The 112528-nt window shown below is 58.9% G+C and carries 112 protein-coding genes, 3 tRNA genes and 1 other annotated feature (2 of these 116 cut by a window edge); of the genes, 62 read left to right on the top strand and 53 right to left on the bottom strand.

The window, feature by feature from the left end; genetic code table 11:
• Both JZX89_RS00970 and ndk read left to right on the top strand, forming a co-directional pair.
• Positions 1–400 carry the 3' portion of a glutathione S-transferase family protein gene (locus tag JZX89_RS00970; protein WP_207132831.1) on the top strand. Its footprint begins 296 nt before the window's first position, so 400 of the gene's 696 nt are visible here — the last part of the coding sequence; the start codon falls outside the window, past its left edge; the stop codon is at positions 398–400.
• Between the two features lie 103 nt (positions 401–503).
• Complete coding sequence (ndk, locus tag JZX89_RS00975) at positions 504–926, top strand: nucleoside-diphosphate kinase (RefSeq protein WP_149897923.1); 423 nt, start codon at positions 504–506, stop codon at positions 924–926.
• A gap of 99 nt (positions 927–1025) precedes the next feature.
• Here the strand turns inward: ndk and JZX89_RS00980 are convergent, their stop codons facing one another.
• Both JZX89_RS00980 and JZX89_RS00985 read right to left on the bottom strand, forming a co-directional pair.
• Positions 1026–1538, bottom strand: coding sequence for a hypothetical protein (locus JZX89_RS00980; RefSeq protein WP_149897922.1), 513 nt, complete (start codon positions 1536–1538; stop codon positions 1026–1028).
• Positions 1535–2086 carry a CGNR zinc finger domain-containing protein gene (locus JZX89_RS00985; protein WP_207132832.1) on the bottom strand — a complete coding sequence of 184 codons (552 nt, stop codon included), beginning with the start codon at positions 2084–2086 and terminating at the stop codon, positions 1535–1537. The genes JZX89_RS00980 and JZX89_RS00985 overlap by 4 nt, the downstream gene beginning before the upstream one ends.
• 61 nt (positions 2087–2147) lie before the next feature.
• On the opposite strand from JZX89_RS00985, the gene JZX89_RS00990 reads away from it, so the two are divergent.
• The gene (locus JZX89_RS00990) at positions 2148–3044 is read left to right on the top strand and encodes a branched-chain amino acid ABC transporter permease (RefSeq protein ID WP_207132833.1); all 897 of its coding nucleotides are present in this window, start codon (positions 2148–2150) and stop codon (positions 3042–3044) included.
• 61 nt (positions 3045–3105) lie between these two features.
• On the opposite strand, the gene JZX89_RS00995 is transcribed toward JZX89_RS00990, so the two are convergent.
• The 5 genes from JZX89_RS00995 to JZX89_RS01015 all read right to left on the bottom strand — a co-directional run bounded on the left by JZX89_RS00995 (position 3106) and on the right by JZX89_RS01015 (position 7353).
• Positions 3106–3561 (bottom strand): molybdenum cofactor biosynthesis protein MoaE, encoded by a 456-nt coding sequence (locus JZX89_RS00995; protein ID WP_207133078.1) that lies wholly within the window; start codon positions 3559–3561, stop codon positions 3106–3108.
• 16 nt (positions 3562–3577) lie between these two features.
• The gene (gene moaD, locus JZX89_RS01000) at positions 3578–3832 is read right to left on the bottom strand and encodes a molybdopterin converting factor subunit 1 (RefSeq protein ID WP_207132834.1); all 255 of its coding nucleotides are present in this window, start codon (positions 3830–3832) and stop codon (positions 3578–3580) included.
• Positions 3832–4419, bottom strand: coding sequence for a CDP-diacylglycerol--glycerol-3-phosphate 3-phosphatidyltransferase (pgsA, locus tag JZX89_RS01005; protein WP_149897917.1), 588 nt, complete (start codon positions 4417–4419; stop codon positions 3832–3834). The genes moaD and pgsA overlap by 1 nt, the downstream gene beginning before the upstream one ends.
• A gap of 103 nt (positions 4420–4522) precedes the next feature.
• Positions 4523–6568: an excinuclease ABC subunit UvrC gene (gene uvrC / locus JZX89_RS01010; protein ID WP_207132835.1), complete on the bottom strand. Its 2046-nt coding sequence runs from the start codon at positions 6566–6568 to the stop codon at positions 4523–4525.
• Positions 6565–7353, bottom strand: a complete 789-nt coding sequence (locus JZX89_RS01015; RefSeq protein ID WP_149897916.1) for an SDR family oxidoreductase — start codon at positions 7351–7353, stop codon at positions 6565–6567. Before JZX89_RS01015 ends, uvrC begins: the two co-directional genes overlap by 4 nt.
• Before the next feature lie 350 nt (positions 7354–7703).
• Here JZX89_RS01015 and JZX89_RS01020 point away from each other — a divergent pair, with 350 nt between their 5' ends.
• A complete protein-coding gene (locus tag JZX89_RS01020) occupies positions 7704–8360 on the top strand; it encodes an outer membrane protein (RefSeq protein WP_046798835.1) in 657 nt (218 codons plus the stop codon).
• A gap of 111 nt (positions 8361–8471) precedes the next feature.
• On the opposite strand, the gene JZX89_RS01025 is transcribed toward JZX89_RS01020, so the two are convergent.
• Both JZX89_RS01025 and JZX89_RS01030 read right to left on the bottom strand, forming a co-directional pair.
• Positions 8472–9068 carry a glutathione S-transferase gene (locus JZX89_RS01025; RefSeq protein ID WP_149897915.1) on the bottom strand — a complete coding sequence of 199 codons (597 nt, stop codon included), beginning with the start codon at positions 9066–9068 and terminating at the stop codon, positions 8472–8474.
• Positions 9069–9088: 20 nt separating this feature from the next.
• A complete protein-coding gene (locus tag JZX89_RS01030) occupies positions 9089–9847 on the bottom strand; it encodes a ribonuclease T2 family protein (protein ID WP_149897914.1) in 759 nt (252 codons plus the stop codon).
• Positions 9848–10044: 197 nt separating this feature from the next.
• On the opposite strand from JZX89_RS01030, the gene JZX89_RS01035 reads away from it, so the two are divergent.
• The gene (locus JZX89_RS01035) at positions 10045–10992 is read left to right on the top strand and encodes a lysylphosphatidylglycerol synthase domain-containing protein (RefSeq protein ID WP_149897913.1); all 948 of its coding nucleotides are present in this window, start codon (positions 10045–10047) and stop codon (positions 10990–10992) included.
• Positions 10993–10994: 2 nt separating this feature from the next.
• On the opposite strand, the gene JZX89_RS01040 is transcribed toward JZX89_RS01035, so the two are convergent.
• Positions 10995–11858 carry a 23S rRNA (adenine(2030)-N(6))-methyltransferase RlmJ gene (locus tag JZX89_RS01040; protein ID WP_207132836.1) on the bottom strand — a complete coding sequence of 288 codons (864 nt, stop codon included), beginning with the start codon at positions 11856–11858 and terminating at the stop codon, positions 10995–10997.
• 29 nt (positions 11859–11887) lie between these two features.
• Here JZX89_RS01040 and JZX89_RS01045 point away from each other — a divergent pair, with 29 nt between their 5' ends.
• The 3 genes from JZX89_RS01045 to JZX89_RS01055 are packed head-to-tail and all read left to right on the top strand — an operon-like array spanning position 11888 to position 15334.
• Complete coding sequence (locus JZX89_RS01045; RefSeq protein ID WP_207133079.1) at positions 11888–14092, top strand: molybdopterin-containing oxidoreductase family protein; 2205 nt, start codon at positions 11888–11890, stop codon at positions 14090–14092.
• An 11-nt stretch (positions 14093–14103) separates the two neighbouring features.
• A complete protein-coding gene (locus JZX89_RS01050) occupies positions 14104–14700 on the top strand; it encodes an NUDIX domain-containing protein (protein ID WP_149897911.1) in 597 nt (198 codons plus the stop codon).
• A gap of 22 nt (positions 14701–14722) precedes the next feature.
• Complete coding sequence (locus tag JZX89_RS01055) at positions 14723–15334, top strand: NUDIX domain-containing protein (RefSeq protein WP_207132837.1); 612 nt, start codon at positions 14723–14725, stop codon at positions 15332–15334.
• Positions 15335–15340: 6 nt separating this feature from the next.
• Here the strand turns inward: JZX89_RS01055 and JZX89_RS01060 are convergent, their stop codons facing one another.
• The 6 genes from JZX89_RS01060 to JZX89_RS01085 form a co-directional block, all read right to left on the bottom strand.
• Positions 15341–15739 (bottom strand): type II toxin-antitoxin system VapC family toxin, encoded by a 399-nt coding sequence (locus JZX89_RS01060; RefSeq protein WP_149897909.1) that lies wholly within the window; start codon positions 15737–15739, stop codon positions 15341–15343.
• Positions 15739–15978 carry a type II toxin-antitoxin system Phd/YefM family antitoxin gene (locus tag JZX89_RS01065; protein ID WP_207132838.1) on the bottom strand — a complete coding sequence of 80 codons (240 nt, stop codon included), beginning with the start codon at positions 15976–15978 and terminating at the stop codon, positions 15739–15741. Before JZX89_RS01065 ends, JZX89_RS01060 begins: the two co-directional genes overlap by 1 nt.
• Positions 15979–16087: 109 nt before the next feature.
• Positions 16088–17023: an omptin family outer membrane protease gene (locus JZX89_RS01070; RefSeq protein ID WP_207132839.1), complete on the bottom strand. Its 936-nt coding sequence runs from the start codon at positions 17021–17023 to the stop codon at positions 16088–16090.
• Positions 17024–17156: 133 nt separating this feature from the next.
• Positions 17157–17831, bottom strand: coding sequence for a phosphoribosylglycinamide formyltransferase (gene purN, locus JZX89_RS01075; protein ID WP_207132840.1), 675 nt, complete (start codon positions 17829–17831; stop codon positions 17157–17159).
• Positions 17828–18901: a phosphoribosylformylglycinamidine cyclo-ligase gene (purM, locus tag JZX89_RS01080; RefSeq protein WP_207132841.1), complete on the bottom strand. Its 1074-nt coding sequence runs from the start codon at positions 18899–18901 to the stop codon at positions 17828–17830. The genes purN and purM overlap by 4 nt, the downstream gene beginning before the upstream one ends.
• A 123-nt stretch (positions 18902–19024) precedes the next feature.
• Positions 19025–19819, bottom strand: coding sequence for a class I SAM-dependent DNA methyltransferase (locus JZX89_RS01085; protein ID WP_207132842.1), 795 nt, complete (start codon positions 19817–19819; stop codon positions 19025–19027).
• A gap of 275 nt (positions 19820–20094) precedes the next feature.
• On the opposite strand from JZX89_RS01085, the gene JZX89_RS01090 reads away from it, so the two are divergent.
• The 4 genes from JZX89_RS01090 to ppx are packed head-to-tail and all read left to right on the top strand — an operon-like array spanning position 20095 to position 25803.
• Positions 20095–21252 carry an AI-2E family transporter gene (locus JZX89_RS01090; RefSeq protein ID WP_149897903.1) on the top strand — a complete coding sequence of 386 codons (1158 nt, stop codon included), beginning with the start codon at positions 20095–20097 and terminating at the stop codon, positions 21250–21252.
• Between the two features lie 2 nt (positions 21253–21254).
• On the top strand, positions 21255–21983 hold the full coding sequence (gene hdaA / locus JZX89_RS01095; RefSeq protein ID WP_207132843.1) for a DnaA regulatory inactivator HdaA: 729 nt from the start codon (positions 21255–21257) through the stop codon (positions 21981–21983).
• A gap of 53 nt (positions 21984–22036) precedes the next feature.
• Positions 22037–24283, top strand: a complete 2247-nt coding sequence (locus tag JZX89_RS01100; RefSeq protein ID WP_246670521.1) for an RNA degradosome polyphosphate kinase — start codon at positions 22037–22039, stop codon at positions 24281–24283.
• On the top strand, positions 24280–25803 hold the full coding sequence (ppx, locus tag JZX89_RS01105; RefSeq protein ID WP_207132844.1) for an exopolyphosphatase: 1524 nt from the start codon (positions 24280–24282) through the stop codon (positions 25801–25803). Before JZX89_RS01100 ends, ppx begins: the two co-directional genes overlap by 4 nt.
• A gap of 11 nt (positions 25804–25814) precedes the next feature.
• On the opposite strand, the gene JZX89_RS01110 is transcribed toward ppx, so the two are convergent.
• From JZX89_RS01110 to JZX89_RS01145, 8 genes are all read right to left on the bottom strand, one after another.
• Positions 25815–26468 carry a DapH/DapD/GlmU-related protein gene (locus JZX89_RS01110; protein ID WP_207132845.1) on the bottom strand — a complete coding sequence of 218 codons (654 nt, stop codon included), beginning with the start codon at positions 26466–26468 and terminating at the stop codon, positions 25815–25817.
• Positions 26469–26642: 174 nt separating this feature from the next.
• Positions 26643–26990 carry a hypothetical protein gene (locus tag JZX89_RS01115; RefSeq protein ID WP_207132846.1) on the bottom strand — a complete coding sequence of 116 codons (348 nt, stop codon included), beginning with the start codon at positions 26988–26990 and terminating at the stop codon, positions 26643–26645.
• Between the two features lie 104 nt (positions 26991–27094).
• Positions 27095–27442: a YunG family protein gene (locus JZX89_RS01120; RefSeq protein WP_207132847.1), complete on the bottom strand. Its 348-nt coding sequence runs from the start codon at positions 27440–27442 to the stop codon at positions 27095–27097.
• A gap of 160 nt (positions 27443–27602) precedes the next feature.
• Positions 27603–28961, bottom strand: a complete 1359-nt coding sequence (locus tag JZX89_RS01125) for an esterase-like activity of phytase family protein (protein ID WP_207132848.1) — start codon at positions 28959–28961, stop codon at positions 27603–27605.
• Positions 28962–29113: 152 nt separating this feature from the next.
• Positions 29114–30142: an adenylate/guanylate cyclase domain-containing protein gene (locus JZX89_RS01130; protein ID WP_149897894.1), complete on the bottom strand. Its 1029-nt coding sequence runs from the start codon at positions 30140–30142 to the stop codon at positions 29114–29116.
• A gap of 205 nt (positions 30143–30347) precedes the next feature.
• Positions 30348–30962: a hypothetical protein gene (locus JZX89_RS01135; RefSeq protein ID WP_174372758.1), complete on the bottom strand. Its 615-nt coding sequence runs from the start codon at positions 30960–30962 to the stop codon at positions 30348–30350.
• Positions 30963–31039: 77 nt separating this feature from the next.
• Positions 31040–32206 carry a ribonuclease D gene (gene rnd / locus JZX89_RS01140; RefSeq protein ID WP_174372757.1) on the bottom strand — a complete coding sequence of 389 codons (1167 nt, stop codon included), beginning with the start codon at positions 32204–32206 and terminating at the stop codon, positions 31040–31042.
• An 82-nt stretch (positions 32207–32288) separates the two neighbouring features.
• Positions 32289–33560, bottom strand: coding sequence for an MFS transporter (locus JZX89_RS01145; RefSeq protein ID WP_207132849.1), 1272 nt, complete (start codon positions 33558–33560; stop codon positions 32289–32291).
• A 180-nt stretch (positions 33561–33740) separates the two neighbouring features.
• Between JZX89_RS01145 and aspS the strand changes: the two genes are divergently transcribed.
• From aspS to JZX89_RS01165, 4 genes are all read left to right on the top strand, one after another.
• Positions 33741–35528, top strand: coding sequence for an aspartate--tRNA ligase (gene aspS, locus JZX89_RS01150; RefSeq protein WP_207132850.1), 1788 nt, complete (start codon positions 33741–33743; stop codon positions 35526–35528).
• A 254-nt stretch (positions 35529–35782) separates the two neighbouring features.
• A complete protein-coding gene (gene creD / locus JZX89_RS01155; protein ID WP_207132851.1) occupies positions 35783–37228 on the top strand; it encodes a cell envelope integrity protein CreD in 1446 nt (481 codons plus the stop codon).
• Between the two features lie 312 nt (positions 37229–37540).
• Positions 37541–39646, top strand: a complete 2106-nt coding sequence (locus JZX89_RS01160) for a methyl-accepting chemotaxis protein (protein WP_207132852.1) — start codon at positions 37541–37543, stop codon at positions 39644–39646.
• A gap of 78 nt (positions 39647–39724) precedes the next feature.
• Positions 39725–39780, top strand: a sequence feature (sul1 is cis-regulatory element that is thought to sense ions involved in sulfur or methionine metabolism; They are found in Alphaproteobacteria).
• A gap of 74 nt (positions 39781–39854) precedes the next feature.
• Positions 39855–41336: a SulP family inorganic anion transporter gene (locus JZX89_RS01165; protein ID WP_207132853.1), complete on the top strand. Its 1482-nt coding sequence runs from the start codon at positions 39855–39857 to the stop codon at positions 41334–41336.
• 41 nt (positions 41337–41377) lie between these two features.
• Here JZX89_RS01165 and JZX89_RS01170 read toward each other — a convergent pair whose 3' ends face one another.
• A complete protein-coding gene (locus JZX89_RS01170; RefSeq protein WP_153513534.1) occupies positions 41378–42568 on the bottom strand; it encodes an aq_1923 C-terminal domain in 1191 nt (396 codons plus the stop codon).
• 229 nt (positions 42569–42797) lie between these two features.
• Here JZX89_RS01170 and parC point away from each other — a divergent pair, with 229 nt between their 5' ends.
• On the top strand, positions 42798–45050 hold the full coding sequence (gene parC / locus JZX89_RS01175; RefSeq protein ID WP_153513535.1) for a DNA topoisomerase IV subunit A: 2253 nt from the start codon (positions 42798–42800) through the stop codon (positions 45048–45050).
• Between the two features lie 71 nt (positions 45051–45121).
• Here parC and JZX89_RS01180 read toward each other — a convergent pair whose 3' ends face one another.
• The 4 genes from JZX89_RS01180 to hemB form a co-directional block, all read right to left on the bottom strand.
• Positions 45122–45364 carry an AbrB/MazE/SpoVT family DNA-binding domain-containing protein gene (locus JZX89_RS01180; protein WP_149897885.1) on the bottom strand — a complete coding sequence of 81 codons (243 nt, stop codon included), beginning with the start codon at positions 45362–45364 and terminating at the stop codon, positions 45122–45124.
• Between the two features lie 59 nt (positions 45365–45423).
• Entirely contained in the window at positions 45424–46182 is a 759-nt protein-coding gene (locus tag JZX89_RS01185; protein ID WP_149897884.1) for an arginyltransferase, read from the bottom strand.
• A gap of 178 nt (positions 46183–46360) precedes the next feature.
• Positions 46361–46819 carry an RDD family protein gene (locus JZX89_RS01190; protein ID WP_052818583.1) on the bottom strand — a complete coding sequence of 153 codons (459 nt, stop codon included), beginning with the start codon at positions 46817–46819 and terminating at the stop codon, positions 46361–46363.
• A 99-nt stretch (positions 46820–46918) separates the two neighbouring features.
• Positions 46919–47932 carry a porphobilinogen synthase gene (gene hemB, locus JZX89_RS01195; RefSeq protein ID WP_149897882.1) on the bottom strand — a complete coding sequence of 338 codons (1014 nt, stop codon included), beginning with the start codon at positions 47930–47932 and terminating at the stop codon, positions 46919–46921.
• Between the two features lie 172 nt (positions 47933–48104).
• Between hemB and JZX89_RS01200 the strand changes: the two genes are divergently transcribed.
• The 13 genes from JZX89_RS01200 to JZX89_RS01260 all read left to right on the top strand — a co-directional run bounded on the left by JZX89_RS01200 (position 48105) and on the right by JZX89_RS01260 (position 61609).
• The gene (locus tag JZX89_RS01200; protein WP_207132854.1) at positions 48105–49148 is read left to right on the top strand and encodes a serine hydrolase domain-containing protein; all 1044 of its coding nucleotides are present in this window, start codon (positions 48105–48107) and stop codon (positions 49146–49148) included.
• A 134-nt stretch (positions 49149–49282) separates the two neighbouring features.
• Complete coding sequence (locus JZX89_RS01205; protein ID WP_174372748.1) at positions 49283–49720, top strand: DUF6163 family protein; 438 nt, start codon at positions 49283–49285, stop codon at positions 49718–49720.
• Between the two features lie 234 nt (positions 49721–49954).
• A complete protein-coding gene (gene ldtR, locus JZX89_RS01210) occupies positions 49955–50464 on the top strand; it encodes a transcriptional regulator LdtR (protein WP_169539083.1) in 510 nt (169 codons plus the stop codon).
• Between the two features lie 374 nt (positions 50465–50838).
• Positions 50839–52170, top strand: coding sequence for a L,D-transpeptidase family protein (locus tag JZX89_RS01215; RefSeq protein ID WP_149897879.1), 1332 nt, complete (start codon positions 50839–50841; stop codon positions 52168–52170).
• A 188-nt stretch (positions 52171–52358) separates the two neighbouring features.
• On the top strand, positions 52359–53648 hold the full coding sequence (gene glyA, locus JZX89_RS01220; RefSeq protein ID WP_153513542.1) for a serine hydroxymethyltransferase: 1290 nt from the start codon (positions 52359–52361) through the stop codon (positions 53646–53648).
• A gap of 12 nt (positions 53649–53660) precedes the next feature.
• Complete coding sequence (gene nrdR, locus JZX89_RS01225) at positions 53661–54140, top strand: transcriptional regulator NrdR (protein ID WP_003496675.1); 480 nt, start codon at positions 53661–53663, stop codon at positions 54138–54140.
• A gap of 2 nt (positions 54141–54142) precedes the next feature.
• Entirely contained in the window at positions 54143–55387 is a 1245-nt protein-coding gene (gene ribD / locus JZX89_RS01230; RefSeq protein ID WP_207132855.1) for a bifunctional diaminohydroxyphosphoribosylaminopyrimidine deaminase/5-amino-6-(5-phosphoribosylamino)uracil reductase RibD, read from the top strand.
• A complete protein-coding gene (locus JZX89_RS01235) occupies positions 55387–55998 on the top strand; it encodes a riboflavin synthase (protein ID WP_207132856.1) in 612 nt (203 codons plus the stop codon). The genes ribD and JZX89_RS01235 overlap by 1 nt, the downstream gene beginning before the upstream one ends.
• A 281-nt stretch (positions 55999–56279) precedes the next feature.
• On the top strand, positions 56280–56912 hold the full coding sequence (locus JZX89_RS01240; protein WP_153513544.1) for a LysE family translocator: 633 nt from the start codon (positions 56280–56282) through the stop codon (positions 56910–56912).
• A gap of 141 nt (positions 56913–57053) precedes the next feature.
• Positions 57054–57500 (top strand): 6,7-dimethyl-8-ribityllumazine synthase, encoded by a 447-nt coding sequence (locus tag JZX89_RS01245; RefSeq protein WP_246746642.1) that lies wholly within the window; start codon positions 57054–57056, stop codon positions 57498–57500.
• A 4-nt stretch (positions 57501–57504) separates the two neighbouring features.
• Complete coding sequence (gene nusB / locus JZX89_RS01250) at positions 57505–58002, top strand: transcription antitermination factor NusB (RefSeq protein WP_046798873.1); 498 nt, start codon at positions 57505–57507, stop codon at positions 58000–58002.
• A 21-nt stretch (positions 58003–58023) separates the two neighbouring features.
• Positions 58024–59247, top strand: coding sequence for an MFS transporter (locus JZX89_RS01255; protein WP_149897872.1), 1224 nt, complete (start codon positions 58024–58026; stop codon positions 59245–59247).
• Between the two features lie 223 nt (positions 59248–59470).
• Positions 59471–61609 (top strand): sodium-translocating pyrophosphatase, encoded by a 2139-nt coding sequence (locus JZX89_RS01260; protein WP_207132858.1) that lies wholly within the window; start codon positions 59471–59473, stop codon positions 61607–61609.
• Between the two features lie 80 nt (positions 61610–61689).
• On the opposite strand, the gene JZX89_RS01265 is transcribed toward JZX89_RS01260, so the two are convergent.
• On the bottom strand, positions 61690–62220 hold the full coding sequence (locus tag JZX89_RS01265) for an outer membrane protein assembly factor BamE (RefSeq protein WP_149897870.1): 531 nt from the start codon (positions 62218–62220) through the stop codon (positions 61690–61692).
• Between the two features lie 270 nt (positions 62221–62490).
• Between JZX89_RS01265 and JZX89_RS01270 the strand changes: the two genes are divergently transcribed.
• The 16 genes from JZX89_RS01270 (at position 62491) to JZX89_RS01345 (ending at position 78348) form a co-directional block, all read left to right on the top strand.
• A complete protein-coding gene (locus JZX89_RS01270) occupies positions 62491–63030 on the top strand; it encodes a ubiquinol-cytochrome C chaperone family protein (protein WP_207132859.1) in 540 nt (179 codons plus the stop codon).
• Between the two features lie 8 nt (positions 63031–63038).
• Positions 63039–63602, top strand: a complete 564-nt coding sequence (locus JZX89_RS01275; RefSeq protein WP_207132860.1) for a YceD family protein — start codon at positions 63039–63041, stop codon at positions 63600–63602.
• 100 nt (positions 63603–63702) lie between these two features.
• The gene (gene plsX, locus JZX89_RS01280) at positions 63703–64764 is read left to right on the top strand and encodes a phosphate acyltransferase PlsX (protein WP_149897867.1); all 1062 of its coding nucleotides are present in this window, start codon (positions 63703–63705) and stop codon (positions 64762–64764) included.
• A gap of 4 nt (positions 64765–64768) precedes the next feature.
• Positions 64769–65740, top strand: a complete 972-nt coding sequence (locus JZX89_RS01285) for a beta-ketoacyl-ACP synthase III (protein WP_153513548.1) — start codon at positions 64769–64771, stop codon at positions 65738–65740.
• A gap of 242 nt (positions 65741–65982) precedes the next feature.
• A complete protein-coding gene (locus JZX89_RS01290) occupies positions 65983–66321 on the top strand; it encodes an integration host factor subunit alpha (protein WP_003502236.1) in 339 nt (112 codons plus the stop codon).
• Positions 66322–66587: 266 nt separating this feature from the next.
• Positions 66588–67121: a MerR family transcriptional regulator gene (locus JZX89_RS01295; protein WP_046798879.1), complete on the top strand. Its 534-nt coding sequence runs from the start codon at positions 66588–66590 to the stop codon at positions 67119–67121.
• Between the two features lie 186 nt (positions 67122–67307).
• Positions 67308–68036, top strand: coding sequence for a nuclease (locus tag JZX89_RS01300; RefSeq protein ID WP_149897864.1), 729 nt, complete (start codon positions 67308–67310; stop codon positions 68034–68036).
• Between the two features lie 138 nt (positions 68037–68174).
• A tRNA-Leu gene (locus JZX89_RS01305) sits at positions 68175–68260 on the top strand.
• Between the two features lie 162 nt (positions 68261–68422).
• On the top strand, positions 68423–70927 hold the full coding sequence (locus JZX89_RS01310; RefSeq protein WP_207132861.1) for a heavy metal translocating P-type ATPase: 2505 nt from the start codon (positions 68423–68425) through the stop codon (positions 70925–70927).
• A gap of 13 nt (positions 70928–70940) precedes the next feature.
• Entirely contained in the window at positions 70941–71963 is a 1023-nt protein-coding gene (locus tag JZX89_RS01315; protein WP_207133080.1) for a 2Fe-2S iron-sulfur cluster-binding protein, read from the top strand.
• 11 nt (positions 71964–71974) lie between these two features.
• Positions 71975–72463 (top strand): Cu(I)-responsive transcriptional regulator, encoded by a 489-nt coding sequence (gene cueR, locus JZX89_RS01320; protein WP_149897863.1) that lies wholly within the window; start codon positions 71975–71977, stop codon positions 72461–72463.
• Between the two features lie 69 nt (positions 72464–72532).
• Positions 72533–73477 carry an ABC transporter permease gene (locus JZX89_RS01325; RefSeq protein WP_149897862.1) on the top strand — a complete coding sequence of 315 codons (945 nt, stop codon included), beginning with the start codon at positions 72533–72535 and terminating at the stop codon, positions 73475–73477.
• Positions 73467–74390: an ABC transporter permease gene (locus tag JZX89_RS01330; protein ID WP_153513551.1), complete on the top strand. Its 924-nt coding sequence runs from the start codon at positions 73467–73469 to the stop codon at positions 74388–74390. Before JZX89_RS01325 ends, JZX89_RS01330 begins: the two co-directional genes overlap by 11 nt.
• Positions 74391–74529: 139 nt before the next feature.
• On the top strand, positions 74530–75594 hold the full coding sequence (locus JZX89_RS01335) for an ABC transporter ATP-binding protein (protein ID WP_149897860.1): 1065 nt from the start codon (positions 74530–74532) through the stop codon (positions 75592–75594).
• 11 nt (positions 75595–75605) lie between these two features.
• On the top strand, positions 75606–76616 hold the full coding sequence (locus tag JZX89_RS01340) for an ABC transporter ATP-binding protein (protein WP_153513552.1): 1011 nt from the start codon (positions 75606–75608) through the stop codon (positions 76614–76616).
• A 238-nt stretch (positions 76617–76854) separates the two neighbouring features.
• On the top strand, positions 76855–78348 hold the full coding sequence (locus JZX89_RS01345; RefSeq protein WP_207132862.1) for an ABC transporter substrate-binding protein: 1494 nt from the start codon (positions 76855–76857) through the stop codon (positions 78346–78348).
• Between the two features lie 445 nt (positions 78349–78793).
• Here the strand turns inward: JZX89_RS01345 and JZX89_RS01350 are convergent, their stop codons facing one another.
• Together JZX89_RS01350 and JZX89_RS01355 are read right to left on the bottom strand one after the other, a co-directional pair.
• Positions 78794–79051 (bottom strand): heavy-metal-associated domain-containing protein, encoded by a 258-nt coding sequence (locus JZX89_RS01350; protein ID WP_153513554.1) that lies wholly within the window; start codon positions 79049–79051, stop codon positions 78794–78796.
• Positions 79052–79146: 95 nt separating this feature from the next.
• Complete coding sequence (locus JZX89_RS01355; protein ID WP_188355900.1) at positions 79147–80604, bottom strand: TrkH family potassium uptake protein; 1458 nt, start codon at positions 80602–80604, stop codon at positions 79147–79149.
• A gap of 80 nt (positions 80605–80684) precedes the next feature.
• Between JZX89_RS01355 and ilvA the strand changes: the two genes are divergently transcribed.
• From ilvA to JZX89_RS01370, 3 genes are all read left to right on the top strand, one after another.
• A complete protein-coding gene (ilvA, locus tag JZX89_RS01360) occupies positions 80685–81959 on the top strand; it encodes a threonine ammonia-lyase (protein ID WP_207132863.1) in 1275 nt (424 codons plus the stop codon).
• 74 nt (positions 81960–82033) lie between these two features.
• A complete protein-coding gene (locus JZX89_RS01365; protein WP_174372735.1) occupies positions 82034–82342 on the top strand; it encodes an HlyU family transcriptional regulator in 309 nt (102 codons plus the stop codon).
• A 117-nt stretch (positions 82343–82459) separates the two neighbouring features.
• Positions 82460–83725, top strand: coding sequence for a GGDEF domain-containing protein (locus JZX89_RS01370; RefSeq protein WP_174372734.1), 1266 nt, complete (start codon positions 82460–82462; stop codon positions 83723–83725).
• A gap of 41 nt (positions 83726–83766) precedes the next feature.
• Here the strand turns inward: JZX89_RS01370 and JZX89_RS01375 are convergent, their stop codons facing one another.
• Positions 83767–84384: an FMN-dependent NADH-azoreductase gene (locus JZX89_RS01375; protein WP_207132864.1), complete on the bottom strand. Its 618-nt coding sequence runs from the start codon at positions 84382–84384 to the stop codon at positions 83767–83769.
• A gap of 148 nt (positions 84385–84532) precedes the next feature.
• On the opposite strand from JZX89_RS01375, the gene JZX89_RS01380 reads away from it, so the two are divergent.
• Positions 84533–85501: a LysR family transcriptional regulator gene (locus JZX89_RS01380; RefSeq protein ID WP_207132865.1), complete on the top strand. Its 969-nt coding sequence runs from the start codon at positions 84533–84535 to the stop codon at positions 85499–85501.
• Positions 85502–85778: 277 nt separating this feature from the next.
• Here the strand turns inward: JZX89_RS01380 and JZX89_RS01385 are convergent, their stop codons facing one another.
• The 3 genes from JZX89_RS01385 to JZX89_RS01395 form a co-directional block, all read right to left on the bottom strand.
• Complete coding sequence (locus tag JZX89_RS01385) at positions 85779–87767, bottom strand: bifunctional 2',3'-cyclic-nucleotide 2'-phosphodiesterase/3'-nucleotidase (RefSeq protein WP_207132866.1); 1989 nt, start codon at positions 87765–87767, stop codon at positions 85779–85781.
• A gap of 216 nt (positions 87768–87983) precedes the next feature.
• Complete coding sequence (locus tag JZX89_RS01390) at positions 87984–88319, bottom strand: PilZ domain-containing protein (RefSeq protein ID WP_149897850.1); 336 nt, start codon at positions 88317–88319, stop codon at positions 87984–87986.
• 97 nt (positions 88320–88416) lie between these two features.
• Entirely contained in the window at positions 88417–88884 is a 468-nt protein-coding gene (locus JZX89_RS01395) for a DUF1203 domain-containing protein (protein ID WP_207132867.1), read from the bottom strand.
• A 163-nt stretch (positions 88885–89047) separates the two neighbouring features.
• Here JZX89_RS01395 and JZX89_RS01400 point away from each other — a divergent pair, with 163 nt between their 5' ends.
• Together JZX89_RS01400 and JZX89_RS01405 are read left to right on the top strand one after the other, a co-directional pair.
• Positions 89048–89926 (top strand): DUF4344 domain-containing metallopeptidase, encoded by an 879-nt coding sequence (locus tag JZX89_RS01400; protein ID WP_207132868.1) that lies wholly within the window; start codon positions 89048–89050, stop codon positions 89924–89926.
• A 53-nt stretch (positions 89927–89979) separates the two neighbouring features.
• Positions 89980–90624: a dihydrofolate reductase family protein gene (locus tag JZX89_RS01405; protein ID WP_207132869.1), complete on the top strand. Its 645-nt coding sequence runs from the start codon at positions 89980–89982 to the stop codon at positions 90622–90624.
• A gap of 57 nt (positions 90625–90681) precedes the next feature.
• Here the strand turns inward: JZX89_RS01405 and sseA are convergent, their stop codons facing one another.
• From sseA to JZX89_RS01425, 4 genes are all read right to left on the bottom strand, one after another.
• Positions 90682–92103: a 3-mercaptopyruvate sulfurtransferase gene (gene sseA / locus JZX89_RS01410; protein WP_207132870.1), complete on the bottom strand. Its 1422-nt coding sequence runs from the start codon at positions 92101–92103 to the stop codon at positions 90682–90684.
• A 16-nt stretch (positions 92104–92119) separates the two neighbouring features.
• On the bottom strand, positions 92120–92857 hold the full coding sequence (locus JZX89_RS01415; protein WP_207132871.1) for an alanyl-tRNA editing protein: 738 nt from the start codon (positions 92855–92857) through the stop codon (positions 92120–92122).
• Between the two features lie 12 nt (positions 92858–92869).
• Positions 92870–93907 carry a cysteine synthase A gene (locus JZX89_RS01420; protein ID WP_149897844.1) on the bottom strand — a complete coding sequence of 346 codons (1038 nt, stop codon included), beginning with the start codon at positions 93905–93907 and terminating at the stop codon, positions 92870–92872.
• 122 nt (positions 93908–94029) lie between these two features.
• Positions 94030–95469 (bottom strand): cryptochrome/photolyase family protein, encoded by a 1440-nt coding sequence (locus JZX89_RS01425; protein WP_207132872.1) that lies wholly within the window; start codon positions 95467–95469, stop codon positions 94030–94032.
• A 188-nt stretch (positions 95470–95657) separates the two neighbouring features.
• Between JZX89_RS01425 and JZX89_RS01430 the strand changes: the two genes are divergently transcribed.
• The 3 genes from JZX89_RS01430 to JZX89_RS01440 all read left to right on the top strand — a co-directional run bounded on the left by JZX89_RS01430 (position 95658) and on the right by JZX89_RS01440 (position 97189).
• Entirely contained in the window at positions 95658–95939 is a 282-nt protein-coding gene (locus JZX89_RS01430) for a DUF982 domain-containing protein (protein ID WP_174373118.1), read from the top strand.
• 135 nt (positions 95940–96074) lie between these two features.
• Positions 96075–96632, top strand: a complete 558-nt coding sequence (locus JZX89_RS01435) for a methylated-DNA--[protein]-cysteine S-methyltransferase (RefSeq protein WP_207133081.1) — start codon at positions 96075–96077, stop codon at positions 96630–96632.
• 113 nt (positions 96633–96745) lie between these two features.
• Positions 96746–97189: a TIGR02594 family protein gene (locus JZX89_RS01440; RefSeq protein WP_153513565.1), complete on the top strand. Its 444-nt coding sequence runs from the start codon at positions 96746–96748 to the stop codon at positions 97187–97189.
• Between the two features lie 65 nt (positions 97190–97254).
• On the opposite strand, the gene JZX89_RS01445 is transcribed toward JZX89_RS01440, so the two are convergent.
• A complete protein-coding gene (locus JZX89_RS01445; protein WP_153513566.1) occupies positions 97255–97494 on the bottom strand; it encodes a hypothetical protein in 240 nt (79 codons plus the stop codon).
• 170 nt (positions 97495–97664) lie between these two features.
• Between JZX89_RS01445 and JZX89_RS01450 the strand changes: the two genes are divergently transcribed.
• Complete coding sequence (locus JZX89_RS01450; RefSeq protein ID WP_207132873.1) at positions 97665–98084, top strand: DUF2934 domain-containing protein; 420 nt, start codon at positions 97665–97667, stop codon at positions 98082–98084.
• 98 nt (positions 98085–98182) lie between these two features.
• Here JZX89_RS01450 and JZX89_RS01455 read toward each other — a convergent pair.
• Positions 98183–98257: transfer RNA gene (locus JZX89_RS01455), tRNA-Asn, on the bottom strand.
• Positions 98258–98433: 176 nt separating this feature from the next.
• Here JZX89_RS01455 and JZX89_RS01460 point away from each other — a divergent pair.
• The gene (locus JZX89_RS01460) at positions 98434–98712 is read left to right on the top strand and encodes a hypothetical protein (RefSeq protein ID WP_142839582.1); all 279 of its coding nucleotides are present in this window, start codon (positions 98434–98436) and stop codon (positions 98710–98712) included.
• Positions 98713–98717: 5 nt separating this feature from the next.
• Here the strand turns inward: JZX89_RS01460 and JZX89_RS01465 are convergent, their stop codons facing one another.
• Positions 98718–99362, bottom strand: coding sequence for an exopolysaccharide biosynthesis protein (locus JZX89_RS01465; RefSeq protein WP_149897785.1), 645 nt, complete (start codon positions 99360–99362; stop codon positions 98718–98720).
• A gap of 520 nt (positions 99363–99882) precedes the next feature.
• Here JZX89_RS01465 and JZX89_RS01470 point away from each other — a divergent pair.
• Together JZX89_RS01470 and JZX89_RS01475 are read left to right on the top strand one after the other, a co-directional pair.
• Positions 99883–100470, top strand: a complete 588-nt coding sequence (locus JZX89_RS01470; RefSeq protein ID WP_207132874.1) for a YqaA family protein — start codon at positions 99883–99885, stop codon at positions 100468–100470.
• Between the two features lie 138 nt (positions 100471–100608).
• Positions 100609–101163 (top strand): dual specificity protein phosphatase family protein, encoded by a 555-nt coding sequence (locus JZX89_RS01475; protein WP_188355896.1) that lies wholly within the window; start codon positions 100609–100611, stop codon positions 101161–101163.
• Positions 101164–101476: 313 nt separating this feature from the next.
• On the opposite strand, the gene JZX89_RS01480 is transcribed toward JZX89_RS01475, so the two are convergent.
• Positions 101477–101680, bottom strand: a complete 204-nt coding sequence (locus tag JZX89_RS01480) for a hypothetical protein (protein WP_149898141.1) — start codon at positions 101678–101680, stop codon at positions 101477–101479.
• Between the two features lie 352 nt (positions 101681–102032).
• Between JZX89_RS01480 and JZX89_RS01485 the strand changes: the two genes are divergently transcribed.
• The gene (locus JZX89_RS01485; protein WP_137002497.1) at positions 102033–102173 is read left to right on the top strand and encodes a hypothetical protein; all 141 of its coding nucleotides are present in this window, start codon (positions 102033–102035) and stop codon (positions 102171–102173) included.
• Between the two features lie 321 nt (positions 102174–102494).
• Here the strand turns inward: JZX89_RS01485 and JZX89_RS01490 are convergent, their stop codons facing one another.
• Together JZX89_RS01490 and JZX89_RS01495 are read right to left on the bottom strand one after the other, a co-directional pair.
• Positions 102495–102755, bottom strand: a complete 261-nt coding sequence (locus tag JZX89_RS01490) for a hypothetical protein (RefSeq protein ID WP_207132875.1) — start codon at positions 102753–102755, stop codon at positions 102495–102497.
• 271 nt (positions 102756–103026) lie between these two features.
• Positions 103027–103103 (bottom strand) — tRNA-Pro (locus JZX89_RS01495).
• Between the two features lie 228 nt (positions 103104–103331).
• Between JZX89_RS01495 and JZX89_RS01500 the strand changes: the two genes are divergently transcribed.
• Entirely contained in the window at positions 103332–103868 is a 537-nt protein-coding gene (locus tag JZX89_RS01500; RefSeq protein WP_149897781.1) for a DUF1269 domain-containing protein, read from the top strand.
• 73 nt (positions 103869–103941) lie between these two features.
• Here the strand turns inward: JZX89_RS01500 and JZX89_RS01505 are convergent, their stop codons facing one another.
• The 6 genes from JZX89_RS01505 to uppC form a co-directional block, all read right to left on the bottom strand.
• A complete protein-coding gene (locus JZX89_RS01505; RefSeq protein ID WP_207132876.1) occupies positions 103942–104586 on the bottom strand; it encodes a hypothetical protein in 645 nt (214 codons plus the stop codon).
• 174 nt (positions 104587–104760) lie between these two features.
• Positions 104761–104910 carry a hypothetical protein gene (locus tag JZX89_RS01510; protein ID WP_188355895.1) on the bottom strand — a complete coding sequence of 50 codons (150 nt, stop codon included), beginning with the start codon at positions 104908–104910 and terminating at the stop codon, positions 104761–104763.
• 78 nt (positions 104911–104988) lie between these two features.
• Positions 104989–106230: a polysaccharide biosynthesis O-antigen ligase family protein UppF gene (uppF, locus tag JZX89_RS01515; RefSeq protein ID WP_207132877.1), complete on the bottom strand. Its 1242-nt coding sequence runs from the start codon at positions 106228–106230 to the stop codon at positions 104989–104991.
• Positions 106227–107780 carry a polysaccharide biosynthesis glycosyltransferase UppE gene (uppE, locus tag JZX89_RS01520; RefSeq protein WP_207132878.1) on the bottom strand — a complete coding sequence of 518 codons (1554 nt, stop codon included), beginning with the start codon at positions 107778–107780 and terminating at the stop codon, positions 106227–106229. Before uppE ends, uppF begins: the two co-directional genes overlap by 4 nt.
• A gap of 240 nt (positions 107781–108020) precedes the next feature.
• Positions 108021–109163 (bottom strand): polysaccharide biosynthesis type 4 glycosyltransferase UppD, encoded by a 1143-nt coding sequence (gene uppD, locus JZX89_RS01525; RefSeq protein WP_207132879.1) that lies wholly within the window; start codon positions 109161–109163, stop codon positions 108021–108023.
• A gap of 16 nt (positions 109164–109179) precedes the next feature.
• Positions 109180–109752 carry a polysaccharide export protein UppC gene (gene uppC / locus JZX89_RS01530; protein ID WP_046800338.1) on the bottom strand — a complete coding sequence of 191 codons (573 nt, stop codon included), beginning with the start codon at positions 109750–109752 and terminating at the stop codon, positions 109180–109182.
• Positions 109753–109962: 210 nt separating this feature from the next.
• On the opposite strand from uppC, the gene uppB reads away from it, so the two are divergent.
• Positions 109963–112233, top strand: a complete 2271-nt coding sequence (gene uppB, locus JZX89_RS01535) for a polysaccharide biosynthesis protein UppB (RefSeq protein WP_207132880.1) — start codon at positions 109963–109965, stop codon at positions 112231–112233.
• A 16-nt stretch (positions 112234–112249) separates the two neighbouring features.
• Here the strand turns inward: uppB and uppA are convergent, their stop codons facing one another.
• Positions 112250–112528, bottom strand: the 3' end of a protein-coding gene (uppA, locus tag JZX89_RS01540; RefSeq protein ID WP_207132881.1) for a polysaccharide biosynthesis GNAT family N-acetyltransferase UppA. It continues 954 nt past the right edge of the window; the window shows 279 of its 1233 coding nt (coding positions 955–1233); its start codon lies off the right edge, out of view; its stop codon occupies positions 112250–112252.

Consider the following 112528-nt stretch of genomic DNA (forward strand, 5'->3'; position numbering starts at 1 on the left):
CTTCGTTGAAAGCTGGTCGCAGACGGTGCTTCACCCCGCTATTACCCGTATCGCGCTGCTGGATATCCACAATATGCTGGATGAGCCGGATCGCCGTTATTTCCGCGACAGCAGGACGAAAGCGCTCGGCCGCCCGCTTGAGGATGTCGCAGCGAACCGCGAAGCGGAAATCGCTGGCTTTCCGGCATTGCTGGCGCCGATCCGCCGCATGTTGGGCTTCCAGCCCTTTATCGGCGGCACGTCGCCGCTTTTTGCCGATTACATCGTGTTCGGCGCGCTGCAATGGGCAAGGATCACCACCGGCGCCGATCTGTTTTCCGATAATGACCCGGTGCGGGACTGGTTCGAAGGCTGCCTTGATCTCTACGACGCAAGAGGCCGCAGTGTGACAGCGGCGTGAAATGTCTCACGCCGTCATCGCAATATGGTCGATCCCCCTTGTTTTCGGGCCTTTGGGCGGGTAAAGACCGCCCACTTTCTATATAGGAAAAGGAAACGGACACATGGCGATTGAACGCACATTTTCGATGATCAAGCCGGACGCAACCAAGCGTAACCTGACGGGCGCGATCACCAAGGTATTTGAAGATAACGGCCTGCGCATCGTCGCCTCCAAGCGCGTCTGGATGAGCAAGCGCGAAGCCGAAGGCTTCTACGCCGTTCACAAAGAGCGTCCTTTCTTCGGCGAACTCGTTGAAGGCATGATCTCCGGCCCGACCATCGTTCAGGTTCTGGAAGGCGAAAACGCCATCCTCAAGAACCGCGAAATCATGGGCGCCACCAACCCGGCCCAGGCCGCTGAAGGCACCATCCGCAAGTCCTTCGCGCTTTCCATCGGCGAAAACTCCGTTCACGGTTCCGACGCTCCGGAAACCGCCGCACAGGAAATCGCCTACTGGTTCGCCGAAACCGAAATCGTCGGCTGATTCAAAATATCAACGTCTTGAATCGCCCTCTCAGGCGATTGCGCGAAGCCGCTGAAAAGACTCAAGGAAACGGAGCCGAAAGGCTCCGTTTTTTTTTGTTCAGGATGCCGGGCACCCCTGGACCGGCCGCATATCCGTCGTGCCGTCAGGTTTAAACACCTCCGGATTGGGCGTGTAGAGCGGCCCGACCACCAGCGGTTTGGCGGGAAGAAGCGACTGGTCCGTGTCGGAGTGGATCGTGGTCTCTATCGTCTGCAGAATATCGCCCTCCGGTCCCTTGATGCGAATGGTGACTTTGTAAGGCCGATCCTGCTTGACGCACTCGACCGGCGGGCTTTGAACGGCGATCTTTTCGTCCGCTGGAAAAATCCTGTCGCTCGTCGTCAGGTCAGGACCACCACGGGGGTTTTCGAATGAGGCCTCCACCGTGCTGCCATCGGCGATGGGCGCGACCCGTTGCAGGGTCACCAGATAGGTGGCAATCGCTACGCGGTAATTGAAAACGAACATCCGGCCCGAAATCTTGGCGACCTCACGCGGTTCGTCGCGCTGGCAGCCGGAAAGACCGAGCGCGGCCACAACCGCCAGCAATGGAAGGGCAATCCTGTTCATTTCTGCGCCTCCTTCGTCCGATGGTAGTGCCGGCTGGCTTTTTGCCGGTTGCCGCACACCGCCATGTCGCACCAGATCCGGCTTTTGTTCTTGCTGCGATCGATGAACAGCCAGCCGCAATTGCCGCAGATCCGCAGCCGTTCCCGTGTCTCCACCGCAAGCAGCGACAGCGCGGAGTGGGCAGTGGCGTTGCCGAGACTTTCGGCCGCGGGAAAGGCGCGCAACGCCGTGCCGCAGGCGAAAAGAAGTTCCGCCAGCCTGGCGTCATCATCACCTGTACCCAAGATCGACGCGCGAAAACAATCGTCGATCGCCTCTCTTAGCCTGAGAAGGACTGGCCGTTGCTCCGCTTCGGGTGCGTTGAGTGCGGGAAACCTGTCACGCTCCGCGCCAAGCTGTGTCGATGCCTCGGCAAAAGTGGCGATCTGTTCGGGCGCCGCAAAACGGTCAACCGATTTTGCGGCGTCTGAGCGCAGGATCACACTATTGGCGACATCAAGCGCCAATGCGCCGCCTGCGAAACGGTGAGCTGTCCAGCGAAAGGTCATGTCACATATTATAACTGTCAAAACGTATTTTAACAGTTATAATAATGGTGGGAGGACGCGCATGGCTTATTTCCTGCAACAATTGCTGAATGCCGTGCCGGTCGCAGCCCTCTATGCGGTTCTGGCCTTTGGTTATGCCATCGCCTTCTCGGTCACCAAACGTGCTGATGTCACCTATGGTGCCATATTTGCCTTCGCCGGTCAGACCTGCCTGTTATTTGCCGATTTCGGCTGGAACCGCCTGTGGCTGGTCCTGCCGGCAACGCTTGCGCTTGGGGCAGGGGCGGGCGTTTTCGGCGGTTTGTGGGCAGCCGGTATCGTCGGCAGGGCGGTGATGCGACCGCTGGCGAAAGCCTCTCCCAATGCGGTGACGGTCGCCTCCATCGGCGTGCTGATTGCGCTGACCGAAAGTGCAAGGCTCGCCGCCGGCACAAGGCAATTATGGCTGCCGCCGCTTCTGTCGCAACCGGTGCGCTTTTGGAGCGATGGCGGTTTTGCCGTGACCCTGACGCCGATGCAGATGCTGAACACCGCGGCCTTTGGACTGCTCATCCTCGCAGGGTCTGTCTATCTCGGCCGTTCCGCTTTCGGCAGACAATGGAAGGCCGTATCGGATGATCCGCTTGCGGCATCGTTCTGCGGTGTCAATGCGGGCAGAGTGTTCCTGCTATCCTACTGCGCGGCGGGACTTGTCGCCGCCATTGCCGGGGTACTGGCCACGTTTTATTACGGCACCATGGATTTTGGTGCCGGTCTGGTCTTCGGCCTCAAGGTCGTGCTGATTTCGGCGGCGGGCGGTTATGCCAGCCCACTTATCTGTGGTTTAGGGGCTGCTGCCGTGGGATTTGCGGAAACCCTGTGGGCCGGTTATGGCCCGGTCGTCTGGCGCGATGCGGCGGTTCTGGCGCTTCTGGTCGGCTGGCTGATTGTCATGCGCAGCAGGGTTGAAGCACCTTGAAGCATTTTCAGAAAAAGTGTGTCCCGCCTTTATGTCCGGCAGTGCGAGAAAAGACGACGCATTAGCGCCACTTGTCCTTCGCCGCATCGTCGGTCGTCTTGGCTGATACCCAGTCTCGCGCCGCTCCATCCTTGCCATGTTCCTTCTTCCAGAACGGGGCGGAGGTCTTCAAATAATCCATCACGAAATTTGCGCCGTCGAAGGCCGCCTGCCGGTGGCTGGAAGCAGCGATGACGAGAACGATATTCTCGCCGGCGGCAATCTTGCCATGGCGGTGGATGGCGGTGAGGCCGAGAAGGCCGAAGCGTTCGACGGCGAGTTCGGCGATGCGGGTGATTTCCGCTTCCGCCATGCCGGGATAATGTTCAAGCTCCAGCGCTGCCAGCGTGCCGCCATCGTCGCGGCAAAGACCGGTGAAAGCCACCACCGCACCGATGCTTTTGTCACCTTGCGTCAGCCGGCGGCTTTCCTCAGCGGCGTCAAAATCTTCACGCTGCACACGGATCGTCGGCTGCACAGCTGGCTGCATCGGCTCATCCCCCGGTCATCGGCGGAAAGAGACCGATCTCGCGCGCGCCGACGATGCTCTCGTCATGCTCGACATGTTCCTGATTGACGGCAACGCGGATCACGTCAGGAAATTCGAAGGCCGCTTCGTAATTTTCGCCACGGGTTGCGAGCCAGGCGATCAGTTCGCTGGCCGTGGTGACGGAGGAGGGGATGTCCAGCTCCTCCTCATCGATGCCGATCTTCTCACGCACCCAGGCGAAATAAACGATCCGCGTCATCAGTCTTCGTCCACGATGTGCTTGAGACCAGCCTTGAAGTAGTCATAACCGGTATACATGGTCAGTGCAGCCGCAAGCCAGAGAAGCGTAATGCCCATCTCGGTCGTATAGGGCAGAACCTTGTCGCCCGCCGGACCTGCCAGCAGAAAGGCAATGGCGACCATCTGGATCGTCGTTTTCCACTTGGCGATGCGCGTCACGGGAACGCTCACCTTCAGCGCCGCCAGATATTCGCGCAGGCCGGAGACCAGAATTTCACGGCAGAGGATGGTGATGGCGGCCCAGAGCGACCAGCCGGCAATGGTGCCGTCCGCAGCCATCAGAAGCAGGACGGAGGCGACCAGCAGCTTGTCGGCGATCGGGTCCAGCATCCGGCCGATATTGGATGTCTGGTTCCAGATGCGGGCCAGGTAACCATCGAGAAAATCGGTGAGCGAGGCGATGATGAACAGCCACAGCGCCGTCCAGCGCGCGAAATCCGAGCTTTCCAGCTTGCCCTCGATGAAGAAGCACAGAACGATGACGGGAACCGCCAGAATGCGGGCATAGGTGAGGAGGTTGGGAATGTTGTATGCGCGCGAAGCCATGGGAAACCTGTCAGTCAAAGATCAGCTGTCTTGATGCCGCCCCTGACGCATAGGGTCAACACGTGATTATGTTTTTTTAGCAGTTCGCCACGACAGCGCAGTCTCAATCGCTGCTACTCTCGTGGAAGTGATTGTAGATTTGTCGCGCCACCGCCTCGGAGATGCCGGTGACATTCATCAGATCGTTGAGTCCGGCGCGGGAAACCGCCTTCGCCGTGCCGAAATGCTGCAGCAGGGAGCGTTTGCGACCGGGGCCGATCCCCGAGATTTCATCGAGCGGATTGCGCACCATCTCCTTCTTGCGTCGCGCCCGATGAGAACCGATGGCGAATCGGTGCGCTTCGTCGCGCATGCGCTGCACGAAATAAAGCACGGGATCGCGCGGCGGCAGGGAGAAATCGCTGCGTCCATCGGCGAAAAAGCGTTCACGGCCGGCATCGCGGTCCACACCCTTGGCGACGCCGATGGCGGTCACACAGTCACGAATGTCGAGTTCATCGAGGATCGCCCGCACCGCCGTCATCTGTCCCTGGCCGCCGTCGATCAGGATCACGTCGGGCCAGCCGGGGAAGGGCATGTCGGCCGCTTCTTCCGGTGTTGGTGTCCGCTCGCGGTCGGGCTTGCCCTCTTCCTTCAGCAGGCGTGAGAAGCGGCGGGTCATCACCTCGCGCATCATGCCGAAGTCGTCACCGGGGGTGATGTCGGTCGATTTGATGTTGAACTTGCGATACTGGTTCTTCACGAAACCTTCCGGCCCCGCCACCACCATGCCACCCACGGCATTGGTGCCCATGATGTGTGAGTTATCGTAAATCTCGATGCGGCGCGGCACGTAGGGAAGGTTGAAGGTTTCCGCAAAACCCTTCAGCAGCCGTGCCTGCGACGAGGTCTCCGCCAGCTTGCGGCCATGCGCCTCGCGGGCATTGGCAAGAACATGGTCGGTAATATCCTTCTTCTCGCCGCGCTGCGGCACGCTGATCGTGACCTTATGCCCGGCTTTTTCGCCAAGTGCTGCGGCCAGCAGTTCCTGCTCTTCCACCGTTTCGGACAGCAGGATCTGTTTCGGCACCGGCTTGTCGTCGTAAAACTGCGCAAGGAATGCATTGAGGATTTCCGCCCCCAGCAGAGATGGGTCCGCCTTCGGGAAATAGGCGCGGTTGCCCCAGTTCTGGCCGGTGCGGAAAAAGAACACCTGAATACAGGAGATGCCACCTTCGTGGTGGATTGCGAAGACATCCGCCTCCTCGATGCCGGCCGGATTGATGCCCTGATGGCTCTGGACATGCGAAAGTGCCGCCAGCCGGTCGCGATAGACGGCAGCGCGCTCGAAATCGAGATCTTCGGCCGCCTCGTTCATCTGCCGCGCAATCGCGGTCTTGACGCTCTGGCTCTTGCCGGACAGGAAATCCTTGGCTTCCTTGACGAGCTCCGCATACCCCTGATCGCTGATCTCGTGCGTGCAGGGGCCGGAACAGCGCTTGATCTGGTGTAGAAGACAGGGCCGCGTGCGGGTTTCGAACACGCTGTCGGTGCAGGTGCGGATCAAAAAGGCGCGTTGCAGCGAATTGATCGTGCGCCCCACAGCACCGGCAGAGGCGAAGGGGCCGAAATAATCGCCCTTTCGCGCCCGTGCACCCCGGTGCTTGAAGATCGCCGGGGCGCGGTTGTCTCCGGTGATGAGAATATAGGGAAAGGATTTGTCGTCGCGCAAAAGCACATTAAAGCGCGGCCGCAAGCGCTTGATGAGGTTGGCTTCGAGCAGAAGCGCCTCTGTCTCCGTGCGGGTGGTGACGAACTCCATATGGGTGGTGAAACGCACCATCTGGGCGATGCGGTTGGAATGCACGCGGCCCTGCGCATAGTTGCCCACACGCTTCTTCAGCGAGCGTGCCTTGCCGACATACAGAACGTCACCCGCCTCGTTGAACATGCGATAGACGCCCGGCGAGTTGGGCAGGTGTTTGACGAATTCGCCGATGAGGTCCATGCCCTTCAGGCCGGATTCGTTCTTCCAGCCCGCATTCCAGTCCATGCCCACGGCGTCGCGCGGAGCCTCCGCCACTTCTGTCGTGGCAAGGCTTGCATCGTCGTCTTCGTCGTCGGTTTCATCGAAGAGAATACCGCCATCAGGCAGCTTCTTTCCGTTCATTCATTAATCTCCGCCACGTCAGGGGTTTCCCAGCCAAGGTGCTGGCCGCCGTCGAGCGCGATCATTTGTCCGGTGACCGACGGCGTATCGTAAAGAAAGCGAATCGTCCGCCCGAACTCATCCGGCGCAGGACCACGCTTTAATATAAGGCCGTCGATCTGCGCCTGAAAGTCCTCGGGCGCCTGTCTTTCGCTTTTGAAGGTGGGACCCGGCCCGATGGCGTTCACCCGCACACGCGGCGCAAAGCTCTGCGCCATCGTTCGTGTCGCTGTCCAGAGGGCGGATTTCGAGAGTGTATAGGAATAGAAACGTGGTGTGAGCGCCAGCACGCGTTGATCGATGATATTGACGATCAGACCGGATTTATCCCTAGGCAATTGCTCAACGAAGGCGGCGGCAATAAGCGAAGGCGCCCGCACATGCACGGAAAAATGCGCATCGAAGATCGCCGGATCGGGTTTATCTGCGCTGTCGTCCAGAAAAATAGAGGCATTGTTGACGATGACGCCGATAGGGCCGAGCGCGGAAGCGGCCTGTTCGACAAGCGCCATTGTTGGCGCAGATTGTGTCAAATCCGCCTGCACGGCAACGGCTTTGCCACCGTTTTGCCTTATTTCGTTAGCGAATTCCTCGGCCTGCGCCATCGATTCATTGGCATGGACGGCGATCGCAAAGCCATGGGCGGCCAGATCGGTGGCGATTGCCCGCCCAAGCCTTCGGGCGGCTCCGGTTATCAAGACTGTCTTTTGTATATCTTCTTTCACGGCGGACCTGCATTTGCTCATACACGCCCTATGTGCTGGATATAAATGCAAATCGCAAGCTGTCCGTCAGCCCTAAAAGAATTGGGCGATTTTTTATTCGCAATGCAATTTTGATTTAATTTGAATATAACTAAGTTTAAAGCCGATCTATTGTTGGTTAGGCTTCTGTTAGGGTTAATAAAACCCTTGTGGCAATTAGGCAACGTCTAATTCTAGTCACGTCTCTGCCCCAAACAATTCACATTTTGGCTCTTTGATCTCCGCATTCTCCCATCAAGTTCAGTTTCCAGAGGGGCGATTAACCCGACGATTTTTACACCGCGTCTGAAAACAATGTTTTGAGTGCAGAGCGGTCCTGAAAGGAGAATAACATGCGTATTTTCGTAGCAACCCTTATGGCTTCGACCATGGCCGCTGCCGGCTTTTCGGCTGCTTACGCCGCTGACGCCGTAAACGAAGTGCCGCAGGCACCGGTGTCCTACGACCAGCCCGCACCGGTCAAGGATTGGTCCGGCGCTTACCTCGGTGGTACGGTCAACTATGACTGGGGCCGTTTCAGCTCCAGCAATGATGGTCGTGACGCCAAGGGCTTCGGCGGCGGTCTGTACGGTGGTTACAACATGCAGAGCGGCCAGATCGTTTACGGTGCCGAAGCAGACGTCAACCTCGGCGACGAGAAGGGCTCTGCCGGTACGGTTGCTGGCAACGCCATCGAAGGCAAGCAGGGCGTCAACGGCTCGCTGCGTGGCCGCGTTGGTTACGACATGAACCCGTTCCTGCTCTACGGTACGGCCGGTCTTGCTGTCTCCGACAACAAGGTCCGTGACGCGACCTCCAAGGACAGCGCCACCGCCCTCGGTTACACCGTTGGTGCCGGTGTTGAAGCCATGGTAACCGACAACATCACCGCCCGTCTGGAATATCGCTACAGCGACTACCAGAAGAAGGATTACGGTCTCGACTCCGGCGCATTCTCGCGCGGTTTCGACGATCACTCCGTCAAGGCCGGTATCGGCGTCAAGTTCTGATCCCCAGCGGATCGGTAAAGGAAAAGCCGGGGTTTACGCCCCGGCTTTTTTGTTTTTGCAGTCTGTTACGAGTGCGCCCGGCGACGTGGCCGGGCACTGTTCCGCTTCGCCTCAGGCGGCTGCCTTCATTTCCGCGTAGGCTTCGAAACGCTTGCCGAAAGTCTCCGGCCATTGCGACAGAGCATCGCGTCCTTCGGCCCATTCACCGGCGAAACGCAGGTCGAGATAACCGATCATCGCCGCCAGCGCGAAATGGCCGCCATGCAGCTTTTTGCCGGTCTTGGGCAGGTTCGCGTTCAGATGGTCGAGACCCTTCACCACTTTTTTCCACTGCTTGTCGATCCAGGGCTGGTGGATCTTGTCTTCCGGGCGAAAACGACGCTCGTAAACGATGGCGAGCAGGCAATCCATGATGCCGTCGCAGAGCGCCTCCAGAATTTCCACGTCCGTGCGCTTGCCGTTCTTTTTCGGGTAAAGCTTGCCGCCCGAAAGCCGGTCAAGATAATGCATGATCGCCACGCTGTCATAGACGGAGCCGCCATCATCCAGCAGCAGGACGGGGATTTTGCCGAGCGGATTGTTGTCCATCAGCGTCGCGGGCTCTGCATTGGTATCGACGCGCACCGAGGTAACGTCGATGTCGAGATGGCGGGCGGCCATGCGCACCTTGGCGGAATAGGGGGAGGCGGGTGAATAGAGCAGTTCCATGGTGGGGTCCTGTGGGTTGATTAGCGTATGGGAATGATTTCGGTGGAGCCGGCGCGGCAACCTTTGCGGTCAAGCTCGGGGCAGTCGCGGAATGTCATGTCCGTGTTAAGGCAGATGCGGATTTCCTCGAGGCGCTTGCCGTCACAGCTGATCGAGATGCCGCGTTTCGACAGGCCGGGATTGGCGTCGGTGAAGGCGGTTTCGATGGCGTCGGCGGAGAGGGTGGCGGCTTGCGCGCCTGAAGCGATCTTCTCCGGCAACCTGACAGCCTCGAAGGCGGCCCGCGTCGCTGAGAAATAATCTTTCTGCGACAGGCCTGAACAGGAGCCGTGTTTACGCCACTGGTGGCCGATCAGCCCCATCGACGGCATGATGTCGAACATGGCGCGGCCGATCGCGTCAGGCACGCGGTCCGGTTCGCTGCTTTTGCAGAATTCCGGATAGCCGTTTTCGTTTTGCGGCCAGAGCCCATGCACGACAAAGCCGTAACGCCTGTCGCTGCCACATTGCTGGCGATTGCCGGAACCTTCCGAACTGGCGCAGAATGCCGGCGACCAGGATAATGACAGCACGTAAAAATCAAAACCCGTGCCGCGGGGGACGGTGTTTTTGCCCGTATCACGGCTGGACGTTTCCCGCTGGGAGCGCCCGGCGGGTTGCGACGGGGGATACATCGTCCAGTCATTCGAGGAATTGTTTGGGGCGGGTTTTTCCTGCGAAAACCAAAGGGCCGCAAGCGACAGGAGACCGAAGGCGATGAAACCGGCATAACGCTTCATTCCGTGCACGCTCTCCGGAAAATGGACGACCTCATATCGCCTGCCGGCGACAAATCGGTCTTACATAAATTTGTGAACGAGGCAAACGGGCAAAAAGGTTGAAAGCTTCGCCGCATAACGAATAGACTCCAGCGAATCTTCCCCGAAAGACGGAAGAAGGCTGGGGTGAAGCTGGAGGAAATAGGCGGCATGACCGCATGAGATTTAAGAAATATATCTGGCCTGTCGTTGGTCTGGCGACGATCGGGTTTTCAGCCTGGCTGCTTTATCATGAGCTGCGCGGTCTTTCCCTCGATGATCTCTGGGAAAGCTTCATGGCCATCCGCGTGCGAGACTGGGTTTGCTCCGGCATGGCCACATTGCTGGCCTATGCCGCACTTGCCGGCTACGACCGCATTGCGCTCCAGCATCTCGGCCGCAAGGTGAACTGGTTCTTCATCACGCTCACCTCGTTTACCACCTATGCGCTTTCCCACAATGTCGGCGCCTCCGTGTTTTCCGGCGCCGTGGTGCGCTACCGCGCCTATACGTCCAAGGGCTTGAGCGCTGCCGAGGTCGGCGTTCTCGTTGGCCTTTGCTCCTTCACCTTCATCATCGGAACCATCATGCTCATCGGCCTGGTGCTGCTTTACGAGCCTGATATCACTGAACGCTTTACCGGCATCCTTCCCGTCGAGGCCTCCACAACAACAGGCATCCTGCTGCTCGTCATTGTCGGCCTTTACGTGCTGGGGAGTCTCCTGAAGCTGAAGCCGCTGAAAATACGCTCGTTTTTCCTGCCTTATCCGGCACCGAAACTGGTGGCGCAACAGCTGGTCATCGGTCCGATCGAGCTGATCGGGGCGGCGGGCATCATCTATTTCGCCTTGCCGGAGGCCGGAAACCCCGGTTTCATGATCATCCTCGGGATTTTCCTGATTTCCTTTTCGGCGGCGCTGATTTCCCATGCGCCGGGCGGGCTCGGCGTGCTGGAACTGGTCTTCGTCACCGGTCTGCCGGATATGAACCCGGCAGACGTAATCGCCGCACTGCTGGTTTTTCGGCTGTTCTACCTGATCATTCCGTTCATCATGGCCCTGTTCGTGATCCTGTTCTTCGAGCGATCACAGCTGGCGCAGGCGCAGAAGCGGGAAGGGCTGAGGTAACCTCAGTCCTCCTCCGGCTTTTCCTCGCCGCGCAGCCAGAAGGCGCGGTGCGAAGCGTACCGGTCCTGAGCCATCACCGTTTTCAGGAAAGGCAGGAGCGTGTGCAACTCGTCCTTCAGGGTATAGGGCGGGTTGACGATGATGAGGCCGGAACCGCTCAACCCCTCCAACCGGTCGCTTTTGACGGAAAGTTCGGCGCACAGCATTTTCGGAATGTCGAAGGATTGCAGCCGTTCGTGGAAATCCTTGATCGGCGCGCCCTTTTTCAGCGGATACCACAGGCAATAGGTGCCGGTGGAAAAACGCCGATAGGCCTTGTTCAGCCCATCGGCCAGCCGCTGATATTCGTTTTCAAGCTCGAAAGGCGGATCGACGAGGACAAGGCCACGTTTTTCCTTCGGCGGCAGATGCGCGCCAAGCGACAGCCAGCCGTCCAGCTCGGTCACCCGGACCTGGTAGTCCCCCTCGAAGAGACGGGATAAAGCGCGGCTGTCATCCGGATGCAGCTCCATGGCCGAAAGCCGGTCCTGCGGACGAAACAGCATGCGCGCGAGTTTTGGCGAACCGGGATAGAATTGAATGCCGCCATCGGGATTAAGCTCCCTGACTGCGGCGAGATAGGGTTCCAGCAGTTCGGCGATGGGGGCGGGCAGGTCGGTCTCCATCAACTTGCCGATGCCGGTCTGCCATTCACCGGTTTTCTGTGCCTCTTCCGAGGTGAGGTCGTAAAGGCCGATGCCGGCATGGGTATCCAGCACGCGAAACGCCTTGTCCTTGTTCTGCAGGTAACGGACGAGACGGGCGAGAACGGCGTGTTTGAGAACATCCGCGAAATTGCCGGCGTGGTAGATGTGGCGATAGTTCATGGGATGTGTCTCGCTTGCCGATGGTGATGATGAATATTCTTGATGGACGTCACTTCGGCCTTTTTGCCGCATCATTGATGCAATATACAAAAGCCATGAACGTTGCGACCCCGATCTCCGCTGAAAAAGCCATCAACAAGGCCGAAGTCCGTGTCGGCCACACCGTCTGTCCACATGACTGTCCGAGCGCCTGTGCGCTGGAGGTCGATATCAATGCGGAAGGCCGCATCGGCCGCGTGCGCGGCGCCAATAGCAATACATACACCGCTGGCGTCATCTGCGCCAAGGTGGCGCGGTATTCCGAGCGCATCTATCATCCCGGCCGTTTGCTGACCCCGAAGCGCCGCAAGGGCGCCAAAGGGGCAGGGGACTGGCAGGAGATTTCCTGGGAAGCCGCGCTGGACGAGGTGGCAGATGCTTTCGTCAAGGCGGAAGCCCGGCATGGTGCGGAGGCCATCTGGCCGTATTTCTACGCCGGAACCATGGGGCAGGTGCAGCGCGATTCCATCGAGCGGCTGCGCCACGCCAAGAAATACTCCGGCTTCTTCGGTTCGATCTGCACCAACATGGCCTGGACGGGTTACGTGATGGGCACCGGTGCGCTGCGTGGTCCCGACCCGCGCGAGATCGGCAAGGCCGATGTCGTCGTCATCTGGGGCACCAATGCGGTTGCCACGCAGGTCAATGTCATGACCCATGCGGTCAAGGCCCGCAAGGAACGCGGCGCAAAGATCGTCGTCGTTGATATTTACGACAATCCGACGATGAAACAGGCGGATATGCGCATCGTCCTCCGCCCCGGCACAGATGCAGCGCTCGCCTGCGCCATCATGCACATCGCCTTCCGCGATGGTCACGCCGACCGTGACTACATGGCGCGCTTTGCCGACGATCCGGTCGGGCTGGAGGCGCATCTGAAGACAAAGACGCCGCAATGGGCGTCCGAGATAACCGGCCTTTCCGTCGACGAGATAGAGGATTTCGCAAGGCTCGTCGGCACGACGAAAAAGACGTTCTTCCGGCTGGGTTACGGTTTTGCCCGCCAGCGCAACGGCGCGGTCGCCATGCACGCCGCCCTGTCGATCGCCACCGTGCTCGGCTCCTGGCAATATGAGGGTGGCGGGGCGTTCCACAATAATGGCGATATTTTCCGGCTCAACAAGGCGGAGCTGATGGGTACGGCCTATGCCGACCCCGATGTGCGCCAGCTCGACCAGTCGCAGATCGGCCCCGTGCTGACGGGCGATGCCAATGCGCTGCGCCACGGCGGCCCGGTGACGGCGCTGCTCATCCAGAACACCAATCCCGTCAATGTCGCGCCCGAACAACGGCTGGTAAAGCAGGGTTTCCTGCGCGACGATCTTTTCGTCGCCGTGCATGAGCAGTTCATGACCGAGACGGCTGACGTGGCCGATATCGTGCTGCCGGCCACCATGTTCCTCGAACATGACGATATCTATCGCGCCGGTGGCCAGAACCACATTCTGCTCGGCCCGAAACTGGTCGAACCGCCGGAAACCGTGCGCACCAATCTCTTTGTCATCGAAGAGCTGGCAAAACGTCTCGGCGTCGACCACATGCCCGGCTTCGGCCTTTCGGCCCGTGATCATGTTGACCGTATGCTGAAAGTCAGCGGCTGGGGTGACTTCGACACGCTGACGGAGGAGAAGTGGATCGATGCGCAGCCGCCTTTTGAGGTGGCTCATTATCTCGAGGGTTTTGGTTATGGCGACGGAAAGTTCCGTTTCAGCCCGGACTGGGCAACGGGGCCTTCTCCGAACAAACCGCCGAAAAATATCGGCGTCATGGGGCCGGTATCCGAATTTCCGAAATTCCCGGATCAGGTGGATGTCATCGAGACCGCCGACGGGGATCATCCCTTCCGGCTGGCGACATCGCCGGCGCGCAATTTCCTGAACTCCACCTTCGCGGAAACCAAAACCTCCGTGCAGAAGGAAGGCCGCCCGGAATTGATGATCTGCTCCGAGGATGCCGCCGGTCACGGTATCGCCGATGGCGACATCGTCCGCATTGGCAACGCACGCGGCGAAGTACGTCTCCACGCAAAGATTGTTGAGGGCGCCAGATCAGGCGTGCTGATTGCCGAAGGGCTGTGGCCCAACAAGGCGCATCTGGACGGCGAGGGCATCAATGTTCTCACCGGCGCCGATGCCGTTGCCCCCTATGGTGGAGCGGCTTTCCATGACAACAAGGTGTGGCTGCGCAAAGACTGACGGGACATGGAATGAGCAAGTTCGACAATGTGAAGATTGAAATTCTGAAAGACGAGACGCTCTCAAAGAACTGGTATCATCTCCGCAACATCACCTATAATTACACCAATTCGAAGGGTGAAACGAAAGTCATCCGGCGAGAGGCCTATGATCGCGGCAATGGCGCGACCATCCTGCTTTACGATCCGCGCCGCGAGACGGTGGTGCTGGTGCGGCAGTTTCGCGTGCCCACCTACGTGAACGGCTATCACGGCTGGCTTCTGGAAGCGCCTGCCGGCCTGCTGGATGGTGACGACCCGGCCGAGGCCATTCGCCGCGAGGTGATGGAAGAAACCGGATATGTCGTGAAAGACGTGCGGTTTCTGTTCAAATCCTTCATGTCGCCCGGTTCCGTGACCGAAATTCTGCATTTTTTTGCCGCCATCATCGATTCATCGGATCGGCTGGAGGAGGGCGGCGGTGCCGCACATGAGGACGAGGACATCGAGGTTCTGGAGTTTTCGCTGGCGGATGCCATGAAGATGATAGAAACCGGCGATATCTGCGATGGAAAGACGATCATGCTGCTGCAATGGGCGGCCCTGAACAAATCGTCCCTCACCCTGTGATGGGATTGCCTACGGAGTGACTATGGATCGTTCATTGAAAATGGCTGCTGCCGGCGAGACGGACAGAATACGGCTGGTGGAAAAGGAGACGGTCTGGAAGGGCTTCGTGCATATGCAGAAGCTCATTTTCGATCAGCGCATGCCGGATGGCAAAACGATCCGCATCGTGCGCGAAGTGCACGACCACGGCAGCGCCGCGGCCATTCTGCTTTACGATAAAAAGCGCGACAGCGTGGTGATGGTCCGGCAGTTCCGCCCCGCCGCCTTCGTAAACGGCGATCCAAGTTTCATGATCGAAGTGCCGGCAGGCCTTCTCGATGACGACAACGCGGCCGACGCCATTCGTCGCGAGGCGATGGAAGAATCCGGCTACGCGGTCGAGAAGGTCGATTATCTCTTCGACATGTATGCCAGCCCCGGAACATTGACGGAAAAGGTCAGCCTCTTCGTCGCGCGCATCGATCTCGACGTGCAGGCCGGCAACGGCGGCGGGCTGGAAAGCGAAGGCGAGGATATCGAGGTTCTGACTTACGGTCTCGACGAAGCCTTCGCGATGATCGCGTCGGGCGAAATTACCGATTCCAAGACGATTATTCTTTTGCAGTGGGCGATGTTGAACCGCACGCAGCTCTGACTACGCTTACACGAAAGAGACGTTTTCCAGCTTTGCGGCTGCCGCAAGCTTCTTGTCATGTGTTGCAAGAGGTACCTTGTGCGAAATTGCAAGCGACAGATAGGCGGCATCGCAGGCGGAAAGTGAATGTTTTTGTGCCAGGCGGATGATTGATACATGATCGACGCTTGAGGACAATGTGAGCGGAAGGCTCGCAAAGCGCAGCAGAATTACAAATATCTCGTCCGGGGAAATACGTTTTCGACGTTCGGCCGAAAGCAGGATGTTGCGCAACTCGTGAGACAGAAGATCCGGCGCGAAAGCGTCCTGCGTTTCCAGTCGTGCCAATGCCTCGTCGGCAACCATGCCATTTTCGTCAGGCAGGAACCAAGCCGCGACAACCGATGCGTCAACCACGAAGGCCACTATCTGCGACCTTCCTCTTTCCACACTTTGATCTCGTCCGTGGTCGTCTTTTTTCGCTGTGACCGTTCTGTCCGTATCGCAGTGATGAGTTGCTGGCGGGACTGAGGGTCGTTGGCTTTTACGAGGCGAGCCACAGCTTCGTTCCCGCGCGCGATAATCACCTCTTCTCCTGCCTCAACCCTGGCAAGAAGCTCCGAACGATGAGTTTTGGCTTCGCCGACTTTGATCGTGATCGTCATGGAGCGACACCCTTATTCATATTGGACGATAATAGGTCTCGTCTTCTGCTTGGTTAAGCGCTTGGTCAAGAAGGGCGGCGATGCTCTCCGCGGCTAAGGCCTGTTCATGTCAGAACCGGCCCTTGATACCAGCGCCTATGAAAATCGACTGCAGATCGCCACCGCCGGCATTCTTTTCCGATGTCAGGTTTCCGGCGCCTGCGCCGCTATAATGCGTGTCTCCGCGCCCCAGACTGGTATATTCATAGGCGCCATCTATATAGATTGAGGCATTCTGGGTCAGGTCATAGGCAACACCCGCCTTCACCCCGAACATGCCGGCAACGTCGAATTTGTCGGTAAAGCGCATATCGCGCATCCAGTGATCATCCGTCGCCTTGGCAAAAACCATCGCGCCGCCCTCCAGGCCGGCATTGAGCGACCAGTTGCCGAATCTCTGGCCACCGGTCAGGTTGCCGTAGAAGACGGGGATTTGCTGACGGTAGGTAATACCCTTCTCACCGTCCTTGAACCTGATGTTCAGATCTCTTCGAGAGAAAAGGCTGTAGACGGCGCTGCCGCCATAGGCCGACCATTGCACATCCGTATAACGAAAACCGACGCCGGCGCTAAGATATTGCTGGGGATCATCCAGCAGCATGCGATTAAGCTCGAAGCTTCCCGAAAAATAGTGGTCAAGCCGCGTATCGTCGTGTTGGGAGCGATGGCTCCAGTTGTTTTTGGACGTGTCTCTGGAAAAAGGCGCTATCCAGTCATAGTCGGTCATGTAGCCGTCGCCTTCAAAGCCGACACGGCCTTCGGCTTTCACGCGCCAGCCGGGTGCAAGCTCAAGTCCGAGAGAGCCGCGCAACGCCATGGCGTTTTTCGTTTCCCATTCCAGTTCGCTTAACTTGCTGCCGCCGATATGAACGGTTTCCGTTGCCCGAAGATTGAGAACACCGGCATCCAGCGAGGCGGTAATGCCACTTTGTTCGGCGGCGAGCGGCAGGCTGGTGCTCATCAGCAAAAGTGCCGAAAGCGGCAGGGAAAATCTCGAAAATAGCATAATCGCTCCTCAATGACCGGAGGGCCTGAAATACGAGGCCGTTTGCGGGCATTAAAGGTGATTATGGTAAATGATCGGTTTATTTTGCGGAAAATACCACTTTAAGTATCGTTGTACTTTAGTGATGTCTTTATCAAAAAGTGGAAATCAGACTGGAATACTCGGATTTACTTTCATTGCCAGTGAAGACGGCTTTGCCGCCTTCCATCCGCACATTGCCTTCTGCAAGCCGCTGCAGGGCGAGTGGGTAAAGCTGGTGCTCGACGCTCAGGAGCCGCGCTGCCAGCGTCTCGGTCGTATCGTTGGAAAGGACCGGAACAGCACCCTGAGCAATGGTCGGACCTTCATCCATGCCTTCGGTCACGAAATGCACGGTGCAGCCGGAAATCTTCATGCCGCTGTCGATGGCGCGCTGATGGGTGTTGAGACCCGGAAAAAGCGGCAACAGGGAAGGGTGGATATTGATGATGCGGCCCTCATAGGGAGCGATGAAATCCCCTGATATCAACCGCATGTAACCGGCAAGGCAAATGATATCCGGCGCGATTTCGCCAAGTGCGGCCAGAATGGCGCCTTCATGCTCGGCCTTGCTGGCATAGGTCTTACGCTCGAAGACGAGCGTCGGAATGCCGAGATCCCGGGCTTTTTCCAGCCCGCCCGCAGAAGCCTTGTCCGAGATCACGCAGACGATTTCAGCCGGAAAATCCGCCGCCTGGCAGGCTTTCGCCAGCGACACCATATTGGAGCCGCTGCCGGAGATGAAAACGACGACACGCTTGCGGCCAGACGAGAAGGCGGCGCGCATCATAGGTTAAGCGCGCCCTTGTAGATCGTGCCATGTGCGCCCTCTTCACGGGCAACCATGCGGCCGAGCGGGAAAACCGTCTCGCCTTCCGCCGTCAGCGCGTCGGTGACCTTGCCGGCATTTTCAGCCGAAACCACCACGATCATGCCGACGCCGCAATTGAAGGTGCGCAGCATTTCCTTGGGCTCGACCCCGCCGGTTTTGGCAAGCCACGAAAAGACGGCCGGAACCTCGATCGCGTCGAGATCGATCTCGGCGGCGAGATGTTTGGGCAGAACGCGCGGAATATTCTCCGGGAAACCGCCGCCGGTGATATGCGCCAGAGCCTTCAAAGCGCCGGTCTCGCGGATCGCCTTCAGAAGCGGCTTCACATAGATGCGTGTCGGCGTCAGCAGTGCTTCCCCGAGCTTTTTGCCGTCGGCAAAGGGGGCCGGCGCATCCCAGCCAAGGCCGGAAACCGAAACGATCTTGCGCACCAGCGAGAAGCCGTTGGAGTGAACGCCGGACGAGGAAAGTCCGAGAATGACATCGCCTTCGGCAATATCGCCGGCCGGCAGAAGCTGGCCGCGTTCGGCCGCACCCACGGCAAAGCCGGCGAGATCATAATCACCGTCGGAATACATGCCGGGCATCTCGGCGGTTTCGCCACCGATCAGCGCACAGCCGGATTCGCGACAACCGGCGGCGATGCCGGAAACGATGGCAGCACCTTGATCCGGATCGAGCTTGCCGGTCGCGAAATAATCGAGAAAGAACAGCGGCTCGGCGCCCTGCACAACGAGATCGTTGACGCACATGGCGACAAGATCGATGCCGACGGTATCGTGATAATCCGCGTCGATGGCGATCTTCAGCTTGGTGCCGACGCCGTCATTGGCGGCCACCAGAACCGGATCGGTGAAACCCGCCGCTTTGAGGTCGAACAGGCCGCCGAAGCCGCCGATTTCGCCATCCGCGCCGGGACGCCGTGTCGAGCGCACCGCCGGTTTGATCTTTTCGACCATTAGATTACCGGCGTCGATATCCACACCTGCGTCACTATAGGTAAGACCGTTCTTGCCCGACTGGCTCATGGCTCTCGTCTCCGCTGGTTCCTTTGGCGTCGCCATTCGCACGGGACGGGGCCTGATGCAAGGGTTTGAGTGGCAAAAGCTCCGGTTTTTAACGGCTTTGGCAGGGCTTGCGACGCGAGACGCTCACGATGCCGGCGAACCAACGCGACAGACAAGATTGAGCAGGCCGTCATTGGACGTATCGGAGTTTTCCTCGATCGCCCGGCCGTTCTCACCGTAACGGGCAACAACTTCGAAGCCCGCCGCTTCCAGCTGGCGGGTTTGGGCGGCAAGGTCGATGAAATAAAACAGGCCGCTCCAGCGATGCGCCTGATCCACCAGAATGGCATATTCCGGCGTCTGCCGGGTGGCGGGTTGTAGCCGCAGATAGTTGATCCAGCTTTGCGGATGCAGGGAATTCACCATGTCCCGCGGATGCCAGGATCGCCGGTGCAACGGCATGCCGCCGGCCCGCTTCCATTGCCGGTTATGAAACGAAAAAATGAAATAACCGCCGGGCGCCAGAATGCCGCTGATGGCATGGATGATGGCGAGCCGATCCTCATGGCCGAAGGCGCTTAAAATCGCGAGTGCGCCGAGCACGCAGTCGAAACGCTCCGCACCGAATTGGCCGATCGCCCGTACATCCATGTCAAGAAAGGTGGCGGTCGGAAAATTGCGCCGCGCCAGCGCGAGCATGGGTTGCGAACGGTCGATGCCGATATAATCGCCCACCAGCGGCAGAAGCGGTTTCGTCGTCCGGCCGGTGCCGACCCCGAGATCAAGCAGCCGTTTGCCGGCATAGGCATGGCGAAACTGGTCGAGAATGATGCGTTCGGCCGGGTAAAGCTGCTGGTTGTCGTACCACGCGGCAATGTCGGGGTGATCGAAAAGACCGGCATTGTGTTCCGCGATGCCATTTTCACTGCTGCCTTGCATCGTGCCTCCGGCCCTCGGGCATGACAGAGAGTTGCGGGCTTGCCCGATTATTATTTGATATTTGTCTAATATTACCTGCCGGTCAACCTGCCGTTGCGGCCCGATACCCCGGAAAGACGGGATTTTGCCGGCCGGAGCAGCTTGTGTGGGAAAAAGATGGCCAAGCGTGCGGGTTCCCGCGGCCTCAGCGCAGCCGCATCGGTCTTGACCATGTGCATATGCGCATCCTATCTCCATCCTGGGCGGTGACGGCACGGCGACAAGAGGATGAATGAATGCAACCCCATGTGAGCGGTATGAACCTGCGCCGGCAGGTGTTTTTCTGGATTGGCGTGCTTGCCGTCTTTGTCCTTTTCCTGATGGTTTTCAGCTCCATTCTGCTGCCCTTCGTGGCGGGCATGGCGCTTGCCTATTTTCTGGACCCGGTTGCCGACTGGCTGGAGCGTCGCGGTCTCAACCGGCTGATGGCGACCGTCGTCATCCTCGTTTCTTTCGTGCTGATCTTCGCGCTGTCGCTCATCATCATCATTCCGCTGATTGCCGCCCAGGCCTCGGAATTCATCACCCGCATCCCGCAATATATCTCGTCCTTGCAGCAGCTGATTGCCGGCGCCGATACCAACCTTTTGCCTGACTGGGTCAGCAACCAGATCGAATCCGTGAAGGAGAATTTCTCCAAGCTCCTTGCCGAAGGCGCCGGTTTTATCGGTACACTACTGACGCAGATATGGAATTCCGGCAAATCGCTGGTCGATGTCGTGTCGCTGCTGGTCGTCACCCCCGTCGTCGCCTTTTACCTGCTGCTGGACTGGGACCGGATGATCGACAAGGTCGACAGCTGGATACCGCGCGACTACGTGCATACTGTGCGCCAGATCGCTCGCGACATGGACAAGACGATTGCCGGTTTCGTGCGCGGGCAGGGGTCGCTCTGCATCATTCTTGGCGTTTATTACGCCGTTGGCCTGTCGCTGGTGGGCTTGAATTTCGGCCTGCTGATCGGCCTCTTCTCCGGCCTCATCAGCTTCATTCCCTATATCGGTTCCATGGTCGGCCTCATCCTTGCCGTTGGTGTCGCCATCGTGCAGTTCTGGCCGGATTACATCTATGTGTTTCTGACACTCGCCGTGTTCTTTTCCGGCCAGTTCATCGAAGGCAATATTCTACAGCCGAAACTTGTCGGCAAAAGCGTCGGTCTGCATCCGGTGTGGCTGATGTTCGCCCTGTTCGCCTTCGGCGCACTGTTCGGCTTCGTCGGCCTTCTGGTCGCAGTTCCGGCGGCGGCCGCCGTTGGTGTGCTTGTCCGCTTTGCATTGTCGCGGTATCTTGAAAGCGATCTTTACCACGGACACGCTGCCAACCTTCCCTGGGATGCCAATTCTACCCTGGAAGAAAAGGAAACGTCCTCCGCCAAGGTGGATGGTCAGGGCTGACGATGACTGACCCAATCAAAACCGACAACGCCCGGTCGAAGGCCGAGCAGCTGCCGCTCGCATTCTCACACCAGGCCGCCTCCGGCAGGGACGATCTGCTCATGTCCGCGTCGCTTGCGGCCGCCGTCAGCCTTGTCGATGAATGGCCGAACTGGCGCGCGCCGGTCGTCGTGCTGGCCGGGCCGCCCGGCTCGGGAAAATCGCATCTCGCCAATATCTGGAAAAATATCGCCGGCGCCCGGGATATCCACCCGCAGGCCGGCGGCGATGCGGCCCGCACGGCCGAGAGCGGACCCGTTCTTTTCGAGGATGCCGACCGGCGCGGTTTTGACGATACTGAACTCTTCCATGTCATCAACAGCGTGCGCCAGCACGGCACGACGCTTTTGATGACAAGCCGGCAATGGCCGGCGGCATGGCCGGTGACGCTGCCGGATCTGCGTTCGCGCCTGAAGGCCGTGACGGTGGTGGAGACGGGCGAGCCGGACGAGGGGCTGCTGGCGCAGGTGCTGGTAAAACTCTTCGCCGACCGGCAGCTTTACATGGATGACAAACTCATAGGTTACATCGTCAATAGAATGGAGCGCTCGCTCGATACGGCGCAGACGATTGTGGACCGCATCGACAGGCTGGCGCTGGCGCGCGGAACGAGAATAACCCGCCCGCTGGCGGCGGAAGTCCTGAATTCGATGGACAGCGCAGCGGCGGGCAACGGGCTGGACGTCGATTGACTGTCACAGTTCCGTCGTCAAACTGTTATACGGGCAAGAAGGACGATCACGCGATGCAACAGGATCACGGGACGGAAACAGGTCAGGGGATGGAACAGGGCATGGACGCAGTAGCGCAGGACAACTTCGACAAGGTTCAGCCGGTGACCGAGGGCGAGAACCTCTGGGACAGCCCCGCCCGTTTCATCAACCGTGAATTCTCTTGGCTCCAGTTCAATCGCCGTGTTCTCGAAGAAACGCTGAATACGGATCATCCGCTTTTGGAGCGGCTGCGTTTCCTCTCCATCTCGGCCGCCAACCTCGATGAATTCTTCATGGTCCGCGTTGCCGGCCTCGAAGGCCAGGTTCGCCAGAAGATCACCGTCCGGACGCCGGATGGCAAGACGCCCGCCGAGCAGCTGGAAGACATTCTGAAGGAAATCGACAATCTGCAGATGGAACAGCAGGCCTCGCTCGCCGTTCTGCAGCAATATCTCGCCAAGGAAGAAATCTTCGTCGTGCGGCCTGCCGCACTTTCCGATGCCGACCGGACCTGGCTGGGCACCGAATTCGAAGAACGTATTTTCCCGGTGCTGACGCCGCTGTCGATCGACCCGGCGCACCCGTTCCCCTTCATCCCCAATCTCGGCTTCTCAATGGGCCTGCAGCTCGACAGCGTCAACGGCCGCGAGCCGATGACTGCGCTGCTGCGCCTGCCGCCCGCACTAGACCGCTTCGTGCGCCTGCCGGATGACAAGAACGCCATTCGTTACATCACACTTGAAGATGTGGTCGGCCTGTTCATCCACCGGCTTTATCCCGGTTATACCGTCCGCGGCTTCGGCACCTTCCGCATCATCCGCGACAGCGATATCGAGGTGGAGGAAGAGGCGGAAGATCTTGTCCGTTTCTTCGAAAGCGCGCTGAAGCGCCGCCGTCGCGGTTCCGTCATCCGCATCGAGACCGACAGCGAAATGCCGCAGTCATTGCGCCAGTTCGTGGTGCACGAGCTTGGCGTGCCGGACAATCGCGTCGCCGTTCTGCCGGGTCTTCTGGCGCTCAACACCATTTCGGAAATCGTGCGCGCGCCGCGCGACGACCTGAAATTCGAGCCTTACAACGCCCGGTTCCCCGAGCGTGTGCGTGAACATGCCGGCGATTGCCTTGCCGCCATCCGCGAAAAGGACATGGTGGTTCACCACCCCTATGAAAGCTTCGACGTGGTCGTGCAGTTCCTGCTGCAGGCGGCGCGTGACCCTGACGTTCTCGCCATCAAGCAGACGCTTTACCGTACCTCCAATGACAGCCCGATCGTCCGTGCGTTGATCGATGCGGCGGAAGCCGGCAAATCCGTCACCGCCCTGGTGGAATTGAAGGCGCGCTTCGACGAAGAGGCCAACATCCGCTGGGCGCGCGATCTGGAGCGGGCCGGCGTGCAGGTGGTGTTCGGTTTCATCGAACTGAAAACCCATGCCAAGATGTCGATGGTGGTGCGCCGCGAAGACGGCAAGCTCAGAACCTATTGCCACCTTGGCACCGGTAACTATCACCCGATCACGGCCAAGATTTACACCGACCTTTCCTTCTTCACCTGCAACCCGAAGATCGCCCACGACATGGCGAATATCTTCAACTTCATCACCGGTTACGGTGAGCCCGAAGAGGGCATGAAGGTGGCGATCTCGCCCTACACGTTGCGCTCGCGCATCGTGAAGCACATCAATGAAGAGATCGAACACGCCAAGCGCGGTGCGCCGGCGGCGATCTGGATGAAGATGAATTCGCTGGTTGATCCCGAGATCATCGATTCGCTTTACCGCGCCAGTGCGGCGGGTGTGGAAATCGATCTGGTGATACGCGGCATCTGCTGCCTGCGCCCGCAGGTAACGGGACTGTCGGAGAATATCCGCGTGAAATCGATCGTTGGACGCTTCCTCGAACACAGCCGAATCTTCTGCTTCGGCAACGGTTTCGGCCTGCCATCCGACAAGGCGCTGGTCTATATCGGCTCGGCCGACATGATGCCGCGCAACCTTGATCGCCGTGTCGAAACGATGGTGCCGCTGACCAACCCCACCGTGCACGAGCAGGTTCTTTCACAGATTATGCTGGGCAATCTCATTGACAACCAGCAGAGCTACGAGATACTTGCGGACGGAACGTCGAGGCGCATCGAGGTGCGTAAAGGCGAAGAACCGTTCAACGCGCAGCACTATTTCATGACCAATCCCAGCCTTTCCGGACGTGGTGAAGCCTTGAAATCCAGTGCGCCCAAATTGATTGCCGGGTTGATTTCTTCCCGCAAGAAACAGGCTGAATGACTCGATCAGAAGCACAGGGGCGGCTGACCGGCCTTGCCCCCGTTTCCGTCATAGATATTGGTTCGAACTCCGTTCGTCTTGTCGTATATGAAGGTCTCTCCCGCGCGCCCGCGGTGCTGTTCAACGAAAAGGTCCTCTGCGGCCTTGGCAAAGGACTGGCGCTGACGGGCCGCATGCATGAGGAAGGCATCAGCCGGGCGCTGATGGCCCTCAGGCGCTTCCATGCGCTTTCCGAGCAGGCGCAGGCGCAGGAACTTTACGTGCTGGCGACGGCGGCGGCGCGTGAAGCGGAAAACGGCCCGGATTTCATCCGCGAGGCCGAAGCCATTCTCGGTTGCGAGATCGAAGTGCTGTCAGGCGAAAAGGAAGCGCTTTATTCCGCCTATGGCGTCATCAGCGGTTTCCACGATCCGGATGGCATTGCCGGCGATCTGGGCGGTGGTTCGCTCGAACTTATCGACATCAAAGGCAAGAGCTGCGGCGAGGGCATCACCCTGCCGCTTGGTGGTCTGAGGCTTTCCGAGCAATCGGACGGCTCGCTGGAAAAAGCCGTGACCATTGCCAGAAAACACGTCAAATCCTTCGCCAAGCTGCTGGCGGCAGGCGAGGGGCGCACCTTTTATGCCGTGGGCGGCACCTGGCGAAACATCGCCAAGCTGCACATGGAGATCACCGGTTATCCGCTGCATATGATGCAGGGCTATGAATTGCCGCTGGAGGAAATGCTGAATTTTCTGGAGGAGGTTATTCTCTCCAGAGACAGCAAGGATCCGGCCTGGCAGGCAGTTTCCAAGAACCGCCGTTCGCTTCTGCCCTTCGGCGCCATCGCCATGCGCGAGGTTCTGAAGGTGATGAAGCCGGCAAAGATCGCCTTCTCGGCGCAGGGTGTGCGCGAGGGTTATCTCTATTCGCTGCTGACGGAAACGGAGCGGGATTCCGATCCGCTGCTGGTCACGGCTGACGAACTTGCCATTCTGCGCGCCCGCTCACCGGAACATGCGCGTGAACTGGCGGACTGGAGCGGCCGTACCTTTCCTGTCTTCGGCATCGAAGAGACGGAAGAGGAAAGCCGTTATCGGCAGGCGGCCTGCCTTCTGGCCGATATCAGCTGGCGCGCCCATCCGGATTATCGCGGCCTGCAGGCGCTCAACATCATCGCCCACTCTTCCTTCGTCGCGATCACCCATCCGGGCCGCGCCTATATTGCGCTCGCCAATTATTACCGTTTCGAGGGATTGAACGACAACGGCACCACCCAGCCGCTTGCCGCCATGGCGGGCGACCGGCTGCTGGAGCTCGGCAAGTTGCTCGGCGGCTTGCTGCGTGTCGTCTATCTGTTCTCGGCCTCGATGCCGGGCGTTGTCGACCACCTGAAATTCCGCAAATCCACCAATCCCGATCTCGATCTGGAATTCGTGGTGCCGCACGACTATTGCGATTTTGCCGGCGAGCGTCTGGACGGGCGTTTGCAGCAGCTGGCGAAGCTGACGGGCAAGCGGCTGGCGTTCGTGTTCGAGTAAAAAGAGTTTTATTATGCGACAGGCGTTGGTGACGGCGACCAGCGCTCGCAAAAGGCTTCGATATCGCTTGACTGAAAATCGGCAAGCCGCGCCATGATCGTCTCGAACGGCCAGTCCCACCACGCGATGGCGGCAAGCTGCTCCGCGATGGATCGGGAAAATCGCTCGCGAATGACTTTCGCGGGAACACCGCCAACGATGGTGTAGGGCGGCACGTCCTTGGTGACGACCGCGCCGGCTGCCAGCACGGCGCCGTCTCCAACCTTTACACCCGGCAAGACAATAACCCCGTGTCCAATCCAGACATCGTGACCGATGACGGCGCGATCTTCCTTCCGCTGAGCGAAAAAGGCGTCGTCGCGAACAGCATCTGCGCAGTAATATTCCGGGCAATAGCTGAAACGATGCATCGATGGCCGGTCCATCGGGTGGTTCGGGGCACCTATCCTGACTTCCGCGGCGATGGCGGAGAACTTTCCGATTGTCGCATCACCAACCATGCAGCGGGGTCCCAGATAAGAGTAATCCCCGAGTTCAACATTGTGCAGTGAGGTATCCGCCAGAATTTCACAGCATTTGCCGATGCCTGAATCCCTGATGCTCGCTGTCGAATGGACAACGGTTTCTGCGATCTTTGGGCGATTGAATTGCGCGGTCGAATCCATTTCAGTCTCCGGATTTGCGCCTGCCTATCCGGAGATGATGAAGGGCTTGTGACGGTAGCTCTCCAGAGGAGCCCGGTTACACCGGCTGCTCCTGTTAAAGATCAATTCTGTGCGTCACTCGTGTCGTGCAAAACCCTGTCTTCAGACAGAAAGTCAGGCAGAAGGCCTGTGCCGTCAGTCGTGAGATTCATCCGCCTTCGCCTGGCTCTTGCTCCAGTAATGATCGGATATGTTTTGCGCATTCCGGATGATGTGGGATGCGACTTCAGGGTCCCCGCCTTCGAATGTTTCTCCGTCGGCTCCGCATATCCGCAGGAAGAGCTGCTGATGCGCGGTAGCGACAAAATATTCATAGGGAGGAGGCTCAATATCGGAGCCAATGGCCTGGAGTTCTTCGGCGGCCTTCGTGCTGGCGCGCTCAAGCGCCGCGTAAATTGCAGCCATCATCGCTTCTTCTGTTTGTTCAAATATATCCTGAGCTTGCTGTTCGGCAGGTGTCAGGATGGGGCAGCTGTCATTCACGGGGCATTTCTCCTCTTGGTGCGCCTCGTTTCGCTGCCCGATCATATCTCATGGATTGTGTCCGCATTGCGGGAAAAGCCGGGATCAATACATTTTTAAGTGGATTAACCGTGCCCCAGCGCCTTCCTGATGCAGGCGCTGAGATAGGCATATTGTAGTGGCGTGATCTTTGTCATCGCTTCGGTGCGGGTGGCGGGCCTGTCCTGATAACCGACGGGGATATCAAACTGGGCGAAGGTGAAATCCCAGCGAATGTCATCGACGATATTGTAGAAATGGTCGGTGCCGCTGACGGCGGTTTTGGCGATCTCGCCGCCGAAAATATCCTGAACTACCAGCGCGGTGACGCTGCCTTGTCCCCGGGCGGGGTTTTCCCGCGACCACAGGCTGCTGGTCTCGCCCGACCAGCTTTTTCTCAGCGCGTAATAAAGTCGTTCGGCATGATCCTGCATGAAGGGGGTCTTTCCCGTTTCGGAGCCGGGTTCCGGGTCAGGCATGAATAGAAAAAAGCGGAGCGCCGCGCCTTTTCTGGAGGCTGCAAGGACGCTCCGCCCTGTTGAATATGCGCCGGAGCGCGGGCGGTGCCGGAAACGAATTCCGGCACCGTTTTTCTTACTTGGCGTCGAGCAGGTCCTTGACTTCCAGCAGGACGAATTCGTTATCATCCGCCTTGTCCAGCGCACGGCCTGCCGAGAAGGGCAGGTTGTTGTCGTTGCCGACGATGATATGCGTGGCGTCAACGCGGTCGACATTCTCGATGGTGACGAAAGGCATGTCGTAGAAACCGTTGCCGCCGCCCTGACGCTTCTTGTTGTCAGGATCGGAGATTTTCAGAAGGTCGATATAGCCGATCTTGCGTGCGGCTTTGCCGACATTGGCGTCGTTGAATTCGATCTTGTAGATACGCTTGACCTTGGAAGCCCGGGCGAAGCAGTCCGCAGCTGGAGCCTTCGGGTCGGCGCAGGCCTTGTCGGCGGTGCCGGCACCATTGTCGCGCTCGATGACGAGAGCCGTCGCGTCGTCCAGCATGTTGAAGTCGCCGATCGCCTCGCCGCCTTCCGCCAGCGGATAAAGCCAGGTGCGGCCGGTCCACTCTTTCTTGGCGGTGTCGAGTTCGATGATCCGCAAGCCGGTCGAACCGTCTTCGGTTTTCTCGACCTGGCCATCGGCAGTGTAGAGCGGGCCTTCCAGCAGACCGTAGAGCTTCGAACCGTCCTTGGAGAGCGCCATACCCTCATAACCGCCGGAGCGCTTCAGATTGAAGGCAGGCATTTTCTGCGTCGGGTTGCCCGGCAGCGCGAGAGTCGGGTGATCGGGAGACTTCACCTCGATGTCGCCGGCCTTGGTGGCGATGACGTCGGTCAGCTTGCCGTCACGGGTGAATTTCAGGATGTACGGACCGAATTCCTCGCCCACCCAGAAACCGTCGGCAACCGGCTGAATGGATTCAACGTCGAAATCGGCGCCCGTCAGGTAACGCTTCGCGGTGCCTTCCAGAACAATCGGGAACGGCGCCTTCATGTCCGGGTCGGAGAGAAACACGGTTTCAAGCGCGTTGACCTTGCCGGCGTCCCAGTCGAACTTCAGATGGTGAAGCATCAGCATGGCGTCGCTGGAATTCAGCTTGGAACCGAAACCGTTGTCGGAAAGGCTCCAGAAGCTGCCGTCGGCCATGGCCTTGATGCCGGAAAAGCCCTGCATCGGCTGGCCGTTGAACGGCATCGAAAGACCGGTCGGGCGAACGCCGTCCTTGCCGGGCACGGTGCCGAGACCCTCGGCGCGCTTGCGGTCGGCCGTCGTGAACTTGGCGGAGGTCTTGAGATACTCCGGCGCATCGGCAGGCGCTGCGATGATGGTGTTGGCCGGCAGAATGGCGTGAGAGACCAGCTTTGCCGGAAACTCCTTCTCAGCGGCGTGAGATGCAGTGGCGAGCGCGAGAACCGCGCAGGATGCGAAAAGAATGTGCTTCATGGATAAGACCCCTCGATACCTGTTGAAGACAGGATTGAGGCGATAGGGTCGTCGCATGACAGAGAGGTGATCGTCGTTTGAAGCTTTGATGAATTTTGATTACGGCTGCTGCATCTAAACAGAATGGCACGGCTTCTTCCAACCAATTGCCCTTAGGCGGCAGGGGCCTGATATTGGCTGAGCGTGCATACACCCAGCGTTTGGCCACGGCCCTTGACCGCATGCTCACCGAGATATTCGCTGCGCACACCCTTTGGAAGCACCAGCTGATGGGCAAGGTCGGCGGAAATCAGCACCGGGTGGCCGAGCATCTTGCTGAGTGATTCGAGCCGCGAGGTCGTGTTCACCGTATCGCCGAAATAGGTGATCTTGTGGTGATCGACGCCGATTTCCGCTGTTATGACCGGCCCGCCATGGATGGCGAAGCGCAGGCGCGGCACTTCGCCGAATCGGGAAATCCACATGTCGCGTTTTTCCTCGATGGTCGCCAGAATATCGAAGACGCAGCGCACGCAGGCCGCCCGCCTGATCGCCATGTGATAAGGCCAGGTGATGATGGCGGCGTCGCCGATATAGTCATCGATGACGCCGCCGTGTTTTCTGACCGGTGCGGCATAGCTTGCGAAGATTTCGCCGAGAAATTCCTGGGCCTTCAGGTCGCCATTGGTTTCCGCAAAGGAAGTGGAGCCGACGAGATCGATGAAGATGAAGACGCGGTCTTCGCTGACCGGCCGGCGATAGCGCCCGAGAATGAGGTCGATGAAGATGTCGCGGCCGAGCAGTTCGCGCACGCGCATGATGAAAACGATGATGCCGCAGACGATGAGGGTGAAGACGAGCGTCTGCACCTCGGCATGCACGGCCCGTTTCCAGGTGCCGGGAAATATCCCGCTCAGCCACAGGATGGTGCCACCAAGCCCGAAGCCGCAGAAAACGAGAACGGCATAGATGATCAGACCGACGGCTATATAGACGGGTGTCGGCAATGCGCTGACCTGCCGGGAGAGGCCGGGCATGATGTAACCGCGCTCAAAAGCGAGAATGGGCGCGCAGGCAAACAGCGCATAGGTCGCGCCGATCAATGCCCCGCCGCCATATTCCAGAAAGGCGTAGGCCACCCCGGCGCCGGCCACGGCAACGAAGAGCACCACGTAATCCAGAATGGGCAGCAATTTTCTCATGTCGGTTCTTGGGTCTCGGGAAGGGAAGGCTTGGCCTTGGGAAGGAAGAACTGGCCGCTCCCGCCGGCGAAGCTTCTGTTGCGGTCATATGCGACATTAATGTGGAAAATGCGCTGCAAAAAGTGACCTTTCGGCAAGGTCACATGAAGGATTGGAAAGGTTGTTGCCCTGTTGCCGCAAAACGGGTGCTCGGGCGGCGTTACGTCTAATATGATGTTCTGTAATAGACCGTTTCAAGCGGGGATTGCGGCCGGTCATCCGACGAGCGGTTCGACCATTTCACCGGAAAGGCGGCGAATCGCAGCCGGTTGCCGTCGATCCAGGCGCGGTCGAACAGCGTTTCGCCCTTGCGGGCAAAGGTGATGGCCGCGCAGGTCCGTCCATCGACATCGAAGGGGATATTCTCCTTCCAGCCGCTCAAACCGCAGCCGGTTCCCTTCGGGTCGCCATTATAGTGCGCAACGACCTCGGTATCGTTCGGGGTCATGGTGATCGCGGTGACGGTGTGGGCAAAGAGCAGGCTGTTACGGTCTTTCAGCCCGCCATCGAGCGTGCCTTCGTAACGCACCTGCACCGTGGGCTGCTGGCAGCCATTGCGGGCATAGATCTGAGAGACGGCGTGCATGCTGCCGCCGCGAATGGTGATGCGGGTCACGATACCGTGCCGGTCGTTCTTGCCGATCTTCAGGCAGTCGGTCGTCCATTCGCCCTGAAGATCGACCTTGCCGTCATCGGCGCGCACGGGAAAAGGGGCAGGGACGGGGAGAAGACCTGAGACCGCCAGAAGGGCGGCCAGCAGCAGGGTGCGGGCAGGTTTCATGACAAGACCCTCAAAGCGCAACGATGTGCACAGAGATGGAACGCGATGCGGGCAAAATTGGGGTGAAAAGCGGGGGATTACTCCCCGCTCACCTCAACCTTAACCTCAACCGCTTCGACCTTCTTGCCGGCGAAACGCAGGGCAACTTCACCATTGATGAGTTTCAGCGCCACATCGCCGAAAAGGTCGCGCCGCCAGCCGGTCAGCGCCGCAACGGTGGCTTCCTCGCCCTCGGAGGCGATCTTGTCCAGATCTTCGCTGTTGGCGATGACCTTGGCCGCGACGCCATGCTTGTCCGCCGTCAGCTTCAGAAGAACCTTCAGCAGTTCCACGGCAGCACCGGAGCCTTCCGGCGCATGGCTGTGACGCGGCGCCTTCGGCATTTCCTCTTTCGGAAGCGCCAGAGCCGCATTCACGGTTTCGATGATGGCCGTGCCGGAAGAGGAGCGTTCCCAGCCCTTGGGGATGGTGCGAAGCCGCGACAGCGCCTCGGTGTCCTTGGGCTGCTGCTGGGCGATTTCGAAAATCGCGTCGTCCTTCAGCACGCGCGAACGCGGTACGTTGCGCGACCGCGCCTCCCGCTCGCGCCAGGCAGCGACGAATTTGAGGATGGCAAGTTCCGTCGGCTTGCGCAGGCGCGATTTCAGCCGCAGCCATGCATCGTCGGGATGCATGTCATAGGTGTCGCGCGATTCCAGAATGTCCATTTCTTCGGTCAGCCACAGCGAGCGGCCTTCGCGCTCCAGCTGCGACTTCAGCGCCAGATAGGCGTCGCGCAGATGCGTCACGTCGGCCAGCGCGTAGTCCAGCTGCTTTTCGGTGAGCGGACGGCGGCTCCAGTCGGTGAAACGCGAGGATTTGTCGATCTGGACGTTCTTGATCCTCTGCACCAGCTGGTCGTAGGAGATCGAATCGCCGAAACCGCAGACCATGGCGGCAACCTGCGTGTCGAAGATCGGGTGGGGAATGAGCCCGCCGAGATGGTAGATGATTTCGATATCCTGCCGTGCGGCATGGAAAACCTTCACGACATTTGGATTGGCCATCAGCTCGAAAAGCGGCTGAAGGTCAATGCCCTTGGCGAGCGGGTCCACCAGCACTTCAAGTGTCGGGCTTGCCATCTGCACGAGGCAGAGTTCCGGCCAGAAGGTCGTTTCCCGCAGGAACTCGGTGTCGATGGTGATGAATTCCGATTTCGCCAGTTCCGTGCAGGCTTCGGCGAGGGCGGCAGTCGTTTCAATCATTGCAAATGGCCACTCGTGAAAATTATCCGTCTTACTTTCCCTTTGCCGGGCGCATGTCAATACAAAGCCCGCCTTTGAAGGCTCAAGGATCGTTTTTCTCGGGTTGATTAGGCCCCGGCCCGTCGTTTTTGGGCGGTGGCGGGGCGGCGAGCTTCTGAAAATATGCGGATGTGCGCAAAAGCGAACGGAAACGCCAGTTTCTGTCTTCCACGGGCACACCCTCGCGCACCCGCAGCCGGTAGATGGTGTAGGCGATGAAAACGATCTGGATCGCAGCCGTATAGCTGAACAGCGCCTTCGGCCCGAACTGGTCGATCAGAACGGAAGCGAGCAGCGGCCCGACGGTCGCGCCCACCGACCAGAAGAACAGCAATCCGGCAGACACCATCGCATGTTCGCCTTCCTTGGCATGGTCGTTGCCGTGCGCTGAACTCAGTGAATAGAGCGGCAGGGCGAATGCGCCGAAAACGAAGACGCCGATGATGTTGCTCCATTCGTCGGTGCCGGCGAAGAAGGCGAGAAACAGGCCGACGATGACAGAGCCCGCAGTGGTGGCGAGTATGATGATGCGCCGATCGTAACGGTCGGAATAAACGCCCAGCGGATATTGCAGCACCACGCCGCCGATGATGCCGGCGCTCATGAAGGTGGCGATGGCGGTCACCGAAAGGCCGATCTGCTCGGCATAGATCGGGCCGATATTACGGAACGCCGCCATGCTGAGGCCGACGGCGACGCAGCCGACAACGGCAAGTGGCGAGATGCGCCAGACGGCGAAAAGATTGAACGGTATCTGTTTCGGCGGCGCGGGGTTGGATTTATCGGCAAGCGAAATCGGCACCAGGGACAGCGACAGCGCCATGGCGATCAGCGAAAACACCACCGGCCCGGCTATCCCCACGACCGGGATGATGTATTGGGCAAGCGTGACGGAGCCGAGATCGACGAAACGATAGATGGACAGCGTGCGCGCCCGGTTGGAATTCGTCACCTGCGCATTGATCCAGCTTTCGATTGCGGCGAAAAGACAGGCGACCGCAATGCCGATGACAAAACGCATCAACATCCAGAACACGGGATGGATGATGAGCGGCATGGCGATCGACGCGGCCGACGCCACGGCCGCCATGGTGGCGAAAGTGCGGATATGGCCGATCTTGCGCAGCAGCCGCGTCACCGAAATGCAGCCGAGCGCAAAGCCGATACTATAGGCGGCGCTGATGAGGCCGATGGTGCTGGCCGAGAACCCTTCGGAAAGGCCGCGCAGCGCGATATAGGTTCCCTGCAGGCCATTGCCGCCGATCAGAATGCCGGCGGTGACGAGAAGCGGGATAAGGGGTCTGATCTGGCTCATTGCGGGCCGACTCGGTTTGGCGGGCTGAATAAGCACTATCTAAAGCCAAGCCGGGGGAAAGGACAGTCAGGAGGCGACAATCTTGCGCTTTGCCTTGACAAATCAGGCTGGTCATGCGTTTTTCCGGCCAAATTCGACAGTGTGGCTGATCTGGCCCACGACACGTTCCAGGATATAAAAATGCATCGTTACCGCAGCCACACCTGTGCCGCTCTCCGCAAGTCCGACGTCGGCGAAACCGTTCGCCTTTCCGGTTGGGTCCACCGCGTGCGAGATCATGGCGGCGTTCTCTTCATCGACCTTCGCGACCATTACGGCATCACCCAGGTGGTGGCCGATCCTGATAGCCCGGCCTTCAAGGTTGCCGAGACGGTGCGCGGCGAATGGGTGATCCGCATCGACGGTCTCGTCAAGGCGCGCTCAGAGGACACCATCAACAAGGGCATGGCGACCGGCGAGATCGAGCTTTACGCGCAGGAGATCGAAGTTCTGGGTGTTGCCAAGGAATTGCCGCTGCCGGTGTTCGGTGAGCCGGAATATCCTGAAGACGTTCGCCTGAAATATCGCTTCCTCGACCTGCGCCGCGAGACGCTGCACAAGAACATCGTGCGCCGCACGCAGATCATCTCTTCCATGCGCAAGGGCATGGGCGATCTGGGCTTTGCCGAATATACGACGCCGATCCTCACCGCATCCTCGCCGGAAGGCGCGCGCGACTTCCTCGTTCCCTCGCGCATCCACGAAGGCCAGTTCTTCGCGCTGCCGCAGGCGCCGCAGCAGTACAAGCAGCTGCTGATGGTGGCCGGTTTCGACCGCTACTTCCAGATCGCTCCGTGCTTCCGCGATGAAGACCCGCGTGCCGACCGTCTGCCGGGTGAATTCTACCAGCTCGACGTTGAAATGAGCTTCGTGACCCAGGAAGATGTCTGGACCACGATGGAGCCGATGATGACGGCCGTGTTCGAACAGTTTGCCGAAGGCAAGCCGGTGACGAAACAGTGGCCACGCATTCCCTATGACGAATCGATCCGCAAATACGGTTCCGACAAGCCGGACCTGCGCAACCCGATCGTCATGGAAGCCGTGACCGAACATTTCGACGGTTCGGGCTTCAAGGTCTTTGCGAACATGATCGCTTCCAACCCCAAGGTTCAGGTCTGGGCCATTCCGGCCAAGACCGGCGGTTCGCGCGCTTTCTGTGACCGCATGAACGTCTGGGCGCAGAGCCAGGGCCAGCCCGGTCTCGGCTACATCTTCTGGAAGGAAGAAGACGGCAAGATCGGCGGCTCCGGCCCGCTCGCCAAGAACATCGGCGAGGAACGCACCGAGGCGCTGCGCACGCAGCTCGGCCTGGAAGTGGGCGACGCCTGCTTCTTCGTCGCCGGTGATCCGGCCAAGTTCTACAAGTTCGCCGGCGAGGCGCGCACCCGCGCTGCAGACGAGCTGAACCTGATCGACCGCGACCGGTTCGAAATGTGCTGGATCGTCGACTTCCCCTTCTTCGAATATAACGAAGAAGAAAAGAAGGTCGACTTCGCCCACAACCCCTTCTCCATGCCGCAGGGCGGCATGGAAGCGCTGGAAGGGCAGGATCCGCTGTCCATCAAGGCATTCCAGTATGACGCCGTCTGCAACGGCTTCGAAATCGCTTCCGGCTCGATCCGTAACCAGTCGCCCGAGCTGATGGTCAAGGCCTTCGAAAAGGTCGGTCTCTCGCCGACCGACGTGGAAGAGCGCTTCGGCGGTCTCTACCGCGCCTTCCAGTATGGTGCGCCTCCGCATGGCGGTTGTGCTTTCGGTATCGACCGTGTGGTCATGCTGCTGGTCGGCGCCAAGAACCTGCGCGAAATCACGCTGTTCCCGATGAACCAGCAGGCGCAGGACCTCCTGATGAACGCCCCGTCGCCGGCAACGCCGACGCAGCTTCGCGAACTGGCTCTGCGCGTGGTTCCGTCCAAGAAAGACTGATCTGCCCCATAAGGGTTTTGAACAAAGGGGCTGGCTGCAACGCCGGCCCTTTCTGTTTTTGCAACGACCTCGGCAAAGTCACAATTTTACCGCGAGTTTAACGGAATTCCGAGCGTAATCAGCCGAAATCCGATCCCAGTATAGTTTCGCGCCCATTTTGGGAACGCAAGACTATCAGGGGTTTTAAACTTGGGACAGCGCCGGCCGAACTTCGCTTTCGGTTTCGGCGCGATCATATTTAGAAGGATTTCAGAATGGCACATGAAACGGAAAAAGACCTTGCCCCGGTGGGTGGGCAGATACCTCCAGCCCCGCCGCGCAACGGCCTCGCCGTCAGCCTGCGTTCGCCGGGCGCAAAGTTCCTGATGATCGGTTTCATATCGATGGTTCTGCTCGTGCCGCTCCTTCTTGTCTGGGCGCTGACGGAAGAGCGCGCCTCGCGGGCGGAGGACGTTTCAGGCCGTATCGCCAGCGGCTGGGGTGGCGATCAGGTGGTGAACGGCCCCTATCTTGCCGTGCCTTTCGATGTGGATCGCCGCCGCGAGGTGAATGGCCAGAGCATCGTCGACCGCACGACGGAATGGGTGCTGGTCATGCCGGAAACGCTTGATGTCGCGGCCGATCTGAAGACCGAGGAGAAGCGGCTGTCGATCTACAGCCTGCCCGTCTATAGTGGCAACCTTGTCCTGAATGGCCGTTTCGGTGCCAGCATCCTTCAGGATCTCGCCCGTTTCTCCGGCACGCCGCGTCTGGACAGCGCCATTTTGGTCCTCAGCATACAGGACATTACCGGTATAAGGTCGAGCGCCGGTGTCAGGATTGATGGCGGTCCGGTGTTACCGTTCGATCCCGGCATGCGTGATATCTCGGTAATAGCGCCCCGTACCGGTCAGGATCCGTCTATCAGATCCGATGCAGGCGTGCACAGATCGATTGAAAGAGACCTTCTCGCAAAAGGCTTCGACTTCGATATAGCGTTCTCGCTGAACGGTTCCGGCAGCTTTGCCGTTGCGCCTGCTGGCCAGACCACGCGTTTGTCGGCAAAGGCCAACTGGCCGCATCCCGGTTTTGAAGGCCTGTTCCTGCCGGAGGAAAAGACCGTCACCGCCTCGGATTTCACGGCCAATTGGACAATCCCCTATCTCGCAAGGGGCATAGACCGGGTAGCGGAGGGTTCGCGCCTGCCGCTGACGAACAGCCTGATGACGATTAACCTCGTCGAGCCCGTGAAGTTCTACCAGATCATCGCACGCACGCTGAAATATTCGATAGGCTTCATCTCGCTGGTCTTTCTTGCCGTCTTCATCGTCGAACTCAGGGGCGGCAGCAGCGTGCACTGGATACAGTACGTGCTGACCGGGCTCGCGCTGATCGTTTTTTACGTGCTGCTGCTGGCGCTCGCGGAGCATACCGGCTTCACCATCGCCTATGCCGCGGCCTCGCTATCGACGGCGGCACTGATTGCCTTCTATCTCGGAAGCGCAACCAATAGTCGTAAGAATGGTGCGGCGCTGTTTACCGTTCTGGCGGTTTCCTATGGTGTCATGTATCTGGTTCTGAATGAAGACGAATATGCGCTGCTGGCCGGCGCGGTGATTTCCTTCATTGCCATAGCCGCCACCATGTTCGCCACCCGCCGGGTCGATTGGTCGGGAGCAGGCGCTTCGCAGATGCAAAACTCCACAAACGAGGTGGCATAGTCTAGCCTCTGCAGCCAGATTGGTTTCAATCGACGTAACCTCCCGTTTTTCCTTATCCGGCTTGGCGTCAGATGAGAAAAGCGGAGAGCGAATACTGAGGCGGGAAAGCAGTGCTTTCCCGCCCCTTGTCTACTCTGTTTCTGCTGCGGGTATATTAGTCGTGGGAGAACTTTGCTTGCGGGAGTCGTCTGTTTCTTCTCCCTAACCTGTGGATTGTCATAAAACCTTAATCAAACTGACAAATCCGGTAGAGAACTTCTTAAGTCTTGTCGATCATTCATCGCCCCATGAAATTTCACAAATGAGGGTTGAATGTTTTCGCTGGTCTCGACGTTCAAAATAGCGCATCGCGTGTCCATGCTGGCGCTGGCCGCGCTGTGTGGCATCGCCGTCATCGCGGGCATGCTGCTGTGGCAAAGGCAGATGGAGGAGCGTTATCGCGTCGCCGAAGACACGCTGATCCAGAGGGACGGGGTGTTGACGACACTGGTGGACGCTCTGCATGAAAGCCGCCTGCACCAGAGGGACTTCCTGCTTTCCAGGGACATGAATTCCGTCGCGCAGTTCGACCAGACGATGGGCAAGGTTGGGCAGTCCGTCAATTCTCTCGAAGGCAGCGCGACGCCGCAGATCCGCTTGAAACTTGATGCGCTGGCGCAGGGTGTTGCCGCCTATGGCGAACGCATGAAGGCGCTGGTTTCCAAAAATCAGGAGCTGGGTCTCACCCCTGCCGATGGTCTTGAAGGTGCGATGCGCAATGGTGTGCATTCCATTGAGAAACACATAGACACCGTCGCCAATGCCGAAATCCGCGCCAGCATGCTGATGATGCGTCGGCATGAAAAGGATTTCATCCTGCGGCGCGACGAAACCTATGCGACAAAACACGCCGCCGAGGTGGAAACCTTCAAGGCGCTGGTGAAGCTGGAATACCGGCCGGGTGCCGAGCGCCAGCGCATCATGGATGCTCTGGAGATCTACACCGCCGCCTTCCGATTTTATGCGCAGGCCGTGCTGGAGGAGCAAAAGGCGCGCGAAACGGTCGCCTCCGCTTACAATACGCTGCTTCCCGTTGTCGCTGATATTTCCTCGGCCTATCGGCAGGAGCGGCAGGCCAGCGCGCTCGAAAACAAGAATGCGGCGGAGACCACGGTTTCGATCGTCGTCGCCCTCATCGCCCTGACCGTCGTGATCCTTTTTGCCGGGGTCTATTTCATCGGCCGTTCGATAACCCGCCCCGCGACTTTGATCACCGGCGCGATGCGTCGCCTCGCCGACGGTGAAACCGAATTCGCCGTTCCCGGCCTGCGCCGTAAGGATGAATTTGGCGCCATGGCGCAGGCGCTGGAAATTTTCCGGCAGGCCGCCATCGCCAAGATTGAACTGGAGAACCAGACTTTTGCGGCCCGGCAACAGGCCGAAGACGAAAAGGCCCGGTTCCAGCGCGAGGCGGAGGCCGAGGCACAGGCGCGGTTGATGCAGGCGACAGGCGGCCTTGCGGCAGCGCTGCACCGCCTCGCCGCCGGTGATCTCTCCTTCGAGTTGAACGAGCCGTTTGCTCCGGATTTCGAGGCGCTGCGCCACGATCTCAACCGCACTATCCGCCAGCTGGATGCCGCCATGTCCGGCGTCGTGCAATCGAGCGTGGCGATCGACGGCGGCAGCCAGGAGATCAGCCAGAGCGCTGCCGATCTTGCCCGCCGCACCGAGCAGCAGGCCGCCTCGCTGGAAGAAACCGCCGCCGCTCTCGATGAGCTGACCGCGAATATCCGCATTTCGGCGGAGCGTGCGGTGGAAGCCCGAACGGTCGCCCATTCCGCCGATGAGGATGCCAGCCGCACGGCCGATCTCGTCGTCGACACCATCATGGCCATGGAAAAGATCGAGCAGTCATCCGGCAAGATCGGCAGCATTATCAGCGTCATCGATGAGATCGCCTTCCAGACCAACCTTCTCGCGCTCAATGCCGGCGTCGAGGCAGCTCGCGCGGGCCAGGCGGGACGCGGTTTCGCCGTCGTCGCCCAGGAGGTGCGCGAACTGGCGCAGCGCTCTGCAAAAGCGGCGGCCGAGATCAAGGTGCTGATCCGCAACTCCAGCACCGAGGTGAAGGACGGTGCGCGTTTCGTGCGGGAAACCGGCGCGGCGCTGTCGCGCATCGGCGGCTCGGTCAAGACAATCAACGGCCATATCGAAGCCATCGCCGTCGCGACGAGGGAGCAGTCGCTCGGGCTTTCCGAGATCAACACCACTGTCAACCATCTGGATCAGGGCACGCAGCAGAACGCCGCCATGGTCGAGGAAAACAATGCCGCCAGCGCCATGCTGGCGGGCGAGACCACCCGTCTCAAGGAACTAGTCCAGCAGTTCCGGTTAAGCGATATGGATATGCAGGGGTATGGTCTGCGCGAAGCGGCCTGACGCCTTATTCGTGGGCATCGAAAAGCGGGCGCGCAACTTGCCGCCCGCTTTTTTGCCGTTTATAGGTGGATTACTCACCACGGACCCGGTGAAATCCCGGGTGGCTCTTCTGGCCGCCGATCCGCCAGACAACGCAAAGCACCGACATTCTTTTTCAATCTACCGGACATGGCTCCGGCCGGTGCGTCATTCTTTGCGAAAAACTCAAATGAACAGATTTCAGACTTACAGACGTGAGTGGTTTTCCAATATTCGTGGCGATGTGCTTTCCGGCATCGTCGTGGCGCTCGCCCTCATTCCCGAAGCCATCGGCTTTTCCGTTATTGCCGGCGTCGATCCGAAAGTGGGGCTGTTTGCTTCCTTCGCCATCGCCTGTGTTTCCGCCTTCATTGGTGGCCGGCCGGGCATGATTTCCGCGGCCACCGCCGCAACGGCCGTCTTGATGGTCACGCTCGTCAAGGAGCACGGCCTGCAATATCTCTTTGCCGCCACCATCCTCATGGGCGTGCTGCAAATCGCGGCGGGTTTTGCGAGACTTGGCCGGGTGATGCGCTTCGTCTCGCGCTCGGTGATGACCGGTTTCGTCAATGCACTGGCGATCCTGATCTTCATGGCGCAATTGCCCGAACTGATCGGCGTACCGGTCGAAACCTATGTCATGATCGCAGCCGGCCTTGCGATCATCTATCTCTTTCCGCTGGTCACGAAAATCATCCCGTCACCGCTGGTCGCCATCGTCGTTTTGACCTGCGTAGCGGTTTTTTCCGGCATGGATATCCGCACCGTCGGCGATCTCGGCGAACTGCCCTCGACGCTGCCTATCTTCGCCCTGCCGCAGGTGCCGCTGACCTTCGAAACGTTGCAGATCATCTTTCCCTATTCCGTCGCACTGGCCGCCGTCGGCCTGCTGGAATCGCTGCTGACGGCCCAGATTGTCGATGACATGACGGATACGGGCAGCAACAAGAGCCAGGAATGCATCGGACAGGGGACGAGCAACATCGCGTCGGCGCTGATCGGCGGCATGGGCGGCTGCGCCATGATTGGCCAGTCCGTCATCAATGTCCGCTCCGGGGGCAGGGGCCGCCTGTCCACCTTCGTGGCGGGCGCTTTCCTGTTGTTCCTCATTCTGGTGCTTGATGATCTCGTGCGCATCATTCCAATGGCGGCTCTGGTGGCTGTCATGATCATGGTGTCCATCGGCACCTTCTCGTGGCGCTCGATCCTCGATCTTAGCCGCAATCCACCATCCTCCAGCATCGTTATGCTGGTAACGGTCGGCACCGTGCTCGCGACGCATGATCTGGCCAAAGGCGTGCTGGCAGGCGTGCTCCTGTCCGGCGTGTTTTTCGCGGGCAAGGTCTCAAAGCTTTTCCATGTCCGCCCGGAGCTTTCAGCCGATGGCTGGGAGCGGATCTACCGCGTCGATGGCCAGATATTCTTCGCCTCGACCGAGAGCTTCATCGCCGCTTTCGATTTCGCTGAAGAGGTGGAGGCGGTGACGATCGATGTCACGGAGGCGCATCTTTGGGATATTTCGGCGGTCGGAGCTTTGGACAAGGTGGTCCTGAAATTCCGCAAGACCGGCAAACGGGTCGAGGTCATCGGCGTCAACGAGGCGAGTGCCCATATGATCGACCGCTTCGCCCTGCACGACAAGCAGGATGCGTCGGCAGCCCCGTTGCACTGAGTAGAAAAAAGCCCCGGTTTTAAACCGGGGCTTTTTTTGTTCTATTCGTTTGCCGTCACCGTCACGCCGAGCATTTTCGGCAGGGTGTTCGGCGCGCCCATCGCAGCGCCCATGATCATCGGAAACGGAACCGGCTTTTCCGGCTCTGCGGTGATCGAGAAGTTCTTCGGGTTGTCGATATAGGTGTTGATCGCTGCCGACACCATGTTCTGCAATTCCGGAACGTTGAGCGAGGCCATCATGATGGGAGCCATGCCCTTGATGGTCTGGGCAAGCTGGTCGCCCGTCATGCCCTGCTGGCTGGCAGCGTAATCGATGGCGCGCTTGGTGATGCTGGCGTCTTCGAAGCTGATCTCGGCATTGACGAAGGAAAGCTGCTGCATCAGGCCGAGCATGGCAAGGCTTGCCGCTTGGTCGGCCTGTTCCTTGTTCGGGTTGGCTGCCTGAGCCTTCACGGTCTCCTGCATCGACTTGATGAAGGCGAGCGTGTAGCCGGAGAAGCCGAACGACATGTTGAGACGACCGACATCGGTGAGGTCGATGGCGTATTCCTCGACATCGACGGTGCCGGAAGCCACTTCCCAGCTGCCGCTCATGGTCATGTCGCCGGAAAGGGCCTTGAGTTCGAGCTTCTCGATCGCGTCCTTGGTAGCCGGGTCGGTGACTTCGCTAAGATCAGCCTTGAAGCCGGAGGCGTCGAGTTCGAAACCGATCGAGGCCTTGTCGTCGCTGACGGACATCGTAGCGGTGCTTTCCTCGAGCGAGAAAGCCTGCTTGCCGTCGACGGAAACGGAAACCGGACCGCTATGCGCTTCGTCATAGAACATCAGCGCATCCACAGTGCCCGTGGTCGCATCGGCGGGAATGACGAGGCCGGACATGTAGATGTCGCTCGCCTTGATCTCCACTTTTTCCTGTTTGTAGTCGATATTGTCGAAACGGGCGTTCTTGATCTTGTAGCCGCCGTTGTTTTCCTCGACGCCTTCTAGCGTGACATTGCCGACCGGAAACTTCTTGGCCGGATCAGCGGCCGCGTTGAAGGTCACGTCATTCAGCGTCACGGTGGAGCCGTTGACGGCAACCGAGCCGGCGGCGATCTCGCCGCCCTGGGCGGCATAGGCTGCATTGATCTTCTTCAGCACATCCCCGCCATCCAGCGCGAAAGCCGGCGCTGAAAGCACAAGAAGCGCGGCACTCGCAAAAAGAACCTGCCGGGTGGATTTCAATCTCATGATGTTTCTTCCCTCAACGTACGGATGTGCACCGTGTCAGAATGCTAATGGTGATACTTATATTCACGATTATTCAAAGGTCTACAGAATTTAGATCGATTCGCATGACGGCGGCATTGCGGCATTTACATCGCGGTTAACAAAAAACCTCGTGAAAGAGGCGTTTTCATCCACAGGGCAGACCCCTGAATTTCTTGCCGGGTTCCGGCATTTCCGCTAGTCAAGCACCATGGGAAAAAATCTTGTACCTCCGTCAGGCGGAGACGATAACATTCATCCGGTCGATTTGAAGGCGGCGCTTGAAGAGCGCTACCTCGCTTACGCCCTATCCACGATCATGCATCGTGCGCTGCCGGATGTGCGCGACGGCCTGAAGCCGGTGCATCGCCGCATCATCCACGCCATGAGCGAGATGGGCATCCGCCCCAACTCGGCCTTCAAGAAATGCGCCCGTATCGTCGGTGACGTGATCGGTAAGTTCCACCCGCATGGCGACCAGTCGGTCTATGATGCGCTGGTACGCCTCGCGCAGGATTTCTCGCAGCGTTATCCGATCGTCGACGGGCAGGGCAATTTCGGCAACATCGATGGCGACGGCGCCGCCGCCTATCGTTACACCGAAGCGCGCATGACCGATGTGGCGGCGCTGCTGCTGGAAGGCATCGGCGAGGACGCGGTGGATTTCCGCGCCACCTACAACGAGGAAGACGAGGAACCGGTGGTCCTGCCGGGCGCTTTCCCGAACCTTCTGGCAAACGGCGCCTCCGGCATCGCCGTCGGCATGGCGACATCGATCCCGCCCCACAATGCCCATGAACTTTGCGACGCCGCACTTCATCTCATCAAGCACCCCGATGCGACGGTTGAGAAGCTGGTGGAGTTCATTCCCGGCCCGGACCTGCCGACCGGTGGCATCATCATCGAAAGCCGCGAGAATATTCTCGAGGCATACAAGACGGGGCGCGGCGGTTTCCGCGTTCGCGCCAAGTGGGAAACGGAAGATCTCGGCCGCGGCGGTTACCAGATCGTCATCACCGAAATTCCCTTCCAGGTGCAGAAATCTCGGCTGATCGAAAAGATCGCCGAGCTGTTGCTCGCCCGCAAGCTGCCGCTGCTGGAGGATGTTCGCGACGAGTCCGCCGAAGACGTGCGTATCGTGCTGGTGCCGAAGAACCGCACCGTCGATGCGACGCTTCTGATGGAATCACTGTTCCGCCTGTCCGACCTCGAAAGCCGCCTGCCGCTCAACATGAACGTGTTGTCGCTTGGCAAGGTGCCGAAGGTGATGGCGCTGAACGAGGTGCTGAGCGAATGGCTGGCGCACCGCAAGGACGTGCTGGTCCGCCGCTCCCGTCACCGTCTGGCCGCCATCGACCGCAGGCTCGAGATTCTGGGCGGCCTGCTGGTCGCCTATCTCAATCTGGATGAGGTGATCCGCATCATCCGCGAGGAGGACGAGCCGAAACAGGTGATGATGGCCAGGTGGTCGCTCACCGACAATCAGGCCGAAGCCATCCTCAACATGCGGCTGCGCAATCTGCGCAAGCTCGAGGAATTCGAAATCCGCAAGGAACACGACGACCTCAGCAGCGAGAAGGCCGAAATCGAAGGACTGCTCGCCTCCGACGACAAGCAGTGGCAGACCGTCGCCTGGGAAATCGGCGAGGTCAAAAAGAAATACGCCAAGGCAACCGAGATCGGCCGTCGTCGCACGCAATTCGCCGATGCACCGGATGCCGATATCGATGCTATCCATCAGTCGATGATCGAGAAGGAACCGGTCACCATCGTCATCTCGCAGAAGGGCTGGATCAGGGCGCTGAAGGGGCACATGTCCGACACGTCCGCCCTGACCTTCAAGGAAGGCGACGGTCCGAAGCTCGCCTTCCCGGCGCAGACGACCGACAAGCTGCTGCTTCTGACCACCGGCGGCAAGGCCTATACGCTCGGTGCCGACAAGCTGCCGGGTGGACGCGGCCATGGCGAGCCGATCCGCATCATGGTCGATATGGAGAACGATCAGGATATCCTGACGGCCTTCGTTCACGATCCATCGCGCAAGCTGCTGCTCGTCTCCACCGGCGGCAACGGCTTCATCGTCGCCGAAAGCGAAATGATCGCCAACACCCGCAAGGGCAAGCAGATCATGAATGTCGCCATGCCTGACGAAGCCAAGCTTGCCGTGCCGGTGACCGGCGACCATGTCGCCGTCGTGGGCGAAAACCGCAAGCTTTTGGCTTTCCCGCTGTCGCAGGTGCCGGAAATGTCGCGCGGCAAGGGCGTGCGCCTGCAACGCTACAAGGATGGCGGCGTGGTGGACGTGAAGTGCTTCGCGCTGGCGGAAGGCTTGAGCTGGTCCGACACGGCCGGACGTCTGTTCAACAAGGTCGGCGAAGAACTGCGCGAATGGCTGGCCGACCGCGCCACCGTTGGCCGCACCGTGCCGAAGGGGTTTCCGCGTAGCGGGAAGTTCGGTGGGTGATGTGATTGACGTTCCCGGCACCGCCGGGACGTTTTCTATCGTATTTGTTTGGTGGTCAAACCAAGCGAATTTTATGATTTTGCGAGCGTTTTCAAGGCGACGTGGTACTTGCGCATCGCGCTCCGCGCATGTTCAAGCTGACGATCAAAATCATCTGTCGCCTCATCCACACCACTGGCGGATCGCACGTCAAGCACATTGCCATCGATTCGTAGATTGAGAACGTCGCCGATCTTCCAGCCAAGCCGTTCAAGCATGTCCTTGGGGATAATAATACCTGCGGCTTCGCCGATCTCGAAAATGGTTGCTTTCATATGAAGTACTCCAAGTTTAAATGGAGTTTATCGGATGAATTTGACTGTTTGGCGAACTCTTATTCTTCTTTAGGAGAATAAACCTCCCACCCGCGCGGCGTCAGATGTTCCTGCGGATGGTATCTGGTCTTGTAGCCCATCTTGTCCGAGCCATCGACCCAGTAACCAAGATACACATGCGGCAGGCCGAGTGCGCGGGTGCGGGTGATGTGATCGATGATCATGAAGGTGCCGAGCGAGCGTTTTTCGAGGTCGGGGTTGAAGAACGAATAGACCATCGACAGCCCGTCGCTCATCACGTCGCTGAGCGCCACGGCCAGCAATTCGCCGCGTTTGCTGGCGTCGATGCCGGAGCCGGGTTCGCGCAGGCGATATTCGATGATGCGGGTGTTCACATGCGTGTCTTCGACCATGATCGCATAGTCCAGCGCCGACATGTCGGACATGCCGCCCGACTGGTGGCGGTGGTCGAGATAGCGACGGAACAGGGAGAACTGCTCGGTGGAAGGCTCGGCGGCGTGGACGGTGGCGACGACATCCCTGTTGATGGACAAGACGCGCCGCATCGATTTCGTCGGCTGGAACTGTTCGGTCAGGATACGCACGGAAACGCAGGCGCGGCAGTTTTCGCAGGCCGGGCGATAGGCGATGTTTTGCGAACGCCTGAAGCCGCCCTGAGTCAGAAGGTCGTTCATATCAGACGCGCGCGGGCCAACCAGATGCGTAAAAACCTTCCGCTCCATCTGGTTCGGCAGATAGGGACAGGTGGCCGGTGCCGTAAGATAGAATTGAGGAGAGGGCGTCGCCTGCGTGTTCATGGAACCGTGATCGCCTCCTGCGTCTGTTATGAAAGCGAGCCGCGATTTCACGGGGTTGGCGGCGGCGCTTCAAGCGACAAGCATAATGTCACAGAATGGCAAAATGACGGAAAACGTCAACTGCGGGATGAGGTATTTACCGCCTTTGAAAGCCACGTTTTCGTGGCTTTCCTCGATATCAGCGTGTTCTGACCATGACGGTGCCGAGCAGGAAGTCGTGAACGAGGCGCGAGCGCTCGGTAAACAGGCCTGCCAGAAGAATCAAAGGGGTCAAAACCGAGTTGATGACCCAGAACAGCACGATGTGCACGGTCGCCAACAGAAAATCGATTCGCCGCCCGTCCATGCGCGCCATCGCGATGCCCATGGCCCGCATGCCGGGTGTGGCCTGCGAGGGACCGCCGAGTGATATGCCGAAATAAAGCACCGCGACGATGACGAACAGCGCCGGGAAGAGAAACCAGCCAAGGCCGAAGGTAATCACGCCGAGAAAAAAAACGATGACCGCAGCCGGGATGCACAGAAGCAGAACGATCGCGTAGTCGATCAGGAACGCGAAGACGCGCCGGCTCAGGACGCCGCTATAGGCGCGCCAGTCGTCCGGTGCGGCATAGGTGGGGTTCTGGTCGAGGCTCATCGGTCGTTTTCTCCTAAAGAAGGTCTGACAGCTCGGCATATGTGCCGTGTCAGCAGACAATATGGGAAGAAAACGACCGAATACAATAAGACGTGGCCGTCAGCCCTTTGCGAGCTTGCGTGCAGCCTCGATGGCGAAATAGCTGAGGATGCCGTCGCAGCCTGCACGCTTGAAACAGAGAAGCGTTTCCATCATCACCCGCTCGCCGTCGATCCAGCCATTCATGGCCGCCGCCTTGATCTGGGTATATTCGCCTGACACCTGATAAGCGAAGGTCGGCAGCCCGAAATTCTCCTTCAGCCGCCAGCAGATGTCGAGATAGGGCAGGCCGGGTTTGACCATCAGCATGTCAGCCCCTTCCTCCACGTCGAGCGCCGCATCGCGGATCGCCTCCATGCCGTTGGCGGGGCTGATGTAATAACTGTTCTTGTCGCCCTTCAGCAGGCCAGCCGTGGAAATGGCTTCGCGATAGGGGCCATAATAACCGGAGGCGAATTTCGTCGCATAAGCCATGATGCCGACATTCTGATGCCCGGCGGCATCAAGACCGCGACGGATGGCGCCGACACGGCCATCCATCATCTCTGAAGGAGAGATAATGTCGGAGCCGGCATCCGCCTGAAGGATCGCCGCCCTGACGACCTGATCGACCGTCTCGTCATTGACGATCTCGTCGCCGCGCAAAATGCCGTCATGCCCGTGGCTGGTGAAAGGGTCGAGCGCGACATCGGTGATCATACCGATATTTGGAACGGCTTTTTTGACCGCGATAGTCGCCTGATTGATGAGATTGTTGGCCTCCAGCGCATTCGAGCCGGTCTCGTCACGCAGCTCCATCTCGATATTCGGAAAGGTGGCGATTGCCGGGATGCCGAGGTCGGCAGCTTCCTTCGCCGCTTCCACAAGTCGGTCGATACTCATCCGGTTGACGCCGGGCATCGCCGGAATGGGATCGAGGATATTGCTGCCCGGCACGATGAACACTGGCCAGATGAGATCGTCGACGGTCAGGCGGTTCTCCTGCACCAGACGGCGCGTCCAATCCGCCTTGCGATTGCGCCGCATGCGGCGATGGCCGGTAATCTCGTCGACCAGATGCGTTTTGTCCTGCATGTAAGAATATCCTTCGTATCCCGTCCATTCTGGAAAGCTCCATAACACGGAGGGCGCACGATGCGAATGCGACAATTTTCCTGCAATGCTGTTGGGGAATAATGCGGCGTTACCAGGAGTTGACACGGTCGATTGTGCAAGCCTGCACGGAACAGGCCAGTAGGGGTGATAGATGCAAACGCCGAAGCTTGAGCGGATCGCGGCCGGATATACCTTTCCGCCCGGTGCCGCTGGACTTGCCCTGACTGTCGAGCAGCCGTCCACCGGTTTTTCCTGCCGGCACGGCGAAGCGCAACGGCCCTATTTCATCGCCAGCATCACCAAGTTGTTCACGGCGGCTTTGATCGTCCAGCTGTGCGAGGAGCATAAGCTCACGCTGGATGCCCGCGCCTCGGACCTGCTCGGATGCGAGACGATGGCTGGCCTTAATATTTACGATGGACGTGATTTCGGATCGCAGGTCGCAATCGGTGAACTTCTGGCCCATACCTCCGGCATCCCGGACTATTTCGAGGACAAGCGGCCGGACGGAGGCACGGTCCTTGCCGATCTGCTCAAGGCAGACAGGGGCTGGAGTTTCGACGAACTTCTGTCCATTTCCCGCTCCATGAAGGCTCACTTTGCGCCCTCCACGCCCAGAAAGGCATTCTACAGCGACACCAACTATATGCTGCTCGGGCGCATCGTTGAAATTCTGGCCGGTTGTTCTTATGAAAATGCGCTCCGTAACCGTATCTTTCAGCCGCTGGCGCTGGAAGACACCTGGCTCTTCACGCCGGCGACGCTTGATCGCTATCGCGAGGTCACGGCGGTTATGTATCGAAACATGCCTCTACATACTCCCAGGGCTCTAGCCTCGTTTGCCGCCGAAGGCGCCATCGTCTCGACCATGCGGGACCAGATCCGGTTTCTGCGCGCTTTTGTTGGGGGTGAGTTGTTTCCCAAAACCAGCCTCACGGGGATGACGGCGCAATGGCGCTCGATCTTCTCGCCTTTGGTGCCTCTTTCTTATGGCATCGGTGTCATGCGGTTCAGCATTCCGCGCTGGCAGTCGCCTTTCTTTCCCGTCCCCGCCATGATCGGCCATTCCGGCGTCTTCGGGACCATGCTGTTTTATGTGCCGGACCGCGATCTCTACATCGCCGGGACTGTCAACCAAATGGTGCCGCGCAGTCTTGCCTATCGCCTGCTGGTGCGGATCGCCCTGGCCTTCTGAGGAAACAAGGCGCGGCCCCTCGAAGGTCCTGCGGTTCCACACCCGCCATGAACGGGCGATGCTGCTTTGACAAGACGAGCCAGCGGATTCAATATGGGCTGGTCGCCCGCCCGTCGAGACCGTATCTTCCGGCCATGGAACCTGATTCTCAACCTCTGCCGAAGCTCCCGCTTACGGAAATCCTCTTTCTGGTCTTCATGAGACTGGTCGCGGTCTCCTGTTTCTGGTTCGGCCTGCAATATTGGGCAATGCTCACGGGGTACTCGCTGGGCGGGCAGGGGCGGTTCGATATGCTGAACCTGCCCTGGCGGGTGGCGGGCAGCGCGCTTGCAGTCATTTTCCCGGTCGCGGCACTCGGTCTCTGGCTTGGCGCCTCCTGGGGCGCCGTCATGTGGGTCATGGGCGCAGGCGCGCAGATCGCCATGTATAAGGTATGGCCACATATCTTTGGCGCCAACACGCTGGTACCCGTCATGCACGGCCTCGTGGCAACCATTTATATACTATTTCTGGTCGCTTTCTGGCTGGATCACCGCCAGAATGAAGAACGCGCAAGAATTGATTTACCATAAGAATAAAGCAATTGGGCCTGATTTTCGGCTGTTTTTTATCGCTAAGTCATTGATTTATAATAGATGAGCTCTGGCCATTCCCGCTTCGCCACAAGTTGGCCCCTCCAGGGAAAATGCAGGTAACCATTTGTTAATCGTAGCTTTTAAGTAGAATTTTATGCGCATTGATTAGGTTCTCACTCAAGGCGGGAGACAAACAAACACACCGCCAAACAAAACAGTGAGGCAGTCATGATCAATAGCAAAGTTAAGCCGCAGGCCGTTGTTGCCGACGCACACGAAGATACCATCCGTTCGCTCTACATGGAGTCGCTGCACCTGGTGGAACGTCTCCACCGCCGCCTCCTCGATGTCATCAAGGACGAGTTCGATCGTCAGGGTCGTGATGACGTCAACGCCGTACAGGCGCTCCTGCTTTTCAACATCGGCAATTCCGAATTGACGGCCGGTGAACTTCGTTCCCGCGGTTATTACCTCGGCTCGAACGTTTCCTACAACGTCAAGAAGCTGGTCGACCTTGGTCTCATCAACCATCAGCGCTCGCGTGTCGACCGCCGCTCGGTCCGCATCAGCCTGACTGAAGAAGGCCAGGCCATCGCCGAAACGGTTGCCCGCCTTTATGAACGCCACGTCGGCTCGATCGAAAAGGTCGGCGGCATCGGTACCGGCGAGTTCTCCGAAATGAACAAGCTGCTGCAGCGTCTCGATCGCTTCTGGAACGACTCGATCGCTTATCGTCTCTAATATCCGCGACGGTTTCACTGTTTAAGCCGGGGGCATCGCTTTGCCTCCGGCTTGCGGATTCAGAGCAACGCCGACGCTTGTTTTTCATGTCAAGCCCGTTGCCTTATCCGGGCCTTCGCCTTTATTTTCAGGCAACACAGCTTTGTGAGAAAAGGCTCGTGACACGAATTGGCCATATTGATATGGGACCGGCAAGGGTGAGGGAGCCGGCTGTTTCTCCTGCTGTCGCGGCAAGTCCCGACTGTTCCGCCAGACTGTAGCGCCCAGACACTGGGCCTCGAGCATTACCGGCCGGCAGGCACGTTGTACGTGTTTGTTAATCATATTGATTTAGGCATTGTTGAGAATGCCGAAGAGAGTGGCTGGTAGGTAGAATGACAAAGAAATCCGTTTCCGATTCCGTATCGCGCCGCGCGCTTCTGCGCTCAGCCGTTTCCGTTGGTGTCGCAGCGCTTGCCGCGCCGGCCTTGGCGCAAAATGCGCTGAACGATCTCATGGGTTCGTCACGCCGCGGCAACTGGGATGACCAGTTCGACGCCAATACGTCGCGTTCCGCCGTCGGCGTCGTTTCCAACAATCCGGTTCTCGGCCGGGAAGCGCCGGTCTACATGCAGCAGGCGATCATGCAATATCAGCAGATCGTCCAGAATGGCGGCTGGCCGGATGTGCCCGTCAGCCAGCAGCGTCTTCAGATCGGCGTCTCTGACCCCTCCGTACAGGCGCTTCGCCAGCGACTGATGGTGTCCGGCGACCTGCCGCGCGAGGCCGGCATTTCCAGCGCCTTCGATAGTTACGTCGATGGTGCGCTGAAACGCTTCCAGGCCCGCCATGGTCTTCCCGCCGATGGTGTCAGCGGTGAATATACCACCAAGGCGCTCAATGTTTCGGCCCAGATTCGTCTGGCGCAATTGCAGACCAACCTCGTGCGCATCCAGTCCATGTCGGGCGATCTCGGCCCGCGTCACCTGATGGTCAATATTCCGGCCGCCGCCATCGAAGCGGTGGAGAATGAACGCGTCGTCCTGCGCAACACGGCCGTCGTCGGCCGCGCCAGCCGCCCGACGCATGTCATCAATTCCAAGATCTACGAGGTCATCCTCAACCCTTACTGGACCGCGCCGCGCTCGATCATCGAGAAGGATATCGTGCCGCTGATGCAGAAGGACCCGACCTATCTGGAGCGGAACAATATCCGCCTCATCGATGGCAAGGGACAGGAAGTGCCGCCGACCGCGGTCGACTGGTTCGCGCCGAAGGCTCCGAACCTGATGTTCCGTCAGGACCCCGGCAAGATCAACGCCATGTCTTCGACGAAGATCAACTTCCACAATCCGAACAACGAATATATGCACGACACGCCGCAGCAGGGCCTCTTCAACAAGCTGATGCGTTTCGAATCCTCCGGCTGCGTGCGCGTGCAGAATGTGCGCGACCTCACAAGCTGGCTGCTGCGCGACACGCCCGGCTGGTCGCGTCAGGAAATGGAGCGCGTCATCGCCACCCGCGTCAACACGCCGATCAAGCTGGCGCAGGAAGTTCCTGTTTATTTCGTCTACATCACCGCATGGTCGGCGAAGGACGGCGTGGTGCAGTTCCGCGACGATATCTATGAAAAGGACGGCAATGCCGAACTGGCGCTCAACACCACCACCGGCATCGAGCAACCGGCCGGCCCTGTTGATGACGACCTTCTGCCGCGCAACTGATCTGCGCTTTTATCGATGAAAACAGGCCGCATCTTCGGGTGCGGCTTTTTTCTTGACGATTTTCTGAAAACAGCTGCCGTTTTTTGTCGCAACGTCGCGTTTTGACGGGCAAATCTCGCACCTCGTATTGCTCTTGTCCGGGCGGAACGCTAAGACGCCATCGCATTACTGTTTCAGGAGCCTTCACCATGTCGAACACAGATGCTTTCTTCTCCCGTCCGCTTGCCGAAGTTGATCCGGATATTTTCGGCTCGATCGAGAAGGAACTGGGTCGCCAGCGCCACGAGATCGAACTGATCGCCTCGGAAAACATTGTTTCCCGCGCCGTGCTTGAAGCGCAGGGTTCGATCATGACCAACAAATATGCCGAAGGTTATCCGGGCAAGCGTTATTACGGCGGCTGCCAGTTCGTCGACATTGCTGAAGAGCTCGCCATCGAGCGCGCCAAGAAGCTGTTCGGCGTCAACTTCGCCAACGTTCAGCCGAATTCCGGTTCGCAGATGAACCAGGCCGTGTTCCTCGCGCTGCTGCAGCCGGGTGATACCTTCATGGGTCTCGACCTGAACTCGGGAGGTCACCTGACGCATGGTTCGCCGGTCAACATGTCCGGCAAGTGGTTCAACGTCGTTTCCTACGGCGTGCGCGAAGGCGACAACCTGCTCGACATGGACGAAGTGGAGCGCAAGGCCAAGGAAACCCGGCCGAAGCTGATCCTCGCCGGTGGCACTGCCTATTCCCGCGTCTGGGACTGGAAGCGCTTCCGCGAGATCGCCGATGAAGTCGGCGCTTACCTGATGGTCGACATGGCCCACATCGCCGGTCTCGTTGCCGGTGGCCAGCACCCGTCGCCGTTCCCGCATTGCCATGTTGCAACGACGACGACGCACAAGTCGCTGCGCGGCCCGCGTGGCGGCATGATCCTCACCAACGACGAGGATCTGGCCAAGAAATTCAATTCGGCCGTATTCCCCGGCCTGCAGGGCGGCCCGCTGATGCACGTCATCGCCGCCAAGGCAGTGGCCTTCGGTGAAGCTTTGCAGCCAGAGTTCAAGGACTATGCCGCACAGGTCGTCAAGAACGCCAAGGCGCTGGCAGAAACCCTGATCGAAGGCGGTCTGGATGTCGTCTCCGGCGGCACCGACAACCACCTGATGCTGGTTGACCTTCGCAAGAAGAACGCCACCGGCAAGCGTGCGGAAGCAGCACTCGGCCGCGCTTACGTGACCTGCAACAAGAATGGCATTCCTTTCGATCCGGAAAAGCCCTTCGTCACATCCGGTGTCCGTCTTGGCACGCCGGCCGGCACAACGCGCGGTTTCAAGGAAGCGGAATTCCGCGAAATCGGCAAGCTGATCGTCGAGGTTCTCGACGGCTTGAAGGTTGCCAATTCGGACGAGGGCAATGCCTCCGTCGAGGCTGCGGTACGCGAAAAGGTCGTCGGCCTGACCGACCGTTTCCCGATGTACCCGTACATGTAAGGAAAAAAGACGATGCGCTGCCCATTCTGCGGTTCCGAAGACACACAGGTCAAGGACTCGCGTCCGGCGGAGGACAACACCTCCATCCGTCGGCGGCGCATCTGCCCCGATTGCGGCGGCCGCTTCACGACCTATGAGCGCGTGCAACTGCGCGAGCTGATGGTCATCAAGAAAAGCGGCCGCAAGCTGCCCTTCGACCGGGAAAAGCTGGTGCGATCCTTCGAGATCGCGCTGCGCAAGCGTCCGGTCGACCGCGACCGGATCGAGCGGGCCGTTTCCGGCATCGTTCGTCGTCTCGAAAGCTCTGGCGAGACGGAAATTCCCTCGGAAGAAATTGGCCTGCAGGTTCTTGAAGCGCTGAAAAGCCTCGATGACGTGGCCTTCGTGCGTTACGCCTCGGTCTATCGCGATTTCAGCCATGCCGAGGATTTTGAAAACGTGATTGCCGAAATCAATGCCAAGATCGCCCGCGATACGGACGCCGGGGTTTAGCCGTGACGAGCCGTGCCGATGACGAGAGGTTCATGGCAAGGGCAATCGAGGTTTCGCTTCGCCACCAGGGCCAGACGCTTACCAATCCCTCCGTGGGCTGTGTTCTCGTTAAAGACGGGAAAATCATTGCCGAAGCGGTGACTGCCACTGGCGGCCGCCCGCATGCCGAGCGCCAGGCGCTGGAAATCGCCGGCGATGCTGCTCGTGGTGCGACCGCCTATGTGACGCTTGAACCATGCTCGCACTGGGGAAAAACCCCGCCCTGTGCCAACGCTCTGGTGGAATACGGCGTCGCCCGTGTCGTGGTGGCGGTGGACGATCCGGACGAACGCGTTTCCGGTCGTGGTTATACGATTTTACGTGATGCCGGCATTGTCGTGGAGACCGGTCTGCTGCGTGATGAGGGTAAGCGAGCGCTTGCCGGTTACCTTACACGTCAGATGAAAAAACGCCCGCATGTGATTCTGAAACTTGCAATTTCCGCCGATGGGATGATCGGCAGGCAGGGCGAGGGGCAGGTGGCGATCACCGGGCCTGAGGCTCGCCATGCCGTGCATGAGCTGCGGGCGCGTTGTGATGCCATTCTCGTTGGTATCAGGACCGCTATTGCGGATGATCCGGAGCTGACGGTGCGCATTGCCGGCCTGGAGCAGCGCTCGCCGGTGCGCATCGTGCTGGACCGCCAGTTTGAATTGCCGCTGATGTCTAAGCTGGTGCGAACGGCGCGTGAAGTGCCGGTGGTGATTGCCGCTTTACCCCCCTCTGCCCTGCCGGGCATCTCCCCCACAAGGGGGGAGATCGGCAAGGGGCTGTCCGCTCGCTCAAATTTTGAGTCGGGGTCTCATTCGCCAGCTGTTGATGTCGGGCAATACGCCGTTCCATCGATCTCCCCCCTTGTGGGGGAGATGTCCGGCAGGACAGAGGGGGGTAACCCCGACCACCGACGCCAACTCCTCACCGAAGCCGGCATCCAAATCCTCGAAGCACCATCGCTCGAATCCCTCCTCCACACCCTCGCCGATAGCGGCATGTCGGAACTTCTGGTCGAAGGCGGCGCGTTTGCAGCAAAATCATTCCTTGAAGCCGGGCTGGTGGACCGTATCATGCTGTTCGAAAGCCCGGTCGTGATCGGCGAAGGCGGCATTGAAACACCGCTCCGCCGTGCCGATATCACGGGCGATTATGTTCTGGTCAGCGAAACGGCCTATGGGCCGGATCGCTGCTTCGATTATGAAAGGCCGCTTTGATGTTTACCGGAATTGTCACCGACGTTGGAACCGTGTCCGAGTTGGAAGCTCTGGCCGAGGGAATTCGTTTGCGGGTGGCGACCAATTACGATCCCAAGACCATCGATATGGGCGCATCGATCTCCCATGGCGGCGTGTGCCTGACGGTGACGAGACTGCCGGAAGACGGCAGCAACGAGCGCTGGTATGAGGTCGAAGCCTGGGAAGAGGCGCTGCGCCTGACGACGATTGCCGGATGGCAAAAGGGCACCCATGTCAATCTGGAGCGGGCGCTGAAGATCGGCGACGAACTAGGCGGCCACATCGTCTCCGGCCATGTCGATGACAAGGCGGAAATCCTGTCCGTGGAGCCGGAGGGCGAGGCGGTGCGTATTCGCCTGCGCGCGCCGGAGCATCTGGCGAAATTCGTTGCACCCAAGGGTTCCATCGCACTGGACGGGACCTCGCTCACCGTCAACGCGGTCGAAGGCACGGATTTCGACGTGCTGCTGATCCGCCACACGCTGACTGTGACGACGTGGGGCGAGCGCCAGCCGGGCGATTTCGTCAATTTCGAAGTCGATACGATGGCGCGTTACGCCGCGAGGCTTGCGGAATTTCCCTCGGCGTAGTCCGATAGTACGCCGAGGCTGACACTTTCTCCTCCGTCATACCGGCCTTGAGCCGGTATCCAGCCAGCCTAGGTCCTTGGGCTGAAAAGGCTGTTCCCGACGCGCAGACGCGTGGCGGCTGGAATCCGGCTCAGGGCCGGAATGACGGGAGGGGAGGCGCGGGCTTGCTCCCCATCGGGCGTTCGTCACGGCCGCACTTCCGGTCGAACCGGAAAGATTGTAAAGACGTCATTCGGCCGTTTGAAATCGATTGCGAGCCAAACGGGGTAGGGGAACACATCATGCCGTCTTTTGAGCTGCTGACAGCCTTTTTCATCACCACCGCCCTGTTTGCCTATATTCCCGGCCCGGCCATGCTTTACGCGGCGGCGCAAACCATGGCGCGTGGCCGGTTTGCCGGGCTGATGGCGGTGCTTGGCATCCATGTCGGCTGCTATGTCCACATCGTTGCTTCTGCGGCAGGGCTTTCCGTGCTGTTTCAGGCGGTGCCGTGGCTTTATCTGGCGGTAAAGCTCTGCGGCGCGCTTTATCTCATCTGGCTCGGCTTCTCGATGCTGCGCAGCAAGCTGGAAGGCGAAGCGGTTAATCTGACTATCGAACCGAAATCGGCACGCCGGGCCTTTATCGACAGCATCATCGTCGATGTGCTCAATCCGAAGACAGCGCTATTCTTTCTGGCCTTCCTGCCGCAATTTGTCGATCCGGCAGCGGCCTTTCCGGTCTGGCTGCAATTGCTGATCCTCGGCATCGCCGTCAACTTCATTTTTTCCTCCGCCGATCTTTTTGGCGTGCTTCTGGCCGGTGCCATGGTTGGGCGTCTGAAGCGTTCAAGCGCCGTGCAGGTGATTGCCCGCCGCGCTGCGGGAACGGTGCTGATGGGGCTGGGCATCCACCTCGCTTTCCAGAAAACCTGATTTTTGCAAGCCGCAAAACGGCCCGCAAACGCGGCGTCCTGTGCGTGCGATTTATGAAATTACTTGCCAAAAACAGCCAGTCGTGGTTTGACCGCCGCAAAAGCCGGTATGATCCGGCGCGAACCTTTTCAGGAAAATCTTATGTCCAAACCTCATCTTCTTATCGTGGAAGCACGTTTTTACGACGATATGGCGGACGCCCTTCTCGAAGGCGCGAAGTTTGCGCTTGATGAGGCAGGCGCTACCTATGACGTCATCACCGTTCCCGGCGCGCTCGAAATCCCCGCCGCCATCGCCATGGCGCTGGACGGTGCCGACAATGACGGCACGGAATATGACGGTTTCGTCGCCCTCGGCATGGTCATTCGTGGCGAGACCTATCACTTCGATATCGTCTCCAACGAATCCTCCCGCGCCCTGATGGACCTCGCCGTCAGCGAATCGCTGCCGATCGGCAACGGCATCCTGACTGTCGAAAATGACGAGCAGGCATGGTCCCGCGCGCGCCGTTCCGACAAGGACAAGGGCGGTTTTGCTGCCCGTGCGGCGCTGACCATGATCGAACTGAAGAAAAAACTGGGTGGCTGAGCGCATGTCGAATGTTGATAATGGCGGCGAACCGCGCCAGCCTTCGGTAAAGCCGGCCAACCAGCGCGGCGCGGCCCGCCTTGCGGCCGTGCAGGCGCTCTACCAGATGGATGTCGGCGGCACCGGCGTGATGGAAGTGGTGGCCGAATATGAGGCGCACCGTCTCGGCCAGGAAGTCGATGGCGATACCTACCTGAAGGCCGATCCGTCGTGGTTCCGCTCCATCGTCTCCGGCGTCGTCCGTGACCAGACGAAGATCGATCCCCTGGTGCGTTCCGCCCTTCTGGAAGACTGGCCGCTGTCGCGTCTCGACGCTACCGTGCGCGCCATCCTGCGCGCCGGTACTTTCGAGATTCTCGAACGCAATGACGTGCCGGTCGCCGTCATCGTCACGGAATATGTCGAAATCGCCCGTGCTTTCTTCGAACACGACGAGCCGAAGCTGGTGAATGCGGTGCTTGACCGCATTGCCAAGCAGGTGCGCGGCGAGGCAAAACGCTAAAATACATTAGGTGAGGAAGACATGAGCGCCGTTTCCGTCCCCGGGCTTGAAGTTCAACTGGACGAGGCGAAGCGCAACGTCTTCCTTCTGACCATGGCGCAGGCGATCATGGGATCGGCCGCGCCTTTAAGCTTTTCGGTCGGCGCGCTTGCCGGTTATCAGCTGCTCGGCGCCGACAAATCACTGGCAACCGCGCCGCTCACAGGCTTCAATATCGGCGTGGCGCTCGGCGCCATCTGCGTTGCGGCGGCCTCACGGTTCCTCGGCCGCAAGGCCGGTTTCATGGTCGGCGCGCTGATGTGCTCGATCGGCGGCGGCATCGCCGCGGTGGCGCTCTTCCGCTCTGATTTCTGGCTGTTTGCCGTCGGCCTGCTGCTGATCGGTATCTCCGGCGGCTTCACGCAGAAAATCCGTTTCGCCGCAGCCGATGCATCGCCATCCTTCTACAAGCCGAAGGCTATTTCCTGGATTCTGGCAGGTGGCATCATTTCGGCCATCGTCGGGCCGCAACTGGCTATCCTCGGCAAGGACCTGCTCGCACCGGTCACTTTTGCCGGCGCGTTCATCGCACTGGTGCCGCTCGGTCTCGTGTCGATCGCCATTCTGGCATTCCTGAAATTGCCCGACCCGAAGGCCGCATCCACCCATACGGAGGCCGTGCGCCCGCTGTCGGAAATCGTCCGCACACAGCGTTTCATCACCGGCATGATCTGCGGCATCGGCTCTTACGCCTTGATGACCTTCATGATGACCGGCGCGCCGCTTGCCATGGTGGTCGGATGCGGTTTCCCCACCGAACTCGCCACGCTCGGTATCCAGTGGCACGTTCTGGCCATGTTCGCTCCCAGCTTCTTCACCGGCATGCTGATTTCCCGATTCGGCGCGGAAAAAATCGTGGCGGTCGGCCTTATCGTGCTGATGGCCTGCGCCATCGTTGCCCATATGGGCATCGAATTGTGGAATTTCTGGGCGGCGTTGATTCTCCTCGGGCTTGGCTGGAATTTCGGTTTCATCGGCGCAACTGCCATCATCACGTCAAGCTACCGGCCACACGAGGCGGACAAGGTGCAGGGCTTCCACGATATCGTGCTGTTCGGCACGGTGGCGCTGTCATCCTTCTCTTCCGGCAAGGTGTTTACGGCATGGGGCTGGTCGGTGATGAACCTTGTCATCTGGCCGGTTGCGGGCCTTTGCCTGCTGCTCGTTTTGTCGCTGCTGCTGAGGCAGCGCAAAAACGCTGCGTAAAGTCGCGTTCGTTCTCTACCCCTTTCATGTTTCAGGCAAATTTGTGGGCTTGACGCCGCACCTTTCGCCAACGCAATCTTGCCGCGCAGGTCGTTTTTCCTTGGGAGGGGAACAAATGGCCCGGAGAGAGCCTTGTGCACGGGCGATCGTGCTTCAGGTTCACGCAGATGGTTCGTCACGCCGGGGAGGGAGTGAGACCCGGCCTTTTGGGAGGTAAGTGCGCATGACCGTAATACCCATAGTAATTTTATGCGGTATCCTGTCCGTGGTTTACGCGGTATGGGCGACCAAGAGTGTTCTCGATGCCGATCAGGGCAACGAGCGTATGCGTGAAATAGCAGGTTATATCCGTGAAGGCGCACAGGCTTATCTCACCCGTCAATATCTCACCATCGCCATCGTCGGACTGATCGTCGCCATTCTGGCCTGGTATCTGCTGTCGGCCATGGCGGCCATCGGCTTCCTCATCGGCGCGGTTCTTTCAGGGGCGGCCGGTTTCGTCGGCATGCATGTCTCCGTGCGCGCCAATCTGCGCACCGCGCAGGCAGCCTCGCACAGCCTTGGCGCGGGCCTCGATATCGCCTTCAAGTCGGGCGCCATCACCGGCATGCTGGTGGCGGGTCTCGCGCTGCTCGGCGTCTCCATCTATTATTACATCCTGACTTCGGTGATGGGCCACCCGGCCGGCTCGCGTGAGGTGATCGACGCGCTGGTGTCGCTCGGTTTCGGCGCCTCGCTGATCTCCATCTTCGCCCGTCTCGGCGGCGGCATCTTCACCAAGGGCGCAGATGTCGGCGGCGATCTCGTCGGCAAGGTCGAAGCAGGTATTCCGGAGGATGATCCCCGCAACCCGGCAACGATCGCCGACAATGTCGGCGACAATGTTGGTGACTGCGCCGGCATGGCGGCCGACCTGTTCGAGACCTATGCCGTCTCTGTTGTGGCGACCATGGTTCTCGCCGCGATCTTCTTTGCGGGAACGCCTATACTGGAAAGCGCCATGGTCTATCCGCTGGCGATTTGCGGCGCCTGCATCCTGACCTCGATTGCCGGCACCTTCTTCGTCAAGCTCGGCACCAACAATTCCATCATGGGCGCGCTCTACAAGGGGCTGATCGCCACCGGCATCTTCTCGGTCGCCGGCCTTGCGGTCGCCACCTATGCGACGGTCGGTTGGGGAACAGTGGGCACGGTCGCCGGCATGGAGATCACCGGCACCAACCTCTTCCTCTGCGGTCTGCTCGGTCTGGTGGTAACGGCGCTGATCGTCGTCATCACCGAATATTATACCGGCACCAACAAGCGCCCGGTCAACTCCATCGCCCAGGCATCGGTTACCGGCCACGGCACCAACGTCATTCAGGGGCTTGCGGTCTCGCTGGAATCGACGGCGCTGCTGGCCATCGTCATCGTCGGCGGCATTATCGGCACCTACCAGCTCGCGGGCCTGTTCGGCACCGGTATCGCCGTCACCGCGATGCTTGGGCTGGCGGGCATGATCGTGGCGCTCGACGCCTTCGGCCCGGTCACGGACAATGCCGGTGGCATTGCCGAAATGGCCGGTCTCGATCCTGACGTCCGCAAGGCGACCGACGCGCTGGATGCTGTCGGCAATACCACCAAGGCGGTCACCAAGGGTTACGCCATCGGCTCTGCCGGTCTCGGCGCGCTGGTGCTGTTTGCCGCTTACTCCAACGACCTGTCCTATTTCGCCGCCAATGGCGATACCTATCCGTACTTCAAGGATATCGGCGAGATTTCCTTCAGCCTCGCCAATCCTTACGTCGTTGCCGGTCTGCTGTTCGGCGGCCTCATCCCCTATCTCTTCGGCGGCATAGCCATGACGGCGGTGGGCAAGGCTGCAAGCGCCATCGTTGAGGAAGTTCGTCGCCAGTTCCGCGAAAAACCCGGCATCATGGCCGGAACGGAAAAGCCGGACTATGGCAAGGCCGTGGACCTGCTGACGAAAGCGGCAATCCGGGAAATGATCATCCCGTCGCTCCTGCCGGTTCTGGCCCCGCTCGTCGTCTATTTCGGCGTGCTGCTGATCTCGGGCTCCAAGGCGTCAGCCTTTGCAGCGCTCGGAGCGTCGCTGCTCGGTGTCATCATCAACGGACTGTTCGTGGCGATTTCCATGACATCAGGCGGCGGCGCATGGGATAACGCCAAGAAGAGCTTCGAGGACGGCTTCATCGACAAGGATGGTGTGCGTCACGTCAAGGGTTCGGACGCCCACAAGGCGTCGGTGACGGGCGATACCGTCGGTGATCCTTACAAGGATACCGCCGGCCCGGCCGTCAATCCGGCCATCAAGATCACCAATATCGTGGCGCTGCTGCTGCTGGCGGTTCTTGCCCACTGAGGGCTTGCAGCATTGACATACAAAAAGGCCCGGGGAGAAGTCCCCGGGCCTTTGATTTTGCGAATGCTTTTGACTGTCGGTCAGGGCGTGTTGTTGCCCTGGCCGAGAATGCTCTTGGCGATATTGGCGCCCGAGGTGCCGCCCGACAGCAGCTGCTGCAGGAAGGTGAGATCCTTGCCGCCGGTCGGGGTGGTGCGCGAAATCGTGTCGAAGACCTTGCCGTCCTGCAGCGCGTAATTGGCCTTGCGCTCGATCACGCCGTCCTTGTTGAAATAGATGGCGAGAATGTTCTGCTCGACCAGCGTCGGCTTCATGAAGGCAGCGCGGCGCACGCGCTTCTGCGAGATGTAATAGAACACCTCGTTGCCGAATGTCGCCGTGGTGGAGGGCGTGCCCATGGTCAGGAGAACCTGCTCGCGGCTGGAACCTTCCGGGATCAGCTGAAGCGACTGTTCGTCCATGACGTAGCCGTTGTGGAACACGTCGGTGGTGCTGGTGCAGGCGGAAAGCAGGCCGGATGCGAGTACGATTGCGATGGCCGTCTTGCTCAGAATTTTGCCGTGACTTGCGGATTTCTGCTTGCTCAACTGCGTTTCCCCGACTGCGATCATGAATGGCACCTTCCGGCATTGCGTGGTGCACAGTGTCTGTGCACATGATTGTGTCAATCCGGGGACGGAAAATCCCGATCACCCCCCAAATTCAATGCTTTCCCGGTCTTTTGGAACTCCTCCGGTTCTCTTCGACTGTTTCAGCCAAAAGACGAACGTGACCGTGACAGCATTGCAATTCGTGGATGCTTCGGTAAACCAGCTTTGACGATCATGCAACAAGTGCGATGGGTGGTAAGTGAATTCACCGGTCCCGTTCGGAAAAAAACGATGATATTCGGGCTGTTCAAGAAGAAAAACAACAATCGCGCCATAGTCGACCGGCAATATGAGATCCTGACGGCTGCCGCCCGCACGCCCGGTTTTTATCTCGATCTCGGCGTTCCCGATACCGTGATGGGCCGCTTCGAGATGCTGTCGGTCATCATGATTCTCTATTTCCGCCGCACCAAATCCTCCGGGGTCAGCGGTCAGGAGATCGCGCAGGAGATCGTCGACGCCTTTTTTCAGGATATCGATCACTCCATCCGTGAACTCGGCATCGGCGATCAGGGCGTGCCGAAACGCATGAAGAAATTCGCCGGCATGTTCTATGGCCGGCTCGAATCCTATGCAGCGGCGCTGGATGCATCCGACCCCGTTGCCCTTGCCGCAGCGCTCCGGCGCAATATATACCCGCAGGCAGACGAGACGGCGCCGGCGCTGGACGGGCTGGCGGGCTGGATGATGGAAGCCTCTTCAGCCCTTTCCGCCGGATCCGAAGAAACAATAGCAACCGGAAGCCTGACGCTGCCCTTGCCTGGACGATGAGGTTCACCATGAACACGCGACACGCCGCAAATGACGACCTGTCTTTTTCCTATCCCGTAAAGGTAGGCCATATTTCCGCCAATCCCGTCAGGATTGGTCTCGAAGCCAACGCCGAGGAGCTGAAGGCGCTGGCGAAATTCTGGAATGTGGTTTCCGTCGAATATCTGAAGGCGGAATTGCAGGTTACCCGGTGGAAGAAGGATGGCGTGAAGATCAGGGGCGAGGTGCATGCGGCCGTAACCCAGTCCTGCGTCGTGACGCTGGAGCCGGTCATGAGCAAGATCGACGAGACTGTGGAGCATATTTTCGTGCCGGAAGGATCGAAGCTGGCGCGGATGGTCACCAATGAGGAAGGCGAGATCGTACTCGACCCCGATGGCCCTGACATTCCCGACCAGTTCACCGGCGACAGCATCGATGTCGGTGCCGCGGTTGCGGAATTCGCCGCCCTTGCGATCGATCCCTATCCGCGCAAGCCGGAGGCAGAATTTCCAGAAACCGCCGACAATGAGCCGGAAGAAGAAAAGCGCCCGTCGCCTTTCGCCGCGTTAAAAGATTGGAAAAAAGACTGAATGGCCCCGTTGGGCTGAAATAATTTTATTGTAACAAAAGCCGGAAAAGGTATTTTCGCGCAAAATCCGCTTGAGTGGCGGCAAAAAGGATAAGGGACGAGTGATCAGAATTGCAATTGACGTCATGGGTGGCGATTTCGGCCCAGATGTTGCCATACCCGGTGCCGCCAAGGCGCTTGAACGGCACAACGATGTAACTTTTCTGCTCTACGGGCAGAAGAGCAAATGCGAACCCATTCTGGCACAATATCCCGCGCTTCGGGAAAAGTCGGTCTTTCACGATTGTGAAGTCTCGGTCGCCATGGACGAAAAGCCGAGCCAGGCGCTTCGCCGTGGCCGCTACGTCTCCAGCATGTGGCGCGCCATCGAGGCGGTGAAGCTTGGTGAGGCGGATGTCGTGGTCTCCGCCGGCAATACCGGCGCGCTGATGGCCATGGCCAAATTCTGTTTGCGCACCATGGCGCGGGTGGAACGTCCGGCCATCGCCGGCATCTGGCCAACGCTGAAAGGCGAAAGCATCGTTCTCGATGTCGGCGCGACGATCGGCGCCGATTCCCAGCAATTGCTGGATTTTGCCCTGATGGGCGGCGCGATGGCGCGCGCTCTTTTCGATATTGACCGTCCAACCGTTGGCCTGCTGAATGTCGGCGTCGAGGAGGTCAAGGGTCAGGAAGAAGTGCGTGAGGCCGGGCGTCTGATCCGCGAGGCCGATCTCGGCACCATCGATTATCGCGGTTTCGTTGAAGGCGACGATATCGGCAAGGGTACGGTGGATGTCGTGGTGACCGAAGGTTTCACCGGCAATATCGCGCTCAAGGCCGCCGAAGGCACGGCACGCCAGATCACCACGCTGTTGCGTGAGGCGATCTCCCGCAGCTTCTTTGCCAAGATCGGTTATGTTCTGGCGAAAAGCGCCTTTGATGTGCTCAGGGAAAAGATGGACCCGCGCAAGGTCAATGGCGGCGTGTTTCTCGGCCTGAACGGCATTGTCATCAAGAGCCATGGCGGCACGGATGCCATTGGTTTTGCCTCCGCCGTGGATGTCGGCTACGACATGGTTCACAACGGTCTGACGGCCAAGATAGAAAATGATCTGAAGATTTACCACGCAAGACGACTTCCGCCCCCGGCGCCCGAAGCTCTTGTGGCTGACGAGGAATAAGGGAATGATCCGCTCTATAGTCCGTGGTTTCGGGGCAGCGCTTCCGAAGCGTGTCATGACCAACAGCGAAATTGAAGGGGTCGTCGAGACCACCGACGAATGGATCGTGCAGCGCACGGGCATCCGGCAGCGCTATATCGCCGGCGAAGGCGAAACGACAGCTTCGCTCGGCGAGGCGGCGGCCCGTGCTGCGCTCGACAATGCCGGTCTGACCCCTGATGATATCGACCTCATCATTCTGGCGACGTCGACTCCGGACAACACCTTTCCGGCAACGGCAGTGAATATCCAGAATCGTCTCGGCATGACCCATGGTTTCGCCTTCGACATGCAGGCCGTCTGTTCCGGTTTCGTCTATGCCGTCTCGACCGCCGATCTTTATATTCGCGGTGGCATGGCCAAGCGCGTTCTGGTTATCGGCTCTGAAACATTCTCGCGCATTCTCGACTGGAAGGACCGCACCACCTGCGTTCTGTTCGGCGATGGCGCAGGCGCTATCGTTCTCGAAGCTGGTGAAGGCGAGGGGACCTCTGACGATCGTGGTATCCTGACCGCGCAACTGCGCTCCGACGGTTCGCACAAGGAAAAGCTCTATGTCGATGGCGGACCCTCCACGACAGGCACCGTCGGCCATCTGCGCATGGAAGGCCGGGAAGTGTTCAAACACGCCGTCGGCATGATCACCGACGTTATCGAGCAGGCTTTCGAAGCGACGGGCACGACGGCGGACGATCTCGACTGGCTCGTGCCGCATCAGGCCAACAAGCGCATCATCGACGGATCGGCGAAGAAGCTCAACATCGATCCTGAAAAAGTGGTCATCACCGTCGACAAACACGGCAATACCTCGGCCGCATCCATTCCGCTGGCGCTGGCCGTTGCGGCCAGTGACGGCCGCATCAAGAAGGGCGATCTGGTCATGCTGGAGGCCATGGGCGGCGGTTTCACCTGGGGTGCGGTGCTGCTGCGCTGGTAACGGCAAATTCATTCTGCGGGGAGGCGCGGACGCGAAATCGGCTGTATTTTTTGTGGCCGGGGCCTCATCCGTCGCACCTGAGCGCCCTGTGGTTGCAGCAAAACCGCGCCGGGCGCCCTAAGCCCTTGCACTGATTGCCGAAAGCTTCAAATGAATCTGGAACAATCCCTTGACCGGTCGCCACAAGGGAAATAATCTCGGCGGCTCCTAGAGAAAAATTCAGACAGGGTTTGCGGGGAAAAATGGCCGGGAAGACAGTGACACGCGCAGATCTTGCAGAATCTGTGTTTCGTAAAGTCGGGCTGTCCCGCACCGAATCCGCCGAGTTGGTCGAGACGATCATCGACGAGATTTGCAACGCGATCACCCGTGGCGAGGTCGTCAAGCTGTCGTCCTTCGCGACATTCCAGATCAGGGAAAAGAACGAGCGTATCGGCCGCAACCCGAAAACGGGTGAGGAAGTTCCGATTTCGCCGCGACGCGTCATGACATTCAAGGCGTCGAATGTGCTGAAGCAGCGCATTCTCAAGGCGCATACGGCCCGCAAGGCCAAGCAAAAGGGCCAGAAGGCCGGGGCGTAAGCCGGCTGCGGCAAGGCATTTTGCCATATGGCAAACCCTTTTCCCCATTCTTCTTGTGAACATGCTTGAATTTCAACGTGCAAGCCGTTGAAATCCGGTCGACTCGCATCATAATCAATTTTAATAATTGGTATCTTGCCGTGACGGGCATCGGCGTGAAGATCGGATACGGTTTTCGCGACGGCGCTATGTGCGGCGGGTGAGAAGCGTTCTGTTCAGCACCCGGCTGGATGCATGGCGCTCCAGGTCCGGATGGGAGTGGTAGTTTGGACAAAAGCCCCGACGCGTTTCGGACGATCAGTGAAGTTGCGGATGAGCTGAACCTGCCGCAGCACGTGCTGCGTTTCTGGGAAACACGCTTTCCGCAGATCAAGCCGATGAAACGGGGCGGGGGCCGCCGTTATTACCGCCCGGATGATATCGATCTCCTCAAAGGCATTCGTCACCTTCTTTATGACCACGGTTATACCATCAAGGGTGTGCAGAAGCTGCTGAAAGCCAATGGCAACCGTTTCGTGGCTGCCATTGCCTCGGGTGATCTCGCGACCATGGAAGCCATCATGGCGGCGAGTGGTGAAAAGGAAGTTGCCGAACCACGCGTCATCGATACCGATGGGGACGAGGTCGTCGGCCGTCCGAAGGCCAAGCCGAGCGGTCGTTTCTTCGGCTTCGGCGGCGGCAACAGCGATGCGGAAATATCGGTCGGCAAATCGGGCATCGGCAAGGATGATCAGGCGCTGCTGCAGGAGGCCCTGTTCGATCTGCTCGAATGCAAGCGGCTTCTCGATCAGGTTCGCTGATCGTTTATCCACAGATCTGTTCGAGCAATTCCAGTAAAAGTGTACCCGGTTTTCCGCCCGGAAATGCGCCAAAACAAAGAGTTAGAGCGTTTTCGTGATTCGAAGAAAGCGCAAACGCTCTAAAACGCCAACCTTTCGGAAACTCATTTGGCCGATAATGCGGCTCCGTAAAGAAGGAGTCCGATCGTGAGCAATCGAAAACCGGCAGCGCGACGCCGCACGGCGAAGAAATCTGGCGGCGGCAGCATTTGGCCCTGGGTCCTGATGCTGGGCCTCGTCGGCGGCGGCATTCAGGCTTACGAACATCGCGACAGCCTTCTGCCGCAGCGCCATGTTGCGAGGGCAACATCCACGACGACGAATTCTCCAAAACTCGCAACCGCAGCGAAACGCGAGGCGGCCGCGCCGGAAAAGGTGGCGAGCATTCGGCCCGCGTCGCCGGTTTCGCCCGGCAACGGGCCGGTGCCGCCACGCTCCATCGCCATGCCATCCACGTCATCGCAGAGCAAGGTCGCGGCCATCCTGCCGGAAACCCGCCCCACGGTCGAAAAAATCTCGATCGGCGAAAAGAGCGGTGCTTTTGCCTTTTGTGGCCGCTCCGGGCTTAACAATTGCGTGGCCGACGGCAACACCTTCTGGATGAAGGGTGTGAAAATGCAGCTCGCCGGCATCGAGGTTCCGCAGATTGACCGGGCGCGCTGCATGGAAGAGCGTCAGCGCGGTTTCATTGCCAAGGTCAGGCTTCGCGACATGCTGAATGCCGGTACCTTCGATGTCGCCTCTTCCGCAGGTGCCAGCGGGCAAGCCATGGAACGCAAACGGCTTTCGCGTTCGGGCGTCTCCTTTGCCGATCAGCTCGTGCGCGAAGGGCTGGCACATCCGGCATCTGCAAAAAATCAGTCCTGGTGTGGCTGAGGCCCCGTTGACCGCAACCGTTCTGCCTGTGTAGATGAGGCGCTGTCGGCATTCGGGATCGGAACTGTTTAATCCTGCACCGAATAATGACGAAGCAAGTTGCAGCGCCGGAGCCGGATCGGCAGGCGGCGCGGCAATGCGGACGTGGCGAAATCGGTAGACGCAGCAGACTTAAAATCTGCCGACCATTGGTCTTGCGGGTTCAAGTCCCGCCGTCCGCACCAACTTCCCTTTGATTTATCCCCTGTTTCAAGTCCTGAGCCGGCGTAAAACGCCCGTTCACGTGCACGTCATCTCTTCTTGAAAATCATCAAAAAGAACCTATTGACCTTGCCACGATGGGAAGCCCTATCTTTTTCGATATAAAGAAAAGAGGGGTCATACGCATGTCACAAATAGAGGTCCGGGCGAGTCATCAGATTGCGATCGATGGCATGACATGCGCCTCCTGCGTCGGTCGTGTCGAGAAGGCGATTGCTAAAGTGCCGGGGGTTCTCAAGGCCTCGGTCAATCTCGCTACCGAGCGCGCCGATATTGCCTTTTCCGGCCCGCCCGATGTGATGGCTGTCATCGCAGCCGTGCGGAATGCCGGATATGGCGTCGATGAGAAAACCATCGAACTCGATATTGAGGGCATGACCTGCGCCTCCTGCGTCGGGCGCGTCGAAAAGGCGCTGAAGGCTGTTGCCGGTGTCTCCGATGCAAGCGTCAATCTCGCGACGGAACGCGCCACCGTCCGCGTTGCCGGCAGTGCCGTCTCTGCCGCCAGACTGGCCGAAGCAATCAGGCAGGCAGGATATAAAGCAAGTGAGGTCGCCACGGACAAAGCCAAGGGTGATGAGCCGGACCGGCGCGAAGCCGAATTGCGGGGTCTGAAAATCAGCCTTGCCGTGGCCGTTGCCCTGACGCTGCCGGTTTTCGTGCTGGAGATGGGTTCGCATCTGGTGCCAGCCATCCATGATTTCGTGATGGAAACAGTCGGTATGCAGGAAAGCTGGTATCTGCAATTTGCGCTGACCACGCTGGTTCTTTTCGGACCCGGTCTGCGGTTCTTCAAGAAGGGCATACCCGCACTTCTACGGCTCGCACCCGACATGAATTCGCTGGTGGTGCTGGGCACTGCCGCCGCCTGGGGATTTTCGGTGGTCGCGACTTTCCTGCCGGAAATCCTGCCGCGTGGCACGGCCAATGTCTATTATGAGGCGGCGGCCGTTATCGTCACGCTCATTCTGCTTGGCCGTTTTCTCGAGGCGCGCGCCAAGGGCCGCACCAGCGAGGCGATCAAGCGGCTGGTCGGCCTGCAGGCCAAGTCGGCCCGCGTCCTGCGCAATGGCGAAACCATCGATGTGCCGTTACAGGATGTACAGACTGGTGATGTGATTGTCGTTCGTCCGGGCGAAAAGGTGCCCGTCGATGGCCTTGTGCTCGATGGCTCCTCTTATGTCGATGAATCGATGATAACAGGTGAACCGATCCCGGTGACGAAAACCGCGGGTTCCGAGGTCGTCGGCGGCACGGTCAACCGCAATGGCTCCTTCACCTTCCGCGCCACCAAGGTGGGCGCTGATACGCTGATCGCGCAGATCATCCGCATGGTCGAGGAAGCGCAGGCCGACAAGCTGCCCATTCAGGCGCTGGTGGACAAGGTCACCAACTGGTTCGTGCCGGCGGTGATGCTGGCGGCGCTCATCACCTTCGTCGTCTGGTTCGTGTTCGGGCCGGACCCGGCTTTGACCTTCGCGCTTGTCAACGCTGTTGCAGTCCTCATCATCGCCTGTCCCTGCGCCATGGGCCTTGCCACGCCCACCTCGATCATGGTCGGCACCGGCCGCGCCGCCGAAATGGGTGTGCTGTTCCGGCGCGGCGATGCGCTCCAGACGCTGCGCGATGCCGATGTTATCGCCGTCGACAAGACTGGTACGCTGACGCTAGGCAAGCCGAAACTGGTGCATTTCACCACGACGGAGGGGTTCGACGCGGATGAAGTGCTGCGCCTCGTCGCTTCACTCGAAAACCGTTCCGAACATCCGATCGCCGAGGCAATCGTTGAGGCTGCGAAACATGGCGGCCTGACGCTTGCCGATGCGGAGGGCTTCGAGGCCACCCCCGGTTTCGGCGTGGCGGCGATAGTCGATGGCCGTAAGGTCGAAGCGGGCGCGGATCGCTTTATGACAAAGCTCGGTTACGATGTTTCCATGTTCGCCGGCGATGCAGAGCGGCTGGGCAGGGAAGGGCAGTCACCGCTTTATGCCGCCGTCGATGGCAGGTTGGCCGTGATCATTGCCGTTGCCGATCCGGTAAAGCCGACGACGCCGGAAGCAATTGCGGCGCTGCATGCGCTGGGTCTCAAAGTCACGATGATCACGGGCGATAACCGCCGCACGGCGGAAGCCATCGCTCGCCGCCTTGGCATCGATGAAGTGGTGGCGGAAGTGCTGCCCGATGGCAAGGTCGAGGCCGTGAAGAGACTGGCGGCCGGCGGGCGACGCGTTGCCTTTGTCGGTGATGGCATCAACGATGCGCCGGCGCTCGCGGCAGCCGATGTCGGCCTTGCCATCGGCACGGGCACGGATGTCGCGATTGAAAGCGCCGACGTGGTGTTGATGTCGGGTGATCTGCGCGGAGTTGCCAATGCCATCGCGCTCTCCAAGGCGACCATCCGCAATATCGGCCAGAATCTGTTCTGGGCCTTTGCCTATAATGCAGCACTCGTTCCCGTGGCGGCCGGAATATTGTATCCTGTCAACGGCGTTCTGCTGTCGCCTGTCCTTGCCGCCGGAGCCATGGCGCTTTCCAGCGTATTTGTCCTGACAAATGCGCTGCGCCTGAAAAGCTTCCGTGCCCCACTGGTGGACAAAGCGGCTGGCATGCAGCTCGCAGCGGCCGAATAGGAGGGCGGATATGATGACGCCTGGCAACACAATCTATCTGCCGCAGATCGGACGCAGCATCATGGCGGCGCAGGGCGAAACCGTGCTTCAGGCCGCGCTGGCGGCAGGCATCACCTATCCGCACGGTTGTCGCATGGGCCGCTGCGGCGCCTGCAAGTCGCATCTCGTCTCCGGCGAGATCGATCTCCTCAAGCACACGCCCTTTTCATTGACCGAAGAGGAAAAGGCGGAAGGCCTGACGCTCGCCTGCCGCGCCGTGCCGCTGAGCGACGTGACGATCGGTTGGCTCAACGGTGAGGACGAATTCGCTGATATTCCGACTGGCCGCTTTGAGGGCGTAGTGGCGGAAGCCGTGGATGCGACACATGATATCAAGCTCATCCGCATCAGGCTTGACGATCGCGCGCAGTTTACCTTCAAACCCGGTCAATATGTGCGCCTGCTTTACCCGGACTGTTCGCCGCGCGACTATTCCATCGCCAGCCGGGTGGACGAGGAGTTGATAGAATTCCACATCCGGCATGTGCCGGGTGGGCTGACAAGCGGCCATATCTTCGCGCAGGCCAAGGCGGGTGATCCTGTCACGTTGGTGGGGCCTTTCGGGTCGTCATTCCTGCGGGAAAAACATTGCGGGCCGATCCTTGGCATTGCCGGCGGCTCGGGTCTGGCACCGGTCAAGGCGGTTGTCGAGGCTGCTCTTACGACGGGGCAAATCATGGGCCGGGACCGTCCTATCCATTTCTATTTCGGCGCCCGCGCCCTGCGCGACCTTTATATGGTCGATCATTTCGAGGCGCTTACCGCGCGGCACGACAATCTGAGCTTCGTTCCGGTTCTCTCCAATGAGCCACATGCGCAGATGCGGTGCGGTTATGTCGGCAATGCGGTGGCGGATGATTTCGACGATCTTGATGGCTGGAAGGCCTATCTTGCAGGACCGCCGGCGATGATCGAGGCGACCGTGCCGCAACTGGTGGCGCGGGGTATGCGCACCGCCGACATTCATGCAGACGTGTTTTTCACCCCGGACAGATAGGAGCAGGATCCATGAATATCGGCACCGCCGCCACCGCCTCAGGTGTTTCTGCAAAGATGATCCGCCACTACGAGATGATCGGCCTGATCAAATCGGCAAACCGCACGGATGCCGGATACCGGGTCTATACGGCCAATGATCTGGAAACGCTGCGCTTCATCAGGCGCGGACGCGACCTCGGTTTTTCGATAGAAAAGATCAGGCAGCTGATGATGCTGTGGCGTGATCCCGGTGGTGCGTCCTGCGATGTCAAACGCATCGTCATGGAACATGTCGTGGATCTGGAAGCGAAGATGCATTCGCTCCGCGACATGGCCGACACGCTTCGAAATCTCGCAACCTATTGCCCGGACAATGGCGAGCCGGATTGCCCGATCATTCAGGATCTGGCGCAATCCGAAGATCCCGATTTTGTTCCGGTGGCGGTTGTGCCCAAGCGCTCCGGAATGCTGAAGGGCACCTCCGGCGTGGCGACGGAATTATCACGTCTCATGAAATAAACAGCTGTTCCCATCGGGAACTGATCGTCGATTGCAGCAAATGCCAATTGTGGTGAAGGAAACCGGGCCATGTGGATACAGATATTGCAACGCTTCCTTATTCTGTGCCTGATGCTGACGATCGTTTCCGTCATCGCATTTCTTTTGCCCTATATGGCGGGTGGCGATCCGGCCCGCACCATCCTGTTTTCACGCATGCGCGATACGGCGCTCGATCCGCATGCGGTCGAGGCGCTGCGGGTAAGCCTCGGGCTCGACCGGCCGCTCTATGTGCAATATTTCGCATGGCTGTCGAGCGCGCTGCGTGGCGATCTGGGCTTTTCCTTCACCAGCAGCCAGCCCGTGGCCGGCGAGCTTTTGCGCTCCCTCGGCGTGTCGGTAACGCTGGCGCTGACGGCGCTCGCAATCGCGGTCGCCGTTGCCCTGCCGCTCGGCACACTGGCGGCGATGCGCCCGGGCGGGCGGCTCGACAATTTCGCGACACTGATGATCCAGACCTTCGTTGCGACGCCGGAATATTGGTTCGCGCCGATGTCGGCGCTGGTGTTTGCGCTCTATCTCGGCTGGTTGCCGTCGGCGGGATGGGACAGCTGGCGTTCGCTGGTGCTTCCCGCCTTGACCCTGACGCTGCGCCCGCTCGCTTATTTTACGCAGGTGACACGTGCGGCGATGGCCGAGGTTCTGCGTGCACCCTATATCACCGCCGCCCGCAGCCGGGGTCTCGGCATGCATAGCACGGTCCTGCGGCACGGTGTCCGCAACGGCTCGCTGCCGGTCGTCACCTTCTTTGCATTGTGGCTCGCGGGCCTGCTTGGTGGATCGGTGGTCGTGGAAGTCATCTTCGCCATCCCAGGTATGGGTCGGCTTCTCTATGACGCCGTGGTCAATCGCGACATCCCGATGCTGCAGGGTGGTTTCATCTGCATCGTCGCCCTGTCCATCCTGATCAATACCCTGGCCGACGGCTTTTATGTCCTGATCAATCCAGCAATGCGAGGTCACAATGACCATTAGCCACTTCCCGAGCGCGCCGGTAGCCGCCTTGCCCCTGACCAATACGCCCATGACCGCTACCCCTAAGCGCCCGTCGACATTCAGCCGGTTCACGGACTTCATCAGCCGGCGGCATTGGACCTTCTATGCGGGATCGGCGATCTTTCTCGTCATCATCCTGCTGCTGGTCATCGCGCCATGGATATCGCCCTATAATCCCGCACAGCAGAACCTTCGCCTGCGGCTGAATGCACCAAGCGCCACCTACTGGCTGGGAACCGACCATCTGGGCCGCGACGTGCTCAGCCGATTGCTGATCGGCGGCCGTTTCACGGTCACGATTGCCGCCATCACCGTCATTCTGTCGGTCGGTATCGGAACCTTCGTCGGCATCATCAGCGGCCGCAGCCGCGGTATCCTCGATGAAATCCTGATGCGCGTTGTCGACCTGCTCATCGCCATACCGGACGTCGTGATCGCCATCTTCCTCGTCGCTATCTTCGGTCCGGGATACGGTACCCTGATCGCGTCGCTGACGATTGTCGGCTGGACACCATTTGCGCGGCTGGCGCGCGGATTGACGCTGTCGATCAATTCCCGCGAATATATCCGCGCGGCGGAAGTGCTTGGCTGCACGCGGCGCTTCATCATCTTCCGGCATATTATTCCGAACACGATCTGGCCGATTGCGGCCGTGGCGTTCCTGCGTTTCGGCCACAAGCTGATCACGGTGGGTGGCTTGTCGTTTCTGGGTCTCGGCGTGCAGCCGCCGGCCGCCGACTGGGCACTGATGCTGGCCGATGCGCAGGCCTATGCGGAACGCATGCCCGTTCTGGTCATCGCACCCGGCCTGGCGATCTTTCTGGCAGCGCTCAGTGTGACGTGGATCGGCCATGGGCTGAACCTGGAGACCAAAAAACAGAACGGTCATTGACGCCTGTCAACAGACAGCGACCGGTTTGACGATCGTCAAACATTGCAGACGCAAAGGAACTGGAAGGAGAGTAATATCGTCTGAAGCCGCATGAAAATACGCAAATGCCTCCGATTCAATAAAAATAAGGGGAACTCTTATGAATATCGAAGGACACACGCATGCCGATACGGCGATATCCCCGGAGCTGACACCGCTTCTGGAGATCGAGGATCTGCACGTTTCGGTGCCGACCGACAATGGCCGGAAATTCATTATCTCTGGCCTGACGCTATCAGTCAAAGCCGGGGAGGTCGTTGCACTTGTCGGCGAATCCGGGTCCGGCAAGAGCATGACGGCGCTGTCGCTGATGCGGCTGTTGCCACACGGCGTGGAAATCACCTCCGGCCGCATTACCTTTGCCGGGCGGGATATTCTTGCTCTTTCATCCTCGCAACTCGATGCGCTGCGCGGCGCCGAAATCGGCATGTTGTTCCAGCAGCCGCAGGCCATGCTTGATCCAACCAGCCGGGTGAAGACGCAGGTTGCCGAGCCGTTGTGGGTCCATCGCAAGATGAGCCGCAGTGCTGCGCTCAACCGGGTCGTCGGCATGTTATCCGACGTCGGAATTCCGGATCCATCGGCGCGGGCGCAATGTTTCGCGCATGAGCTTTCCGGCGGCATGGCGCAGCGTGTCATGATTGCGGCAGCGCTCTCGGGAAATCCGCAGCTGCTGATCGCCGATGAACCGACGACGGCGCTCGATGTCACCGTTCAGGCACAGATATTGCGCCTGCTGGATGACGAACGCCGCAAGCGGCAACTGGCCACGCTGCTCATTACCCACGACCTGTCGGTGGTTGCCGCTTTTGCGGACAGGATTGCGGTGATGTATGCCGGCCGCATTGTCGAGGAGGGGCCGACACAGGCAATCCTCAAGGCGCCGCAGCATCCCTATACCAAGGCGCTGATCAGCTGCTCGCTTCTGACCACTGACAGCGAGGGACAGTTGCTGACGATCCCCGGATCGAGTTCGCAGGCGCATGATATGTCCTGCGGCTGCCGGTTCCATCCACGCTGCGCGCTTGCCAAATCGGCCGGCATGGGTAGCCGATGCATGGCGTCGGAACCGGATCTGAATGCCCTGCCGGAAGGGCGCAAGGCGCGGTGTTGGGCGGTCGGCGACGAGCATGCCGATAGTCATACAAATCACGCGATCTGCTGAAGGAGGGGACAATGCAATTGACAGCTGTAAAACAGACCCCGCCATCACCTGATAACAAAAGCCACCCCTATGTGGTCGCCAGGAACCTCTGCAAATATTATCCGATCTCCGGCCTCGGTCACCGGGTGGTGAAATCCGTCGACGATGTGTCCCTGACCATTGGTGAGGGTGAAGTGCTCGGCCTCGTCGGTGAGTCCGGATGCGGCAAAAGCACCGTCGCCGGACTGATTACCCGCCTGACCCACGCGACGAAAGGCGAGGTCAGCATCGGCGAACACGATATTCTGCACATGCAGGGCGAAACGCTGCGGCGCATGCGCCGGACCGTGCAGCTGGTGTTTCAGGATCCCTATTCCGCTCTCGATCCGCGCATGCGCATCGGGCAAAGCATGGAAGCGCCGCTGGCCCAGCACGGCGTTGGCACACGGGAAGAGCGCACAGCACGTGTGTTCAGGATGCTGGAGGAAGTCGGTCTCGATGCTTCCTTTTTCGATCGTTATCCGAGCCAGTGTTCCGGCGGGCAGTTGCAGCGCGTCGTCATCGGGCGCGCGCTTCTGCTCAATCCAAGCTTCCTTGTCTGCGACGAACCGACCTCAGCGCTTGATGCTTCCATGCGCACGCAGATACTTAACTTGCTGATGGACATGAAACGCCGCCATGGTTTGACCGTTCTGATGATTTCCCATGACCTGCGCGTGGTGCGTTATCTCTGCGATCGTATCGCCGTGATGTATCTCGGGCGGATCGTCGAAATCGCCGACCGGGAAGAGCTTTTTCGTGCGCCGAAACATCCCTACACCAAGGCTTTGATCGCTTCGTCGATGCTGGATGAAACCGGCCTTTATGCGCCGGAAATGCTGCTGGACGGCGATTTGCCGAGCCCGCTCAATCCTCCGAGCGGCTGCAAATTTCACACCCGCTGTAAATATGCGACGCCGATATGCAGCGAAAAAGAGCCGGTGCTGGAGGGTGTTGCGGGAGAGCATTTCGCGCGTTGCCACCATTGGCGGGAATGGGGTTGAGCCATAAAGCAGTTGCGGTTTTGTGCTTTTGTAAAAACAGATGAATCGTGTGTCTGAGGTTGAATATCGGAATTAAATTCCGAGTATAGAGCAATAAAATAAATGATATTCAGATGGATATTCGTTGAATATCCACTGGATATTCTTTTGTCTTTTGACTTGAGGAAATTTAATCGGGAATTTCATGAAAATAAATGAATTGTGAGCGTTATCATCAAAAATAAAAGGGGAATATTCTATGATGAAGCACGCACTTTTGGCGACATGCGCCATCGTGACCTCGTTCGGAGCCGACGCGGCAAAGGCCGGCACGATTACCTATGACGATAATTTCGGGGTGAAGACCGGCTGGCAGATGGCGTCCGACGATGCTTATCTCGGCTCCCGCGCGGGTTGTTTCGAAAGCCTGGTACGTGTCGGTTACGACATGAAACTGGAGCCAAGTCTGGCTGAATCCTGGACACAGACCGGCCCTAAGGTATGGGAATTCAAACTGCGCAAGGGCGTCAAATTCCAGAATGGCGAAGCGCTCGATGCCAAGGCCGCGGTTAATGCGCTAACCAATCTTTTGCAGGCCCCGGTTCCGGCCCGCGCCTTTTCACCCAAGCTGATCGCTGCCGTCGAAGCAGGCGGTGATGATACCGTGAAGATAACGACGCTCGAGCCATCGGTGCTGCTGCCGGCGCAGATGGCCAGCCCCGCCACCTCCATTCTCGCACCATCAGCCTATAAGGACGGCAAGGTCGATCCTGTCGGCACCTGCACCGGACCATTCAAGATCACGGAGGTCGATCCCAGTCAGCATATGATGCTGATGGCCAATCATGATTATTGGGGCGGTATGCCGAAGCTTTCGGGCGGCCGTGTAAATTTCGTGCCCGATGCCGATACCCGCGCCACCCAGGCACGAACCGGGGAAGCACAGATTTCGCGCCTCGTTCCGCCATGGACCGTCAAGACCATCGAATCAACCGACGGCGTCAAGGTCGCGCCCATCCCGTCGCCCCGCATCACGGAGCTGTTGCTGAACAACTCCAGGCCGCCTTTCGACAATCTCAAAGTGCGGCAGGCGATCCAGGCCGCCATCGATACGGGCGGCATTGCAGACAGCATTTATGAAGGTGCGGTCAAGGGCGCGGCCATGCCGTTCGCAGCGGGTGAGCCATGGGCTGCAAAGGAGGCCAAGCCTGCCTATGACGTGGAAAAAGCCAAGGATCTGCTGAAGGAAGCGGGCATTGCACCCGGCAGCCTGAAGGTGACGCTGCTTGCCTATACGGCAAAGACGGAACTGAAGGATGTCGCGGCGATCATTCAGGCGCAGTTGCAGGAGCTCGGCATCAAGGTTGATGTTCGCGTTGCCGATTACAGCGCAATTGAGCCTGATCTTCTGGCCGGCAAGTTCGATATGGCACTGTTGTCGCGCGGTTATGCCACCGATGTTGCCGAACCCGCCGGATTCCTCAATGCCGATTATACCTGCGGCGGCAGCTATAATATCTCGCATTATTGCAATGAGGCGACCGACAAGCTGATCAAATCCGCTTATGCGACGGCCGAACCCGCCAAGCGTTACGCCATTTACAGCGAAGCAGCGAAGAAGATTTACGACGAAGCCGTCTCCGTCTTCCTCATCCATGAGACGGTGTTCGACGCCTATTCCGCCAAGCTTGAGAATTACAAGCCCCATCCGCTCAACTACTTTGTCATGACCAAGGATCTGGCGACGAAGTGAGCTGGCGTGATATTGCCGAAAAATAAAGACCCGGTTCGCAAGAGCCGGGTCTTTGTGATGGTAGGGACGCAGGATTTTCTCCGTCATGCCGGCCTTGAGCCGGCATCCAGCCACGGCGCGTCTGCGCTGTGAGAAATGAGTCTCTCGCGATCAAGGACTTGATGGCGCTGGCCCCGGTTTTCCTCCGGGTTGACGGCATGCGCATATGCAATTTTTAGCGTCAAATGCGGTACGACTGACGCGCGGTGCCTGAAAACACGGATTTCAAAATTCGGGAAAACCTCCACCGTCATCCCTGATCAAAAAGGGAGAGGGCATCCGCCGTCTGGGGGAGATAAGAAGAACGAACGTTCAAGTCGTCCGATGGCCGTCACGCAAATTCGACGTGAAGCGGGTAGGGCGATCCGGCGGCGGCATGGATAAAGCGCCGCCGGTGTTCTTCAGTTCAGGCGCGTGCTTCCGGCGTATAGCCAGCAGCCGTGATGATTTCGGCAATCTGTGCCGCGTCGGAGACGCCGCCGACCACAACGGTGCGGCTTGCGGGATCGGCATGCACGGCAGCACCGGGAACGGTCTTTTCGATCGCGCCCTTGATAACACCGGCGCAGTGACCACAGGTCATGTCTTCAACGTGAAAGGAAAGGTCTGCGCCGACAGGGGCAGCAGTGGTGGTTTCGTGGTGGTGCTGATGGCCATTGCACATAGGCGGTTCTCCATGGTTTGGAATTCTAACAGGGAGAGCCTGGACTATTCCAACGTGGGAAGGTCAAGCGCTTTATTTGCGCTAATGCAGCGATCTCAGCTCTTCCAGAAAATCGGCATCAGCAGCACCAGAACCGTCAGGATTTCCAGACGTCCGAGCAGCATCATCACCGACAGCAGATAAAGCGCCGGATCGCTGATCGTGGAGAAATTGCCGACAGGCCCGATGATCGGGCCGATGCCAGGGCCGACATTGGCAAGCGCCGTTGCAACACCCGAAGTGGCGGTCAGGAAATCATAACCCATCATGCTCATGGCGAGGCTGCCGGCAATCCACAGAGCAATGAAACAACTGACGAAAAGGAAGATCGTTCTGATTGTGTCGGGATCGACCACCTGCTGACCGTAACGCACGGAATAGACGGCGTTTGGATAAATCAGCTTTTTCAGCCCGGCCCGCACGACGTTAAACATGATGAGGAAGCGATAGGCCTTGATGCCACCGGCCGTCGAGCCGGAACAGCCGCCCATGAAAGTGGCAAAAAAGGCGACGACGACGACGAATGGCCCCCAGAGCGTGTAATCGTCGCTCGCAAAACCGCCGGTCGACAGGATCGACGTCATGTTGAAGAAGGAATGGCTGAGCGCATCATTCAGCGGCACGCCGTTTCTAAGGTGGTGATAAACCCCGACCGCAATCGAAATCGCGCAGAGATAACCGAGGAAGACGGCGATCTGCGGATCGCGCAGCGTTTCCAGCCGGCGGCGCACGGCAAGCAGGATCATCACCGAGAAGGGCAGGCTGCCGAAGATCAGGAAGATGGTGGCGATCCACAACAGCGCCGTATTGTCGAAATAGGCGAAAGAGGCGTCATGGGTGGAAAAGCCGCCGGTCGCGACGGTCGACATGGCATGGTTCAGCGCATCGAAATGCGACATGCCGGCAAAATCATAAGCGATGGTGCAGGCCAGTGTCATGAGAATGTAGATCGCTACGAAAGCCCGGGTGAAGCTCGCCAGTCGCGCAAACGGTCGGTCGTTGCCGGTATCGGAAGATTCCATGCGGAAGAAGGTCATGCCGCCGACGCGCAGCAGCGGCAGAATAAACAGGCCAAGCGCGACGATACCGATACCGCCAAGCCAGCAGAGCAGCGACCGCCAGAGCAGGATGCCCTGCGGTGCGTTGTCCAGCCCTGAAATGACGGTTGATCCCGTCGTCGTAATGGCGGAGACGGATTCGAACAGGGCCTGACCGAGCGTCAGATCAAGCTCGGACAGATAAAGCGGCACGGCGCCGACAATCGAAAACACCAGCCACAGGATATTGACCAGGAGAAAACCGAAACGTTTGTTGAAGGCGGCAATCGGCCCGCGCGTCGCAAGCGCACAGGCAAGCGCAAACCCGCCGCACATGAAACCGGAAAGCGCAAAGACCGTCCAGTCGTCATTGCCGTAATAAAGGTCGGTCAGCGCGGGAAGAAACATGGCCGTCGCCATGTAAAGCCCGAAGATGGACGAAACATATATGACCGAGCGCAGAAGGTTGCTGTTCAAGAGATGAAACCCAGAGTTCGTTGCCGCGCTGAAATGAGTCTTTGTCTCCGACGCCTTCCTATGGCATAGCGGGTGCCATTATGAATTTCAATGGATTGACTATCGTGGACAAGCAGCTTGTGGAAGCAGCGCGGCGGGAAGTGCGGGAAATATTCCCGGAAACGCCGTTGCAGTTGAATGAACATCTCAGCCGTCGGTATGGCGCGTCGATTTGGCTGAAGCGTGAAGATCTGTCTCCGGTCCGTTCCTACAAGATTAGAGGCGCATTCAATTTTCTCCGCAAGGCGGTGGCCAAGGCCGGCAAGGACAAGGTTTTCGTTTGTGCTTCGGCCGGCAACCACGCCCAGGGTTTTGCTTTCGCCTGCCGCCATTTCGGCGTTCACGGGGTCGTTTTCATGCCGGTGACGACACCGCAGCAGAAGATCGACAAGACCCGCATCTTCGGCGGCGAATTCATCAAGATCCGTCTGGTAGGCGATATATTCGACCAGTGTTACGCTGCTGCCCGCGCATACGTTGAGGAGAGCGCCGGCTACATGGTGCCGCCGTTTGACCATGAGGACATCATCGAAGGCCAGGCGACGGTTGCCGCCGAAATCATCGATCAGCTTCCCGAAGGCACGAAGCCTGATATCGTCGTCATGCCCGTCGGCGGCGGCGGTCTGTCTGCGGGCCTCACGGGTTTTCTCGCCGGCACGGTTCAGAAGGACAATTTCGTGTTCTGCGAGCCGGAGGGCGCGCCGAGCCTGAAAAGAAGCCTCGAACGCGGCGAGCCGGTGACGCTCAACAAGATCGACAATTTCGTCGATGGTGCCGCCGTTGCCCGCATTGGTGATCTGAACTTCACGGCGCTGAAGGATTTTCCGGCAGAGCAGGTTTCGCTCATTCCCGAAAACGCCATTTGCGTAACGATCATCGAGATGCTGAACCTTGAGGGCGTGGTGCTGGAACCGGCGGGCGCGATGGGCATTGCGGCGCTGGAGAAACTCGGCCGCGAGAAGTTGCAGGGCAAGACAGTTATTGTCGTTGTTTCCGGTGGCAATTTCGATTTCGAACGTCTGCCGGACGTGAAAGAGCGCGCCATGCGCTACACTGGCGTGAAGAAATATTTCATTCTGCGCCTGCCGCAGCGCCCCGGCGCTTTGCGCGATTTCCTCAACCTGCTCGGCCCGGATGACGATATCGCCCGTTTCGAATATCTGAAGAAATCGGCCCGCAATTTCGGCTCGATCCTGATTGGTATCGAAACCAATGCGCAGGAAAACTTCGCAGGGCTTCTGGAGCGCTTCGAGGCCGCAGGCCTTGGTTATGAGGATATTACCGAAAACGACATCCTGTCGAACCTGATCATCTGATCGGGGAAGAACGACAGGGAAGGGCGGGGCATATCCGCCCTTCGAATGCGATACAGATCAGGGAGTGAAAAGCCATGGCATCGTTTTTTTCCAAAATCCTTTCGGCCTTCGGCTCCGGCCAGCCGTCCGACGCGCCGCAAAAGACGGCGCAAGCGGAGCCGCATGCACATGGCGACTATCTGATCTACGCGACGCCGATGAAGGAGGGCGGCCAGTTTCGTCTGGCCGGCCGTATCGAGAAAAAGGTCGGCGATGAAGTGCTGGTGCATGAATTCGTGCGCGCCGACGTCTTCAGCAGCATGGACGATGCGGTGGAGTTTACGATCCGCAAGGCGAAACTGATTATCGACCAGAACGGCGCGTCGCTTTTCCCAGGAAAATGATGACGTTTTCTTACTCTCTAAATTAAGATTCCGTTGGTTGCTTAGGCCTATCGTCCTTGAAGGGCATGGAGTCGCGCCGATAGACCGGCGTGATGTGGATCGATAGGGCGTGTGCCGATGCAATGGGCAAATCTGGCCCTCTTCCTGACGGAGGCCATCGTCTATTTTTCGGTAATGACGGCATTCCTTCATTACCGGCATATTCTCGGCATCGGTGTTTTTCTCACCGCGCTGGGTGTTATGCATTTTCTGGAAACCTATCTGGCCGCCGTCTTTTACGTCGGCCTGCCTTTTGGCGTGGCGTCGCCGGGCTCCTCCATCCTGTTTGCCGGCAAGCTGATGATGATCCTGATGCTCTATATGCGCGAGGATGCGGCCGTTGTCCGCCAGCCTATCTACGGCCTGTTTCTCGGCAATATATTGACCGTCATCATGGCGCAGATCGTCCGGTTTCATCAGACGGTGGCGATCGTCCCCGGACAGTCGGTCGATACCGGTTTTCTCGATGAGATGGGCGTGCTGATGGTCTGGGGCACCAGCATTCTTTATGTCGATGCCATCGCCATCATCCTGCTTTACGAAAAGCTGGGGCGGTATTTCCAGCGCCATATCGTGCTGCGCTTCGCGATCTGTGGTGTCGTCATTTTAAGCTTCGATCAGGCGGCTTTTTACGGGGCATTGCGATATTTGTTCGATGCGCCGGTCGGTGTGTTTTACGATGGCTGGAAGGCGAAGATGGTCGCGGTCGGCATCTATTCGGTCTTGTTCGCGCTTTATCTCAACCTGACATCGACCAAAGGCCGCTTTCTGACACGCCGCAGCGTCGCCGATGTCTTCAACGATCTCACGTTCAGGGAGCGTTACGAGGAGCTTCTGTCCCGCTCGGGGCGCGACATGCTGACCGGCGTGTCGGACCGTGCCCGCATGGAACTCGATGCGCCCTCGGTCGTCGTGGAATGCCTGGAGAAACAGCGGCCGGTCAGCGTGCTGATCGTCGATATCGATCATTTCAAGACCGTCAACGATACCTTCGGCCATCTGCAGGGCGATGAAATATTGCGGGAATTCGCCGCCGTGCTGAAACGCAGCGTACAGCCGCATGGACATCTATACCGCTTCGGCGGCGAGGAATTCGTGGCGCTCCTGCCGGCAATGGCCCATGAGGCCGCACTTGCCTTCTCGGCAGGTATCCGGGTGGCGATCCTGGCGGATCTGCGCCGCCCCGATGGTTCGCCGCTGACGGTCAGTATCGGCGTCGCCACGGCCTTCGAGGACGGGCAGCTTTTCCGCGCACTTCTATCGGAGGCCGATGCGCGGCTATATGCGGCAAAAAATAACGGCCGGGATCAGGTCCACGGCCGTTTTGGAATGTGGGTCGGCTGACACCGGCAATCCCGCCGGTGTCAGTTCCGCCTTAACGTGCCTCAGGCGGCCTGTGCCAGTTCGGCAACCTTGGCGCCGGCGGCGGCAATGGCCTTCTCGACGGCTTCCGGGCCGAATGCCAGACCTTCGACATAGATCACTTCCACATCGGTCATGCCCATGAAACCGAGAACGGTCTTGAGGTAAGGAACGGCATGGTTCATCGATACGGCCGGGCCTTCGGAATAAACGCCGGCAGCCGCTAGCACGATGTAGACCTTCTTGCCCTTGGCAAGGCCTTCCGGGCCGGTTTCGGTGTAGCGGAAGGTCTGACCGGCGCGGGCGACGTTATCGATCCACGACTTCAGGCCGGAATAGATGTTGAAGTTGATGAGGCCGGTGCCGATGACGACGGTGTCGGCGGCCATAAGCTCGGCAACCAGCTTGTCGGAATAGTCGGCCGCAATCGCTTCTTCAGCTGTACGCTGGTCGGCCGGCTTGCGGATTGCAGCCGTCTTGACGGTGTCGAGGTGCGGAATGGGATCGGCGGCGAGATCGCGGTGAACAAGGGTATTCGCCGCCGACTTGGCCTTCAGCTTGTTCGCGAGTTCACCGGAAAACTTGTTCGAAACCGATTCGTCGCCACGCGGGCTGGAGGTGATGAGCAGAATGTTGGACATGGTCTTTCCTTGCATATGCGATGAATTGACGGGCGCCTTGGGAGGGCGGGAGAGCACGACGCCCTTCCTTTGCCCCTATATGAAAAATTACTGCCATCAAGAAAACTGTGATAATATGAAAGCCATCTATCGATGAAATGGATGGGACATGGACGCGAACCCGACGCTCGACCAATTGCAGGTATTTTTGACCGTTGCCGAGACCGGCAGTTTCTCCGCCGCGTCGCGGGCGCTCAATCGCGCCCAGTCGGTGGTCAGCTACACCATCGCCAATCTGGAAGCCCAGCTTGAAGTCACCCTGTTCGAGCGCAACGGCGTGCGCCAGCCAAAGCTGACCGACGAGGGCCGCGCCATGCTGGAGGATGCAAGGCGCATCGTCGCCGGCCTGCAGGAAATGCGCGCCCGGGCCAAGGGGCTGAAGCAGGGGCTTGAAGCGGAGCTTTCCGTTGCCATCAGCACCATGGTTCCGGCGGAGGCCATGGTGGCGGTGTTGCGGGATTTTCGTAAGGAGTTCCCAACGGTCAGTCTCAGCCTCAATGTCGGTGAGTTGGGTATGGTCATGGACATGGTGCTCTCCCGCAAGGCGGGCATCGGCATCGGCGGGGCGCTGATGCGCCAGGATGACGAACTCGTCGCCGAAAAAGTCGGCCATTCCTTCATGCTGCCGGTCGTCGCTGCGGATCATCCGCTGGCGCAGATCGACCGGCCGCTGACCCTTTCGGATGTGCGTGAAGAGGTCCAGCTGGTCGTCACCGATGCGTCGGGGCTGACAAAGGGCCGTGATTTCAACGTGCTGTCCTACAAGACATGGCGGGTCAGCGATATCGCCACCAAATACCAGCTTATCAAGGGCGGTCTCGGCTGGGGCGGTCTGCCCGCCTCGATCGTTCGCAACGATCTTACCAATGGCAGCCTGAAGGCGCTCGAACTCGAGGCCTATGAGCAGGGGGAATATCCACTTTTTGCGCTCCGCCGGGTGGATTCACCGGCCGGACCCGCCGGCCAGTGGTTGGCCACGGCGTTTCAACAGCGTCTGTCGGCATGTCCGAATCATAAGGATTTCAGTGGTATGCTCGAAGCGAACAAGCAGCGGAATATTGCTGTCGCTGCTGAGTGACATTGGCTGTTGAAATAGGTCTGTGAAAGTGCCGCTTGTTTCTTCTCCCGAGGGGGAGAAGGTCGCGGCAGCGGGATGAGGGGGCAAGCTCTCCGAAATCCGGCAACCTTGCCCCCTCATCCGACCCTTCGGGCCACCTTCTCCCCCTCGGGGAGAAGAAACCTGCCGCACCCCCTGCGCTATACAATCGGCAACCCGGATCGATGACGTCGGACATAAACCCAACCGCGATTGAAGAAAGCTCCCGGCTATTTATCGCCTGGAGCGCAGGGTTCTCTTAGAGAACCAGACGGAACTTCGCGAAACCTTCTGCACCGTCGCCGGCATCCTCGATTTTCGCGCCCTTGATCTCGGCGGCGTAGTGGCGGCCTTTCGGGCCGGTCTCGAAGATTGCGGAGGTATTGGCAACCGGCGCAAAGGACCAGTTGGCATCCGCTGACGGGTTGATGGTGCCCTGATCGATGATATAGCGCACGATCACGTCGCGGTTGGTGTCGGGCGCCACGAAGATTACCTTGTCGGCGGCGATGTCGGGGAATTTGCCGCCGCCGCCGGCGCGGTAATTATTGGTCGCTACCACGAATTTCTGCTCGGGATCGATCGGCTTGCCGTTGAACTGAAGGTTGACGATGCGGCTGCTGTCGGGATTGACCGCTTTGCCGTCCTTGTCGAATTTCGCCGGCTTGGAAATGTCGATCTGATAGGTGACACCGTCGATGACATCGAAATTATAGGATGGGAAATCTGCGTTGAGCAGCGGTGCGTCCTTCGCACCAGCCTCGACCGTGTTGAACATGCCGGCGGACATTTCCAGCCAGTTCTTTACCTGCGCGCCATTGATCAGCACCGCCTGCACCGTATTGGGGTAAAGATAAAGGTCGGCGACATTCTTGATAGCAATGTCACCGGCGGGGACATCGGTATAATAATCCGCACCGCCGCGACCGCCGGACTTGAAGGGCGCTGCCGCCGAAAGCACCGGCAAATCCTTATATTGCCCTTCCTTCAGCATGTCCTTGATGTACCAGGTCTGGGCGTTGGAGACGATCTGCACGGAGGGATCGTCGGCCACCAGCGCAAAATAGGAATAGAGCGGGGCGGACGTCTTGCCGACCGGGCGGCGCACATAGGCAAGGGCAGCCTCGTGATCGGCCCTGGCGGCGGCGATGACTTCCGGTTTGTCGGTGAAGTCGGCGACGATCTTGCGGTTATCGTCGCGGTGGTAGATCGGCCGGGCTTCGGAGGTGAAATCGACGATTTTCCAGCTCTTGCCGTCCTTTTCGAGCAGCAGGTCGATAAGGCCCATATGCGAGCCCCAGAAACCGGCCATCACGGCGGGTTTGCCGAGAAGCGTACCCTTGACCGCATCAACACCTTCGATGCCGTCCCAGGTCTTCGGACCGGGGAAGACGAGATGCTGGTGGCCGGTGAAGATCGCGTCGATGCCTTCAACACCCGCCAGATAAAGCGAGGCGTTCTCCATGCGGTCGCTCTGGCCCTTGCCGTCGATACCGGAATGGGAAAGGGCGATGACGATATCGGCCCCTTCTTCCTTCATGGCTGGAACCCAGGCCTTGGCTGCCTCGATGATGTCGCGTGTCTGGGCCTTGCCCTCGAGGTTCTTGGAATCCCACATCATGATCTGCGGCGGCACGAAGCCGATGATGCCGACCTTGACCGGGCTGGTCACGCCGCCACCGTCGCGGATCTGTTTTTCAAGGATGACATAGGGCTTGAAGAACAGATCGTCCTGCTTCGGATCCGAGGCCAGCTGGCCCTTGGTAAGGTTGGCGCAGACGAAGGGGAAACCGGCACCGGCCAGCGTATTCGACATATAGTCGAGGCCGTAATTGAACTCGTGGTTGCCGAGCGTGCCGCAATCATAGCCCAGAACATTCATGGCGTTGATTACCGGGTGTTTGTCGCCGGCCTTCATGCCGCGCTCATAGGCGATATAGTCGCCGAGCGGGTTGCCCTGCAGGAAGTCGCCATTATCCACCAGCATCGAGTTTCCGGCCTCGGCGCGGATGGCGCCGATGATCGAGGCGGTGCGCGCCAGACCCATCGTGTCGTTCGGCTTGTCGGCGTAATAATCATAGGGAAAGACGTGAACGTGGATATCAGTCGTTTCCATGATGCGCAGATGCGCCTGATTGGCAGCGGCGCGGGCGGCGAAGGGGTGCAGCAGCACCAGCGCCGAAGAGGCAGCAATGCCGCCGAGCAGCGAACGGCGGGTGACGGGGTGGAGAGCGAGAAGCGACGACATGGGAACTCCTTCGGATGAAGCTTGCTCTGTCATGAGAAGCGGACAGGGTAGAAGCAATCGCCGAGGAGTCCATCACCAAAATGACAAGCCGGTGACAGACAGGCCTGTTTTCAACCGTTTGATAAATTTTTTGTCATAGGGGCGTGATGTGCACGCTTCCACATCGGGAGATGCGCTTCGTCCGGGCAGCGCATTCCGGCTTTCGGGGGGAGCAGATCAGCGAGCGAGCGTCGGTTTCACTTCTTCGTGGAAGAAGCGGAAATAGGAGGAGAGCTGCGCCAGCGTGTTGGTGGAAAGTTTCAGCTGCAGGCCGAGGCGGTTCTGGTGCTGCCATTGCACGACGCCCTCGATGAAGCCGAGATCCTCGCTCTGCACTTTCACCCGGCTTCCCTTGGCGGCAGCGAAAGTACCGTCCAGTTCGAGCGCCATGCCGGTGGCGGAGAGGTCCAGCACCCGGCCTCTGGTCGACTGGCTGAAATAGTGCACGGTCGCAAAAATCCTCGTCTTGCTGCGGGTTGCGCTGCGGGTCGCCATATTGAGGTTGTTTGTCATTTTGCTACTCAAATCAATTGTTTCCGATAACTGCATCATGGGGCACAAAGTTTGAAAGCCGTTTAGCCCTTCTGTTAAAATTGTAAGTAATCGGCGATTATGCTGTGTCGATACGGCACTGATAGCAATTGTTGCGGGCGGAGCGCACATGGACGTAGGCAACGTCCGCGCGTTCCAGCAGATGTTGCGCGCGCGATACGATCTCGCCTGTCGCCGTCACCGCGCCGGTGCCATAGACGATGCGGTCGTCGGCGCCATATCCGCGCACGATATAGTCGGGGCTGTCCAGTATCGGTGGAACGGCATCCGTCTTCGGATAGTGCTCGCAGGCCTCAGCGTGCAGAAAGATCGGACCCGTTTCGGCATAGGGCTGGAGCGAAGGGAAGGGCCGGTAGGCGAGGATCAGCATCTGCTCACCCTCATCGATCTGGGAAAGGCAATGACGGCAGGGCATGCCGCCGGGAGAAACGGCTTTCTCCGGCTGGTTGCCATAGGCGTCGGCAGCCCCCGCGCGGAAGGCCTCAGCTTCCTTAGCCGGCATTGCTGTAAAAACGAGATCGGTCATGGCGGGCTCTCTCTGGTTCGGATCGGCGTTGCTTCTTTGCAGCTATGATCCCGAAACGGAGCACTATCCACCCGATTCTTGACAGGTGATGCAACCAGCCCATTGCGTGTTTCGTTTGCATCAGGAATCAGTGACGCTCCTCGTTCCCGGAAGGTCTGATTTTATGTTGCGTCGTTTTCTGGCCGCCGTTCCGCTGGCTTTTGTTTCGTTGACGGCCCCGGCTCAGGCACAGGTTGCCGCCGGTCTCGATGGCCTGTCCGACGACCAGCTGCAGCAGGCGGTCAATTTCGTCATCGGCAACGCCATCTTCTCGCTTTATCACGAGGGTGCGCGCATGCTGATATCGGATTTCGGCGCGCCGGAAACCAGCAGCGTGCAGGCCCCGGCAGATCAGCTGGCGGGCACGCTCATTCTTCAGGCCAACGAGGAATGGCTGGACACCGCGCTCGTCAACGCCACCGACAGCTGGTATCTGGGACGCGAGGCGGAAACCTTGCCCGAGCACGAAGCGCCGGTCTTTTCCGCGCTCGTTCCCGAGAAAGGCCGTGACCGCAACATGGCCTGCCTGATGGTCGGCCGCGACAAGGACGGATATGGCGATCTGGCAGCCATGATGGGTCTGGACAAGGCCGAGTTCGACAAGTGCGCTGCTGCCTATCCGCGCGTCGCTTCGGCCTGGGAGAGTTTCCTTAGCCCCCATCGCAGCCAGACGCCGTCCAAATTCACCGTCAGCTACATGCCGCCACGCGATCCCGAGCTTGAACCCTACGCCATCATGATCAAGGAATCGAAAGTTCTCGATCTCATCAGCCGCAGTTTCGGCGCTTACGGTCTGAAGGGTGACGTCAAGCTCACGGCCAGAACCTGCGGCCGTCCCGATGTCTACTGGTCGGCGGAAAAGCGGGAGATCACTTATTGTTATGAGCTTGGAAAATTCCAGGCGGAGCTGATTGCCGATCATCTCATGAACACTGTCACGGAAGACAAGGGCGCTGCCGGGGGGCAAATCCCAGCAGCGGTCGTTCTGGAACGGGAAATCTGAGGTCGATTGCCGGACGCTGGCGATCTGGCCTCCTGAATGGGAGGTAAAGTGCCATGCCGAAGGTTGTCGTTCGCAATTTCTCCATTTCGCTTGATGGATATGGCGCGGGGCCGAACCAGAGCCTGCAGAACCCGCTGGGTGTGAACGGCGAAGAGTTGCATCAGTGGGCGTTCAAGACCCGCACCTTCCACCGCATGTTCGGCAAGGAAGGCGGCTCGACCGGCATGGACGAAGATTTTTCCGAAAAGAGCTTCGAAAATATCGGCGCATGGATTTTGGGCCGCAACATGTTTGGCCCCATCCGCGGCGCATGGCCGGATGAAAACTGGAAAGGCTGGTGGGGCGAGGAACCGCCCTATCACGTGCCGGTTTTCGTGCTGACACACCATGCGCGCCCGTCCTTCACGATGAAGGGCGGTACGGTGTTCCATTTTGTTACCAACGGTATCGAGGCGGCCCTCGATGGCGCGCTTGTGGCAGCAAACGGCAAGGATGTCCGCATCGGCGGCGGCGTCTCCACCATCCAGCAATATATGGCCAAAGGCATGATCGATGAATTGCATCTGGCGCTGGCGCCGGTGTTTCTCGGCAAGGGCGAAAATCTGTTCGAAGGGCTGGACTTGCCGGCACTCGGCTATCGCCCCACCAAAACGGTGGCGGGTGAGGGCGCCACCCACCTGATCATCGACAAGGCCTGACTATCGCGACAGTCGGCGTCGGGGAACGGCATGCGCCGCCCCCAACGAGCCGAAACCTCAGTTGCGCAATGAGATTTCGAGAAGCTCGGTATCGGACAGCGGCTCTACCCAGGCCTCATAGGTGCCGACGGGCGAAAATCCCATCATCTGGTAAAGATGCAGCGCGCGCGGATGATCGAGCGTGTTGGTCGTCACCGTCACCCGTTTAGGGTTATCCTGCCAGGCAGCGTAAAGCGCCTGCAACAGAAACCACTTGCCGACGCCAGCACCGATCGCCTCTTCGAGCAGCCCGAAATAGGAAAGCTCGGTCACCTCGTCGCTTGCCTTGTTCAACTCGAAGAAGCCGGCAGCGGCACCGTTGATGTAAAGAACCGTGACGCTGTTCTTCGGGTCCTTGAGAACGGCGGACAGTTCGGCGTCGCTCATGCGCATGCGCTTCTGCCAATGCCAGCGTTTCCCCACTCGCCAGTAAAGATAGCGATAAAAGTGCAGGGGAATATCGGTGACCCGCATCAGCGCCGTCTGAATATTGACGGGGATAGGCAGGCTGACCTTCGGAGGCGACGTCATTTCCAGCTGCGTCACATGCGCCTTCAAAGGCCCATGCGAGACCACGGGAACAGGTTCCGCGGGGCCGGTGACGACAGGCGTGTCTTCCAGTCCGCCCCATTCCGACCAGGAGCCGTCATAAAGCGAGTTGTCCCGATGGCCGAGCGATTCCAGCGCCAGCGTGATGACGGCGGCGGTGACGCCAGAACCGCAGCTCGTCACCACCGGCTGATTGAGATCGATGCCGGCGTCTGCCACCATCTTGCGGATGGTGGTGAGGTCCTTGAAATGGCCGTTCTCGGAAAAGGCTGTCGCGGGCAGGCTGCGTGCGCCGGGCATATGGCCCGAGCGCATGCCCGCACGCGGCTCGGCTTCGTCGCCGGTGAAACGTCCGGCACCACGGGCATCGGCAATCTGCTTTTCGCCGCTCTCGACAATACCGCGCATGCTTGACAGGGGGGTCACACGCCTTTCGTTGAAGTCGGGCGTAAAGGTTGCGGGCTCGATCTCCGGTGTGCCGGTTTCGAGCGGTCGACCGTCACGCTTCCAGCCGTCGAGGCCGCCATCAAGCACATAGGCCTTACGCACGCCCATCACCCGCAGCATCCACCAGACGCGCGGTGCGGAAAAGAAACCGGGACCGTCATAAACCACGATCGTGTCGTCTTCGCTGAGGCCAAGCTCACCAGCCTGTTCCGCAAAGAACTCTGGTGAGGGCAGGGAGTGCGGCAGGCCGGTCGTATGGTCGGCGATCTTATCCTGATCGAAGAACACAGCGCCGGGCAGATGACCAGCCGCAAATTCTTCCGCGCCATTGCGCTTATGTACCGGCAGATACCACGAGGCATCAACGAGACGAAACCCTGATGTGCCGAGCTGTTTTTCCACCCAGTCCGCCGAAACGACGAAACGGCTCTTATCCGTGCTCACGATGTCTCTCCTGATTTCAGGCAGCAGCTTCAGGCGCGCCGAAACGAATGCGGAACCGCCTGTTCTCCTTGCCCTTCTTTTCTATCTTGGCAATGTGAATATCGCCCACTTCCTGCGTTTGCGAAACATGGGTGCCGCCGCAGGGCTGGCTGTCGATGCTGGAATTTTCGCCGATGCAGACGAGGCTGACCCGGCCAAGGCCCATCGGCGGGCGCACATTCTTGGATTTGACGATGCCCGGATTGGCCTGAAGTTCTTCGTCGGTGATCCATTGCAGGAAGACGGGATGGTTGGCTTTCACCAGTTCCATCAGCTTCGCCGTCACTTCATCTTTGTCGATGGTTTCCGACATGTCGAAATCGACACGCGATTCGTCCTCGCCGACGGCGGCACCTGTTATCGGCCACTGGCAGACGACGGACAAGAGATGGCAGGCGGTGTGCATGCGCATCAGCTTGTAGCGGCGCGGCCAGTCCACATGCAGGGTCAGCTTTTCGCCGACTTCCGGAGAAGGCTGGCCATCGAGCGGTACATGGATGATGACGCTCTTGTCGGCACCGTTTTTCGTGATGCCGAGGTCGATGCGCGAGCCATCGGCCCGCTCGAGAAAGCCGCTATCGCCCGGCTGGCCGCCGGACGTTGCATAAAAGCAGGTCTGGTCGAATTCTATGCCGCCATCCTCATGCACCGCCGTGACGATTGCTTCTACGGTTGAGAGATAAAAATCGTCACGGAACAGGGCATTCACAGGCATTTCGGCATGTCCTCAAACGGTTTCGTACGGAACCGCAATCTCGCTTTTCGTCGCCAGCCATTGCGGAATCGGCAGCCCCTTGGAGCGCAGGAAATCCGGATTGAACAGCTTCGACTGATAACGATTACCGTAGTCGCATAGTATCGTCACGATTGTATGCCCCGGACCAAGCTCGCGGGCAAGGCGGATTGCGCCGGCAATGTTGATGCCGGAAGAACCGCCGAGGCAAAGCCCCTCCTTTGTCACCAGATCGAACAGCACCGGCAGGGCTTCCGCATCCGAAATACGATAGGAGAAATCCGGTGTAAAACCTTCCAGATTGGCGGTGATACGCCCCTGTCCGATGCCCTCGGTAATGGAAGAACCTTCGGACTTCAGAACACCGTGCTTGTAGAATTCGTAAAGGGCCGCACCCTCAGGATCGGCAAGGCCGATCTTGATATCAGGGTTGAAATCGCGCAGGCCATCGGCCACGCCCGCAAGCGTTCCGCCTGATCCCACCGAGCATATGAAGCCATCGACCTTGCCGTCCGTCTGGTCCCAGATTTCAGGCGCAGTCGTTTCGATATGGGCCTGACGGTTGGCGATATTGTCGAACTGGTTGGCCCAGATCGCGCCGTTCTCGTCGGTCGCGGCAAGCTGTTTCGCCAGCCGTCCGGAGACCTTCACGTAATTGTTCGGGTTGGAATAGGGTGCTGCCGGAACCTCGACCAGTTTCGCGCCAAGAAGCTTCAGCGCGTCCTTTTTTTCTTGGCTCTGCGTCTCGGGAATAACGATGACCGTCTTGTAACCGAGCATATTGGCGACCAGCGACAGGCCGATGCCGGTATTGCCCGCCGTGCCTTCGACAATGGTGCCGCCCGGCCGCAGCTGTCCGCGCCGTTCGGCGTCGCGGATGATGTAGAGCGCGGCGCGATCCTTCACCGACTGGCCGGGGTTCAGGAACTCCGCCTTGCCGAGGATTTCGCACCCCGTCGCTTCGGAGGCAGCTTTCAGACGGATGAGTGGCGTGTTGCCGATAGCACTGAGCGCAGAGGGATGAATGGTCATGATTGAGCCTTCTTGTCTGAGCGGAAATTAGGTGCCGTTATGTCCCGTTACAACTGCCCCAAGGCAAGAAATTATCTTCCCGGCTTGGGCTTCGCCACGCAAAATTTTGCCGATACCCAATTTTATGCGTTGTTCTTCACCGCCGCATAGGCTGCAAGCGCTCTTTCCCGCGCCTTTCCGTGATCGACGATTGGTAACGGATAGGTCTTGCCAAGCTCGATGCCCGCCTTTTGCAGCACCTCCTTCGGTGCTTCAAATGGCTTGTGGATGTATTTCCGCTCCAGCTTGTCCAGCTCCGGCACGAAACGGCGCACATAATCCCCATCGCCATCGAATTTTTCGCCCTGCAGGATGGGGTTGAAGATGCGGAAAAATGGCGAGGCATCCGCCCCGGAACCCGCCACCCATTGCCAGTTGGCGGCGTTGGAGGCAGTATCGGCATCGACCAGCGTATCGCGGAACCACGTCTCGCCCTTGCGCCAGTCGATCAGCAGATGTTTGATGAGGAAGGACGCCACGATCATCCGCACCCGGTTATGCATGGTGCCATGTTGCCACAATTGTCGCATGCCGGCATCGACGATGGGATAACCCGTCATGCCGCGCGTCCAGGCCTTGAAGGATTTCTCATCGTCCCGCCAGCCAAAGGCGTCGAAACTGTCGTTCCAGTTTTTCTCGTCCAGTTCGGGGAAATGAAACAGCAGGTGATAGCAGAATTCCCGCCAGACGATTTCCTTGCGAAAACGGCTGATATCGTTTGAGGCGATGTGGCGGGAAAGCCCCTTCGTTGCGTGCCAGACGGTGGCGGGCGATATTTCACCCAAGGCCAGATGCGGCGAGAGCATAGAGGTTGCGTCCTTCGCCGGAAAATCGCGGCCTTCCTCATACCCCTTTAAGGCACCGTCGATGAAGTCATCGAGTTTTTCCCGCGCGCTGTTTTCGCCGGGTGTCCATATCTCGCTGAAATCCTTCGCCCAGTCGGGCTTGACCGGCAGTAGCTTCCAGTCATCAAGCTTTTCCGATTTCGGCCATGTCGCAGGTGCCTTGAAGCTCTTCGGCGCATCCGCCGGGGCATGGGGCTCCTCGCCACCCTCAAGCGCCCGCCAGAAGGGTGTATAGACCCGGTAGGGGCCGCCGGATTTCGTCTTCAACCGGGACGGTTCGTGCAGCAGGTGGCCGGAAAAGCTGCGAACGGTCAGACCGTCATCCCTCAGGTTTTGTTTCAGCGCCTTGTCGGTCGCCAAGCCGGCTGGTTCGTACCGGCGATTCCAGAATACGGCTTCAGCGCCGGTTTCGGATATCAACTGGCGCAGCGTCTTTTCGGCGTCGCCGCTTCGAAGCAGCAGACGGCTGCCTTTTTCTTCGAGTGCTGCGGAAAGCGAGGCAAGCGAATGGTGAAGCCACCACTCCTGTGCACCGCCCAGCGGACCAGAGGATTTTTCCCTGACATAGACGGGGATGATGGGGCCGCCGTGATCCACTGCTGCGAGAAGGGCAAGATTGTCCGAAAGGCGCAAATCCTTGCGGAACCAGACGATGACGGGGGAGGCTGTTATTGGCATGAAAGAACCCGGTTCACTTCCGCTTGAACGAGTGTTGAAACGCTTTGTTCCGCAAATCGGCTAGAATGGAAAGATGGGGCACATGGTTTCTCGAGGGTTATTTTTTCGCTCTTGAAACAGCAGGTGAAGGGAACCAACTGGAGGAGCCGGCGTTTGTCGCGGGTTAATAGAGCATGGAAGTGCAATCAATGTTGCTGAAAGACGTTAAGTGGGAAAAGCCCGTTACCATCTCCCTTGAAAACGGTGCTCCCCGGATTTTCAACGGCGTTTACGAAGCCTTCGATTTTCTGCAGCACGAATGGCCGGAACGCGGCGATAAGGCGCATGAGCAGGCGCTTCGCCTGTGCCGCGCCTCGTTGATGGGTGATGTGGCGGGAGAAATCGCCCGTACCGCATTCGTTGCCGCAAGCCGGCAGGCGCAATGCCTGATGGAGGACAAGGCGGAGGAGCCGAATAAAATCGCATCCTGAGCGGATTTTCAGGACTGATCCGTTAAAGGCCACCCGCCAGAGCAGGGTGGCCTTGTTTTTTTGAGATCAGGAAACGGGTTGTTTCGGACGCAGGATATGGCATCGTGTGCGCCCGAAAGCGGATGAATGAATGCGATGACCAACCACTACGGCTATATTGTTTTTCCAACCGCACTCGGCCATTGCGGCCTAGCATGGGCAGGACGCGGCATCGCCCGCCTGCAATTGCCCGGTGCTGACGCAGGAGAAACCGAAAAGCTTCTCCTTAAACGTTTTCCGTCGTCCACGATTGCGGTTCCCGACACACGCACGCGTGAGGTGATCGCGATGATCACCCGCTATTTCAGTGGTGAGGCGATTGATTTTACCCCCGTTGAACTCGATCTTGCCGGACAGGATCGTTTCTTTCTCGATGTTTACGCGGTGGCGCGGCAAATCGGCTGGGGCCGCACGACGACCTATGGCGGCATAGTAAGGGACCTTGGCCTCGGCATGGAAAAGGCCCGCGATGTCGGTCAGGCCATGGCGAAAAACCCGGTGCCGCTCATCATTCCCTGCCACCGCGTTCTGGCTGCCGGCGGTCGGCTGGGCGGCTTTTCCGCACCGGGCGGAACCAACACCAAATTGCGCATGCTGGATCTCGAAAATGGCGGCCGCAGCCGTGCCGATGAGGCGCAGGGCAGCCTGTTTTGAAGCAATGACAGATCAGGCCGCATGAATAGCTGTCTGATTTCTGCCCATTTCTCGTCAAATTGTCGCTAAATTGTCACAATACACGGACGCCCTGCAACATAAGGGCGAGACGTTTGAGAGTATCCGCGTTAATTCTATCCGCTGCCTTGGCTTTTACAGTCGCGGCGCCGGCCTCTGCCGGCATGCTGAACCAGGCAGAAAAATACACCGGGCTGCATGAGTCCAAGAACAATAAGAGCCTGAAGAATATTCTTGGGGCAAACCCCCGCAGCACCCCTTGGTGCGGCCTTTTCCTGCATGCCGTTGCCGGCAAGGCCGGCCGGCAGTCGCCGAAATCCTACGGATTTGCAAAATCCTGGACGTCTTTCGGTTATGCCGTTCCCGTCAGCCAGGCCAAGCCCGGCGATATCGTCGTCATCCGTAACGGCCGCGGTTATCACGCCGGAATTCTGAAGAGCATGAGCGGCAAGACCGCCCAGATTCTTGGTGGCAACCAGTCTGGCCGGGTGCAGGTATCCAATTTCAACCGCAAGGCAATCGTTTCCGTGCGCCGTTGACGACCGGACAACATCATATTTCTTATAAAGGCGGGCAATGACCCGCCTTATCCATTTTAAGCGGCCTATGGCTGCTCCCTAGTGCCCGGTGCGGCATCTCGCTGGTCATCGTCCTCAAGGTCGGTGGCAACGATGAAGGCGTCCTCATGCTGGCGCGCAGCCTGCCGGCGGGCGCGCAGGTTCATCGTCTCATCCGGATAAATCTCACCATCCTTCGATTTGAGTTCGCTGTCGGTTTCGAAACGCGCCACATCTTCGTCGCGAATATCGAGCGGTTCGTTCTTCGGCTTCTTTGGGGTGTTCATGGATAATTCTCCTGCGGGGTTTCTGCGGGCAAACGATCCCGCCTCCATGACGGTTCCCTTTTTCGAAGAAATGCTCATTCGCAATCGGTCTGCGAGGAACAAAGTCTGGCTTTTTCTGTTTTTTCAGTGGCACAATCAAAACCGGTGCAACGCAAAGAGGGAGGCCTGTTATGAGCCATGATCGCGAAGCCGCAATCCGTGAAAAAGCGCGCGCAATATGGGAGAAGGAAGGCAGACCTGACGGGCATCATGAGCGCCACTGGACCGAGGCGGAACGGGAAGTCTCCGCCGGTGCGGGAGCCGCAAAGACCGCGGGTAAAAACGGCGTGAAAAAATCCGCTGCCGCCAAGACCTCGACAGACAAGACCTCGACGGACAAGGCGCCTGCGAAGAAAACGCCAGCGAAGAAGGCTCCGGCTGCAAAGGCTAAATCCCCGGCGGTAAAATCGCTCGAGAAGGAGCAGAAGTCGACGGACAAGGGTAAAGTTGACGATCTGACGGAGAGCCTTGAAGAAAGTTTCCCGGCAAGCGATCCACCGGCGCTGACCAACGCCGCAAAGGCAACGAAGCGTGTGGTCAAGAAGAGCTGATTGCCTGTAGCCCGCTATCCCGGCGGGCGAAAGACGCCACGAGCCGGATCGGGCGAATGCAGCGGCACTTCGCTCTTCAAAACATGTTTTGAGAGAAATGGCTCCCCGGGCCGGATTCGAACCGGCGACCTGTCGATTAACAGTCGAATGCTCTACCGCTGAGCTACCAGGGAACGTGCGCTGCTTGGCGCGGTGTGAGCGGGGTAATACAAATGCTTTTCCGATTTGCCAAGCGGTTTTTTCAAAAAAAACGCATTCCTCTTGTTTTATCCCTCTGAAGTCCCGATTTTCCGGGCTTATCGACGGTCAAAAAATTATCCACAGGCCAGACGCTGAAGGGCAGGATGGAATGAAATTCGGAATGAACCACAAGACGGGTCGCCTCCATGTCGGAAAATGGAGCCTTGCCATGCCGCGTTCGCGGGTTGGCAGGATCGCCACCGGCTCCGCTTTGGTGGTGGGCGGAACGTTGGGGTTTTTGCCCGTTCTCGGTTTCTGGATGATTCCGCTCGGTCTTGTCGTACTTTCGCACGATCTGCCGGCGGTGCGCCGCAGGCGGCGAAGGCTCGCGGTCTGGTGGGCTTCGCGACAGAACGGCCGCGAAGCCCGTCGTAACAGGGGACAGTAGGCTTTTTATCCGCCGATCGAGCTGCTGATGCCCTGTCCGGCCCAGAAGGCGGCATAGGCGAGCGCTGCGAAATAAATCGCCGTCAGGCCGAGAAACAGATAGCCACCGAGCACGGTGACACCGTCACGCTGGATCATGCCCGCAGATAAAAGCAGGATGGCGACGCCGGGCAGGGTGTTGGAAAAAGGAATGAAGCCGAGCGGCATCATCAGCAGCACGCCCGCCGTCATCAGCGCCAGACCGTTTATCCTGTTGGCGACGATGCCGGTGGTGAGCACCGGTACACGCGGACGAATAAATCCATCCAGTTTGGAAACGATGGCGACACCTTTTTGAAGCGCCGGCACCAGCTTTGCCGTTTCCATCTGCCGGTCGAGAATCTTCGCCGGCAGCCATGGCAGGCGGTTCAGCGTGATCGCCAGGCTGACGAGGATGATCGCCGCGCCGAACACCGTGCTGACGCCGGGAATGGAGACCGGAATGAGAAAGGGCAGGGACGCAATTGCGCAGATGAGCAACAGGCCCTGTTCGCCGATTGCTTCCATCAGTTCGCGCAACGTGATCGTCTGGCCCTGCAACTTGCCTATAAGCTTCTCCAGCGTGGTGCTGAGCTTTTCAGACGTATCAGTGAATGCGAATTCGTTCGTCATGCCGCTTCCCGGAAGTTGTTTTAACTCCGGGTTTGATAACATTCATCCAGCCGCATGCCTATCGCCGATAGAAATCGGCAGCGTCATGGTTCGTCATATCTTTCGCTTTGTTAGTGCGAAACCCAGTGGCTATAGGCGCCGGCGAGAAGAACCACCAGCAGGATGGCGAGTATCACCGGATTGATCGAGGTAATGAAGTTTACATAGTCCATGATAACTTCCTCCACTTCTTACGTCTCTTATTCTACAGCAAAAAGGCGAGTTCATCTACCTCAGGGTGAAATTTCGCATTGCAGCAACCGACCGCCGGTGTGGACTGGAATTGCTAGCATTTCCCATTTTTCGCGATGCAAAAATAAATCTTCCAACATTTGCCATTCTCTTGCGTTGTGTCTAATCCTGCTGCGGCGCTGGCTCTTCTCCGTCTGCTGCGCGCCGTCTTAAATCGCCTCAATCATCGCTGAGATGCCTCGGCACTCCCGCTTTGACCTCGCTCCACACTCTTCCCCGGGGACATGAAATGCTGAAAAACATCTATGCTTGGACGATGGCCCTTGCGGCGCGCAAAACCGCCGTATGGTGGCTGGCGGTCGTCGCTTTTGTGGAAAGCTCCGTCTTCGTCGTGCCCGCGGATGTGCTTTTCCTGCCCATGGTGTTGGCCAAGCCGAAAAAGGCGATGTTTTATGCGTTTGTGGCGACTGTCGCCTCGGTCCTCGGCGGCATCGCAGGCTGGTTTCTCGGTCATTATGCTTTCGAGAGCCTTGCGCGGCCCATCCTTGAATTTTACGGCAAGCTCGACAGTTTCGAACAGCTGAAGAACTCGGTGGACTACGAAACCATCATTCTCCTGCTGGTGACATCGGGGCTTGCGCACCTGCCGCCCATCAAGGTGGTGACGATCCTCTCAGGCGCGGCCAATATCAGCCTCGGCCTGTTCATTCTTTCAGCCGTCGTCACACGTGGCGCTCGCTTTTTCATTCTTGCCGGACTGCTGCAGAGATATGGTGATTCAGTGCGCCATTTCATCGAAAAACGCCTCGGCGTTATCACGGCAGCAGTGGCCGCGGCGCTCATCGCGGTCTATGCGGTTTACGTTTTCGTGCGTTGATCGAACGCAATTTTTCTACTCTTACAATACTGTCGCATAACTTTCAGCTTGCTGTCAGAATCCATCTGTATCGGTTCTCTTGTCGAGTAAGGGAACCGTTTTATTATGCGAAGATTTTGGAAGTGCTCCCTTGGGGGCATGGGCGTTGTTGTGCTTGCGGCAGGCGGATATCTCTACGCCATCCAGCTCCTCGGCAACTTTCACGAGGTTGTGGCCGGTCAGCTTTACCGCTCCAACCAGCCGAGCAACGAAGAGCTTGTCCGCTACACCAAAGATCACGGCATCAAGACGGTTATAAACCTGCGCGGGCCGAACGAATCCAAGGCCTGGTACCGGGACGAGGTCGAAACAGCGCGCGAGCTTGGGCTGAAGCACATCGATTTCGGCATGTCGGCCAGCCAGGAGCTCAACATGGATCAGGTCAACCAGCTCGTCGCGATCATGCGCGATGCGCCAAAACCGATCCTCATTCATTGCAAGGCCGGCGCTGACCGGACGGGCCTCGCCACCGCCCTCTATCTCAGCCGCGTCGCGCGTCTTGGTGAAAAGGAGGCGGAGAGCCAGCTTTCGGTGCGTTACGGCCACATCGGCATCCCCTATCTCTCGGCAACCTATGCCATGGATAGAACCTGGGAAAATGTGGAGCACATGCCAATCACCGACGACTTCGCCATCGCGTCAAATGAATTCTGAGGGCGTTTCGTGCTGATCCTGCGTAAATCATGGACCCTTCCCGGCATAAGGATTTGCGTTCCGTCTTGATTGCCGATGCGGTCAGGCTGGGCGCAATTCTCGGTGCAGGCGTGCTGAATTGGCGAGGCCATAACAGCAGTGGAGTGGTGAGAAGGCGAACCAGGATCCGGTCTGTAATCGACCCGACCAGCAACGCACTAACTTGTCGGAGAGCGATGCTGGCAGCTGAGCGCTCCATTCACATCAAAGGCATGGTCCATCAAAGTTACGGTATCCTCACCCGGTAAACCGCATCCAACGGCAAACAGCCAGCTCAATCGCCTGCCATATCCGGCGTCCAGCCACGCGTATATCCTTTGCCCATGATGGCAACCGCAAGGGAAAGCTGTTCCTGCAAATGTTCGATTTCACCAAGCAGCGTTTCGACAGCCGCCCTTGCATCGCCATCGTGACACTGGATGACGTATCCGGCTATGTCGTCAGGCCGTACAGGGGTGATTTTTGCAGCATCGGACATATCGGCGACCTCTCTTTTGTTCACTAAATGTTCCAATTTTAGCGAAGAGTCAACAAAGCAATGTGAGCAATCGTTCTCTTTGACGAGAGGCGAGTGGCGTGAACAAAGAGCAAATCGCCAACCTGTTGATTACTTGGCATTCCTCGCTACTGAAACGAACGAAGGGTGGCTGATGAGCGTCATACGGCAGGGGATGGCTGGGGCATGAGGCAAGCGCCCAGATGAAAAAACCGGGCGGGCCTGCGTCAAAAAGACCGTGCTTGAGCGCGTGAATGAAGTTGCTGAAACAGCAGTTTTGACGTAGCTCTACCTGCGGGAGATTATGTCAAGTAATAGACTGGAAATATTCAAAATGACGGATTGGAATTGGGTGGATTTGTTCCCTATAGTCTTCTTCCCGTTCAAGATTATCGTATTGGGTACGGGCATGTACTTCGCCATCAAGTGGCATCATGATCAGGCGAAGAAGGAAAAAGAAACCAGCGGATCGTAAACGCCCGTCGGAAACACTCGTGACGCCCCAGATTACCCGGGCCAATATCCAGTGATGCGGCAGCAATTTGCGCAACAGGGCAAGGCCACGAGCACCTTCATCTAAAACACCTGTTCCAGCGACTAGTGCCGCGAATGGATCCCCGTAGCCACCACGAGGGACTATCTTTGCGTTTGATGGGCTTCAGGGGTAAGTCACCACTCCGTGACGAAGCAACAATTGCTACCGACCTAACGCCGGAAGTTTTTGTTCTCCTCAGTGTGGTGAATACCGTTGATGGCCCCTCAATTATCTTGTGACGTGGCTCGTTTGGGTCAAGCCCTAGTGGACTGCGGGATTCTCGTCTTCAAGAAAGCTACGAATGCCGTCCTTTTCGCACGTGGCAAGGAATTCTTCCCATGCATCTTTATCGGTGGCGAAAGGCTCGTCCCAGGTGGTGACAAGGTCATTTTCGCTTATGACCTCAAGCTTCCAATCCTGCTGCGTGCCGGCGGATCGGTAAATATCGACGAGGACCGTGATGCCGTCATCTTCGAATTCGCCTGAAAATTCGGAGTGTTCGATTTTTGATTTCTTCGCCATGTCTATGTCCTTCAGGCTCAGGCTTCGTCAGGGTGCTGGGGGTGTCCTTGAACGCGATAACCGTCAGGGAGACGGCGATGGCGGTAAGAGCAAATTTGGTCTAGCGCTCAATCCATCAGCCTCCAGCAAATCAAATGCGCGCCGTCAGGGCGGGAGAGAACCAAACACCACGGAAAGCTAACGCGCAGTTGCGAGGGCGGACCGCTGGCTACAATGTGGCTAAAACAAATATAGCCAGCTCTGGGGGAACTGGCTATCTATCTGATTTTTATGGTCGGAGCGGCGGGATTCGAACCCACGACCCCTTGACCCCCAGTCAAGTGCGCTACCGGGCTGCGCTACGCTCCGAACCTGAAAGCCGTTTATATATAAGCCTGTTAGGGCGCAAGCGGAAAATCGCCTTTTCTCAAAAAAAGGAACAAAGGGTGTGGATGGCGGGCAGGGGAGAGACTGTCGTTCCGTTTATTGCCGGTTGCTTCCGTCAAACGCATGACACATCCTCTTTCCATCATGGCTGGAACCTGCCGTGAACTTCAGCGTTCAATTGCAGCGGAATTGAAACTCAGGGAGATAAATATGTCCGAACTCGTCGTTGTTGGTTTTGATGGAACGGAAGAGGCCGACCGGGTTCTTCTGAAGCTTGCCGGCCTGAAAAAGGAATATCTGGTCGATCTGGAAGACGCCGTGGTCGTCGTTCGTGATGAGAACGGCAAGGTGCATCTGAAGCAGAGCGTCAATCTGACGGCGCTTGGTGCAAGCTCCGGTTTTCTGTCCGGTGGCCTCTGGGGCGGCCTTGTTGGCCTGCTGTTCCTCAATCCGCTGGCGGGCTTTGCAATTGGCGGTGCAATCGGTGCGGGCACGGGCGCTCTGGCGGGTTCGCTGACCGATTTCGGCATCGATGACGATTTCATCAAATCCCTTGGCGAAACCATCCCCAATGGCTCTTCGGCGCTGTTCGTGCTGATCCGCAAGGTACAGCCGGAAAAGGTCATGGCGGAACTGGAAGGGCTGCGCGGCCGGGTCATCAAGACCTCGCTGTCTCCGGAGCAGGAAGCGCAATTACAAAAAGCTCTGTCGGGTGAAACCGCGCAGGCGGCTGCGCCCGTCGCTTGAATGGCAACAGGAACAACGCTGCGGCATGATCCATGCCGCAGCGTTTTGTCCAGATATGTCTGGAAGCGGCCGCTTAGACGGTCAGCGTGCCGGGTTTAGCCTGCGGCCAGGTGAGATAATAGTAGCGGCTGCCGACGCTGCCGAAAAACGCGTTGTCGCCGGAGATGCTGTCAACATAAGCGCCGCTGGCGCTCTTGGTGTAGGCTGAGCCGTCGCGTTTGAGGTGATCCTTCAGAAAATCGCTCCAACCCGTCGTGGCGATCTCGGTTGCCGGTTTCGAAGTGGTTTTCGAATCGGACTTTACATCCCACGCCTTGATCTGCGCGCCTTCGGATGGATCGGATACGGTGAGCGTGCCGGCTGCCAGTGCTTCCAGCATCGCCTTTGCCTGCGAGCCCTTGTCCGGGTCCTTGGACAGGTCCTCCAGCATCGCCTTCAGATCCTTCATGAAACCGGCATGTGTGATATCGCCGGGTGACGCCTGAGGTGTAGTCTCGGTCTGCGTCTCTTCGCCGGAGGTCTGCGCATATTGCGCCAGAAGCTGTGTCAGCCTCGTATTGGTGGAAGAAGAAGACGTATCCACGCCATAGGCGCCAAGAAGCGCTGCCCGTGACGAGGAGGATGAGGTTGCGGTGGAATTGTCATCCTGCTCCTTGATGGCCTTGAGGGCTAATCTGGTGGCAGTGAGGCGGGTGGACAGGTCGACGGAGGAAACCATCTCGGTAACTTTTCCATGATCAGCCCGATACGCATCATTCGTACCGAACCGGCTTGGCGCGGATCCTTGATCCCGCCTTTCGTCTTCTCTCATAAGAAGACCGGGTGCGTCCCGCGCCGCTTGGGCTTGGGGTGCACCCGGTCTAATGAAGGAAGTTTGCGCGACGCTTGCGCCTTAATTTTCCTGAACGGAAACGCCGTTCGGGCCGATATTCATCTCGATGCCCTTCGGCTTGCTTTCCTCGTGCCAAACATAGGCTCCAAGGCCAACAAGGACCACCATCAGTGCGCCGATGATGAGATAGAGATTATTGGTCTGCGTCATAAGATGTCTCCCCGTTTGACGATCGTAATCGGGGGCTAAACGCATGAAATCGCGCAGGGTTCCGTAAGGGGAAGCATTTTAGGCGCGGCTTGTGCGGCGGCGCAGGTTTTCGCGTTTTTCCAACGCCATGCAGCCCCACAATATGCCGAGCAGCAGGAAGAAATGCCGCCAGTGATCGGTATCGATGACGGCGCCGATCATGACGTGGCCGACAAAGGTCACCCAGGAAATGATCAGGAACGGCTGCCATGGCCGCGGCCGCAGCAGCTGCCTGAAACCGGCAGCGATCGTCCAGCAGATCAGCGTCAGATAGATCACGAAACCGAACCAGCCATGCGTTGTCAGGCTTTTCAGCCAGATATTATGTTCGGCGGCGGGAAAGATATTGTCGAACACCATCGGCCCGATGCCGAGCGGATGCTCCATTGCCAGCAGGAAACCGAGATAGTGACGGGCAAAACGCCCCAGATGCCCGCCATCATAGGATTGCACCGCCGATGCGCGGCTGAAGAACAGGTCGGAGACCTGTTTGAATTGCAGCGCGATGATGACGGCTGCGACCATGAGCGCGACCGCAACGAGAAACAGCACGAGAATTTTTAGCCGAAACGCGGCTGTGCGCTCCTTCAGCAGCATGACGAAGACGAGCAGGAGGGCGGCGAATAAAAACAGGCCCCATGCCGCACGCGAAAACGACAGGAACACGCCAAGCGACAGGATCAGCAGGCCGAGGATACGCCAGGGCGCATGCATCGCCTTGCCCGTAAGCAGGCCATAGATCAGGTAAAGCGACGGTGTCACCAGGAAGGGACCGAAGACGTTCGGGTCCTGAAAGGCACCCTTGGCGCGATCGTAAAGCGTGAAGACCTCGAAGCCGGGAAGGGCGTGAAAATATCCGATGATACCGAGCAGCGAGGTGATCAGCGCCGCCGCGAGCCAGGCGCGAAAAATCAGCAGCAGCCGCTGGTATTTGTCCTCGATGATCGCCGCGTAAAAAACCGAGGTCAGCGCCAGAAAGGTCGAGACGGCGAGGTAAAGCGGTCCCTCGTCCAGATCGGCCATGGTGGTCAGCGAAAGATAACCGCCGACATTAAAGGCAAGCAGCAGGCACAGGAGCAGCACGACGGTGCGGGAAAGGCGCAGGCCCAGCAGGAACCAGATGGCCACTTGCCCGACCATCATCAGTTCGTAGGGCGCCGGTTCGGAGATGACGAAGCCGGAGAGGAACACGCCGAAGGCAATGAAGAACGAACCGACGAGCCGCATGGCGGCGAGTGGCGCGTCAAAACCCGGTGCGTGCTGGTAACCGACGTGGGTCAATAGGCGTTTTCCGATTTGAGCAGCCGTATCGGCGTCAGAAACAGGATCTTGAGATCGAGGAAAAGCGACCAGTTCTCGATATAATAAAGATCGTATTCGGTGCGGAACTTGATCTTGTCGCCATGGTCGATTTCGCCGCGCCAGCCATTGATCTGCGCCCAGCCGGTCACGCCCGGCTTGACCTTGTGGCGCGCGAAATAATGCTCCACCACTTCGGTATATTTCAGATCACCCGTCTGGGCATGCACTGCGTGCGGGCGAGGGCCGACCAGCGAGAGATCGCCATAGAGAACGTTGAAGAGCTGCGGCAGTTCGTCCATCGACGATTTGCGCAGGAAACGGCCGACGGGTGTGACGCGCGGGTCGTTCTTGGTGACGGCCTTCTTGGCGGTGGGGTCGCTGAGTTCCGTATACATGGAACGGAACTTCCAGACATTGATCGTCTCATTGTTGAAGCCGTGACGCTTCTGTTTGAAGAGGACGGGGCCTTTGGAAGTGGCCTTGACGGCGATCCCGGCACCCAGCATCACCGGCCAGAAAAGGGCGATGCCGAGGAGGCTGAAGGTGATGTCGAATATCCGTTTCGCCACCGAATCCCAGTCGCGGATCGGCTTGTCGAACACATCGAGCATTGGCACATTGCCCACATGCGAATAGGCGCGCGGACGGAACCGCAATTTATTGGCATGTGCTGCGATGCGAATATCAACCGGCAGCACCCAGAGTTTGCGCAAGAGCTGGAGAATGCGAGCCTCTGCACTGAGCGGCAGGGCGATGATCAACATGTCGAGCTTCGTCAGACGGGCAAATTCCACCAGTTCGGCAAAGGTGCCGAGTTTGGGATAACCGGCGACAACCTCTGGCGAGCGCTCGCTTTTCCGGTCATCAAAAATCCCGCAGATGCGGATATCATTGTCCGACTGCTGCTCGAGCGAACGGATGAGGTCTCTGGCAGCATCGCCGCCGCCGACGATGACGGCGCGGCGTTCCATGACGCCATTACGGCCCCAGTGGCGAATGGCGAAGCCAAGGATCAGCCGTCCGGTGAAAATGGCTACCGCGCCTATCGCGTACCATATGCCGAAAGCCGGCCAGGAATGCAGCGCATCGGGAAAAAAGGCGAGAAGGAAGCAGGCGATGCCCACGAAAGACAGACACACTGCGCCCTGAATGCGGGCAAACATCTTCAGCGGCGTGCGCAGCGTCGGCAGTTGGTAACAATCGCTCGCCTGCAGCAGGAACACGCAGAGCGCCGCGCCCAGAACGCCGGCGGCGAAAACCGAGAGAAAGGTTTCAAGACCCCGGTCGGCGGCGATGCCGTTGACGATGGCGGCGATGACCACGAGCATCGTGAATTCCAGCAGCCGTAACTGGCCGATCACCATATTCGGTGAATGGTTGCCGGCACGCAGCTGGTTGGCGATCTGCCGAGCAAGCGGATTGAGAACAACGGTCTCGGACCCCAAAGGCTCACCGGCTTCGCGCTCGGAGATTTGCTTGCGCAACGACGCCAGATCGAATTGCAGTCTGTCCTTGTCAGCCTTGGTCATTACTTGGTCCGCACCCTCTAGCGGATCGGCCCGAAAATCGAGATCGATTTTCGATGGGAACGATGCGCAACTTCAAAGTGGTAAAGCCTCCTTGCGTAGCGTCCGAACGGACACACGCGCTCTACGAGCAGGAAACTAGCCGAAACATGCTAAGAAACGTTTATGATGCTTTTCTACAGGATAGCGGAATATACAATTAAAAATCGTGTTTTTAAAATGTCTTTAGACGTGAGGCGCGCTTTAGCGCGAAAGCAGGTCGCGATAGAGCTTCATCATGTCATCGGCCATGACAGGCGTTGAAAACTTCGCCTTAAAGCTGTTTGGTGGGGGCATCACCCGCTTTGACCAATCGCCGTCTTCAGCGTCCCTGACCATGATTTTCGCCAGCGCCTCGGCGTCTCCTGCCGGAACCAGCGCTTCGCTGTCCTCTCCCAGAACCTCGGGAATGCCGCCGACATGTGAGGCGATAACCGTCTTGCCCGCCGCCAGCGCCTCAAGCACGATATAGGGCATGGCTTCGGCGCGCGAGGGAACCACCACTGTCTCCGCCAGCTCGAAGGCCTGTCTGGCGGGCATGGCGGCGTGCATGGCAATCCGCCGGGAAAGCCCTGATTTGTCGATCATATCAGCATATTTGTCCCTGTCCGGTCCGTCACCGACGATAACGCCGGACATGGGGTGGCCGATGCTGCGCTCCATCCTGGCGAAGGCCTTGATGAAGACATCAGGCCCCTTGAGGTCGCGCAACATGCCGATATAGAGGAAACGGGCGGCATCCTCGCGAGCCGGCACGGTTTCGAACTCGCTTTCCTGCACGCCGTTATAGATCATCGCCGTTCGGGTGCGCGGCTTGCCGACCTTGGTTTCATAAGTCCGCTGTTCGAAATTGCAGACGAAACAGAGCGCGTCGGTGAAATGTTCCTGAAACCGCTCGAGCCGCAGGAACAGCTGCCCCTTCAGGCTCTTGCGGTCATAATGCAGGCTGCCGCCATGCGGCGAGTAGAGGCGGGCTACGCGATACCTGTTCGCCCGCAACAATGAGCCGATCAGCCGGGCAAGAGCGCCACCCTTGGCGCTATGCCCGTGCAAGATGTCCGGCCGCAAACTTTTTATCTGCTTGTAGGATCTCCAGAGCGCCGGCAGGTCGCCTGGGCCGATGGAGCGCCTGATGGGCAGGCGGGTAAGTCCCAGCTCCAGCATCGGGGCTATCTGTGTGAAAAGCCGTTCCTCATGCGCGCCGCCGGTCGAGCTGTCGCAGACGATGCCGACCTTGTGGCCCTGTTTGACATGTTCTTCGATCAGGTCGCGCACATGGCGGAAGACACCGCCGACGGGGGAGCGGAAACAGTGAATGATGCGCAGGGGAGGGCCGTCATCCGACACGTGTGCCACTCCGTTTTCAGAAGAAGCGTTCACGCACATAGACCGTATCGCCCGCAAGAATGGGTGCGGTGATGCCGATCCGGCCGGTCATTACCTCGGCATTGATCTTGCGGGTAAGATCGACATCGGCCTGATTGGCGCGCGGGGTAAATCCGCCGGCAATGGCAATGGCGTTCTGCACCGTCATGCCGGGCACATAGGAATATTGGCCAGGACGACCAACTTCACCCATGATGAAAACGGGGCGATACCGGTCGATCTCGATCGTCACATCAGGGTCGCGCAGATAACCCTGGCGCAATTTCGCGGCAATGGCGGCTTCGAGCTGCGGCAATGTCTTGCCGCGGGCAGGAACCTGACCGACAAGCGGGAAGGCGACATAACCGGCCTGATCGACCGTGTAGGTGTTCGTCAGCCCCACCTGTTCGAAGACGTTGATGCGCAACCTGTCGCCGCTATCGACATGATAGGGTTGCAGGGCGGCCTCATTGAATGAGCGCGGCGCGGGTTGATATGCCGCGCAACCGGAAAGGGCCGTTAGAACGGCAAGCGTCAGTGCGGTGACATGTCGTGATCCGGCGAGCGGCATCTCATCTGACTCCGAGTCGATATATGAGCATTCTTATCGTTCTGTTAGGGTTAATGCGCGGTAAACAGCCAGTCCAGAGTGTTGCAATATCCGTTTTATTTTGTCGGATTCGCCGGGATTAACTGTTGTGTTACCGCCAAGACTTACAATCCGCGAAAATTGGCCATCTATATTTGAGCGCCCGAGATTTGTCTCGGTTACGGAGCTTACATGAACGGCGATCGCATTGATGACAGGGATGTGGATATCGATCTGGGGCAGCTTGTCGCGGCCATATGGCGGCGCAGGGGCCGGATCGCGGCTGTCACGCTTCTGGCCGGCGGCGCCGCCTTTGTGATCGCCAGCATGATGTCGCCCGCCTATAAAGGCGAGGCACGTGTCCTCATCGAATCCCGCGCGGCTTCCTTCGGCGCTTCGCAGCAGTCGAATGCGCCGGCAGAACCTGTGCTCGATGAATTGACTGTTTCCAGCCAGGTGCAGATTCTGCAATCGGTCGACCTCATCAAGCAGGTCGCGAAAAATATGAAGCTTTATGAGTTGCCGGAATTCGATCCGGAGGCGCGTCCTTCTCTCCTGTCGGGACTGCTGGTCGCCGTCGGTATCAAGAAGGATCCGCTTCAGGTGCAACCCGAAGAGCGGGTGCTGAAGGCATTCCGCGAGAAATTGCAGGTCTATCAGGTCGAAAGCTCGCGTGTCATCACCGTTGAGTTCTCCTCGGAAGATCCGAAGCTCGCCGCCGCCATCCCCAACGAGATGATGAAGGCCTATATCGCGCTGCAAAGCGGTGCGAAACTCGATACCAGCACGGAAGCGGCACGCTGGCTGGAGCCGGAAATCGCCAGTCTGCGCGAAAAGGTGCGCGATGCGGACAGGAAAGTCGCGGACTACCGCGCCTCATCCGATCTCCTGTCGGCCGGGCAGGGCGAAACGCTCGCCACCCGCCAGCTCAGTGATATCTCGACCGAACTCGGCCGTATCCGTGGAGAACGTGCGAATGCGGAAGCGCGGGCGGAAGGCGTGCGCAATGCGCTTTCCAGCGGCCGCCCACTCGATACGTTTCCGGATGTCGTCGGTTCCCCGACGATCCAGCGGTTGAAGGAAAACGAAACGGGCATCCGCAGCCAGATTTCCGATCTGACCTCCTCGCTGCTGGAAGGCCATCCACGCATCAGGGCGCTACGCAACCAGCTGGACGGCATACAGCGGCAGATTCAGGAAGAAACCCGCAAGGTGCTGGCAAGCCTCGAAAACGAGGCCAATGTTTCCCGCCTGCGCGAACGGCAACTGGTTCAGCAATTGAACGTCTTGAAAACGGAAAGCGTGCGTGCCGGTGAGCAGCAGGTTGGTCTGAACGATCTGGAACGCGAGGCCTCGGCCCAGCGCCAGCTTCTGGAAACCTATCTTGCCCGTTATCGTGAGGCGACCTCGCGCGCCGGTTCGGTGGATTCCACGCCCGCCGACGCGCGCGTGATCTCAGGCGCGGTGGAGCCGCGTGAACCCTATTTCCCGAAAACCGGAGCCATCACCATCGTCGTCACGCTGGCGGCCTTTCTGCTCTCCTGCATCGTTGTCATGCTGGTGGAACTCTTCACGGGGCGCGCCTTAAAGCCGGTGGGCAGAAATCAGGTTCCGCCGCTGTCCGATCCGCCTGCGCCGACGCGTGCGCCCGCCGATACGGATGAGACTACGGATCGACCGGAACAGCCGGTTGCCACCCATCATGAGACTTCACCACCAGCCGTCCAGGCCCTGCCTGCTGCTGCCTACCAGCAGCCACCTGTTGTCGAAGAGCAGCGGCCGGTACCAGTCGCCGCCGTCGCTGCTGCTTCGGTTTTACCGGTGAAAGATGTAGCACCTTTGAAAGAAGAGGCGGTGAAAGAGGAGATCGAAACCTCCGACGATTTCTCGATCGATGCCGTTGCGGCCTTTCTGGCCACCCGCCTTGCCAAGCCCGTCGCCGTCGTCGTCTCGCCAGCCGGAGACAGCGGTTCGACCACCACCGTCATGCTGGCGCGCGCCTTGTCTGAAATGGGTCGCTCTGTCGTTCTTGTCGACATGACGGCTTCGGCCTGTCCCACGCGTCTGATGGCGCCAGAGGCCGGGCTGCCGGGCGTCATGGACCTTCTGGCCGGTGCTGCTGCCTTTGGCGAAACCATTCACGGCGATCGGCTATCTGACGCCCATATCGTGCCGCGCGGCAATGCGCAGCCGCGTGAGGCCATGCGCGCCATCGACCGCCTGACGATGATTCTAAGCGCCCTGTCTGACGCCTATGATACGGTTCTGGTCGAATGCGGCGCGGTGCAGATTTCGAGCCTTGAAAAAATGCTACGCAATCTGCCGGCGGAAATCATCGTTTCCGTGCCCGGCAAGGATGGCGAGATGCTGGAAAAGACGCTCGGTGAGCTGGTGGCCCAGGGCTACGAACAGGCATTGCCGATGACCGGCATGCGCAAGCCGGGTCATCTGAGCGCCGCCTGACGGACGGCAAACCCTCTCAGTCAGTAACAGACATGGCATCCGTTCTTGGCCGCCCGGCGCGAAAACGCTGGATCAGCGCATAGAGCGCCGGGTTTGACTTGATCAGGCTCTTCGTCCTGGCGATGGCGACATAGGCCGAGGCCGCTGCGCGCCCCTTCAATGTCACCGACAGGAATATATCGTGCTGGGCGGTGGAAAGCGGACACCAGCTGCGTTTGTAAAGCTGATCGCCAACGCCGAAATCGAAGAGTGCGGCTTTCTCCTTGCAGGCCCGTTCGATCATCAGCCAGAACAG

This window comes from Agrobacterium burrii (assembly GCF_017313405.1).
Classification (GTDB): Bacteria; Pseudomonadota; Alphaproteobacteria; order Rhizobiales; family Rhizobiaceae; genus Agrobacterium; species Agrobacterium burrii.

Coding starts and splice junctions, on each gene's coding strand:
- JZX89_RS01205 (WP_174372748.1), top strand. CDS start 49,283: ATGGAACCTGATTCTCAACCTCTGCCGAAGCTCCCGCTTACGGAAATC.
- JZX89_RS01020 (WP_046798835.1), top strand. CDS start 7,704: ATGCGTATTTTCGTAGCAACCCTTATGGCTTCGACCATGGCCGCTGCC.
- JZX89_RS01385 (WP_207132866.1), bottom strand. CDS start 87,767: ATGTCGTCGCTTCTCGCTCTCCACCCCGTCACCCGCCGTTCGCTGCTC.
- nrdR (WP_003496675.1), top strand. CDS start 53,661: ATGCGCTGCCCATTCTGCGGTTCCGAAGACACACAGGTCAAGGACTCG.
- uvrC (WP_207132835.1), bottom strand. CDS start 6,568: ATGAACGGAAAGAAGCTGCCTGATGGCGGTATTCTCTTCGATGAAACC.
- JZX89_RS01500 (WP_149897781.1), top strand. CDS start 103,332: ATGTCCGAACTCGTCGTTGTTGGTTTTGATGGAACGGAAGAGGCCGAC.
- JZX89_RS01405 (WP_207132869.1), top strand. CDS start 89,980: ATGCCGAAGGTTGTCGTTCGCAATTTCTCCATTTCGCTTGATGGATAT.
- JZX89_RS01430 (WP_174373118.1), top strand. CDS start 95,658: ATGTTGCTGAAAGACGTTAAGTGGGAAAAGCCCGTTACCATCTCCCTT.
- uppE (WP_207132878.1), bottom strand. CDS start 107,780: ATGACCAAGGCTGACAAGGACAGACTGCAATTCGATCTGGCGTCGTTG.
- uppC (WP_046800338.1), bottom strand. CDS start 109,752: ATGCCGCTCGCCGGATCACGACATGTCACCGCACTGACGCTTGCCGTT.
- JZX89_RS01240 (WP_153513544.1), top strand. CDS start 56,280: ATGCCGTCTTTTGAGCTGCTGACAGCCTTTTTCATCACCACCGCCCTG.
- JZX89_RS01420 (WP_149897844.1), bottom strand. CDS start 93,907: ATGACCATTCATCCCTCTGCGCTCAGTGCTATCGGCAACACGCCACTC.
- JZX89_RS01390 (WP_149897850.1), bottom strand. CDS start 88,319: ATGACAAACAACCTCAATATGGCGACCCGCAGCGCAACCCGCAGCAAG.
- JZX89_RS01170 (WP_153513534.1), bottom strand. CDS start 42,568: ATGAGATTGAAATCCACCCGGCAGGTTCTTTTTGCGAGTGCCGCGCTT.
- JZX89_RS01245 (WP_246746642.1), top strand. CDS start 57,054: ATGTCCAAACCTCATCTTCTTATCGTGGAAGCACGTTTTTACGACGAT.
- ppx (WP_207132844.1), top strand. CDS start 24,280: ATGACTCGATCAGAAGCACAGGGGCGGCTGACCGGCCTTGCCCCCGTT.
- JZX89_RS01100 (WP_246670521.1), top strand. CDS start 22,037: ATGCAACAGGATCACGGGACGGAAACAGGTCAGGGGATGGAACAGGGC.
- JZX89_RS01340 (WP_153513552.1), top strand. CDS start 75,606: ATGCAATTGACAGCTGTAAAACAGACCCCGCCATCACCTGATAACAAA.
- JZX89_RS01145 (WP_207132849.1), bottom strand. CDS start 33,560: ATGAGCCAGATCAGACCCCTTATCCCGCTTCTCGTCACCGCCGGCATT.
- parC (WP_153513535.1), top strand. CDS start 42,798: ATGGGAAAAAATCTTGTACCTCCGTCAGGCGGAGACGATAACATTCAT.
- moaD (WP_207132834.1), bottom strand. CDS start 3,832: ATGACGCGGATCGTTTATTTCGCCTGGGTGCGTGAGAAGATCGGCATC.
- JZX89_RS01335 (WP_149897860.1), top strand. CDS start 74,530: ATGAATATCGAAGGACACACGCATGCCGATACGGCGATATCCCCGGAG.
- JZX89_RS01415 (WP_207132871.1), bottom strand. CDS start 92,857: ATGCCTGTGAATGCCCTGTTCCGTGACGATTTTTATCTCTCAACCGTA.
- JZX89_RS01040 (WP_207132836.1), bottom strand. CDS start 11,858: ATGAACTATCGCCACATCTACCACGCCGGCAATTTCGCGGATGTTCTC.
- JZX89_RS00990 (WP_207132833.1), top strand. CDS start 2,148: ATGGCTTATTTCCTGCAACAATTGCTGAATGCCGTGCCGGTCGCAGCC.
- JZX89_RS01275 (WP_207132860.1), top strand. CDS start 63,039: ATGAACACGCGACACGCCGCAAATGACGACCTGTCTTTTTCCTATCCC.
- JZX89_RS01065 (WP_207132838.1), bottom strand. CDS start 15,978: ATGACGATCACGATCAAAGTCGGCGAAGCCAAAACTCATCGTTCGGAG.
- ilvA (WP_207132863.1), top strand. CDS start 80,685: ATGAATTTCAATGGATTGACTATCGTGGACAAGCAGCTTGTGGAAGCA.
- JZX89_RS01235 (WP_207132856.1), top strand. CDS start 55,387: ATGTTTACCGGAATTGTCACCGACGTTGGAACCGTGTCCGAGTTGGAA.
- JZX89_RS01090 (WP_149897903.1), top strand. CDS start 20,095: ATGCAACCCCATGTGAGCGGTATGAACCTGCGCCGGCAGGTGTTTTTC.
- JZX89_RS01395 (WP_207132867.1), bottom strand. CDS start 88,884: ATGACCGATCTCGTTTTTACAGCAATGCCGGCTAAGGAAGCTGAGGCC.
- JZX89_RS01260 (WP_207132858.1), top strand. CDS start 59,471: ATGACCGTAATACCCATAGTAATTTTATGCGGTATCCTGTCCGTGGTT.
- purM (WP_207132841.1), bottom strand. CDS start 18,901: ATGAGCCAGTCGGGCAAGAACGGTCTTACCTATAGTGACGCAGGTGTG.
- JZX89_RS01070 (WP_207132839.1), bottom strand. CDS start 17,023: ATGCTATTTTCGAGATTTTCCCTGCCGCTTTCGGCACTTTTGCTGATG.
- JZX89_RS01285 (WP_153513548.1), top strand. CDS start 64,769: ATGATCCGCTCTATAGTCCGTGGTTTCGGGGCAGCGCTTCCGAAGCGT.
- JZX89_RS01445 (WP_153513566.1), bottom strand. CDS start 97,494: ATGAACACCCCAAAGAAGCCGAAGAACGAACCGCTCGATATTCGCGAC.
- JZX89_RS00980 (WP_149897922.1), bottom strand. CDS start 1,538: ATGAACAGGATTGCCCTTCCATTGCTGGCGGTTGTGGCCGCGCTCGGT.
- hdaA (WP_207132843.1), top strand. CDS start 21,255: ATGACTGACCCAATCAAAACCGACAACGCCCGGTCGAAGGCCGAGCAG.
- JZX89_RS01380 (WP_207132865.1), top strand. CDS start 84,533: ATGGACGCGAACCCGACGCTCGACCAATTGCAGGTATTTTTGACCGTT.
- JZX89_RS01035 (WP_149897913.1), top strand. CDS start 10,045: ATGAGATTTAAGAAATATATCTGGCCTGTCGTTGGTCTGGCGACGATC.
- rnd (WP_174372757.1), bottom strand. CDS start 32,206: ATGATTGAAACGACTGCCGCCCTCGCCGAAGCCTGCACGGAACTGGCG.
- JZX89_RS01110 (WP_207132845.1), bottom strand. CDS start 26,468: ATGGATTCGACCGCGCAATTCAATCGCCCAAAGATCGCAGAAACCGTT.
- JZX89_RS01475 (WP_188355896.1), top strand. CDS start 100,609: ATGGGCGTTGTTGTGCTTGCGGCAGGCGGATATCTCTACGCCATCCAG.
- nusB (WP_046798873.1), top strand. CDS start 57,505: ATGTCGAATGTTGATAATGGCGGCGAACCGCGCCAGCCTTCGGTAAAG.
- JZX89_RS00985 (WP_207132832.1), bottom strand. CDS start 2,086: ATGACCTTTCGCTGGACAGCTCACCGTTTCGCAGGCGGCGCATTGGCG.
- uppB (WP_207132880.1), top strand. CDS start 109,963: ATGAACGGCGATCGCATTGATGACAGGGATGTGGATATCGATCTGGGG.
- JZX89_RS01505 (WP_207132876.1), bottom strand. CDS start 104,586: ATGGTTTCCTCCGTCGACCTGTCCACCCGCCTCACTGCCACCAGATTA.
- JZX89_RS01255 (WP_149897872.1), top strand. CDS start 58,024: ATGAGCGCCGTTTCCGTCCCCGGGCTTGAAGTTCAACTGGACGAGGCG.
- JZX89_RS01450 (WP_207132873.1), top strand. CDS start 97,665: ATGAGCCATGATCGCGAAGCCGCAATCCGTGAAAAAGCGCGCGCAATA.
- JZX89_RS01120 (WP_207132847.1), bottom strand. CDS start 27,442: ATGCAGGATCATGCCGAACGACTTTATTACGCGCTGAGAAAAAGCTGG.
- JZX89_RS01330 (WP_153513551.1), top strand. CDS start 73,467: ATGACCATTAGCCACTTCCCGAGCGCGCCGGTAGCCGCCTTGCCCCTG.
- purN (WP_207132840.1), bottom strand. CDS start 17,831: ATGATGCGCGCCGCCTTCTCGTCTGGCCGCAAGCGTGTCGTCGTTTTC.
- JZX89_RS01425 (WP_207132872.1), bottom strand. CDS start 95,469: ATGCCAATAACAGCCTCCCCCGTCATCGTCTGGTTCCGCAAGGATTTG.
- pgsA (WP_149897917.1), bottom strand. CDS start 4,419: ATGGCTTCGCGCGCATACAACATTCCCAACCTCCTCACCTATGCCCGC.
- JZX89_RS01435 (WP_207133081.1), top strand. CDS start 96,075: ATGACCAACCACTACGGCTATATTGTTTTTCCAACCGCACTCGGCCAT.
- JZX89_RS01190 (WP_052818583.1), bottom strand. CDS start 46,819: ATGAGCCTCGACCAGAACCCCACCTATGCCGCACCGGACGACTGGCGC.
- JZX89_RS01165 (WP_207132853.1), top strand. CDS start 39,855: ATGAACAGATTTCAGACTTACAGACGTGAGTGGTTTTCCAATATTCGT.
- JZX89_RS01480 (WP_149898141.1), bottom strand. CDS start 101,680: ATGTCCGATGCTGCAAAAATCACCCCTGTACGGCCTGACGACATAGCC.
- JZX89_RS01485 (WP_137002497.1), top strand. CDS start 102,033: ATGACGGATTGGAATTGGGTGGATTTGTTCCCTATAGTCTTCTTCCCG.
- JZX89_RS01135 (WP_174372758.1), bottom strand. CDS start 30,962: ATGAAACCTGCCCGCACCCTGCTGCTGGCCGCCCTTCTGGCGGTCTCA.
- JZX89_RS01265 (WP_149897870.1), bottom strand. CDS start 62,220: ATGATCGCAGTCGGGGAAACGCAGTTGAGCAAGCAGAAATCCGCAAGT.
- glyA (WP_153513542.1), top strand. CDS start 52,359: ATGTCGAACACAGATGCTTTCTTCTCCCGTCCGCTTGCCGAAGTTGAT.
- hemB (WP_149897882.1), bottom strand. CDS start 47,932: ATGCAGGACAAAACGCATCTGGTCGACGAGATTACCGGCCATCGCCGC.
- JZX89_RS01465 (WP_149897785.1), bottom strand. CDS start 99,362: ATGACGAACGAATTCGCATTCACTGATACGTCTGAAAAGCTCAGCACC.
- JZX89_RS01365 (WP_174372735.1), top strand. CDS start 82,034: ATGGCATCGTTTTTTTCCAAAATCCTTTCGGCCTTCGGCTCCGGCCAG.
- JZX89_RS01180 (WP_149897885.1), bottom strand. CDS start 45,364: ATGAAAGCAACCATTTTCGAGATCGGCGAAGCCGCAGGTATTATTATC.
- JZX89_RS01345 (WP_207132862.1), top strand. CDS start 76,855: ATGATGAAGCACGCACTTTTGGCGACATGCGCCATCGTGACCTCGTTC.
- JZX89_RS01055 (WP_207132837.1), top strand. CDS start 14,723: ATGGATCGTTCATTGAAAATGGCTGCTGCCGGCGAGACGGACAGAATA.
- JZX89_RS01510 (WP_188355895.1), bottom strand. CDS start 104,910: ATGACGCAGACCAATAATCTCTATCTCATCATCGGCGCACTGATGGTG.
- aspS (WP_207132850.1), top strand. CDS start 33,741: ATGCATCGTTACCGCAGCCACACCTGTGCCGCTCTCCGCAAGTCCGAC.
- JZX89_RS01490 (WP_207132875.1), bottom strand. CDS start 102,755: ATGGCGAAGAAATCAAAAATCGAACACTCCGAATTTTCAGGCGAATTC.
- JZX89_RS01350 (WP_153513554.1), bottom strand. CDS start 79,051: ATGTGCAATGGCCATCAGCACCACCACGAAACCACCACTGCTGCCCCT.
- JZX89_RS01370 (WP_174372734.1), top strand. CDS start 82,460: ATGCAATGGGCAAATCTGGCCCTCTTCCTGACGGAGGCCATCGTCTAT.
- JZX89_RS01290 (WP_003502236.1), top strand. CDS start 65,983: ATGGCCGGGAAGACAGTGACACGCGCAGATCTTGCAGAATCTGTGTTT.
- creD (WP_207132851.1), top strand. CDS start 35,783: ATGGCACATGAAACGGAAAAAGACCTTGCCCCGGTGGGTGGGCAGATA.
- JZX89_RS01130 (WP_149897894.1), bottom strand. CDS start 30,142: ATGAGAAAATTGCTGCCCATTCTGGATTACGTGGTGCTCTTCGTTGCC.
- JZX89_RS01375 (WP_207132864.1), bottom strand. CDS start 84,384: ATGTCCAACATTCTGCTCATCACCTCCAGCCCGCGTGGCGACGAATCG.
- JZX89_RS01270 (WP_207132859.1), top strand. CDS start 62,491: ATGATATTCGGGCTGTTCAAGAAGAAAAACAACAATCGCGCCATAGTC.
- JZX89_RS01310 (WP_207132861.1), top strand. CDS start 68,423: ATGTCACAAATAGAGGTCCGGGCGAGTCATCAGATTGCGATCGATGGC.
- JZX89_RS01045 (WP_207133079.1), top strand. CDS start 11,888: ATGAATATTCTTGATGGACGTCACTTCGGCCTTTTTGCCGCATCATTG.
- JZX89_RS01025 (WP_149897915.1), bottom strand. CDS start 9,068: ATGGAACTGCTCTATTCACCCGCCTCCCCCTATTCCGCCAAGGTGCGC.
- cueR (WP_149897863.1), top strand. CDS start 71,975: ATGAATATCGGCACCGCCGCCACCGCCTCAGGTGTTTCTGCAAAGATG.
- ndk (WP_149897923.1), top strand. CDS start 504: ATGGCGATTGAACGCACATTTTCGATGATCAAGCCGGACGCAACCAAG.
- JZX89_RS01470 (WP_207132874.1), top strand. CDS start 99,883: ATGCTGAAAAACATCTATGCTTGGACGATGGCCCTTGCGGCGCGCAAA.
- JZX89_RS01030 (WP_149897914.1), bottom strand. CDS start 9,847: ATGAAGCGTTATGCCGGTTTCATCGCCTTCGGTCTCCTGTCGCTTGCG.
- JZX89_RS01460 (WP_142839582.1), top strand. CDS start 98,434: ATGAAATTCGGAATGAACCACAAGACGGGTCGCCTCCATGTCGGAAAA.
- JZX89_RS01125 (WP_207132848.1), bottom strand. CDS start 28,961: ATGAAGCACATTCTTTTCGCATCCTGCGCGGTTCTCGCGCTCGCCACT.
- JZX89_RS01160 (WP_207132852.1), top strand. CDS start 37,541: ATGTTTTCGCTGGTCTCGACGTTCAAAATAGCGCATCGCGTGTCCATG.
- JZX89_RS01015 (WP_149897916.1), bottom strand. CDS start 7,353: ATGAGCAAATGCAGGTCCGCCGTGAAAGAAGATATACAAAAGACAGTC.
- JZX89_RS01215 (WP_149897879.1), top strand. CDS start 50,839: ATGACAAAGAAATCCGTTTCCGATTCCGTATCGCGCCGCGCGCTTCTG.
- JZX89_RS01200 (WP_207132854.1), top strand. CDS start 48,105: ATGCAAACGCCGAAGCTTGAGCGGATCGCGGCCGGATATACCTTTCCG.
- JZX89_RS01185 (WP_149897884.1), bottom strand. CDS start 46,182: ATGAACACGCAGGCGACGCCCTCTCCTCAATTCTATCTTACGGCACCG.
- JZX89_RS01050 (WP_149897911.1), top strand. CDS start 14,104: ATGAGCAAGTTCGACAATGTGAAGATTGAAATTCTGAAAGACGAGACG.
- JZX89_RS01085 (WP_207132842.1), bottom strand. CDS start 19,819: ATGCAAGGCAGCAGTGAAAATGGCATCGCGGAACACAATGCCGGTCTT.
- JZX89_RS01315 (WP_207133080.1), top strand. CDS start 70,941: ATGACGCCTGGCAACACAATCTATCTGCCGCAGATCGGACGCAGCATC.
- JZX89_RS01400 (WP_207132868.1), top strand. CDS start 89,048: ATGTTGCGTCGTTTTCTGGCCGCCGTTCCGCTGGCTTTTGTTTCGTTG.
- JZX89_RS01325 (WP_149897862.1), top strand. CDS start 72,533: ATGTGGATACAGATATTGCAACGCTTCCTTATTCTGTGCCTGATGCTG.